108 protein-coding genes (1 of these 108 running past the window's edge) are annotated in these 112,187 nt (G+C 68.6%); 37 read left to right on the top strand and 71 right to left on the bottom strand.

Annotated elements, in window-relative coordinates:
* Positions 1-37: the 5' portion of an ABC transporter substrate-binding protein gene (locus tag ACFVM3_RS06695; RefSeq protein WP_378436264.1), read on the bottom strand. Its footprint begins 1,241 nt before the window's first position; 37 of the gene's 1,278 nt are visible here — the first part of the coding sequence; its start codon is at positions 35-37; its stop codon lies off the left edge, out of view.
* Positions 38-322: 285 nt separating this feature from the next.
* A complete protein-coding gene (locus ACFVM3_RS06690) occupies positions 323-1,498 on the bottom strand; it encodes a carboxylesterase family protein (protein ID WP_378436262.1) in 1,176 nt (391 codons plus the stop codon).
* A 26-nt stretch (positions 1,499-1,524) separates the two neighbouring features.
* Between ACFVM3_RS06690 and ACFVM3_RS06685 the strand changes: the two genes are divergently transcribed.
* Positions 1,525-2,448: a LysR substrate-binding domain-containing protein gene (locus ACFVM3_RS06685; RefSeq protein ID WP_378436260.1), complete on the top strand. Its 924-nt coding sequence runs from the start codon at positions 1,525-1,527 to the stop codon at positions 2,446-2,448.
* Positions 2,449-2,453: 5 nt separating this feature from the next.
* On the opposite strand, the gene ACFVM3_RS06680 is transcribed toward ACFVM3_RS06685, so the two are convergent.
* The 8 genes from ACFVM3_RS06680 to ACFVM3_RS06645 are packed head-to-tail and all read right to left on the bottom strand — an operon-like array spanning position 2,454 to position 9,348.
* Entirely contained in the window at positions 2,454-3,449 is a 996-nt protein-coding gene (locus ACFVM3_RS06680) for an amidohydrolase family protein (protein ID WP_378436258.1), read from the bottom strand.
* Position 3,450: 1 nt separating this feature from the next.
* Entirely contained in the window at positions 3,451-3,972 is a 522-nt protein-coding gene (locus ACFVM3_RS06675) for a 3-hydroxyanthranilate 3,4-dioxygenase (protein WP_378436256.1), read from the bottom strand.
* Positions 3,969-4,397 carry a RidA family protein gene (locus ACFVM3_RS06670; protein WP_378436254.1) on the bottom strand — a complete coding sequence of 143 codons (429 nt, stop codon included), beginning with the start codon at positions 4,395-4,397 and terminating at the stop codon, positions 3,969-3,971. The genes ACFVM3_RS06675 and ACFVM3_RS06670 overlap by 4 nt, the downstream gene beginning before the upstream one ends.
* The gene (locus ACFVM3_RS06665; protein ID WP_378436252.1) at positions 4,394-5,161 is read right to left on the bottom strand and encodes a 2-keto-4-pentenoate hydratase; all 768 of its coding nucleotides are present in this window, start codon (positions 5,159-5,161) and stop codon (positions 4,394-4,396) included. The genes ACFVM3_RS06670 and ACFVM3_RS06665 overlap by 4 nt, the downstream gene beginning before the upstream one ends.
* Positions 5,158-6,165, bottom strand: a complete 1,008-nt coding sequence (gene dmpG, locus ACFVM3_RS06660) for a 4-hydroxy-2-oxovalerate aldolase (protein ID WP_378436250.1) — start codon at positions 6,163-6,165, stop codon at positions 5,158-5,160. Before dmpG ends, ACFVM3_RS06665 begins: the two co-directional genes overlap by 4 nt.
* A complete protein-coding gene (locus ACFVM3_RS06655) occupies positions 6,162-7,094 on the bottom strand; it encodes an acetaldehyde dehydrogenase (acetylating) (protein WP_378436248.1) in 933 nt (310 codons plus the stop codon). The genes dmpG and ACFVM3_RS06655 overlap by 4 nt, the downstream gene beginning before the upstream one ends.
* On the bottom strand, positions 7,091-7,882 hold the full coding sequence (locus tag ACFVM3_RS06650) for a 2-keto-4-pentenoate hydratase (RefSeq protein ID WP_378436246.1): 792 nt from the start codon (positions 7,880-7,882) through the stop codon (positions 7,091-7,093). Before ACFVM3_RS06650 ends, ACFVM3_RS06655 begins: the two co-directional genes overlap by 4 nt.
* Positions 7,879-9,348, bottom strand: a complete 1,470-nt coding sequence (locus ACFVM3_RS06645; protein ID WP_378436244.1) for a 2-hydroxymuconic semialdehyde dehydrogenase — start codon at positions 9,346-9,348, stop codon at positions 7,879-7,881. The genes ACFVM3_RS06650 and ACFVM3_RS06645 overlap by 4 nt, the downstream gene beginning before the upstream one ends.
* A 559-nt stretch (positions 9,349-9,907) precedes the next feature.
* Between ACFVM3_RS06645 and ACFVM3_RS06640 the strand changes: the two genes are divergently transcribed.
* The gene (locus ACFVM3_RS06640; protein WP_378436242.1) at positions 9,908-11,254 is read left to right on the top strand and encodes an MFS transporter; all 1,347 of its coding nucleotides are present in this window, start codon (positions 9,908-9,910) and stop codon (positions 11,252-11,254) included.
* A 10-nt stretch (positions 11,255-11,264) separates the two neighbouring features.
* Positions 11,265-11,993, top strand: a complete 729-nt coding sequence (locus ACFVM3_RS06635) for a dienelactone hydrolase family protein (RefSeq protein ID WP_378436240.1) — start codon at positions 11,265-11,267, stop codon at positions 11,991-11,993.
* Here ACFVM3_RS06635 and ACFVM3_RS06630 read toward each other — a convergent pair.
* The 8 genes from ACFVM3_RS06630 to ACFVM3_RS06595 form a co-directional block, all read right to left on the bottom strand.
* A complete protein-coding gene (locus ACFVM3_RS06630) occupies positions 11,980-12,213 on the bottom strand; it encodes a DUF6480 family protein (protein WP_378436238.1) in 234 nt (77 codons plus the stop codon). The two genes, ACFVM3_RS06635 and ACFVM3_RS06630, sit on opposite strands and share 14 nt — an antisense overlap.
* 62 nt (positions 12,214-12,275) lie before the next feature.
* The gene (locus tag ACFVM3_RS06625) at positions 12,276-13,217 is read right to left on the bottom strand and encodes a glycoside hydrolase family 43 protein (RefSeq protein ID WP_378436236.1); all 942 of its coding nucleotides are present in this window, start codon (positions 13,215-13,217) and stop codon (positions 12,276-12,278) included.
* 457 nt (positions 13,218-13,674) lie between these two features.
* A complete protein-coding gene (locus tag ACFVM3_RS06620; RefSeq protein WP_378436235.1) occupies positions 13,675-14,601 on the bottom strand; it encodes a universal stress protein in 927 nt (308 codons plus the stop codon).
* A 20-nt stretch (positions 14,602-14,621) separates the two neighbouring features.
* Entirely contained in the window at positions 14,622-15,260 is a 639-nt protein-coding gene (locus tag ACFVM3_RS06615; RefSeq protein WP_378436233.1) for a dienelactone hydrolase family protein, read from the bottom strand.
* 74 nt (positions 15,261-15,334) lie between these two features.
* Positions 15,335-15,982: a phosphoribosyltransferase gene (locus ACFVM3_RS06610; RefSeq protein WP_378436231.1), complete on the bottom strand. Its 648-nt coding sequence runs from the start codon at positions 15,980-15,982 to the stop codon at positions 15,335-15,337.
* Between the two features lie 49 nt (positions 15,983-16,031).
* Positions 16,032-16,358 carry a hypothetical protein gene (locus tag ACFVM3_RS06605; protein ID WP_378436229.1) on the bottom strand — a complete coding sequence of 109 codons (327 nt, stop codon included), beginning with the start codon at positions 16,356-16,358 and terminating at the stop codon, positions 16,032-16,034.
* A 55-nt stretch (positions 16,359-16,413) separates the two neighbouring features.
* Positions 16,414-17,547: a M20 family metallopeptidase gene (locus tag ACFVM3_RS06600; protein WP_378436227.1), complete on the bottom strand. Its 1,134-nt coding sequence runs from the start codon at positions 17,545-17,547 to the stop codon at positions 16,414-16,416.
* Positions 17,548-17,559: 12 nt separating this feature from the next.
* Positions 17,560-19,068, bottom strand: coding sequence for an AbgT family transporter (locus ACFVM3_RS06595; protein ID WP_378436377.1), 1,509 nt, complete (start codon positions 19,066-19,068; stop codon positions 17,560-17,562).
* A 159-nt stretch (positions 19,069-19,227) separates the two neighbouring features.
* Between ACFVM3_RS06595 and ACFVM3_RS06590 the strand changes: the two genes are divergently transcribed.
* Positions 19,228-20,226 (top strand): Lrp/AsnC family transcriptional regulator, encoded by a 999-nt coding sequence (locus ACFVM3_RS06590; protein ID WP_378436225.1) that lies wholly within the window; start codon positions 19,228-19,230, stop codon positions 20,224-20,226.
* Here the strand turns inward: ACFVM3_RS06590 and ACFVM3_RS06585 are convergent.
* From ACFVM3_RS06585 to ACFVM3_RS06575, 3 genes are all read right to left on the bottom strand, one after another.
* Positions 20,207-21,238 carry a TolB family protein gene (locus ACFVM3_RS06585; protein WP_378436223.1) on the bottom strand — a complete coding sequence of 344 codons (1,032 nt, stop codon included), beginning with the start codon at positions 21,236-21,238 and terminating at the stop codon, positions 20,207-20,209. The genes ACFVM3_RS06590 and ACFVM3_RS06585 overlap by 20 nt on opposite strands.
* Before the next feature lie 17 nt (positions 21,239-21,255).
* Entirely contained in the window at positions 21,256-22,806 is a 1,551-nt protein-coding gene (locus tag ACFVM3_RS06580) for a discoidin domain-containing protein (protein ID WP_378436375.1), read from the bottom strand.
* Between the two features lie 88 nt (positions 22,807-22,894).
* Complete coding sequence (locus ACFVM3_RS06575; protein ID WP_378436221.1) at positions 22,895-24,463, bottom strand: discoidin domain-containing protein; 1,569 nt, start codon at positions 24,461-24,463, stop codon at positions 22,895-22,897.
* 176 nt (positions 24,464-24,639) lie between these two features.
* On the opposite strand from ACFVM3_RS06575, the gene ACFVM3_RS06570 reads away from it, so the two are divergent.
* From ACFVM3_RS06570 to ACFVM3_RS06555, 4 genes are all read left to right on the top strand, one after another.
* The gene (locus ACFVM3_RS06570; RefSeq protein WP_378436219.1) at positions 24,640-26,178 is read left to right on the top strand and encodes a PucR family transcriptional regulator; all 1,539 of its coding nucleotides are present in this window, start codon (positions 24,640-24,642) and stop codon (positions 26,176-26,178) included.
* Positions 26,179-26,287: 109 nt separating this feature from the next.
* Entirely contained in the window at positions 26,288-27,553 is a 1,266-nt protein-coding gene (locus ACFVM3_RS06565; RefSeq protein WP_378436217.1) for an NAD(P)/FAD-dependent oxidoreductase, read from the top strand.
* Positions 27,550-27,720, top strand: a complete 171-nt coding sequence (locus ACFVM3_RS06560; protein ID WP_378436216.1) for a hypothetical protein — start codon at positions 27,550-27,552, stop codon at positions 27,718-27,720. Before ACFVM3_RS06565 ends, ACFVM3_RS06560 begins: the two co-directional genes overlap by 4 nt.
* Positions 27,721-27,810: 90 nt before the next feature.
* Positions 27,811-28,263 carry a GreA/GreB family elongation factor gene (locus ACFVM3_RS06555; RefSeq protein ID WP_378436214.1) on the top strand — a complete coding sequence of 151 codons (453 nt, stop codon included), beginning with the start codon at positions 27,811-27,813 and terminating at the stop codon, positions 28,261-28,263.
* Positions 28,264-28,478: 215 nt separating this feature from the next.
* On the opposite strand, the gene ACFVM3_RS06550 is transcribed toward ACFVM3_RS06555, so the two are convergent.
* From ACFVM3_RS06550 to ACFVM3_RS06535, 4 genes are all read right to left on the bottom strand, one after another.
* A complete protein-coding gene (locus ACFVM3_RS06550) occupies positions 28,479-28,637 on the bottom strand; it encodes a hypothetical protein (protein WP_378436212.1) in 159 nt (52 codons plus the stop codon).
* A gap of 474 nt (positions 28,638-29,111) precedes the next feature.
* Positions 29,112-31,289: a xanthine dehydrogenase family protein molybdopterin-binding subunit gene (locus tag ACFVM3_RS06545; RefSeq protein WP_378436210.1), complete on the bottom strand. Its 2,178-nt coding sequence runs from the start codon at positions 31,287-31,289 to the stop codon at positions 29,112-29,114.
* Positions 31,286-32,248, bottom strand: coding sequence for an FAD binding domain-containing protein (locus ACFVM3_RS06540; RefSeq protein WP_378436209.1), 963 nt, complete (start codon positions 32,246-32,248; stop codon positions 31,286-31,288). The genes ACFVM3_RS06545 and ACFVM3_RS06540 overlap by 4 nt, the downstream gene beginning before the upstream one ends.
* Positions 32,235-32,687: a (2Fe-2S)-binding protein gene (locus tag ACFVM3_RS06535; RefSeq protein ID WP_378436207.1), complete on the bottom strand. Its 453-nt coding sequence runs from the start codon at positions 32,685-32,687 to the stop codon at positions 32,235-32,237. Before ACFVM3_RS06535 ends, ACFVM3_RS06540 begins: the two co-directional genes overlap by 14 nt.
* A gap of 218 nt (positions 32,688-32,905) precedes the next feature.
* Here ACFVM3_RS06535 and ACFVM3_RS06530 point away from each other — a divergent pair, with 218 nt between their 5' ends.
* Positions 32,906-33,481 (top strand): TetR/AcrR family transcriptional regulator, encoded by a 576-nt coding sequence (locus ACFVM3_RS06530; protein ID WP_378436205.1) that lies wholly within the window; start codon positions 32,906-32,908, stop codon positions 33,479-33,481.
* Between the two features lie 8 nt (positions 33,482-33,489).
* Here ACFVM3_RS06530 and ACFVM3_RS06525 read toward each other — a convergent pair whose 3' ends face one another.
* Both ACFVM3_RS06525 and ACFVM3_RS06520 read right to left on the bottom strand, forming a co-directional pair.
* On the bottom strand, positions 33,490-35,229 hold the full coding sequence (locus tag ACFVM3_RS06525) for a pyruvate dehydrogenase (protein ID WP_378436203.1): 1,740 nt from the start codon (positions 35,227-35,229) through the stop codon (positions 33,490-33,492).
* A 242-nt stretch (positions 35,230-35,471) separates the two neighbouring features.
* The gene (locus tag ACFVM3_RS06520) at positions 35,472-36,062 is read right to left on the bottom strand and encodes an isochorismatase family protein (RefSeq protein WP_378436201.1); all 591 of its coding nucleotides are present in this window, start codon (positions 36,060-36,062) and stop codon (positions 35,472-35,474) included.
* Positions 36,063-36,181: 119 nt separating this feature from the next.
* On the opposite strand from ACFVM3_RS06520, the gene ACFVM3_RS06515 reads away from it, so the two are divergent.
* Positions 36,182-37,138 carry a helix-turn-helix domain-containing protein gene (locus tag ACFVM3_RS06515; protein WP_378436199.1) on the top strand — a complete coding sequence of 319 codons (957 nt, stop codon included), beginning with the start codon at positions 36,182-36,184 and terminating at the stop codon, positions 37,136-37,138.
* Positions 37,139-37,596: 458 nt separating this feature from the next.
* Here the strand turns inward: ACFVM3_RS06515 and ACFVM3_RS06510 are convergent, their stop codons facing one another.
* A complete protein-coding gene (locus ACFVM3_RS06510; protein WP_378436197.1) occupies positions 37,597-37,962 on the bottom strand; it encodes an ArsR/SmtB family transcription factor in 366 nt (121 codons plus the stop codon).
* Positions 37,963-38,229: 267 nt separating this feature from the next.
* Between ACFVM3_RS06510 and ACFVM3_RS06505 the strand changes: the two genes are divergently transcribed.
* Positions 38,230-38,889, top strand: coding sequence for a hypothetical protein (locus ACFVM3_RS06505; protein ID WP_378436195.1), 660 nt, complete (start codon positions 38,230-38,232; stop codon positions 38,887-38,889).
* A gap of 14 nt (positions 38,890-38,903) precedes the next feature.
* On the opposite strand, the gene ACFVM3_RS06500 is transcribed toward ACFVM3_RS06505, so the two are convergent.
* From ACFVM3_RS06500 to ACFVM3_RS06485, 4 genes are all read right to left on the bottom strand, one after another.
* Positions 38,904-39,053 (bottom strand): hypothetical protein, encoded by a 150-nt coding sequence (locus tag ACFVM3_RS06500; protein ID WP_378436193.1) that lies wholly within the window; start codon positions 39,051-39,053, stop codon positions 38,904-38,906.
* Between the two features lie 95 nt (positions 39,054-39,148).
* Complete coding sequence (map, locus tag ACFVM3_RS06495; protein ID WP_378436191.1) at positions 39,149-39,937, bottom strand: type I methionyl aminopeptidase; 789 nt, start codon at positions 39,935-39,937, stop codon at positions 39,149-39,151.
* Between the two features lie 103 nt (positions 39,938-40,040).
* Positions 40,041-40,754: an ABC transporter ATP-binding protein gene (locus ACFVM3_RS06490; RefSeq protein ID WP_378436189.1), complete on the bottom strand. Its 714-nt coding sequence runs from the start codon at positions 40,752-40,754 to the stop codon at positions 40,041-40,043.
* On the bottom strand, positions 40,751-41,833 hold the full coding sequence (locus ACFVM3_RS06485) for an ABC transporter permease (RefSeq protein ID WP_378436187.1): 1,083 nt from the start codon (positions 41,831-41,833) through the stop codon (positions 40,751-40,753). The genes ACFVM3_RS06490 and ACFVM3_RS06485 overlap by 4 nt, the downstream gene beginning before the upstream one ends.
* Positions 41,834-42,005: 172 nt before the next feature.
* Here ACFVM3_RS06485 and ACFVM3_RS06480 point away from each other — a divergent pair, with 172 nt between their 5' ends.
* Both ACFVM3_RS06480 and ACFVM3_RS06475 read left to right on the top strand, forming a co-directional pair.
* Positions 42,006-43,172: a sensor histidine kinase gene (locus tag ACFVM3_RS06480; RefSeq protein ID WP_378436185.1), complete on the top strand. Its 1,167-nt coding sequence runs from the start codon at positions 42,006-42,008 to the stop codon at positions 43,170-43,172.
* Positions 43,169-43,804, top strand: a complete 636-nt coding sequence (locus ACFVM3_RS06475; protein WP_378436183.1) for a response regulator — start codon at positions 43,169-43,171, stop codon at positions 43,802-43,804. The genes ACFVM3_RS06480 and ACFVM3_RS06475 overlap by 4 nt, the downstream gene beginning before the upstream one ends.
* Before the next feature lie 130 nt (positions 43,805-43,934).
* Here ACFVM3_RS06475 and ACFVM3_RS06470 read toward each other — a convergent pair whose 3' ends face one another.
* From ACFVM3_RS06470 to ACFVM3_RS06435, 8 genes are all read right to left on the bottom strand, one after another.
* Entirely contained in the window at positions 43,935-44,537 is a 603-nt protein-coding gene (locus ACFVM3_RS06470) for an LppA family lipoprotein (protein WP_378436181.1), read from the bottom strand.
* Between the two features lie 11 nt (positions 44,538-44,548).
* Positions 44,549-46,300: an alpha/beta hydrolase gene (locus ACFVM3_RS06465; protein ID WP_378436179.1), complete on the bottom strand. Its 1,752-nt coding sequence runs from the start codon at positions 46,298-46,300 to the stop codon at positions 44,549-44,551.
* A complete protein-coding gene (locus ACFVM3_RS06460) occupies positions 46,300-46,620 on the bottom strand; it encodes a DUF6317 family protein (protein ID WP_378436178.1) in 321 nt (106 codons plus the stop codon). The genes ACFVM3_RS06465 and ACFVM3_RS06460 overlap by 1 nt, the downstream gene beginning before the upstream one ends.
* A gap of 136 nt (positions 46,621-46,756) precedes the next feature.
* The gene (locus ACFVM3_RS06455; protein ID WP_378436176.1) at positions 46,757-46,996 is read right to left on the bottom strand and encodes a hypothetical protein; all 240 of its coding nucleotides are present in this window, start codon (positions 46,994-46,996) and stop codon (positions 46,757-46,759) included.
* On the bottom strand, positions 46,993-47,322 hold the full coding sequence (locus ACFVM3_RS06450; RefSeq protein ID WP_378436174.1) for a helix-turn-helix domain-containing protein: 330 nt from the start codon (positions 47,320-47,322) through the stop codon (positions 46,993-46,995). The genes ACFVM3_RS06455 and ACFVM3_RS06450 overlap by 4 nt, the downstream gene beginning before the upstream one ends.
* Positions 47,323-47,400: 78 nt before the next feature.
* Complete coding sequence (locus ACFVM3_RS06445; protein WP_378436172.1) at positions 47,401-47,745, bottom strand: hypothetical protein; 345 nt, start codon at positions 47,743-47,745, stop codon at positions 47,401-47,403.
* On the bottom strand, positions 47,742-48,005 hold the full coding sequence (locus ACFVM3_RS06440; protein WP_378436170.1) for a hypothetical protein: 264 nt from the start codon (positions 48,003-48,005) through the stop codon (positions 47,742-47,744). Before ACFVM3_RS06440 ends, ACFVM3_RS06445 begins: the two co-directional genes overlap by 4 nt.
* 74 nt (positions 48,006-48,079) lie before the next feature.
* Positions 48,080-49,267 (bottom strand): helix-turn-helix domain-containing protein, encoded by a 1,188-nt coding sequence (locus tag ACFVM3_RS06435; RefSeq protein WP_378436168.1) that lies wholly within the window; start codon positions 49,265-49,267, stop codon positions 48,080-48,082.
* Between the two features lie 109 nt (positions 49,268-49,376).
* Here ACFVM3_RS06435 and ACFVM3_RS06430 point away from each other — a divergent pair, with 109 nt between their 5' ends.
* The 3 genes from ACFVM3_RS06430 (at position 49,377) to ACFVM3_RS06420 (ending at position 52,103) form a co-directional block, all read left to right on the top strand.
* Entirely contained in the window at positions 49,377-49,571 is a 195-nt protein-coding gene (locus ACFVM3_RS06430; protein ID WP_378436166.1) for a hypothetical protein, read from the top strand.
* Positions 49,572-50,454: 883 nt separating this feature from the next.
* Complete coding sequence (locus ACFVM3_RS06425; protein WP_378436164.1) at positions 50,455-51,423, top strand: replication-relaxation family protein; 969 nt, start codon at positions 50,455-50,457, stop codon at positions 51,421-51,423.
* On the top strand, positions 51,420-52,103 hold the full coding sequence (locus ACFVM3_RS06420; RefSeq protein WP_378436162.1) for a hypothetical protein: 684 nt from the start codon (positions 51,420-51,422) through the stop codon (positions 52,101-52,103). The genes ACFVM3_RS06425 and ACFVM3_RS06420 overlap by 4 nt, the downstream gene beginning before the upstream one ends.
* Positions 52,104-52,243: 140 nt before the next feature.
* On the opposite strand, the gene ACFVM3_RS06415 is transcribed toward ACFVM3_RS06420, so the two are convergent.
* The 6 genes from ACFVM3_RS06415 to aztB all read right to left on the bottom strand — a co-directional run bounded on the left by ACFVM3_RS06415 (position 52,244) and on the right by aztB (position 58,415).
* Positions 52,244-52,519, bottom strand: a complete 276-nt coding sequence (locus ACFVM3_RS06415; protein ID WP_378436161.1) for a hypothetical protein — start codon at positions 52,517-52,519, stop codon at positions 52,244-52,246.
* 7 nt (positions 52,520-52,526) lie between these two features.
* A complete protein-coding gene (locus ACFVM3_RS06410; protein WP_378436159.1) occupies positions 52,527-53,804 on the bottom strand; it encodes a recombinase family protein in 1,278 nt (425 codons plus the stop codon).
* A 471-nt stretch (positions 53,805-54,275) separates the two neighbouring features.
* A complete protein-coding gene (gene aztD, locus ACFVM3_RS06405; protein WP_378436157.1) occupies positions 54,276-55,448 on the bottom strand; it encodes a zinc metallochaperone AztD in 1,173 nt (390 codons plus the stop codon).
* 26 nt (positions 55,449-55,474) lie between these two features.
* On the bottom strand, positions 55,475-56,374 hold the full coding sequence (gene aztC / locus ACFVM3_RS06400; protein WP_378436155.1) for a zinc ABC transporter substrate-binding protein AztC: 900 nt from the start codon (positions 56,372-56,374) through the stop codon (positions 55,475-55,477).
* On the bottom strand, positions 56,371-57,567 hold the full coding sequence (locus ACFVM3_RS06395; RefSeq protein WP_378436154.1) for a hypothetical protein: 1,197 nt from the start codon (positions 57,565-57,567) through the stop codon (positions 56,371-56,373). The genes aztC and ACFVM3_RS06395 overlap by 4 nt, the downstream gene beginning before the upstream one ends.
* Complete coding sequence (aztB, locus tag ACFVM3_RS06390; protein ID WP_378436152.1) at positions 57,564-58,415, bottom strand: zinc ABC transporter permease AztB; 852 nt, start codon at positions 58,413-58,415, stop codon at positions 57,564-57,566. The genes ACFVM3_RS06395 and aztB overlap by 4 nt, the downstream gene beginning before the upstream one ends.
* A 47-nt stretch (positions 58,416-58,462) precedes the next feature.
* Here aztB and aztA point away from each other — a divergent pair, with 47 nt between their 5' ends.
* A complete protein-coding gene (gene aztA / locus ACFVM3_RS06385; protein ID WP_378436150.1) occupies positions 58,463-59,200 on the top strand; it encodes a zinc ABC transporter ATP-binding protein AztA in 738 nt (245 codons plus the stop codon).
* A 75-nt stretch (positions 59,201-59,275) separates the two neighbouring features.
* On the opposite strand, the gene ACFVM3_RS06380 is transcribed toward aztA, so the two are convergent.
* Genes ACFVM3_RS06380 through ACFVM3_RS06355 form a run of 6 tightly spaced genes read right to left on the bottom strand, consistent with a single transcriptional unit; the run spans position 59,276 to position 66,569 of the window.
* Complete coding sequence (locus ACFVM3_RS06380; protein ID WP_378436148.1) at positions 59,276-59,995, bottom strand: alpha/beta fold hydrolase; 720 nt, start codon at positions 59,993-59,995, stop codon at positions 59,276-59,278.
* Positions 59,992-61,263 carry a transporter gene (locus ACFVM3_RS06375; protein WP_378436146.1) on the bottom strand — a complete coding sequence of 424 codons (1,272 nt, stop codon included), beginning with the start codon at positions 61,261-61,263 and terminating at the stop codon, positions 59,992-59,994. The genes ACFVM3_RS06380 and ACFVM3_RS06375 overlap by 4 nt, the downstream gene beginning before the upstream one ends.
* Before the next feature lie 2 nt (positions 61,264-61,265).
* On the bottom strand, positions 61,266-61,778 hold the full coding sequence (locus tag ACFVM3_RS06370) for a hypothetical protein (protein ID WP_378436144.1): 513 nt from the start codon (positions 61,776-61,778) through the stop codon (positions 61,266-61,268).
* Entirely contained in the window at positions 61,775-63,913 is a 2,139-nt protein-coding gene (locus ACFVM3_RS06365; RefSeq protein ID WP_378436142.1) for a hydantoinase/oxoprolinase family protein, read from the bottom strand. Before ACFVM3_RS06365 ends, ACFVM3_RS06370 begins: the two co-directional genes overlap by 4 nt.
* 23 nt (positions 63,914-63,936) lie before the next feature.
* Positions 63,937-65,559: an FAD-dependent oxidoreductase gene (locus ACFVM3_RS06360; protein ID WP_378436140.1), complete on the bottom strand. Its 1,623-nt coding sequence runs from the start codon at positions 65,557-65,559 to the stop codon at positions 63,937-63,939.
* An 8-nt stretch (positions 65,560-65,567) separates the two neighbouring features.
* On the bottom strand, positions 65,568-66,569 hold the full coding sequence (locus tag ACFVM3_RS06355) for a LacI family DNA-binding transcriptional regulator (RefSeq protein WP_378436138.1): 1,002 nt from the start codon (positions 66,567-66,569) through the stop codon (positions 65,568-65,570).
* Between the two features lie 194 nt (positions 66,570-66,763).
* On the opposite strand from ACFVM3_RS06355, the gene ACFVM3_RS06350 reads away from it, so the two are divergent.
* Positions 66,764-67,762 (top strand): hypothetical protein, encoded by a 999-nt coding sequence (locus tag ACFVM3_RS06350; protein WP_378436136.1) that lies wholly within the window; start codon positions 66,764-66,766, stop codon positions 67,760-67,762.
* 48 nt (positions 67,763-67,810) lie between these two features.
* Here ACFVM3_RS06350 and ACFVM3_RS06345 read toward each other — a convergent pair whose 3' ends face one another.
* Positions 67,811-68,893, bottom strand: a complete 1,083-nt coding sequence (locus tag ACFVM3_RS06345) for a hypothetical protein (RefSeq protein ID WP_378436134.1) — start codon at positions 68,891-68,893, stop codon at positions 67,811-67,813.
* 183 nt (positions 68,894-69,076) lie between these two features.
* Positions 69,077-69,643, bottom strand: coding sequence for a TetR/AcrR family transcriptional regulator (locus tag ACFVM3_RS06340; RefSeq protein ID WP_378436133.1), 567 nt, complete (start codon positions 69,641-69,643; stop codon positions 69,077-69,079).
* Between the two features lie 89 nt (positions 69,644-69,732).
* On the opposite strand from ACFVM3_RS06340, the gene ACFVM3_RS06335 reads away from it, so the two are divergent.
* Complete coding sequence (locus ACFVM3_RS06335) at positions 69,733-70,194, top strand: nuclear transport factor 2 family protein (RefSeq protein WP_378436373.1); 462 nt, start codon at positions 69,733-69,735, stop codon at positions 70,192-70,194.
* A gap of 8 nt (positions 70,195-70,202) precedes the next feature.
* Here the strand turns inward: ACFVM3_RS06335 and ACFVM3_RS06330 are convergent, their stop codons facing one another.
* Positions 70,203-70,886, bottom strand: coding sequence for a class I SAM-dependent methyltransferase (locus ACFVM3_RS06330; RefSeq protein ID WP_378436131.1), 684 nt, complete (start codon positions 70,884-70,886; stop codon positions 70,203-70,205).
* A 716-nt stretch (positions 70,887-71,602) separates the two neighbouring features.
* On the opposite strand from ACFVM3_RS06330, the gene ACFVM3_RS06325 reads away from it, so the two are divergent.
* Together ACFVM3_RS06325 and ACFVM3_RS06320 are read left to right on the top strand one after the other, a co-directional pair.
* Entirely contained in the window at positions 71,603-72,004 is a 402-nt protein-coding gene (locus ACFVM3_RS06325; protein WP_378436129.1) for a hypothetical protein, read from the top strand.
* 126 nt (positions 72,005-72,130) lie between these two features.
* Positions 72,131-73,594 carry a trypsin-like serine protease gene (locus ACFVM3_RS06320; protein WP_378436127.1) on the top strand — a complete coding sequence of 488 codons (1,464 nt, stop codon included), beginning with the start codon at positions 72,131-72,133 and terminating at the stop codon, positions 73,592-73,594.
* A gap of 53 nt (positions 73,595-73,647) precedes the next feature.
* Here ACFVM3_RS06320 and ACFVM3_RS06315 read toward each other — a convergent pair whose 3' ends face one another.
* On the bottom strand, positions 73,648-74,136 hold the full coding sequence (locus ACFVM3_RS06315; RefSeq protein WP_378436125.1) for a hypothetical protein: 489 nt from the start codon (positions 74,134-74,136) through the stop codon (positions 73,648-73,650).
* 276 nt (positions 74,137-74,412) lie between these two features.
* On the opposite strand from ACFVM3_RS06315, the gene ACFVM3_RS06310 reads away from it, so the two are divergent.
* The 3 genes from ACFVM3_RS06310 to ligA are packed head-to-tail and all read left to right on the top strand — an operon-like array spanning position 74,413 to position 77,861.
* Positions 74,413-74,664: a hypothetical protein gene (locus ACFVM3_RS06310; protein ID WP_378436123.1), complete on the top strand. Its 252-nt coding sequence runs from the start codon at positions 74,413-74,415 to the stop codon at positions 74,662-74,664.
* Between the two features lie 53 nt (positions 74,665-74,717).
* Positions 74,718-75,815, top strand: coding sequence for a calcium:proton antiporter (locus ACFVM3_RS06305; RefSeq protein ID WP_378436121.1), 1,098 nt, complete (start codon positions 74,718-74,720; stop codon positions 75,813-75,815).
* Between the two features lie 54 nt (positions 75,816-75,869).
* Positions 75,870-77,861, top strand: a complete 1,992-nt coding sequence (gene ligA, locus ACFVM3_RS06300) for an NAD-dependent DNA ligase LigA (protein ID WP_378436120.1) — start codon at positions 75,870-75,872, stop codon at positions 77,859-77,861.
* A gap of 64 nt (positions 77,862-77,925) precedes the next feature.
* Here the strand turns inward: ligA and ACFVM3_RS06295 are convergent, their stop codons facing one another.
* From ACFVM3_RS06295 to ACFVM3_RS06280, 4 genes are read right to left on the bottom strand one after another with little or no spacing between them, the layout of a single operon-like run.
* Positions 77,926-79,056, bottom strand: a complete 1,131-nt coding sequence (locus ACFVM3_RS06295; RefSeq protein ID WP_378436118.1) for a family 2 encapsulin nanocompartment cargo protein terpene cyclase — start codon at positions 79,054-79,056, stop codon at positions 77,926-77,928.
* A gap of 25 nt (positions 79,057-79,081) precedes the next feature.
* Complete coding sequence (locus tag ACFVM3_RS06290; RefSeq protein ID WP_378436116.1) at positions 79,082-79,945, bottom strand: geranyl diphosphate 2-C-methyltransferase; 864 nt, start codon at positions 79,943-79,945, stop codon at positions 79,082-79,084.
* 53 nt (positions 79,946-79,998) lie between these two features.
* Positions 79,999-81,387: a family 2B encapsulin nanocompartment shell protein gene (locus tag ACFVM3_RS06285; protein WP_378436114.1), complete on the bottom strand. Its 1,389-nt coding sequence runs from the start codon at positions 81,385-81,387 to the stop codon at positions 79,999-80,001.
* Positions 81,384-82,805, bottom strand: a complete 1,422-nt coding sequence (locus ACFVM3_RS06280; RefSeq protein WP_378436112.1) for a family 2B encapsulin nanocompartment shell protein — start codon at positions 82,803-82,805, stop codon at positions 81,384-81,386. The genes ACFVM3_RS06285 and ACFVM3_RS06280 overlap by 4 nt, the downstream gene beginning before the upstream one ends.
* Before the next feature lie 454 nt (positions 82,806-83,259).
* On the opposite strand from ACFVM3_RS06280, the gene ACFVM3_RS06275 reads away from it, so the two are divergent.
* The 4 genes from ACFVM3_RS06275 to ACFVM3_RS06260 are packed head-to-tail and all read left to right on the top strand — an operon-like array spanning position 83,260 to position 85,345.
* A complete protein-coding gene (locus ACFVM3_RS06275) occupies positions 83,260-83,586 on the top strand; it encodes an ArsR/SmtB family transcription factor (protein WP_378436111.1) in 327 nt (108 codons plus the stop codon).
* Entirely contained in the window at positions 83,583-84,236 is a 654-nt protein-coding gene (locus ACFVM3_RS06270) for a cation transporter (protein WP_378436109.1), read from the top strand. The genes ACFVM3_RS06275 and ACFVM3_RS06270 overlap by 4 nt, the downstream gene beginning before the upstream one ends.
* Before the next feature lie 10 nt (positions 84,237-84,246).
* A complete protein-coding gene (locus ACFVM3_RS06265) occupies positions 84,247-84,858 on the top strand; it encodes a class I SAM-dependent methyltransferase (protein WP_378436107.1) in 612 nt (203 codons plus the stop codon).
* Positions 84,859-84,901: 43 nt separating this feature from the next.
* A complete protein-coding gene (locus tag ACFVM3_RS06260; RefSeq protein ID WP_378436105.1) occupies positions 84,902-85,345 on the top strand; it encodes a hypothetical protein in 444 nt (147 codons plus the stop codon).
* Positions 85,346-85,349: 4 nt separating this feature from the next.
* On the opposite strand, the gene ACFVM3_RS06255 is transcribed toward ACFVM3_RS06260, so the two are convergent.
* Both ACFVM3_RS06255 and ACFVM3_RS06250 read right to left on the bottom strand, forming a co-directional pair.
* Positions 85,350-86,162, bottom strand: coding sequence for an MBL fold metallo-hydrolase (locus ACFVM3_RS06255; protein WP_378436103.1), 813 nt, complete (start codon positions 86,160-86,162; stop codon positions 85,350-85,352).
* A gap of 73 nt (positions 86,163-86,235) precedes the next feature.
* Positions 86,236-86,817 carry a TetR/AcrR family transcriptional regulator gene (locus tag ACFVM3_RS06250; protein ID WP_378436101.1) on the bottom strand — a complete coding sequence of 194 codons (582 nt, stop codon included), beginning with the start codon at positions 86,815-86,817 and terminating at the stop codon, positions 86,236-86,238.
* A 70-nt stretch (positions 86,818-86,887) separates the two neighbouring features.
* On the opposite strand from ACFVM3_RS06250, the gene ACFVM3_RS06245 reads away from it, so the two are divergent.
* Entirely contained in the window at positions 86,888-87,781 is an 894-nt protein-coding gene (locus tag ACFVM3_RS06245) for an NADP-dependent oxidoreductase (RefSeq protein WP_378436100.1), read from the top strand.
* Between the two features lie 6 nt (positions 87,782-87,787).
* Here ACFVM3_RS06245 and rraA read toward each other — a convergent pair whose 3' ends face one another.
* Both rraA and ACFVM3_RS06235 read right to left on the bottom strand, forming a co-directional pair.
* On the bottom strand, positions 87,788-88,273 hold the full coding sequence (gene rraA / locus ACFVM3_RS06240; protein WP_378436098.1) for a ribonuclease E activity regulator RraA: 486 nt from the start codon (positions 88,271-88,273) through the stop codon (positions 87,788-87,790).
* A gap of 13 nt (positions 88,274-88,286) precedes the next feature.
* Positions 88,287-88,886 carry a TetR/AcrR family transcriptional regulator gene (locus ACFVM3_RS06235; protein WP_378436096.1) on the bottom strand — a complete coding sequence of 200 codons (600 nt, stop codon included), beginning with the start codon at positions 88,884-88,886 and terminating at the stop codon, positions 88,287-88,289.
* A 61-nt stretch (positions 88,887-88,947) separates the two neighbouring features.
* Here ACFVM3_RS06235 and ACFVM3_RS06230 point away from each other — a divergent pair, with 61 nt between their 5' ends.
* Complete coding sequence (locus ACFVM3_RS06230; protein WP_378436094.1) at positions 88,948-89,184, top strand: hypothetical protein; 237 nt, start codon at positions 88,948-88,950, stop codon at positions 89,182-89,184.
* 410 nt (positions 89,185-89,594) lie between these two features.
* Here ACFVM3_RS06230 and ACFVM3_RS06225 read toward each other — a convergent pair whose 3' ends face one another.
* Positions 89,595-90,485 (bottom strand): EamA family transporter, encoded by an 891-nt coding sequence (locus ACFVM3_RS06225; RefSeq protein WP_378436092.1) that lies wholly within the window; start codon positions 90,483-90,485, stop codon positions 89,595-89,597.
* Between the two features lie 79 nt (positions 90,486-90,564).
* On the opposite strand from ACFVM3_RS06225, the gene ACFVM3_RS06220 reads away from it, so the two are divergent.
* Positions 90,565-91,449: a LysR family transcriptional regulator gene (locus tag ACFVM3_RS06220; protein ID WP_378436090.1), complete on the top strand. Its 885-nt coding sequence runs from the start codon at positions 90,565-90,567 to the stop codon at positions 91,447-91,449.
* A 250-nt stretch (positions 91,450-91,699) separates the two neighbouring features.
* On the opposite strand, the gene ACFVM3_RS06215 is transcribed toward ACFVM3_RS06220, so the two are convergent.
* A complete protein-coding gene (locus ACFVM3_RS06215) occupies positions 91,700-92,560 on the bottom strand; it encodes an NAD(P)-dependent oxidoreductase (protein ID WP_378436088.1) in 861 nt (286 codons plus the stop codon).
* A gap of 11 nt (positions 92,561-92,571) precedes the next feature.
* A complete protein-coding gene (locus ACFVM3_RS06210) occupies positions 92,572-93,447 on the bottom strand; it encodes an NAD(P)-dependent oxidoreductase (protein WP_378436087.1) in 876 nt (291 codons plus the stop codon).
* A gap of 95 nt (positions 93,448-93,542) precedes the next feature.
* On the opposite strand from ACFVM3_RS06210, the gene ACFVM3_RS06205 reads away from it, so the two are divergent.
* From ACFVM3_RS06205 to ACFVM3_RS06190, 4 genes are all read left to right on the top strand, one after another.
* Positions 93,543-96,731 carry a BTAD domain-containing putative transcriptional regulator gene (locus ACFVM3_RS06205; RefSeq protein WP_378436085.1) on the top strand — a complete coding sequence of 1,063 codons (3,189 nt, stop codon included), beginning with the start codon at positions 93,543-93,545 and terminating at the stop codon, positions 96,729-96,731.
* Between the two features lie 147 nt (positions 96,732-96,878).
* The gene (locus tag ACFVM3_RS06200; RefSeq protein WP_378436372.1) at positions 96,879-99,455 is read left to right on the top strand and encodes an FtsX-like permease family protein; all 2,577 of its coding nucleotides are present in this window, start codon (positions 96,879-96,881) and stop codon (positions 99,453-99,455) included.
* Entirely contained in the window at positions 99,448-100,140 is a 693-nt protein-coding gene (locus ACFVM3_RS06195) for an ABC transporter ATP-binding protein (protein ID WP_378436083.1), read from the top strand. The genes ACFVM3_RS06200 and ACFVM3_RS06195 overlap by 8 nt, the downstream gene beginning before the upstream one ends.
* Positions 100,140-100,802, top strand: a complete 663-nt coding sequence (locus tag ACFVM3_RS06190) for an ABC transporter ATP-binding protein (RefSeq protein WP_378436081.1) — start codon at positions 100,140-100,142, stop codon at positions 100,800-100,802. Before ACFVM3_RS06195 ends, ACFVM3_RS06190 begins: the two co-directional genes overlap by 1 nt.
* 71 nt (positions 100,803-100,873) lie before the next feature.
* Here the strand turns inward: ACFVM3_RS06190 and ACFVM3_RS06185 are convergent, their stop codons facing one another.
* Positions 100,874-102,853, bottom strand: coding sequence for a hypothetical protein (locus ACFVM3_RS06185; RefSeq protein ID WP_378436079.1), 1,980 nt, complete (start codon positions 102,851-102,853; stop codon positions 100,874-100,876).
* Between the two features lie 49 nt (positions 102,854-102,902).
* The gene (locus ACFVM3_RS06180) at positions 102,903-103,637 is read right to left on the bottom strand and encodes an NUDIX domain-containing protein (RefSeq protein ID WP_378436370.1); all 735 of its coding nucleotides are present in this window, start codon (positions 103,635-103,637) and stop codon (positions 102,903-102,905) included.
* Positions 103,638-103,790: 153 nt separating this feature from the next.
* Here ACFVM3_RS06180 and ACFVM3_RS06175 point away from each other — a divergent pair, with 153 nt between their 5' ends.
* Positions 103,791-104,279 (top strand): hypothetical protein, encoded by a 489-nt coding sequence (locus ACFVM3_RS06175; RefSeq protein WP_378436077.1) that lies wholly within the window; start codon positions 103,791-103,793, stop codon positions 104,277-104,279.
* 126 nt (positions 104,280-104,405) lie between these two features.
* Here the strand turns inward: ACFVM3_RS06175 and ACFVM3_RS06170 are convergent, their stop codons facing one another.
* On the bottom strand, positions 104,406-106,034 hold the full coding sequence (locus ACFVM3_RS06170) for a tannase/feruloyl esterase family alpha/beta hydrolase (RefSeq protein WP_378436368.1): 1,629 nt from the start codon (positions 106,032-106,034) through the stop codon (positions 104,406-104,408).
* Positions 106,035-106,276: 242 nt separating this feature from the next.
* Here ACFVM3_RS06170 and ACFVM3_RS06165 point away from each other — a divergent pair, with 242 nt between their 5' ends.
* Positions 106,277-110,569: a GH92 family glycosyl hydrolase gene (locus tag ACFVM3_RS06165; protein WP_378436076.1), complete on the top strand. Its 4,293-nt coding sequence runs from the start codon at positions 106,277-106,279 to the stop codon at positions 110,567-110,569.
* 52 nt (positions 110,570-110,621) lie between these two features.
* Here the strand turns inward: ACFVM3_RS06165 and ACFVM3_RS06160 are convergent, their stop codons facing one another.
* Positions 110,622-112,028 carry an MFS transporter gene (locus ACFVM3_RS06160; RefSeq protein WP_378436074.1) on the bottom strand — a complete coding sequence of 469 codons (1,407 nt, stop codon included), beginning with the start codon at positions 112,026-112,028 and terminating at the stop codon, positions 110,622-110,624.
* Positions 112,029-112,187 lie beyond the last annotated feature (159 nt).

Below are 112,187 nucleotides of genomic sequence, written 5' to 3'. Positions count from 1 at the left end.
TGGCGACCATCGCGGCGGCCAGTACTCGCTTCGACATCAGAGGTTCCCTCCAGAGACGTGGTGATGCTCGCCGGCCATCGTGGCCTCCCTCGGAATCCGCGGTGATCCGAACTGTCGAAGCGCTTCGATGGACACGATAGGACCGCGCGCCCGGTCAGCACAACGTCTTGACCGGGCGCGCTCCCACCTCTACTGTCAGGGCCTTTTCACCAGGCCTGTGAATGTGCCTGGAGCCGTAACTCGCGTGATTGGAGCCGTAACTCGCGTGCTTCGAGGCGTATCACGTGAGTTACGCCTTCAATCACGCGAGTTACGTCTCTGATCACGCGAGTTCGGGGCCGAATCGGATGGGGTGGCTCGCGACCGGAGTGGGGTCGAGGGTGCCGGTGCGGGCGAAGGTCGCCCAGACGGCGCGGAGCGCGGCGCCGAAGGCATCGACCTCCGGCCACGGAACCTTGCCGAGCATCGGGCTGCCCTGCCAGGCCCCCTGGGTGCCGAGCAGGAGCGGCAGTTCCAGACAGTGGGTGGCGCCGAACTCGGAGCCCTCGGGCCGCCAGTCCAGGCGATACGAGAAGACGCCGGCTCCGGCCGAGCACAGCCGGTCGCCGAAAGCGGCCAGCGGTTCGACGTAGATCTCGTCGGTGCCGGCGGCACCGGGGAACGCGGTCATGTCGTCGGCGTTCCAGCCGTACAGCACGTCGAGGTCGCGCACGTTGTCCGCGAAGGACGCCTTGTCCGGCGTGTTCACCGGAACGAACGCGGGTTCCATCGGGTCGCCGGTGAGCCGCAGGTTGGTCAGCGCGGTCTCCTTGTGCGCGGCAAGGATTTCCGTGGTCCCGGCGGTGCGCGGGTCGGTGCCGAGCGCGTCGGCGAACACCTGGCCGAGTTTCGCCGCCTGCTCGGGCGCGCGGGTGGCGAGGCCGAGCGGCGCGCTCTGCAGGATCGCCCGCCGGAACAGGCCGCGTGCCTCGGGCAGGTCCATCAGGAGCCGGATGGAGATGCCGCCCGCCGACTGCCCGGCGACCGTCACGTTGTCCGGATCCCCGCCGTAGGCCGCGATGTTGGCCCGCACCCAGCGCAGCGCCTCCACCTGGTCGGCCAGCCCGAGGTTGCCGGGACTGACCCCGTCCAGGTACAGATAGCCGAGCGCGCCGAGCCGGTAGTTGACGCCGACCACCACCAGATCGCCCTCGGCCGCCAGCGCGCCGCCGTCGTACCACTCCAGCAATCCGCCACCGCTGGAGAATCCGCCACCGTGCAGCCATACCAGCACCGGCCTGCGGCCGTCATCCCGTCCCGGCGTGCTGATCGTCAGGTTGAGACAGTCCTCGCCCTGCGGCAGGCGATCGCGCGGCGGTCCCATCACCCGGTCCAACCGCGACGGCGGTTGCGGACTGAGCTCCCCGCTGGACGGCGTCTGCTCCGAAACGGCGGCAGGCGGCGCGAACCGCGCCGCGGTGGCATAGCGAATCGGTCCTGTTCGGACAATCGTGGTCATACGCACCTCGCGGGTAGGATCGGCTGGTGATCTTGCCTCGCCTGCTGGACGGCCGACTGAAATTCCGCCACCTCGTCCTGCTCGACGCGCTGGCCAGGCAGGGCACCGTGGTCGGGGCCGCCGCCGAGTTGCACGTGACGCAGCCGGTGGCGACCCGAAGTCTGCACGAACTCGAAGAGATCCTCGACGTGCGGCTGTTCGAACGCGGCCCGCGCGGCATCACCCCGACCGTGTTCGGCGAGGCGTTCACCGGGCACGCCCGCGCGGTGCTCGCCCAGCTCGAGCAGGCCGGGCGGCACGTCGCCGAGCTGGCCGACGCCGAACGCGGCACGGTGGTGGTCGGCACCCATCTCGCGGGGTCGAACATGTTGCTGCCGCGCGCGATCGCGGCGATCAAGACCGAGCGGCCGTACCTGACCATCGTGGTCCGGGAAGGTTCTCCGGAAGCACTGCTGGTCGAGCTGGAGGCGGGCCGGGTCGACCTGATCATCGGCAGGCTGACGGCGCCTTCGGACGAGCGGATCGAACGGCGCAAGCTGTACGACGAGTCGGTGGATCTGGTGGTGCGCACCGCGCATCCGCTGGCGGGCGCGACCGGCGTCGAGCTGGCCGACCTCGCGGAGTACCCGTGGATCCTGCCCGGAGCGGAGACCGCGCTGCGCCGCGAGCTGGAACAGTTGTTCACCCGCAACGGCTTCCCGCTGCCCGCGAACCGGGTGGAGACCACGTCGTTCCTCACCGTGCGGCAACTGCTGCTGGAGACCGACGTGATCGCCGCGCTGCCCAGTCTGATCACCAAGGACGACCCGAGGATCACCAGGGTCGCGCTGGCGCTGGAGCCCATCGGGCACAGCGTCGGGCTCACCCTGCCCGCCCAGCGCACGCTCAGCCCGTCGGTGGACGCGCTGATCCGCAGCCTGACCGACGTCGCCACCGGCATGTCGCATTAGGACGATCACGACAGGGACAGGAAGCGCTCGGCGTTCCCGCTGGTGATCAGCTGCCGCTCGGTCTCGCTCAGGAATCCGCTTTTACGCACCACCTCGCCGACCGGCCGTTCGCCGAGCGGGTACGGGTAGTCGCTGCCGACCATCACCCGCTCGGCGCCGAGCGTGTCCACGAGCAGCCGCAGTGCCCGCTCGTCGAAGACCACCGAGTCGACGTGGAACCGGTCGAGGTAGTGCGACGGCGGGAACTCCGAGGTGCCGATCACGTCGTTCCGCCGATGCCAGGCGTTCTCCATCCGGCCGAGCCAGAACGCGAACGAGCCGCCGCCGTGGGCGAAGCAGATCTTCAGGCTCGCGTCGATCCGGTCGAAGACCCCGCCGAGCACCAGCGCCAGGATCGACAGATGCGTTTCGGCGGGCATCGCGGTCAGCCACCGCGCCATCCACCGGTCCAGCCGGGGCGAATCGGCCATGTCCCACGGGTGCACGAACACCGGAACCCCGAGCGACGCGCAGTGCTGCAGGAAGGTCTCCACCCCCGCGCTGTCCAGATCCTGGTCACCGACGTGGTTGCCGATCTCCACCCCGCGATGTCCCGCGGCGAGGCAGCGTTCCAGTTCACGGCACGCGGCGTCGGGGTCCTGCAACGGAACCTGGCAGAACGGGATCAGCCGATCGGGTGCCGGTGCGACGATCTCCAGCGCCAGGTCGTTGAAGATCCGGGCGATCCGGCCTGCCTGCTCGCCGGTCCGGCCGTAGTTGAAGAACGCGGGCGTCGGGGAGACCACCTGGGTGCGCACGCCGTCGGCGTCCATGTCCAGCAGCCGGGTCTCCGCGTTCCAGCAGTCCGCGGCGATCCGGCGGAACTCCTTGTCCCCCATCATGATCATCGCCTCGGACTCGGTCTCCGCACGCAGCCACGGCGCGTCCGGTCCGGCGTCCGCGCGCAGATCCGGCCAGCCGTTCGGCACGTAATGCGTGTGGATGTCGATCAGGGCGGTCATCTCAGCCCTTTCCGGGGTGGAGGGCGCCGCAGCCGCCGCAGGTACGGGCTTTCTCGTCGCCGTAGAAGGCGGTGAAGACCGGCGGCAGATCCTCGACGATGTCGCGCACCTGGAGTTCCACTTCGTGCACCAGCGCGGCGCATTCGAGGCAATACCACTGGAACTTCTCCAGCGTGCCCTCCTCACGGACGCGTTCGATGACCAGGCCGATCGAGTCGGCCTCCGGGCGCTGCGGCGAGTGCGGGATATCTCCCGGCAGCAGCCACGTGTCGCCTTCGGAGATACGGATGGTCTTCTGGCCCTCGTCGGTCATGATGTTCACGTGCATGTTGCCCTTGAGCTGGTAGAACCATTCCTCATAGGGGTCGACGTGGAAGTCGGTGCGCTGGTTCGGCCCGCCGACGATCTGCACGATGAAATCGCTGCCGAGCGCCATGGTCCGGTTGTTCACCGGCGGCTTGAGCAGATGCTCGTGCTCGGCGATCCAGGCCTGGAAATTGACGACCTCGGGAATGTCGGTCATCGCGGGACCTCCGTGTTCTTCGGTAGATGAGCGATCGCCTGGATTTCGATCAGCAGATGCGGATGCGGCAGCTGGTGTACCGCGACCGTGGTGCGGGCAGGGCCCGTTTCGTCGAAGTATTCGCCGTAGATCTCGTTGTAGCCGCCGAAATCGTTCATCGAAACCAGGAAGGTGGTGATCTGGGTGATGTCGGTGAGGTCGGCGCCGACCTCGTGCAGGATGCCGCGGATGTTCTCGATCACCGCGCGGGTCTGCGCCCGGATGTCCAGATTCGTGGTGCCGAGTTCGTCGACCTCGACGCCGGCGAACGTGTTGTCCGGACGACGAGAGCTCGTCCCGGACACGAAGATCAGGTCGCCGGCGACCTTCACATGCGGGAACCGGCCCCTCGGCTTGGCCAGCCCGGAGATCACTCGCCCGCTCATGCCAGCCCCCGCACCGAAACCCGGCCGAGGCCGGCGATGTCCGCCTCGGCGACGCCGGGCGCGAACGGCACCGCTTCGGTCGCCGCCCCGGCCAGCACCACCTGCCCGGCCCGCAACGGGATGTCCCGTTTCCGGCACAGCTCCACCAGCGCGTGCAGCGCGCGCACCGGATCGCCGAGGATCGCGGCCGTCGAGCCGATCACCTCGCGGTCCCCGGACCGCAGCCGCACCGCACGGTTCGCCGCCTCGCCGAACGCGCGCCACGGTCCGAGCACGAACCCGGCGGCCGAGGTGTTGTCCGCGACCACATCGGTGTGGGTGAACCGGAAATCGCGGTACCGGGAGTCGATGATCTCGATCGCGGGCGCCATCGCGTCGACCGCGGACTCGATGTCGAAGGTGGGATCGGTGAGGTCGACGTCGCGGGCCAGCCGGTAGGCGATCTCCGGCTCCACCTTCGGATGAATGAAGCCCGCCAGCGAAACCTCGCCGCCGTCGGCGACCCGCATCGCGTCGGTGAGCCTGCCGGCGATCACCTCGGACACGCCCATCTGCGCCATCTTCGCCTTGCTGGTCAGCCCCAGTTTCACCCCGAGTACCCGTTCGCCGCGCGCTTCCCGACGGGCCACCAGCGCGGCCTGGATCGCGTACGCGTCGGCGATGTCGAACTCGTGATCGTCGGCGAGGCTCGGCGTGTCCACGCGCGACGTCTGCGCGGTGTCCAGCCGATCAGCGAGCGCCGAGATCTCCGCGGTGGCCATCATGTGCCGCTCCGTACCAGGTCGAGTGCGATGTCCACGATCATGTCCTCCTGCCCGCCGACCAGCTTCCGCCTGCCGACCTCGGTGAGAATCCGCCGGGTGTCCAGTCCGTAGCGGGCGGCCGCGCGCTCGGCGTGCAGCAGGAAACTCGAGTACACCCCGGCGTAACCCAGGGTCAGCGTCTCGCGATCCACCTGGACCGGCCGTTCCCGCAGCGGGCGGACCAGGTCGTCCGCCGCGTCCTGCAACGCGAACAGGTCCGCTCCGTGCTCCCAGCCGAGCAGGTCGGCGACCGCGACGAACGGCTCGGCCGGGCAGTTGCCCGCTCCCGCGCCCTGCCCGGCCAGCGCGACGTCCACTCGGTAGGCACCGTGCTCGACCGCCGTCACGCTGTTCGCCACCGAAAGGGAAAGGTTCTCGTGCGCGTGGATGCCGATTTCGGTCCGCGGATCGAGCACCTGCCGGTACGCGTCGATCCGCTCGGCGACCCCGTTCATCGTCAACCGCCCACCCGAATCGGTGACGTACACGCAGTGCGCGCCGTAGGACTCCATCAGCCTGGCCTGTTCGGCGAGCGCAGCCGGCGGGGAAAGATGGCTCATCATCAGGAATCCGGCCACGTCCATGCCCTGCTCGCGGGCCCAGGCGATGTGCTGCGCGGCCACGTCGGCCTCGGTGCAGTGCGTCGCGATCCGCACGCTGCGCACCCCGAGGTCGCGGGCGCGGCGCAGCTGTCCGATGGTGCCGATGCCGGGCAGCAGCAACGTGGTCAGCGTGGCGTTCTCGATCACCTCGGCGGCCGCGGTGATCCACTCTTCGTCGGTGTGGGCACCGAATCCGTACGTCGCGCTGGACCCGCCGATCCCGTCGCCGTGCGCGACCTCGATCGCCGCCACGCCCGCCTTGTCCACAGCGGACACGATCCGCCGGACCTGGTCCACTGTGTACGCGTGTCCCATCGCGTGCATGCCGTCGCGCAGGGTCACGTCCTGGAGGTAGACCTTCATCCGAGCCACCCCCTCAGTTCGGCGATCCGCTCGGCCGTGCGCAGCGCCGCCGAGGTCATGATGTCGAGATTTCCCGCGTAGTCCGGCAGGTAGTGGGCCGCGCCCAGCACTTCGAGGAACACCGAGACCTTGAGCCCGGAGATCTCCCGGCCGAGTTCGGGCACCCACTGCCGGTGCACCTGGTCGAACTGCACTTCCTGTTTCAGGGTGTATCCGGGCACGTACTCGCGCACCCGCTCGGCCATCTGCCGGACCGACGCCGCGATCTTCTCCCGGTCCGGCTCCCCCTCGACCAGGCAGTACACCGTGTCCCGCATGACGATCGGCGGGTCGGCCGGGTTCAGCACGATGATCGCCTTGCCCAGCGCGGCGCCGCCGACCTCGCGGATCGCGGCCGCGGTGGTCTCGGTGAACTCGTCGATGTTCGCCCTGGTCCCGGGCCCTGCCGAGCGGGACGAAATCGACGCGACGATCTCCGCGTACGCGACCGGGGCGACCGAGGACACCGCGGCCACGATCGGGATCGTGGCCTGCCCGCCGCAGGTCACCATGTTCACGTTCGGTGCGGCGAGGTGCTCGTCCAGGTTCACCGGCGGCACCACGAACGGGCCGATCGCGGCCGGGGTCAGGTCGATCATCAGCTTGCCGTGCGCCTCGGCCACCTCGGCGTGCCGCCGGTGCGCACCGGCGGAGGTCGCGTCGAAGAGCACCCGCACGTCGGCGAACTCGGGCAGTGCGGCGAGACCGTCGATACCGTCGTGGGTGGTGGCCACCTTGAGCCTGGCCGCCCTGGCCAGCCCGTCCGAGGCCGGGTCGATACCCGCCATCGCGGCCATCCGCAGCGACTTCGACAACCGCAGCACCTTGATCATCAGATCGGTGCCGATATTGCCGGAGCCGATGACGGCGACCGGAACCGTTGCTGTCACTGAGTCTCCTCCTCGATCACCGCGTCGACCTCGCCTAGTCCGTCGAGCCGCAGCCGGAACCGGCCCGCTCCCGTGACCGGCACCATCGGGCCGAGCGCCCCGGACATCACCACGTCGCCCGCGCGCAACGGCTGCTCGCGGGCGGCCAGCTCGCGGGCCAGCCACGCGACCGCGGCCACCGGCGAGCCGAGGCAGGCGTGCCCCGCGCCGAACGAGACCGGTTCACCGTCCAGCTCCAACGTCATCCCGGTCGCGGCGAGATCCCGGCCGGTCAACGAGACCGGGGTGCATCCCAGTACCACCGCGCCACTGGACGCGTTGTCCGCCACCGTGTCCACTATGGACAGATCCCAGGCCTCGATCCGGGAGTCCACGATCTCGATCGCGGGCAGTACGAACTCCGTCGCCCGCAGCACGTCCGCGACCGAGGCACCCGGCACGTCCAGATCGCGGCCGAGCACGAACGCGATCTCGCCCTCGGCGCGAGGTTGCAGGAACCGCCGGTACGGAACGGGTTCGGTGTGCGTGTACAGCATGTCGTCGAAGAGCACGCCGAAGTCCGGCTGGTACACGCCGAACTGCCGCTGCACCGAGGGCGCGGTCAGCCCGATCTTCGCTCCGGCCACTCTGGCGCCTGCCGCGATCCGCTGGTCACGCAGTCTGCGCTGTACCGCGTAGGCAGCGTCGACATCTTGCGTGCCAAGGAATTCCCGCACCGGCGGGCACGGGGTCGCGGTGCTCGCCGCGCTCGCGAGCCGGGTGGCGGCCGCCTCGATCGGCGCGCTCACAGCCGCACGCACACATTCGTCGGCTCGGTGTAGAAGTGCAGCGAAGACGCGCCGCCCTCCCTGCCGATGCCGGAAAGCCCCATCCCGCCGAACGGCGAACGCAGGTCGCGCAGGAACCAGGTGTTCACCCAGGCCATGCCGACGTGCATGGCCTGCGCGACGCGGTGTCCCCGGCGCAGGTCCTGGGTCCACACCGAGGACGCGAGCCCGTATTCGGTGTCGTTGGCCAACGCGATCGCCTCGTCCTCGGTGTTGAACGGGATCAGCGCGGCCACCGGGCCGAAGATCTCCTCCCGCACCGGCCGGTCCTTGTTCGTCAAGCCGGTCCACAGGGTCGGCTCCAGCCACGAGCCGCCGTCGAGTTCCGGGCCGAGCTCGGGAATCCCGCCACCGGTCAGGGTTTTGGCGCCGGCCTCCTCGGCCAGCGTGAGGTAGTCCAGGACCTTGCGCCGGTGCTCCGGCGAGATCAGCGGGCCGGTGGTGGTCCGTTCTGTCAGGGGGTCGCCGAGCCGAAGTCCGCGAGCCCGCTCGACCAGCCCGGCCGCCACGTCGTCGAACACCGAGCGCTGCACGTACACCCGCTCGGTGCACAGGCACACTTGCCCGGTGTTCGCGAACACCGACCGGGTCAGCCCGGCGAGAGTCTCGTCGAGATCGGCGTCCTCGAACACGATGGCGGCGTTCTTCCCGCCGAGTTCGAACGACACCGGCCGGACCCGGGGCGCGACCGTGCGCATCACCTGGGTTCCCGTGGCGGACGAGCCGGTGAACGTCACCCCGTCGATGCCGGGATGCTCGGTCAGGTACTGCCCCGCCGAGTCGCCGCCGAAGCCGTGCACCACGTTGTAGGCACCCGCGGGCAAGCCGACCTCGGCCAGCACCTCGGCCAGCAGGGTCGCGGTGGACGGGGTCTGGTCGCTCGGCTTGACGACGACCGCGTTGCCGCAGCCGAGCGCGGGCGCGACCTTCCAGGTCAGCAACAGCAGCGGCAGGTTCCACGGCACGATCACCGCGACCACGCCGAGCGGTTTGCGCACCGCGTAGTTCAGCGCCTGCGCCCCGCCGGGCAGATCGGTGACGAACGACTCCTGGCCGGCGGCCGCGATCACGTCGGCGAACGTGCGGAAATTCGCCACGGCGCGGGCCACGTCCAGCTCGCGGGCCTGGGTGACCGGCTTCCCGGTGTCCGCGACCTCGGCCGCGACGAACTCCTCGAACCGAGCCTCGATCCGGTCGGCGGCCCGGCGCAGCAACGCGGTCCGCTCCCGCACCGGAGCGTCCGCCCAGCCGTTGTGCAAGGCGGCGCGCGCGCCGGTGACCGCGCGGTGCACCAGCTCCCGGTCGGCCTCGTGCACCCGGGCGAACTCCGCGCCGGTCGCCGGATCGACCGCCGGGAACCCGGGACCGTCGGGCTCGGCGAACTCACCGTCCACGAAGTTGCGGATCCACCGCACTGACTGCGTCATGCCGTTCACTCTGGCCGGGCACGCCATGCGGAACAAATGCGTATCTGCTCGCTAGCTATGCCCTCACGGACATATCTCATCGCCGACTCCACGGACACGGCCGAGCGCCACAGTCGCCCCATAGGCATCACCAGTCACAACGGCTACGTGCGAGCGGGGTGAGCCATTGGCTGCGGCTGGCAGTGAAGGCCTCCTTGCCTACCCTCAAGGTAGGGACGGAGGCCTTCACGGAACGTGGGTCCGCCGCTCTCGTCCCAGGTACACCAGCGACCACAACAGGCACAGCGACCGCGCGTGAAGGCCCCCTTCCCCAGTACATGAAGGCCCCCTTCCTTGCGCCTAGGTACAGGAAGGGGGCCTTCATGTACTTCGGGCCGGGACGCGGCACTCGATACCGAGCCCACCGAACGCCTCGCGTCGCCCCCTGCTGAGCTATCTCAGTTCAGGCATGGCAGACCGACAATTCGGCATTTGTGGCCTATGCCTCACGATGTCAGGCTTCTGCCCAATCACCAGCAGCCGCGATCGGCTGTCGCCAGAGTCGATTGGGTATTCGCAGATGAACGCACCCGCGCCCCGCAAGATCGCCGCCGCAACGCTCGCCGGGACCACCCTCGAGTGGTACGACTTCTTCCTCTACGGCACCGCGTCCGCGCTGATCTTCAACAAGCAGTTCTTCCCCTCGCTGAGCCCCACGGTCGGCACCCTCGCCGCGTTCAGCACCTTCGCCGTCGGGTTCATCGCCCGCCCGCTCGGCGGTCTGGTGTTCGGCCACTTCGGCGACCGCATCGGCCGCAAGTCCACGCTGGTGGTGTCGCTGATGTTGATGGGCGTCGGCTCCACGTTGATCGGGTTGATCCCGAACTACGAGGCGATCGGCATCTGGGCGCCGATCCTGCTGGTCGCGATGCGGATCGTGCAGGGCATCGGGCTCGGTGGCGAAGGCGCGGGAGCGACCCTGATGTCGATGGAACACGCGCCCGCCGATCAACGGAACCGGTACGCCGGGTTCCCACAGATGGGGACGCCCGCCGGTCTGGTGCTGGCGAATCTGCTGTTCCTCGGCAGCAGCGCGCTGATGCCCGCGAGCGCGTTCGCCGCGTGGGGCTGGCGGGTCCCGTTCCTCCTGAGCTTCGTGCTGGTCGCGATCGGCCTGATGATCCGGCTGCGGATCACCGAATCGCCGTCGTTCACGCAGGTGGCCAGGAACGACAAGGTCGTCCGGTTCCCGCTCGGCGCGGCGCTCAAGGTCGGCTTCGGCAGGCTCGCGCTGACCCTGCTGGTCGGCGTGGCGAACTCGGCGGTCGCCTACGTGTTCATGGTCTTCACCCTGTCCTACGGAACCCAGAACCTGCACTACGACCGGCAGTTCCTGATCCTGTCGGTGACCGGATCGGCCGTGCTGTGGTTCGCCACCATCCCGATCTGGACGCGGATCGCCGACCGTCACGGCAGGCGCACCATGTTCGTCGCCGGGTCGGCCGCGCTCCTGCTGTGGTGCCTCGCGTTCTTCCCGCTGCTGAACTCCGGCAACACCGGGCTCGCGATGCTCGCGCTGGCGGGGATGGGCCTGGTCGTCCCGATCACCCACTGCGTGCAGGGCGCGATCATCGCGGACACCTTCCCGGTCAACGTCCGGTTCTCCGGTATGTCGCTGCTGCTGCAGGGCGGCGCGATCCTCGGTGGCGGGCTCGCCCCGATGATCGCCACCGCGGTGCTCAACGCCACCGGTTCGACCGTCGGCATCACCTGGTACCTGGCCGCGATCTGCGGTGTCAGCATGGTCAGCGCGATGGCCTTGTTCCGGCTGCTCCCTTCCCGGGCCGAAGTGTCCACAGTGGACGATATGCGCGACGTGGTTCCGCTGTCCGTGAACACCCGCCCGGCCGGGCTCGACGATCATTAGAGTCCGTTCCATGCCGGTCACCACACGCACGGTCGAATATCCCGCCGACGGACTGACGATGGTCGGGCACCTCGCGCTCCCGGAAGGTGCCGACCGCCGTCCCGCGGTCCTGATCGGGCCGGAAGGACCGGGACTCAACGATTTCCAGCGACGCCGGGCCGACGCTCTCGCCGAGTTGGGATACGTGGCGCTGGCCTTCGACATCAACGGCGGACGCTGGTTCTCGGACCCCGAAGAAATGCTCGCGTATGCGATGCCCCTGCTCGGCGACCCGGACCGGATGCGGGAGATCGGCCACGCGGCCCTCGGCGTGCTGCGATCGGCGCCGCGGACCGACCCGGACCGGATCGCCGCCATCGGCTACGGCACCGGCGGGGCGATCGCGCTGGAGCTGGGCCGGGACGGCGTCGACCTGCGCGCGATCGGGACGATCAACGCGCTGACCACCGGCCGTCCGGGCGAAGCGGCGCGCATCCGGTGCCCGGTGTGGGCCGGGGTCGGGTCCGAAGACCCGATCATGCCGCCCGCTCAGCGGGAGGCGTTCACCGCGGAAATGCAGGAGGCGGGCGTCGACTGGCGGCTCGTGGTCTACGGCGGCGCCCAGCACGCCTTTCACCACCCCACGGTCGACCACGCCGTGCTCCCGGGCGTCGCCCACCACGCGCGGCACGCGGAACGGGCGTGGCGCGACGTCGTCGGCCTGCTCGACGAATGCCTGCCCGTGGTCAGCCCAGCTTGAGCCACCCCAGGGCCAGCGCGACGACGAACCCGCTCGCCAGGACGACGAGAACACCGATGAGGATCAGCCAGGCGACAGGCATCGCCTTGGAGGGCATCGGTTGCGGGTGCGAGAGCCCCGACGTCTGAGCCGAGTCGGGCGGCGTGTCGCCCGGCGCGACACCGCCTCCTGGTTCGCGGCGGGTTTTCTCGGGTTCCGGGTCGGGCGGCTGGGCTGTCATCGCCGGTGCTCCTTCGGTCGGTCTCACCGTGCGGATACCCGAACGCGGACGACGCAACCTTCTCAGCCGAGCTGGGGAACATCGTTCGGGAATCCGATGGGCAGCTGGTACATCCCGCGGGCGGTGCGGCCACCCCCGAGCCAGCCGTGGAAGTGGATGTGGCCGTCGACGACGTCGGCCCCACCCGGAGCGTCGACCTTGCCGCCGAGCAGATCGGTGGACAGGAACGGCGCACCGGCTTTCACGAACGGCCCGCTCAGCGTGGGCGCGGAGGCATATCCCGTGTGGTAGCCGGAACTCTGGAACGTGTCGGCGGAGTAGAACAGGAAGTACCGGCTCGCCGTCTTCACCACCGACGGTGCTTCGACGACCGCGTTCTCCGACGCGAGATCGGCGCGCAGGAGCTCGATCCGCGGGCCGGCCGGTGTCCGTCCGTCGGCGAGCAGTTTTTGTGACCAGATCGCGGCCGGAGGACCGACCGCCGCGCCGTCGCTCTTGTAGAGCAGGTACCGCGAGCCGTCCGAGTCCACAAAGGTCTGCGGGTCGATGTCACCGCCGTCGCCGGGTACGCAGATCAGTGGGCCGTCTCCGGCAGGCGTGTACGGCCCTTCGGCGTTCGCGGCCGTCGCGACGCCGATGCACTTTTCCCCGCCCGGTGCCACCGACGCCGAAAAGTAGAGCAGGTACGTACCGTCGGAAAGCCGGGTCACATCGGGAGCCCAGAACCCGCCGTCCGGTTTCGCCCACTTCGGTACGGCGGCGAGAGCGTCACCGGCCACCCGCCACGGACCTTCCAGCGCCGGAGCGTGCGCATAGGGCACTTTCACCGCGCCGGTGCTCGTGGAGAAGGCGAAGTAGCCGGAGTCCGTCTTGACGATGTCCGGGTCCGGGAAGTCCTGTCCGATGAGCAGTCTCGGTGAGCCGATGGCGGACGCCGGAGGCGAGGTGAGAAGCGTCGTGGCCATGACCACGGCGAGGGTCACGAGGCGGTGCGTGAACTTCATGCCCGATTCTGTCGACGGGGCGACGCGATCGGCAGCGTCACCGGGACCCTGCCACCGGGAAGCGTGTACTTCACCGTTCACCCGGTTCCGCAGGATTCATCCGCGCGTCTTCGGGTAGTCGGCGCGGAGCGACTTCCCGTCATTCCGCGAACGGATACGTCTCCAGTTCACCCCCGACAGGCTCGAACCGATGCAGCGGACGGACCGCGTCGGTGTGGTCGCAGTGAATGAACACGTCGTATCGGCGGCCGAGAAGCGTGGGTACGTAGTTGCCTGCCCGTTCTTCGGCCGGGCGGTAGACGACAGTACCGTGCGACGCCTCGCCGATCAGGACATATCGAGCTGACGCGGTCCTCTCCAAGACCGCGTCCGGATCTCGCGGATCACGCAGTGGCCGCGCCGCTCGCCTTGCCTCCGACACCGGGTCCACGCGAACCCCCGTCCGGACGAAGCCGTCTCAGCCCTTGTGGTGACGGACCACGGCGACGGGACAGGGCGCGTGGTGAACCATGGCCCGGCTGACCGACCCGAGCAGAGCACGGCGGAGCAACCCACGTCCGTGACTGCCGACGACGAGCAGCGCGGCACCCTCGGCTTGCTCCGCCAGCGCATGAGCGGGCCGGTCGACGGCGATCACCCGGTGGACGGGAACGTCCGGATAGCGTTCCCGAGATCCCGCCAGCGATTCGTCGAGCAGGGGCTTTCCCCGCTCCTCGATGAGTTCTCTGTCGTGCTCGGTGGGAGTCACCGCCATCGCTTCGAGCGGGAGATCGGACCAGACGTGCATAGCCACCAGCACGCAGCCATGCCGGTCGGCGAAGTCGTAGGCGAACCCGATCGCTTCCATGCTGGTCTCGGATCCGTCGACGCCGACCACGACCTTGCGATCGCCGTCCGCCGGCGGTTCGTCGCCGGCGCGCACCACCACGATGGGCCGGTGGTAGTCGTGCAGGAGTTCGTCGGCCGTCGACCCGACCAGGAGCCTGGGCAACGCGGTGAGCCCCGACGACCCGATGACCAGCAGTTCCGCGTTCTCCGCGGCGCGGGCCAGCGCGTCGGGTGCGCGGCCGGACAACAGCCGGGTCGAAACGGCCAGATCCGGCCAGGCCCGGCGGCATTCCTGCGCGATGTCGCCGAGCATGGCTTCGGCGTGCCGCTGCGCTGTTTCCTGACCTGCTTCGAGGAACCCCGGCCGCGGCCACGCCCCGCCGCCAGGGACCGCCTCGGGCACGGGCGGGAACCCGACGACGTGGGCGACGACCAATTCGCAGCCACGGGTGGCGGCTTCACCCGCGGCCCAGCGCACGGCCTTCCGTGCTTCTTCGGAGCCGTCGTAGCCCGCGACGACGGCTCCCTTGTCCTTTGTGGATTCCGGTGCTGACATCACTGCTCACGTCCTGCGCGTCACGGCAAGTGCCGGTCGAACCAGTCCGTCGCCAGCCTCGCCACTTCGGCCAGCGCTCCCGGTTCTTCGAACAAATGAGTGGCCCCGGCCACGACCTCGATGCGGTTCGGCGCGACGAGTCGCCCGGCGGCGAGCCGGTTCAGTTCCAGGACCGGATGGTCGAGGCCGCCGACGATCAACAGCGTCGGGGCCCTCACCTCGGTCAAGGCGCCGCTCGCCAGATCCGGTCTGCCACCACGGGACACCACCGCACGCACGGATTTCTCCCTGGCCGCGGCGATCAGCGCCGCCGCCGCACCCGTACTGGCACCGAACAACCCGATCGGCAGATCGCGGACCACGTCGTGGTTGCCGATCTCGTTCACCGCGGTGACCACCCGGTCGGCGAGCAGCGGAATGTCGAAACGCAACTCGCCGGTGCTCCGGTCGGCGCGTTCCTCGTCCTCGGTCAGCAGGTCCAGCAGGAGGGTGGCGAAGCGGTTGTCCTGCAGCACTCCCGCCACCGCACGGTTACGGCAGCTGTGTCGCGAGCTTCCCGATCCGTGCGCGAAGACCACGACCCCGAGGGGGTCACCGGGGACCACCAGATCACCCGACAGCGCCACCCCGGCGGAATCGATGACGACCGGAACGGTCATGACGTCACTCCCCACTGCGGGCCCTGACAACGCCATGACTACCACGTGCGGCGGCCACCGAAACGTCGAACCGCCTATGCCGCCTCGAGCAGCGAGACGACTTCCTCGTCGCTGGTCTGAGAGAAGTTCTCGTACCACTGGCCGACCGCTCTGAACTCTTCCGGTTCGACCACGCAGAGGACGTCGTCCGCCACGTCCCGCAGCATCTCGGGCGCCCTGACCGCGCACACCGGAGCGGCGAACACCAACCGGCGCGGTTCCGCCTGACGCAGAGCTCGCAGCGCGGCCGTCGCCGTGACGCCGGTGGCGAGCCCGTCGTCCACCAGCAGCACGTCCCGGCTACGTACCGCGACCGGTTCACGATCGCCGTGATAGCGACGGAGGCGGCGGCGCGCCTCCGCTCGCTCGGCTGAGCACGTCTGTTCCAGGTCGGCCGGGCTCAGCCCGAGCCTGCGCAAAGTGTGCCTGTCGTAGTAGGCCGGGCCATCCGCCGTCACCGCCCCCACTCCGAACTCCGGGTGGCCGGGTGCGCCGATCTTGCGGGACACGGCCACATCCAGGGGCGCCCCGAGTGCGCGGGCGACTTCCGCGGCGACCGGCACACCGCCCCTCGCCAGCCCGAGCACCACCGGATCGGGCCACTCCGGCCGCCCGATCAGGCGGGCCAGCTGCCGACCGGCCATCCGCCGGTCGGCGAACGCGCGATACCTGACCGAGGACATCGAACACCTCCTCCACCAGGGCGTACCCACGAGAGGAACGGGCAAACGGTCAGGAGCGTCCCCGCGACGCTGTCTGGTCCGACTGCCCGTGCCTCAGCGGAGTGCCCGGTTCCGCCGCGGTGGCTTCTCGCACCGGCGAACCTCCGCGTCCGCCGGAAACCTCGGGCGTCACGTCCTGATTCCCTCCGGAAGGCTCGGCACCGGCGACGACCTCGTCGAGACGGGCCCGCAGTAGTTCGAGGACCCGGGTACGCCCGCCGTGTGCCTGCTCGTAGTCGATCAGTTCGCGCAGCTGTGGTTCCGTCAACGCACGGATGCGGTGCTGAAGCGTCCCCGCGGGGAGTTCGTCGTAGTTCGCCAACGGCAAGTCGGCCATCGTGACCTCCTTTCGACAGCTCCGGGGATACCCCCGCGGGAGGCGGGCAAACTCGTCAGGCGAGTGCCGCGATCAGCCCGATCGCCAGAGCCGTCCGTTCCGGGATGTGCCGCACGAGGATGTGTTCGTCGCGTGCGTGGGCGCCGCCTCCGACGGCGCCGAGCCCATCGAGCACCGGGCGGCCCAGCGCGGACACGAAGTTGCCGTCGCTCGCACCTCCCACCGCGGTCTCCTCCAGCTCCCAGCCCGCGTCGGCGGCCACCTTGCGCGCGCTCGCGAACAACGCCCGCGACGGGTCGTTCGGCGTCATCGGGGGTCGATTCCACTCCCCTTCGACCGAGATGCCCACGCGAGGATCGGTGGCTTCCAGACCGGCGAACAGCTTGTCGATCCGGTCCATTTCGGACGGTTCGGCGACGCGGACGTCGACGCCGCAGCTCGCGCCGCCCGCGGTGACGTTACGACCGGTACCGCCGGAGATGGTGCCGACGTTGACCGTGGTCCCGAGTTCACGCGAGCCGGCGGACGCCAGCTGTCCGACGATCTCGGCTAGGGCGTGGATCGCGCTCGCTCCCGCATACGGGTCCAGGCCAGCATGCGCCTCGACGCCGGTGGCGGTCACGTCGAACAGGCCGACCCCCTTGCGTGCGGTCTTCAGCTTGCCGTCCAGCGACGCCTCGAATACGAGGGTGGCCAGCGCGCCTTCACTGGCCGCTTCGATGTACGGCCGTGAGTGGGGGCTGCCGATCTCCTCGTCGCCGTTGAAGAGGAACTTGACCGACGGATGCGGAAGGCCGAGCTCGCGGAGGCCTCGCAAGGCCCAGACCGACTGCACCAGACCGAGTTTCATGTCGAACGCGCCCGGCCCGGTGACGCGGCCGTCCTCGTCGGTGTACGGCCAGCCGGCGAGCGTGCCGGTCGGCCAGACCGTGTCGTAGTGGCTCAGCAGCAACACCGTTCCCGGCGCGGTACCCGCATAGCCCAGTTCGAGCACGTCGCCGCGGACCATGTCGGTGTGCCGGGCCTCGGTGTCGGGTGCGCCGAGGCGGTCGAAGACCCACGCCCGGATGGTGTCGAGGCCTTTGTCCAGCATCGGCTTGTCGTAGCTGTGCGTCTCCAGTTCGACGATGCTCCGCAGATCGTCGAGTATGGCGGGCAGTGCCTGCCGGGACCAATCCGTGTGTGACAAGAGAATCCCTTCCTAGCGAACGGGGGCGCCGGGGCCGAGCGGGATGCCGAACACCCAGAACACGAAGAACAGCAATGTCCACACCACCAGCAGGGTGAACGCGAGTGGGACCGTCATCGAGAACAGCGTGCCGATCCCCGCCGAACGCCGATAACGCTGCAGGAAACCCAGCGCCATCACGAAGTACGGGCTCATCGGGGTGATCGCGTTCGTGCACGAGTCCGCGATGCGGTACAGCGCCTGCGTGGTCTCCGGCGGGATGTCCAGCAGCATCAGCATCGGCACGAACACCGGGCCGATCAGCGCCCATTGGGCGGAGCCGCTGGTGACGATCAGGTTCACCAGCGTCACCACGACGAGGATGCCCAGCATGATGACCGGTCCGGAGACGCCGGCGGATTTGAGCAGGCCGGCGCCGTTGATGGCGGTGATCTCCCCGATCCCGGTCCACTTGAAGTAGGCAAGGAACTGGGAGATGGCGAAGAACAGCACCAGGATCGGCGCCATCTCGCGGAATCCGTGCGCCATGAACCCCGGGATGTCGCGGCTGCTGGTCACCGTCCCGGCGACCTTGCCGTAGGCCCAGCCCGCCGCCAGGAAGCCGAGCGCCAGGAAGATCGAGATGGAGGTCAGCAACGGTGACTCGATGATGCTTCCGCCCTTGCCGCGTAACGGCGACGACGCGGGCAGCACCGCCAGCACCAGGGCGATCACGAAGACGGCCAGCGCGATGAGCGCGGCGAGCAGGCCCCGTCGTTCCTGACGGCTGAGCTGCAGCGAGCCGAGATCGTCCTCCTGCGCGTCGTCGTCGATGGGCATCGCCTCCGCGCGCCGCGCGAGGACCTTCTCGGTCACGAGCGTGATCACGGCGGCCAGCACGATCGACGACGCGAGCGAGAAGAAGTAGTTGGCCAGCGGGGTGACCGAATAGGCCGGATCGATCGTCTGCGCCGCCGCCGTGGTCAGCCCGGACAGGATGGCGTCGGTCGGCGTGATCAGCGGACTCGCGTCGTATCCGGCGGAGATGGACACGAACGCGACCACGATGCCCAGGATCGGGCTGCGTCCCACCGCACGGAAAGCCAAGGCCCCCAACGGAATCAGCACCACGTAGGCCGCGTCTGACGCGACGTGGGACACCATCCCGGTGAACGCCAGCGCGAAGGTCACCCATCGCGGCGAAACCTTCGAAACGCCGGACCGGAGCACGGCCGCGAGCAGACCGGACCGCTCGGCGACCGCCACGCCGAGCATCACCACGAGGATCGTGCCCAGTGGCGGGAACGACGTGTAGCTCTTGACCGCGTCGGTCACCATCATCCGCACGCCGTCGGCGGACAACAGGTTCTTCGCCTCGACCGGTTTGCCCGTGGCGGGGTTCACCGCCGACACCCCGGCCGCGCTGAGCGCCCAGCTGGCCAGTGCCAGCACTCCACTGAGGATGACGAAGAGCCAGAACGGGTGCGGCAGCTTGTTGCCGAGCCGCTCGACGCCGTCGAGCGCGCGCAGCAGGAGGTTCATCGGACGTGAGGTCGTTCTGGCCTGGCTGGAACTCACCGGCGCGGCTCCTTCCTGATCGGAGGCCCATTACAAACTCAAGCGAACGAATAGTGCAACCCTGAACTGAATTCTGCATGGATCAGTCAGGTCAGACGTCCTGTTGACTGATATATTCACCGGATGCTGACCGAACCCGACCTCGACCTGATCGCGGCGCTCCAGATCGCCCCGCGCGCCTCGGTCGCGACGCTCGCCGAGGCGCTCGACGTCTCCGCCAGCACGGTGGGACGGCGGCTGATCCGCCTCGAGGAACAGCGGATCCTCAAGGTGATCGGCCAGGTCGAGTGGACGGCGAGGGCGCGCGGGAACCCGCGCCATGTCTGGGTCACGACCGAACCGGGCGCGTCCGGCTCGGCGGCGAAGGCGCTCGCGCGATTTCCCGAGGTCCAGCTCGCGGCGGAGACGGCTGGCCGGTCGGACGTCTACCTGGCCGTGCACGTTCCGGACCGGGCCGAGGCACGCGAACTGCTCGCCGATCGCATCCCCGGCGTACCGGGTGTGGCGGGAACCCATTCGGAGCTGGTGCTGCGGGCGCTGACCAGGGCCGACTCCTGGCGGCTGCACCGGCTGAGCGAGGACCAGCAGAAGATCCTGTCCCGCGAGCAGGCGGTCCCGGCAGCTCCGGACGGATTCGACGCCGACGAAGTGGGCTCGGACGAGCGGCGGCTCATCGGGCTCCTGGCCGGGAACGGACGGATCACCGCGGCCGAAGCGGGCCGGAGCCTCGGCATCAGCCAGTCCACCGCCTACCGGCTGATCCAGTCGACGTTGCGGCGCGGCATCGTCCGGCCGCGCGTCGAAGTGGAACCCGCGCAGCTCGGCTACGAACTGGAGGCGGTCATCGCGCTGACCATCACCCCGGGCGCCATCCAGGCCGTTGCCCGTGAACTGGCGCGGCATCCGTCGGCGCGGTACGTGTCGATCGTCGCCGGCACCGCTTCGGTCATCCACCAGGGCGTGTTCCGGAACGAGGACGAAATGGCCGACTTCCTCACCAGGGACCTCGCCCCCTTACCCGGGATCACCGCACTGCAGGTCTCCGTGGTGCTGCGCATGCTGCGCCGGTACTGGCTGTACCGGGAGGACGGGAGATTCGCTGTCATGGACGAGCCGTCGTGACCGACGGCGACGACGCCAGGGGGACCAGCAGGCGAGGCGTTCCGGTGCCGTCGGCGGGCACGGACCAGATGTCGCTCTCCTTGCCGTCCGTGCGTGGCAGGCCGTAGGCGATCGTGTCGTTGTCGAGCCAGACCACCTGGTCGTCGATGCTGCGCGCCTCCGCGAGCGGGGTCTCCCGCATCGTGGTCAGGTCCAGCACATGCTCCCGCCAGGGCCGGACGTCGCCGTCGGCCACGCGTTTCTTGAACGCGAGCTTCTTGCCATCCGGCGACAACGACGGGCATTCCGCGTTCTCCCGCAGCGTCCGCGCCTTCCACGCCTCGTTGTCGCCCTCCACGAGATAGGTCCGCCCACCGGTGGCGACCGTGGCGAAGAACGTCCGCTCGTCGGTGGCGAACGTGACGCCCCAGTAGTTGACGTCCTCGCCCCGGTGGACCGCGTCCCCGATCCGCAGCGGGATACCCTCGATATTGCTCGAAAGCTCGTTCCGTTCGCGATCCATGATGGCCGTACGCGTCGAAAAGGTGCCGGGCGTCGAGTACGAGTCACCGGTGACGAAGGTGGTCCAGCTCCCCATCCGGCCGCCGGGTGAGAGCTTCGCGCGGTTGGGGATGCCCGGGACGTCGACGCGCTTGACCTCGCCGAGCGCGGAGTCGACGAATTTGGCGACCGCGCCCGGCAGCGGAGTGGGTTCCTTGGCCAGGCACAGCCCGCCGTCGACCGCCGTGTAGAACCGTTCGCAGCCGAGCGAACTGATCCGCCGCGGACCGCCAGGTTCGAAGACCGGAACCGACGCGACGTTGCCGTACCCCGGCCCCGGCGCACCGTTGCGGAACAGCAGCCTCCCCGGCTCCCCCAGTACGACCGGTCCCGAGGAATCCACTGCGACCGCCGCGTCGGCCGTCCGCCGATCTGGGCTGTTCGCCTTGGCCTGCACCACGTACACCACCGAAGCGGCGGTGAGCGCGGCGACACCCGCCAGCGCCACGACGAACTTCACCGGGAGCTTCATCCCGTCCCCTTTCTTCGTCACCGGCAGGTGTACGGGCCCGCTTTGTCGAGCAGTTCCCCGTTGGTGCCGATGATCTCCCAGGAGTACGTCTTCCCCTTGAGCACCAGCTTCATCACCCCGTGCTTGCCCAGGATCTTCTCGACACCTTCACGCGCCTTGTAGTCGAGATAGAGGCTGTCGCCGCCGATACCGGCGATGACCGAGCGCACGCCGTTGGCCTCGTCGACGTGCCCGTTGACGTCCAGCGGCTTCGTCCGCTCGTAATGGTGATCGTGCCCGGCGAACACGACGTCCGCCTTCGCCCTCGCCAGCTCGTTCCACAACGGTGCCACGCTTTTCGCGTCGCCGGAGTTCCCCGAGTTGAAACGCGGGTGGTGCCAGTACCCGGCGATACAGGACTTCTTGGTTTTCGCCAGATCCTTGCGCAGCCACGCCACCTGCTCGGCGCCGCCGCCGTTGTACACCGGGTCCGAATCGAGCGCGACGAAATGGAAGGCGCCGACGTCGAAGCTGTAGTACGGCTTCCCCTTCGGCGTCGCGATCTTCCCGAAGTACTGCTTGTAACCCGCCAGCTCGTTGTTCCACTCGTGGTTGCCCGGCGTGGGTTTGGTGATCTTCTTGAACTTGCCCCAGGTCTTGTCGTAGTAGGTCCGGAACTCCTCGATGGTGCCGTCGACGTATTGGTTGTCGCCGACCGTCAGCACGTACCGGGGGTTGATCTTGCGCACCAGCTCCGCCGTCCGCTGGTGCTCGGACGGCAGTTCCGCCTTGGCGATGTCACCGGCGAGCGCGATGACGATGCCATCGGACGCCGTCGGCCGGGTGGACGCCTTCACCGGCGCGGTCGATCCGGACAGGTTCCCCGCCGCGTCGCGGGCCCGCACCGCGTACTGGAAGTCGAAACCCGACGCCAGGGACGTGTCGGTGTAGGAAGTCGTCGTGGACCGGCCGATCACGTTGCCGTTGCGCAGGACCTCGTACTCGGTGACCCCCACGTTGTCGGTCGACGCGGTCCAGCCGAGCGTGATGCTCTCGGTGGTGGACGACGCCTGCCGGAGCCCGGTCGGCACCGACGGCGGCTGGATGTCGCCGTCACCGGTCCGGACGCCGTAGACCTCCAGCTCCCACAGTGAGTACCCGTACACGGTCGCCCGCGCCGTGCCGAAGATCCGGACGTGCCTGGCGGAGGTGTTCAGCCCGGTGAACTCGTCGAGGCCGCCGTCGCTGCCCACCACGGTCTTCACGTCGCGCCAGTTCTGGCCGTCGTCGGACGCTTGGACCTGATAGTCCTTCGCGTGGGCGGATTCCCAGAAGATCTTGATCCGGCTGATGTCCGCCGGCCCGCCTAGGTCGACCGCGATCCACTGTGGATCGCCTTCCAGACTCGCCCATCGGGTCGTCGAATCGCCGTCGACGGCGAGCGCGCCACTGAAACCCTCGCTCTCCACGGTGGAGGTGGTGGTCCGTTTGTTGACCGACAGCAAGGATTCCGCCGTGGCGTTGGAAGCGGTCACGGGCTGAGCGAGCAGGACGATCGCCGCGATCGCGGCGATGCCCGGCTTCACCATTCGATTCACCTGTACTCCTGGATGGGCCTACGTCGTCGTGGAAGAACACACCGGGTCCGGTGCCGCGCACGGCACCGGACCACGGCCGTCAGCGGCAGGTGTACGGGCCCGCCTTGTCGAGCACATTCCCGTTGGTGTCGTGGATCTCCCAGGAATAGGACTTCCCGTTCAGCATCAGCTTCATCACGCCGTGCTTGGCGAGGATCTTCTCCACCCCTTCACGCGCCTTGTAGTCCGTGTAGAGGTAGTCGCCACCGATACCGGCGATGACCGAGCGCACGCCGTTGGCCTCGTCGATGTGGCCGTTGACGTCCAGCGGCTTCGTCCGCTCGTAGTGATGATCGTGACCGGTGATCACCATGTCCGCCTTCGCCCTGGCCATCTCGTTCCACAGCGGCGCCATCTGCTTCTTGTCCCCGGAGTTGCCCGAGTTGAAGCGTGGGTGGTGCCAGTACCCGATGACGCAGGACTTCGTGTTCCTGGCCAGGTCGTTGCGCAGCCAGGTCACCTGGTCGGAGCCGCCGCCGGTGTAGATCGGGTTCGAGTCCATCGCGACGAAGTGGAAGTCACCGATGTCGTAGCTGTAGTACGGCAAACCCTGCGGGTACGCGATCGCGCCGAAGTACTCCTTGTAGCCCCGGAGCTGATCGTCCCATTCGTGGTTGCCCGTCGTGGGTTTGGTGATGCTCTTGAATTTGCCCCACGTCTTGTCGTAGTGGGAGCGGTATTCGGAGATGGTGCCCTTGTGGTACTGGTTGTCGCCCACGGTCAGCACGTACTTCGGGTTGATCCTGGCGACCTGGTTCGCGGTCCCCTGGTGCGTGGAGAACAGCTCCGGGTTCGCGATGTCGCCCGCCAGCGCGAGGGTGACGGGCCCGGTGCCGCCCGGCTGGGTCGCGGCCCTGATCTCCGGACTCGCCGCGGAGACGTTGCCCGCCGCGTCCCGTGCCCGTACCGAGTACCCGAACTCCACTCCGGACGCCAGGCCGCTGTCGGTGTAGGTGGTCGTCGCCGAGGTGCCGACGACGTTCCCGTCGCGGAGCACCTCGTACTCGGTGACCCCGACGTTGTCGGTGGACGCGGTCCAGCCGAGGGTGACGCTGTCCGTCGTGGTGGCTTTCGCGGTGAGACCCGTGGGCACCGTCGGCGCCTGCGTGTCGCCGCCGCCGACGCGGTCACCGTAGATTTCCAGCTCCCACAACGAGTAGCCGTAGGTCGTGCCGCGAGCCGTACCGTGGACGCGGATATGGCGCGCGGTGGCGTTGAGGCCGAGGTGCTCGTCGATGCCGCCGTCTCCGCCGACGACGGACTTGATGTCGGACCAGGTCCTGCCGTCGGCCGAGCCCTGGATCTTGTAGGTCTTGGCGTAGGCGACTTCCCAGTTCAGTTTGACCTTCGTGACGGTCGCGGTGGTGCCGAGGTCGACGGCGATCCACTGTGGATCGACCATCTCCTCGCTGGCCCACCGGGTCGTGGCGTTGCCGTCGACGGCGTTGGCGCCGCCGAACTCGGGGCCCTCGACCGACGAGGTCGTGGTCGGTTTGCCGGCGGACAGCAGTGATTCCGCTTGCGCGGCGGTACCCGAAGAGATCAAGGTCTGCCCCAGCAGGGCCAGCGTCGCCACCGCGACACCGGCCAGGGGTGTTCTCCGTTTCATGCGGACTCCTCGACGTTGCGGAGGCGGCGAGTACCGGCGGTGCGCGGCGAAGGGTCGGCCGGAGTCGCTTTAGTTAAGTAAGTTTCCTAACGATGCGCAGTGTAAAAGGTTCTTAAACTCACAGTCAACGGGTGAACGCGTCGTGTCCGGCACCATTTGATGGCAAGGTCGCGGCCATGGTGACGCTGGATCGGCTCGTGAACGTCCTGGGTGGTTACGGGGCGCGGCTGTGGTGCTGCCCGGTGTCGCGCGAGACGGCCTTGCGCGACGTGGTCATGCACGACGCCGCGGACCCCCGCGACCTGCGAGGAGACGTATACCTCGCGGTCGGGACCGACTCCGTCACGGCCGCCGTCGAGCTGGCGGCGGCCGCGCAGGCGTCGGTCGTCCTGGTCCGCGGATCGGCGCCGCCCGATCCGGAGGCCGCCGAACGTGCGGAGCGCGACGGCGTCGCGGTCCTGCTGGTGGAGCCGGACGTGTCCTGGGGCCAGCTCGCCGGCGTCGTCTACGGGCTCGTCCTGGAAGGCCGCGAGACCGAGTCGGGCCGCGGTCCGACCGATCTGTTCGCGCTGGCCGACAGCCTGGCGGACGCGCTCGGCAGCGCGGTGACCATCGAGGACCGGCTCTCCCGTGTCCTGGCCTACTCCAGCAGGCAGCACCTGGCCGACCGGGCGCGGCTGGAGACGATCCTCGGCAGGCGCGTCCCGGAACCGGTCCGCGAACTGTTCGAGCGGCGGGGCGTGTTCGCGCACCTCGCGGAATCCGACGAGCCACTGTTCGTCGAAGCCGACCCCGAACACGGGCTGACCGGGCGCATGGTCGTCGCCGTTCGCGCGGGCCGCGAGCTGCTGGGCTCCATCTGGGTGGAATGCGACCGGCCGCTGACCGACGCCCGGCGCGCGGTCCTGCGGGACAGCTCGCGCACGGTCGGCCTGCACCTCCTGCGGTCCAGGGCGAGCGCGGACCTCGAGCGGCAGGTCGAATCCGATCTCGTGATCCGGCTGGTGGAGGGAACGCCGGACGCGGCGGCGGTGCTCAGCAGGCTCGGCCTGCCTCCCGGCCGGTTCCGGGTGATCGCGCTCCAGGCCCATATCGGCGACGAGCGACACGCCGCGCTCCTGCTGGCGTTCGAGCGGGCGACGACGGGTTTCGGCTGGTCACGGCCGGGTCGCAGCACGCTGTTCAGCAACACCGTCTACACCGTCCTGCCCGGGGACGACGTCGAGGCGGCCAGGGCATGGGTGCGCTCGATCCGCGAGGCGCTGCCCAGACAGGTGACGATGCTGGCCGGGATCGGCGCGGGTGCGGCGTCGGCGGAACTGCCTGCCAGCAGGCTGGAAGCCGACGAGTGTCTCGCGTTGCACGCCGTCCGGCCGGGCACGAAATCCGCGATCGCCTACGACGAGGCCTGGGACGACATCCTCGTGCAACGGCTGCGGGCCGCCGCGGCGTCCGGCAGGGCGCCGGCCCGCGGTCCGATCACCGAGTTGCGGCGGCACGACAGCGCCAACGCCACCAGTTACGTCGCGACGTTGCGGGCCTGGCTGGAGGCGCAGGGGGATCTCGCGGAGGCCGCCGAGCGGCTGGAAGTGCACCCGAACACGATCCGTTACCGGCTCCGGAAAATGGCGGAGGTGACCGAACTCCGCCTCGACCAGCCCGCGAAACGGCTGGCGATGATCATCGAGCTGGCCGTGTCCGATCCAGTCCCTTGACCGTTCCGGCCAAACCGACCCGCCCGGATTGTCGGATCCGGACAATCTCCGCCGCCCGGATCCGAGCCATCCTGACCGCGACAGCACCACTCGTGCAGCGGAGGAATTCATGGGCGAGCTCGACCGGATCGACGGCGGCCCGCGTTCGGCGATCGTGATCGGAGCCGGCGTGGTCGGCCTGTCGACCGCGTGGTTCCTGCAAGAACGTGGCGTCGGCGTCACGGTGCTGGATCGCGAAGGTATCGCGGCGGGGGCGTCGTGGGGCAATGCCGGCTGGCTCTCCCCCGGCCTGGCGATCCCGCTCAACGAACCCGGCGTCCTGCGCTACGGGTTGCGGACCCTGCTGGACCGGCAGGCACCTCTGCACGTCCCGCCATCCCCCGATCCGCGGCTGTGGTCGTTTCTCGCCCGCTTCGCCGCGAACTGCACCGGACGGTCGTGGACCCGCGCGGTCGAGGCGAACTCGCCGCTGAACGAAGAGTGCTTGGAAGCCTTCGACGTCCTCACCGCGAACGGGGTGGACGCGCCGACCATCGAAGCACCGATCACCGCTGCGTTCGAGACCGCGGACCAGGCCTCGGCGCTGATCTCCGAGCTGCGGCGTATCGAGGAGACAGGGCAGGCGATCTCCTGGACACGGCTCACCGCGGCCGATCTCGCCGAGCGGTTTCCCCAGGCCACGGCCCGGCTCGGCGCCGCCGTCCGGATCGACGGGCAGCGCTACGTCGATCCGGGCCGGTTCGTCGAGTCGCTGGCACGGGCGGTGGTGGGTCGGGGCGGCACGATTCGCCACAAGTTCGAGGTCGCTTCCCTGCGCGCCTACCAGCACGCGCTGAGTGTGCGCTCGAAGACCGGCCAGACGGTGAACGCCAACGCGGTCGTGCTGGCGACCGGGGCCTGGCTGGGTGACCTGGGCCGGAAGTGGGGAGTCAAGGTTCCCGTCCGCGCCGGACGGGGCTACTCCTTCACCGTGCCGACCGACCATCCGGTGCCGGGCCCGCTCTACCTGCCGGACATCCGCGTGGCGTGCACGCCGTACCAGGGCGGCCTCCGCGTGGCCGGGACGATGGAGTTCCGGAAGCCGGACGCACCACTGGATCCGGCCCGGATCGCCTCGATCATCGCGTCGGCACGCCCCTTCCTCACCGGCCTGGACTGGGAAGGGCGCACCGACGAATGGGTCGGCTCCCGTCCGGTCACCACCGACGGGCGGCACGTGATCGGCGCGACGAGCACCCCCGGGCTCTACGTCGCGGGCGGGCACGGGATGTGGGGACTCACCCACGGCCCGATCACCGGACGGCTCCTGGCCGAGCACATCACCACCGGCAAACAGCCGGAGGCCCTGCGCCCCTTCGACCCTCTTCGCCGATGACTCCGGACAACGAAACCCCGTCCGACGAACAGTCCGAAGTGGACCGGCTCCGCGCCGAAAACGCCCTGCTGCGCACCGAGAAGGACCTTCTGCTGAAGGCCGCGATCGGCTTCGCCACCGACGCGGGCGTCTTCCAGCGGCGGTCCCGCGAACCCGAGTCCCGCTGACCGACGCGGGACTCACCGAAGGTCTGTGGGGGTCGGGTCCTTTCCGCGCCCGGCCCTCACAGACGTATCCACCGAAAGGCGATCACCACCATGTCAGGCCCTTGGCTGACCAAGGAAGCGCACGCGCGCCTGGTGCGGGAGCTCGCGACGTTGCGGCGTCCCGGCACCGACGACCGGTACGGCGACGACGACGAAATCGCGCACAACATCCACCGGCAGGCCCGGATCCGGCAGATCGAGGACATGCTGCGCCACGCCGTCGTCGGACAGGATCCGCCCGACGACGGGATCGCCGAGCCCGGCATGGTGCTCACCGTCCGATACGACGACGGCGACACCGAGACCTTCCTGCTCGGCACGCGGGACGAGGCAGGCCACGGCGATCTCGAGGTCTACTCCCCCGACTCCCCGCTCGGCCGCGCGCTTCACGGCGCGCAACCGGGCGAGAGGCGGGAGTATCGCGTACCCAACGGCGGGGCGGTGCGCGTCACGCTTCTCGACGCCAAGCCTTACGGGCGCCATCGGGAGACCACGTCTTATTGATGGGTAGGCGCACGTGGTTCGGTCGGTGCTGGCGTTTTCGCGTGACTGGATGGACGACACGCGTGATTGGACGGACGACTCGCGGTGGGACCGGGCCGCGCGTCGTCCATCCAGTCACGCGTGTCGTCCGGTCGATCACGGGAAATCGGCGGTGCTGGACCTCGTGAGTGGCGTTTCGGGTTAGAACCCGAATCGCCACTCACGACCCACGCTCGTCAGCTCGGCAACCGCGAGTCTTCGCGGGACATCGGCGCGCCGGAGGCACGGGTCCCGGCGGGGATGTGGTCCTCGTCCGCAGGTTTCCGGCGGCGCCCGTCCAAGAACCACTCGACGCCGAAGTCCTTCGACTTCGCCACCATGATCAGCAGCAACACCAGATAGGCGAAGAAGCCCGCCGCGAGCCCGACACCGTATGCGCCGAACAGTCTGCTCCCGGCAGGGAACAGGGCGAGTACCGCCCCGCCGCGGCCGTGGGGAAGACTAGCCGGTGGTGGCCGAATCCACCGTCCGGGGGTGCGGGATCGCCCTGGTGGCCCCGGATCGGCCCGGCCGGACCGGAATACGGTGGCGGAGCGCGACCAGCGGCAATCCCTTCGATACCTGCCGGGAGCCCTTCGGCGATGCGATAAGAACCGCGGCGGGACGCCCGGGACTCCGAGGCCTGAACCCCGATCTCGCGTGCTTGAAGCCGTAACTCACGTGATCAGAGCCGTAACTCACGTGTTTGGAGCCGGAACACGCTCCGCACCGTGGCTTTCGGCTCCAAACACGCGAGTTACGCCTCCAAGCACGCGAGATCCGGCTCTGATCACGCGAGATCCGGTCTAGCGCCCGAGGCCCGCGATCTCCTAGGACTCGTCGAGGAGGTCCTCGATCAGGATGGGGATGTGCCGGACCCGGATGCCGGTCGCGTTGTGGACGGCGTTCGCGACGGCCGCCGCCATCCCGACGATGCCGATCTCGCCAAGCCCCTTCGCGCCGACCGAGTTGTGCAGGGTGTCCGGGTACTCGAGGAAGTGGACGTCGACCTCGGGGATGTCCGCGTTCACCGGGATCAGGTAGCTCGCGAAGTCACCGTTGGCGAATCGTCCGTTCTCCTCGACCTCCAACCCTTCGTGCAGGGCGGCCGAAACACCCCAGATCATGCCTCCGAGGATCTGGCTGCGTGCCGCCGCCGGGTTGATGATCCGGCCGGCGTCGAACACCCCGAGCATGCGGGACACCCGGATCTCGCGGGTCCACCGGTGCACGCGGACTTCGCAGAACTGCGCGCCGAACGAACTGAACGAATGCTTCGTCAACTCCTCGCCGGGTGCCGAGGTACCGGTCACGGACAACGAGGTGCGGCCCAGTGCCCGCAACAGTTCCCCGAACGACATCGTCCGGTCGCCCGCCAGCACCCGGCCGTCGGCGTAGGAGACGTCCATGCCGTCAAACGGTGCTCCCGGTGCCGACGCCAGTGCGAGCAGCTCGTCGATCGCGTTGGCCGCGGCGATCATGATGGCCGTGCTCGCGCTCGCGGTCGCCGTGGAACCGCCGGACATGCCTCCGGGCGGCAGGGCCGAATCGCCGAGCCGCGGCACCACCCGATCCGGCGGGATGTCCAGCGATTCCGCGCCCACCAGGGAAAGCACGGTCAGCAGGCCCGTCCCGGGGTCCGCCCCGCTGGTCGCGACGACCGCCGTGTCGTCGGGCAGCAGGGTGATCCCGACCGTGGCCGGGAACCGCAGTGCGGGGAACATGGCGGTGGCCGTGCCCATGCCCACGAGCCAGTCGCCGTCGGTGCGGCCGTCGGGCGTGCGATCCGCCCAGCCGAACCGCGCCGCGCCGACGCGGAAACATTCGTCGAGGTGCTTGCTCGACCACTGCAGATCTTTGCCGGGCGGAGCGGTCGAATTGTTCCGCTGCCGCAGCTCGATCGGATCCATGCCCAGCGCGACCGCGAGTTCGTCGATCGCGCTCTCCAGCGCGAAGGATCCCGGTGCCTCACCCGGCGCCCGCATGAAGGTGGTCGGCGGGATGTTGAGCGGCACCATCTTCTGGCTGATGGCCAGGTTCCGGGTGGCGTACCACTCGCGCGATGTGCCGTGTGACGTCGGCTCGACGAACGACCGGTCCAGGGGCGTGCTGCACCACGAATCGTGCCGCAGCGCGTTCAGCGTGCCGTCGTGCTCCGCGCCGAGGGCGATCTTCTGCACCGTCGCGGCGCGGCCCGCGGTCGCGGTGAAGACCTGCTCCCGGCTGAGTACGGCCTTCACCGGCCTGCCCAGCACCCTGGCCGCCGCCGCGGCGAGGAACGCCGGGGCGGACGTGCGGCCCTTGCCCCCGAACGCACCACCGACGAAGGGATTCACCGCGTGCACCTCGGACGGCTTCGTGTCCAGCGCCATCGCCAGCTCCGCCGCCTGGAGGTTGGATCCCTGGTTGCCACTGTGGATCGTCAGGCCGTCGGGGCCCCACACCGCGACCGCGGAATGCGGCTCCATCGCGGCGTGGTGCTGAGGCGCGGTGGTGTACGTGGCTTCGACCACCACCGGGCTCTCGGCGAGCGCGTCCTCGATGGACTCGACCCCCGGCGCGAGCACGGCGAGGGCCGACGGGCCACCGTCTCTCGCGGCGGGCGGCTCTTCGGCTGAGGCGAGGCCGTCCTCCAAGGACGTCTGGGCCTGCCTGCCGAGATAGGAGACCTCGACCAGCATCGCCGCGTCGCGCGCCTGCTCGTAGGTCTCGGCGACCACGAACCCGATCGGCTGGCCGTAATAAGTGACTTCCTTGTCCTGCAACGGAACCCAGGTCTCGCCCATGAACGGCGTGGCCGGAGTGCGCAGTTCCAGCGGATCGAAGGGCGTGTACACGCCGAGGACGCCGGGCGCGCCCTTCGCCGCCGTGACGTCCATCGTGTCGATCTCGCCGTGGGCGATCGTGCTGAGCACGACGTAACCGTGGACGAGCCCGGGGAAGGTGTGGTCCGCCCCGTACTCGGCCCGGCCGGTGACCTTCAGCGGCCCGTCCACCCGGCTGGTCATGAGCGGCTCCCCTCGGTCAGTTCGAGCAGCGCGCGGACGATGGTCCGCCGCAGCAACGACGTCTTGAATCCGTTCGCGGACAAGGGGCGCGCGCCCTCGGCGGCGAGCGCCGCGGCGTCTTCGAAGGCGGCGACCGTCGCGGGCGCACCCCGCAAGGCCTCCTCGACCGCGGGCAGCCGCCACGGCACGGTGGCCACGCCGCCTGCCGCGACCCGGGCGTCGACGACGCGCGAGTCTTCCACCCGCAGCGCGACGGCCGCGGAGCACAGCGCGAACTCGTAGGACTGCCTGTCCCGCACCTTGACGTAGGTGGAGTTCGTCGCCCAGTCCAGCCGCGGCACTTCGACCTCGGCGATCAGTTCGCCGGGCCGCAGGTCGTTCTCGAGCTCGGGAGTGTCGCCGGGCAGGCGGTAGAAGGAGCCCAGCTCGACGGTGCGGCTCCCGGTCTCGCTGACCAGATGGAGCCGCGCGTCGAGGGCGACCAGGGCGACGGCGACGTCGCTGGCGTGGGTCGCCACGCACGAATCGCTCGTGCCCAGCACCGCGTGCATCCGGTTGGCGCCCGAGATCGCCGGGCAGCCGCTGCCGGGGGCCCGCCGGTTGCACGGCATGGCGACGTCGCGGAAGTACGAGCAGCGCGTGCGCTGCATGAGGTTTCCGCCGATGCTGGCCATGTTCCGGATCTGCTGGGATGCGCTGAGCAGCAGCGCACGGGAGATCGCCGGGTACACCCCGGGATGTCCGGCGATGTCCGCCATCCGTTCCAGCGCCCCGAAGCGGAGCCCGTCGGTGGTGTCGATGCCGCGCAGCGGTACCGCGTTGATGTCCAGCACCTGCGGCGGCGTCAGGACATTGAGTTTCATCAGGTCGACGAGTGTGGTCCCGCCCGCCAGGAACGCGCCGGACGAACCGACCGCGTCTTCGACGGTCTCGGGCGCGAGCAGCTCAAAGGGACGCATCGGCCCTCCTCGCCTGCTCGATCGCGGCGACGATGTTCGGGTACGCCGCGCATCGGCAGAGATTGCCCGACATGAACTCCCGGACGTCCTCGACGCCTTGTTCGACGGCGGCGACGGCCGACATGATCTGCCCGGACGTGCAGAATCCGCACTGGAGGGCGTCCTGATCGACGAACGCCTGCTGGACCGGATGCAGACCGTCCTCAGTGGACAGTGCTTCGACCGTGGTCACCGGCTGCTTCACGGTGGCGGCCAAGGTCAGGCAGGAGAGCACCGGACGGCCGCCGACGTGTACCGTGCAGGCGCCGCACTGCCCTCTGTCACAACCTTTCTTCGGCCCCGTGACGGCGAGCCGCTCCCGCAGCGCGTCGAGCAGGGTCACCCCGGGATCGACACCGAGATGTTCCGTCCTGCCATTGACTTCGAGTGAGATGTCCACTGGATCTCTTTCCGCAGATCGTCCGGGCCGGGCCCGACGGCGTAGGTTGAGGTGGTGGGAAGTCCGTTCGCGAAGTGAAACGGATATTCATCCGCTTCGATTTTCAAGTTAGCGGATTACAATCCGCTCGGCAAGGTCGATGCTCGCCCTGGAGTCGCTCCAGGTCCGACGGGTTCCTCGGCTACATTCACCGGAGAACGAGGCGGACAGGAGGGGTCATGACGACGGGATCGGTCAATCCCCGGCGCGCGGACACCCGCCGCAACCACGAGCGCATCCTCGCCACCGCGGCGAAATCCCTGGCCTGTTCCGGTGAAGTCTCCTTCAACGCCATCGCGAAGAAGGCCGAGGTCGGCGTCGGCACGGTGTACCGGCACTTCCCCACGCCGGAAGCCCTCATCCTGGCCGTGTACCGCCGTGAGGTGCGCCAGCTCGTCGAGATCGTGCCGAGCCTGCTCGAGAAGTACCCACCGGAGCAGGCGTTCCGCGTGTGGACGACCGACCACCTGGCGCACTACATGATGACCAAGCGCGGCCTGGCCGACGCCCTGCGCGCCGCGACCGCCTCGCGCGGGGAGCTGCCGGCAGGGGCGTACCAGGACATGGTCGGTGCGGTTTCCACCTTGCTGCAGGCCAATGTCGACGCCGGCACCGTCCGCGCGGACCTACGGCCCGAGACCGTCCTACGTGGACTGGGCGGACTGCTGTACCTCGACCCGAAAGGCGAATGGCGGCGCGACGTCGCGAGCCTGCTCGACCTGCTGTGGCGCGGAATGGGCACCGGCCGGGCCTGACGCGCGCGTCACGGCCGAGGAATGTTCCGGAGGTTGGCCCTGGCGAGGTCGATCATCCGGCCGACCCCGCCTTCGAGGACGACCTTGCTCGCGGCCAAGGCGAAGCCACCGAGCTGACCGGCGGTGATATGCGGCGGGACGGACAGCGCGTTCGGGTCGGTCACGACGTCCACCAGTGCCGGGCCGTCGTGACTCAGCGCTTCCTTGAGGGCCGCGCGTAACCGGGTCGGGTCGGTCACCCGCTCGGCACGCAGACCCGCGCCGCCGGCGATGGCGGCGAAGTCGACCGGACGGTGGTCGGTCTGATAATCGGGCAGGCCGTCCACCAGCATCTCCAGCTTCACCATGCCCAGCGAGGAGTTGTTGAACGTGACGATCTTGACCGGGAGGTCGTGCAGGGCCACGGTGAGCAGTTCGCCGAGCAGCATGCCCAGCCCACCGTCGCCGGACATCGACACGACCTGTCGTCCCGGATAGGCGAACTGCGCGCCGATGGCGTGCGGCAGGGCGTTGGCCATCGTGCCGTGCAGGAACGATCCGATGACCCGGCGGCGCCCGTTGGGGGTGATATACCTGGCCGCCCAGACATTGCACATACCGGTGTCGACGGTGAAGATCGCGTCGTCCGCGGCCAGCTCGTCGAGGAGATCCGCGGCGAACTCCGGGTGGATCGGCACGTGCCGCTCGACGTTGCGGGTGTAGGCGTCGACGACCTGTTCCAGCGTTTTGCAGTGATCACGCAGCATGCGGTCCAGGAACGTCCGGTCGGTCTTGCGCCGCAGGAGCGGCTGCACGGCCCGAAGGGTCTCCCGCACGTCGCCGTGTACCGCCAGTTCCAGCGGGGTACGCCTGCCGAGGCGGGTCGCGTCGTGGTCGATCTGCACGGTCCGCGCCTGGGGAAGGAAGGAGTCGTAAGGGAAATCGGTGCCAAGCAAGACCAGCAGATCCGCGTCGTGCATGGCCCGGTAGCAGGCGCCGTAGCCGAGCAGCCCGCTCATCCCGACGTCGTAGGGATTGTCGTACTGGATCCATTCCTTGCCGCGCAGGCTGTGGCCGACCGGCGCCTGCACGGTCTCCGCCAGCTCCATCACCTCCGCGTGCGCGCCGCGCACCCCGGCGCCGGCGAACAAGGTGACGGTCTCGGCGTCGTTGATCAACTCGGCCAGCCGTGCCACCTGGGGTTCGGGCGGCACGATCGTCCCGTGCTCGGTGACCGGCGCCCCGGTCCCCGTGGGTGCGACAGCGTCGAGGTGCGCGACGTCGCCGGGCAACACCAGAACCGAAACCTCACCTCGGGACACCGCGTGCTGCATGGCGATTCGCAGCACCCTGGGCATCTGGGCGGGCCCGCTGATCTGTTCGCAATAGCCACTGCAGTCGACGAACAGCCGTTCGGGATGGGTCTCCTGGAAGAACCCGGTCCCGATCTGGCCGGACGGGATATGCGAGGCGAGCGCGAGCACCGGGGCGCCGGTGCGGTGCGCGTCGTAAAGGCCTTGCACCAGATGGGTGTTGCCGGGGCCGCAGCTACCCGCGCACACCGCGAGCCGCCCGGTCAGCTGAGCCTCGGCGGCCGCGGCGAAGGCGCCCGCCTCCTCATTGCGGACATGGACCCACTCGATGCCCGGGGTGCGGCGGATCGCGTCGACGACGGGGTTGAGGCTGTCTCCGACCACGCCGTAGATCCGTTCCACCCCGGCCTGAACCAGGACTTGGACGAACTGCTCGGCGACGTTGGGCTTGGCCATCACGACCCCTTCGATGCTTCGGCGGCGGATACCCACATGATCCACGTGGGAGCCCAACCCCGCAGGTCCTGTTGAAGGGTGAGTCGAACGTGTCGTGCTCGTGGGCGGGGCCGGCGGCGGGGTGAAGGCTCCCTTCGTCGCGTCCGATGCGGTGATGGGAGCCTTCACCCTGGTCGTGAGTGGCGTTTCGGGTTAGGTATCCACGTGGATTCGGACTGCGGCGAGCTCCGGTACCGCCCGTTCTAGCCGAGGTCGGCCGAGGAACCGACGACGACCGCGTAGAGATCACCGATCGTCGCGAGCGCCGAGCGATGCTGTTCCGCGGCGCTCACCGGGCCGGCGACGGAAGGAAGCGCGCGCGTGGCGCAGGCAGCGGCCACCACGGTCGGGGTGTTCCCGCGCAGGAACGCGCCCTCCGCGGTGAACGTGACGCACATATGGGTCATGAACCCGGCCACGACGACGTCCTGGTGTCCGGCGGCGTCGACCAGCTCACCCAGCCTGGTCCCGACGAACGAGTTCGGCGCGGTCTTCACCACGATCTCCTCGCCCGCAACAGGGGCGACACGTTCGTGGATCCGGCCGATGTCCTGCTGGAGGTCGTACGGGCTGCCCTCGCCGCCGTCGTGCATGACGTGGATGACCGTCGCGCCCTCGGCGCGAGCCCGCGCCAGCAAGGTGGCCGCCTCGTCGAGCGCCGCTTCCCAGCCGTCGAGCTCCATCACGCCGCGCGTGTAGGTGTTCTGGTAGTCGACGAGGATCACGGTCGCGTCCGAGAGCGTCGCGGGGGTCGTCGGAAAGGTGCTGATTTCGCGGAGGGTGGTGCTGGTCATCGTGTGTCCTTCGCTTTCCGGTCGGTACGGCTACCATGATTGCTGACCCGATCCGATAGAGAGATACGGATTCGGGTCAGCTGTCGTCGAGATCGGCCGACATCCGCGGGAAGGGAACGATGAGCGCTCCGAGTGTGGCCGTCCTGGCGTTCGAGGGGATCAGCCCGTTCCATCTCGCCGTGCCGTCGCTGGTGTGGGGACCCGAGGCCCCGGCGGGTGACATGGAACCGTGGCCGATCACGATCGCCGCCGCCGAACCGGGCAGGCTCACCACGAGCGCCGGTTATGCGATCGACGTTCCCGCCGGCCTCGGCGCGCTGACGGAGGCCGACATCGTCGTGGTGCCGTGGTGGTCCGACCCGGAAACTCCGACGCCCTCGCCCGTATCCGCCGCGCTGCGCGCCGCGCACGAACGCGGAGCACTCGTCGTCGGGCTCTGCCTGGGAGTCTTCGCTCTGGCGGACGCCGGCATCCTCGACGGACGCACCGCGACCACCCACTGGCAATGGGTCGAAACCTTCCGGAGGCGCTTCCCTTCGGTGGAACTGCGCCCCGAGGAGTTGTACGTCGACGAAGGAGACATCGTGACCGGCGCGGGCGCGACCGCCGGGATCGACACCTGCCTTCACCTGCTCGCCCGCACGGCCGGGCAGGTCGTCGCCAACCGCGTCGCCCGCCGGATCGTCGCCGCGCCGCACCGTCCCGGCGGGCAGGCCCAGTTCATCGAGCTGCCCGTGCCCGCCGCGGATGACGACCCGCTCACCACCGTGATGAGCTGGGCGCGGTCCAGGCTGGACGCGCAGCACAGCATCGACGACCTCGCCGCGAGGGCGCATATGAGCCGGAGCACCTTCACCCGCTCGTTCCGCGCCCGCACCGGGACCACCGTCCACAGCTGGCTTGTCGCGCAACGCCTCGCGCGAGCACGCCAACTCCTCGAGACGACCGCGCTCGGCATAGACGCGGTCGCCGCACAGTCCGGCTTCGGCACACCTGCCCGTCTTCGCGAACACTTCACCACCGCGCTGGGCACGACGCCGACGCGCTACCGGGTCGAGTTCTCCGCCCCGCGCTGACCGCCACGGGTTCGGCACGCGAGCCGACTGAGGCGAGAGAAATCCTTTTCTCGACGCTCACCGGAAAGTGGAATCCTTATTTCCGCAAAACCGGCGGGACTGAGTGCGCGCACGGAAAGAGCCGTGTCCTACACTCGACTTTTTCGCATCGGCGAATGACTCACCCCGGAGGGTGAGCTCTATCGAGTGCATTGCCCGGCGGAACTGGATCGAAGAAGCCGTTCCGGGGCAAGATGACCGGGCACGAAGACCGGCACGACGGAGGACCATGTGGAGCTGTGCGGAACCCCCATCTTCGACTCTCTGGTCGAGGAGACGAGGAGGGCGGCCGCCGGAAATGGCACGCTCCCCCGCGAGGAAAATTCAGAATCGAGCGAGCAACGCGCGGACGCCGTCGAGGAAAACAAATGACGATCAGCCTGCGTCATGAACAAAGAAAATAGGGCCGTTTTCGGTTTTCATTCTTTTTCAGGTGAATGCGGACCACCGGAAACTCCGGCGGAATTCTGCAGATCGTCGAGCAACCCCAGCTGGCCGGCGATGACCCCGGTCAGGATCCCGCGAGCGAGGGTGAGCAGTTCGGCGACCGACGGACTGGTCAGCGAGTAGGAGACGGTCGTGCCCTCCTTACGGGGCACCACCAGGTTGGCGCGACGCAGGACGGCGAGCTGCTGGGACAGGTTGGCGGGTTCGATACCGAGGTCGGCGAGCAGCTCCGAGACGTGATGCTCCCGCTCGCTGAGCAGTTCGAGCACGCGGATCCGGACGGGGTGCCCCAGCGTCTTGAAGAACTCCGCCGTCGCCTGATACAGGGGGCTGTTCATCGGCATCCCTTCCCTGCAGGTCCAGCCGTCCGCACACCCCTGATCGTGCCCGATTTCCGGAGCCGCCGAACCTCAGCCCGCGCCGATGGGGCACGACCACACCCGATCAGGGCACAAATACGCGTTACTTGAGCACCGGCACCCGCCCACGAATTGCATATTTATGCAAGTCTGCATATCAGAGAAGGTGAGAACACCTGTGAGTCACGGCATGCGGGATTCCGCGAGCCTCTTGTCGACCCCCCGGACCGCCACGAGGAGTGGACGGTGACCACGCGCCACTCCATCCCCACCGCCGCCACCCGGGCTCACCTGGTCCTCGCCGCGCACGCGGCGGAGCTGGCCGACCTCGCCGCGAACGCCGCCAGGGAGGACGCCTGCTCGACGCGGGATCATTCCGGCCTGATCGGGATGGCACAGCAGATCCTCGAGGCGGCGGTGGTCGCCGCGAGGCTCGACGGGAAGACCTGGCAGGAGATCGCGTACGGATTCGAAGGGGCGACACCGCGGTCCGTACGGACCCGATACTGGCCCTCGGTCGCACGGTTCCGCGCGGACCCCTTCCCGTCGCAGGACGCGCGCCGTGAGGGCGTGCCGGAGCACACCGATCAGACGGGCTTCCACCTGCGACGGCTGCCGACTCCGGAACTGCGACCCGACACCGCCGAGTCCGCGACGGAGCCTTCCCGTTCGCCGACCGGGCACCTCGCCCTGGTCACGATCCCGGCTGAGCAGGCGGAAGGCGAAGCGGTGCGTGAACCAGCGGCCGCGGACGCCCGGCTGAAGATCGCGGAAAGGCTGGTCGCCGCCTACGAGCGGATCGCGACCAACGACCGTCAGCCCCCGCAATGGATCCTCGACGGCCTGGCCCACGCCCGCCGCACGGCCGCGGAACTCCGTGCCCGCACGGGCACGCCACCTGACTGATTCTCGGCGGGAAGCTACACCGAGGTCGCGAGACCGGCTTCGCGGTCGAAGTCGTGCTCGTCCTCGGTCTTCGTCCGCGCCACCATCTTCGCGACCAGGTCGAAGATCGGCGTGGCTTCCTGCGGGAAGGTCACGCTCTGCTGGTTCGCGCTCTCGGCGATCATGAACCGCTACTCCTCATAGGTGATGACTACAGCGACCGTTCACTCTAACGGTCGCGCCGTGATGACGGGCCGTATTCGGAGTTTTCGGTCGAACGTCACGCAGAGGCGGCCACTTCGTCGTCGCGCCTGGTGAGCACCAGCGGAGCACCTTCCGTGATGGCCACCGTGTGCTCCGAATGAGCCGCCCGGGAACCGTCGGCCGAACGGATGGTCCAGCCGTCGTCGTCGAAGACGATCCGGTCGGTCGTGCGGGCGAACCAGGGTTCGAGTGCGACGGTGAGTCCCGGCCGCAGCGTCAGACCGCGGCCCGCCTTGCCCTTGTTGGGGATGTGCAGTTCCTCGTGCATGGTGCGGCCGATGCCGTGGCCGCCGAACTCGGTGTTCACCGGGTAGCCGTGGGCGCGGGCCACCGCCCAGATGGCCGCGGAGATGTCGCCGAGGCGGTTGCCAGGGCGCGCGGCCTCGATCGCGGCCTCCAGCGCCTCCTCGGTGGCGCGGATCAGCCGCAGATCCTCCTCGGCGGGCGTCCCGACGATGACCGTGCGCGCCGAGTCGGCCGCCCAGCCGTCGATCTTCACCGCGAGATCTGCGGTGAGCACGTCCCCGTCGCGCAGCGTGTAGTCGTGAGGCAGGCCGTGCAGGACGGCGTCGTTGACCGCCAGGCAGATGACGTTGCGGAACGGGCCTTTGCCGAAGGACGGCGCGTAGTCCCAGTAGCAGGACTCCGCGCCCCGACGCTTGATCATGCCGCGTACGTGGTGCTCCAGATCCATCAGATTGACGCCCACGTTCGCGAGGTCGCCGACCTCGGTGAGCACTTCGGCGACGAAACGCCCGGTCACGTGCATGCGCTCGATCTCGGCGGACGTCTTCAGTTCGATCATCGGTTCCCCGTGTCCACTGGTTGGTATTATTATACCGGCACCCTAGCAGGAAGCGGTATAATAATACCAACGGTGCAGGGTGGACGAAGGCGCCGTGATCCTTCTACGCATGGATCGGAATGAAGACGGGCGAATCCGAATGTCCGTCCTCCGGGGAGAGCCGTCCGTCTTGAACCTCGACGATGCGGTCCACGGCGGTGAGATGACCGCGGTCGTGCGTGACCAGGACGGTGGCGGTGGACCGCTCGCGCGTCAGGCGGGCGATCAGGTCGATGACCGCGGCGCCGCGGTCGTGATCGAGGGCGCTCGTCGGTTCGTCGATCAGCAGCACGGTGGGTTCGTTCATCAACGCGCGGGCGATGTTCACCCGCTGTCGCTGGCCACCGGAGAGCTGGTGCGGGCGACGTCCGGCCTGCGCCGCGAGCCCGACGGCGTCGAGCAGTTCCATGGCCGCACCCCGTGCCCCGGCCGGGCTGCGGCCGTCGATCCTGGCCATGACCTGGAGCTGTTCGGCGGACGTGAGGGCGGGAAGCAGATTCGGCTGCTGGAAGACGATCCCGACCTTGCTTCGGCGAAGTTCGGTGAGTTCGCCGCGGGTCAGGCCGGTGGTCGTGGTGCCGTCGACCGTCACGGTCCCGTGGTCCGGGGTGATGAGGGTGGCCGCGACGGCGAGCAGGCTGGACTTGCCGGAGCCGGAGGGTCCGGCGACCGCGGTGAGCGTGCCCGGCGGGACGTCCATCGTGACGTCGTCGAGTGCGGTGAGGCGGGTGTCGCCGTCGGGATAGGTGAGAGTGACACCGGTCAGGTTCAGGCTCATCGGGCGCTCCCCAGTGCGGTCAGCGGGTCGACGGAAGTGATGCGGCGGACGGAAAGCGCCGCGCCCAGGGCGCCGAGCAGGATCATCACGGCGGACGGCACGAGCACGGTGGCCGGAGTCAGCAGGAAGGGCACGGCGGAGCCGGCGACCAAGGTGCCGAGCGTGACGGCCAAGCCCGTTCCGATGGCGGTGCCGCCGACGAGAAGGACGACGGCCTGGCCGAGCGCGTCCTTCAGCAGGAAGGCGGTGCTCGCCCCCAACGCCTTGAGAACGGCGATGTCACCGCTGCGCTGGATGGTCCACACGGTGAAGAAGGCGCCGATCACGAGCGCGGAGATGGCGAAGAGGAAGCCGCGCATCAGTTGTAGCGAACCGTTTTCCGAGGTGTAGGAGCCGATCGCGGACAACGAGTCGCTCTTCGAGACCGTCGTCGTGCCGGCGGCGAGGTCCGCGGCCGCGAGATCGGCGTCGGCCGTGGTGGTCAGCGCGAGCACTGTCGCGCTCGGCTCGCCGTCGGCGGGTGGCGCCGTCTTCGCCCAGACGTCGAGGCTCGCCCAGATCACCGGTGTATGGCTGAACCAGGCGTCTCCCGTCACGGCGGCGACCGTCAACGGGCGCCCGGCCACGGCGATGGTGTCCCCACCGCGGACGCCCAGCTCGTCGGCGGCGGACGTCGACAGCACCACCGAGTCTCCGGTGATCCTTTCGCCGTCCGGGGCGAGTGCCGATCCGGTCCGCACGCCGAAAACGGAGATCCCGGCGCTGCGCCCTCCCGCGGTGGCCTTGGTGGTGGCGATACCCAGTGGTTCGGCCGCGGTGACGCCCGGGGTCTCGGCCCACTGCCGCCGCTGTGTCTCGGTGACGGCGGAATTGGCGTACGAGAGGCTCTGCCCGGCACCGGGGGCGGCGAAGACGATCTTGTCCGCGGGCAGGCCCGTGATCGCGGAGATGTTCTGCTCGCCCAGTCCCGCGGTGAGCCCGGACAACAGGCCGACCAGCAAGGTGATCAGAACGACGACGGCACCCATCAGGGCGAACCGTCCTTTGGCGAATCTCAGATCTCTCCAGGCGACGAACACGGCTCGGGTCTGTCCTCTCCGGCGGGTGGGCTGGCTACCTCTCCACGATCGCCGTCGTGGACCTCCCCCGGCATCCGGCCGGAGATGGCACTTCGCCCGCCGGAAGACGGCACGCCGCCTCTACCTTTGGATAGAGGCGCTCGCCGATCCCGCTCCGTAATCTGGACGCACTGTGACAGCCGCGCCCGTTTTGACCCCGACCAGCCGGGTGCTGACCTGGTGTCTGCACCTGCTGCTCGTCGCACTGCTCGCGCTGGCGGCCGCGCGGGCGGTGGCGGACGGTTCATCCGCAGCGGGAGCGGTCGTCGCGGTGGCGGTGACGTGCGCCGTGGTCTACGCGGCAGGCCCGCTTCTGCCCCGCGTCCGGACGTCCCGGCGGGCCGCACTGTGGTGGCTGGTCGCCGTGGGCCTCGTGTGGCTGATCCTGCTGGTGCTGACCGCCGACGGCGTCTGGGTCGCCTTCCCGTTGTACTTCCTGCAGCTGCATCTGCTGCCACGCCGCCAAGGCCTGGTCGCGGTGATCGCGACCGCGCTGGCGGCGATCACCGCGTTCGCCGTCCACCAGGGTTCCTTCGCCCCGGCGGCGGCGATCGGACCGGCACTCGGCGCCGCCGTCGCGGTAGCCGTCGTCTGGGGTTACCAGGCGCTGTACCGCGAGAGCGAACGCCGCCGGAACCTGATCGAGGAGCTCACCGCCACGCGCGCCGACCTCGCCGAAGCCCAGCACGCGGCGGGAGTGCTCGCCGAACGGGAGCGGCTGGCCCACGAGATCCACGACACCCTCGCCCAGGGACTGTCGAGTATTCAACTCCTGTTGCGCGCGGCGGAAAGGACGCTGCCGGATGCCGCGGGCAACGCCGCCCGCTACGTCGGACAGGCTCGTCAAGCCGCCGCGGACAACCTCGCCGAAGCCCGCCGGTTCGTCGTCGCCCTGTCCCCTCCCGCACTCGACGGCACCACGCTGGCCGACGCGCTGGAACGGCTGTGCGCCACCACCGGTTCGCGGCATCGGATCGCCGCGCGCTTCCATCTCGACGGCGACCCCGTTCCCCTGCCGACCGCGCACGAGGTCGCGTTGCTGCGCATCGGTCAGGCGGCGCTGGCGAACACCGTCCGGCACGCCGACGCGTCCACCGCGGACGTCACGCTGAGCTACCGTGGCGAGTACGTCACCCTCGCCGTCGTCGACGACGGCGTCGGCTTCGACCCGGAACACAGCGGCTTCGGGCTCACCGCGATGCGCACCCGGACCGAAGCGCTGGACGGGATCTTCACCGTCGACTCCTCCCGCGGAGACGGGACGACCGTGTCCGCGCGACTGCCCAAGGAATGCCCGTGACCGAAGCCCCTATCCGGCTCCTGCTGGCCGACGACCACCCCATCGTCCGGGCGGGGCTGCGTGCCGTACTGGAAACCGAACCCGGCCTCGTGGTCTCGGCCGAAGCCGCGACCGCCGAGGAGGCGGTGGCCCGCGCCGCCGAGGGCGACATCGACGTCGTGCTGATGGACCTGCGTTTCGGTTCCGGGATGACCGGCGCCGAGGCCACCGCGGCGATCACGGCGCGGCCGGACGCACCCCGGGTTCTCATCGTCACCACCTACGACACCGACGCCGACACGCTGCCCGCCATCGAAGCGGGCGCGACCGGCTACCTCCTCAAGGACGCCCCGCCGGAGGATCTGGCGGCGGCCGTGCGCACCGCAGCCGCCGGACGCACCGCGCTCGCCCCGACCGTCGCCGACCGCCTCATGAACCGGATGCGGATGCCCGCCACCGCGCTGACGCTGCGCGAGATCGAAGTCCTGGTCCTGGTCGCCGACGGCCTGTCCAACCGGGCCATCGCCGATCGGCTCCACCTGACCGAGGGCACGGTGAAATCCCATCTGGCCCGCAGCTACACCAAACTCGGCGTCGATTCGCGTACCGCCGCTGTCGCCACCGCGACCGACCTCGGCCTGATCCGGCGCTGAACGGCAGCGGGGTGGTCGTGAGTGGCGATTCGGGTTAGAGCTAACCCTGTTTAAGTTACCTACTCGTGACCTGCGGATATGGTTCTCCTGCCCTCTGGCCCAGGGTGAACAAGGGGCAGGAGAACCAGTCTTACTGACCCGGCTCGGTGCTGCGAGGCGTACCACGGCGGTGGGCCTCGGCGGTGAGGTGACAGCTAGTGGTGATGGCCATGACGAGGGCTTTATCTGCTCCGATAGCGAGCTCGGCGCCATCCTTGTCGGTGAGATTGAACTGATAGTTGCCTGGCTTGTCAGAGCTGAGGGTCACAGTGGTGAAGCCATACGGTGCGGCGGACTCGGTGATGATCGTTTTTGCTTTCGCCCACTGCTCCGGCGTGGGCGCTATCGCTGAGACCCAGCTGGCTGGGTGTACTTCCTGCGCGTCATAGGGATGAATATTCGGGAAGCTTCGCGCGCAGCCGCCTACGCTGTCGCCCCGGCCGCTGTCCTTCCATGGAGGTGTTGGGAGTTCTCTGGTGAGGGCGTCGCGGATTTTGCCGCGCATCTCGTTGTGCCGGGTGAGTGCTTGATCGATGTCGGGGCGTTGCAGGAGTGTCGCGAACTGCTGCTGTTGGGTGGGCATGGTGTCCTTGCCGGGGCCGGATGCGTCGGGGTCGCTGCATGCTGCTGCAGAAAGTGCGATCAGGCCGACTGTGCAGGCGGCCGCGATCAGGGTGCGTGGTCGGTGGGTCACGTGTTTGAGCCTTAACCTCGGGCGGGGATTGCCAGTTCGGCGTGTCCGGATACGACGGCGGCGATGTTGTACTTGCTGGTGCTGTCGGTGCCGTCGGGCATGGTTTTGGTGTATTCGCTGTGTCCAGTTGATCCGGCGAGTGGTCGGCCGTCTGGTGTGACTGCCGCACCGGTCTGGAGCTGGTTCATTCCCGCCATGTCGCTGGGGTCTGTTCCGTAGCGGCCGCTGCTGAGTGAGCCGATGTCGGCGACGGCGTCGCCGTCGGCTTCGAGGTTGTAGGCGTGGCCTTCGGGTAGTTGCATCCGTCGGATCTCGGCCTCGCCGAGCGGTTGGCCTGCCGGGGTGTCGGAGATGCCGGGTGAGCCGAAGAACACGGCGTCGTCCACCCCTGTGTGGCTGTTGAGGGCGATTCCGGTAGTCAGTGAGCCGTAGGAGTGCCCGAGCGCGGTCAGGTGCGGGTCTACGGGGCGAGAGGCATTGATGCCCTGGTCGAACCGGGCGAGCTTGTCCGCACCGTCGCGGGCGGCGCTGCCGTCGATGATGTCGGGAATATCGGCCGGGTTGCTCGTGGTCGGCGGTTCATATCCGAGCCACGTCACCGTGGCCACCTGGCTGTTGTCGCCCTTGCTGTCCAAGATGTCTTCTGCGGCATCGCGCACCTTACGCATGTCTTCGACGTAGCCGTCCAGGTTGGTGCCGACCGATGAATTCATACCGGGCGTGAAGACCGCGACATGCTCGGCGGCATCGACATTGCCGTTGGCTACGGCGGCTTTGAGGCGGTCGCCGGTCAGGTCGAGCGACAGTAGCTGCCGATCGGGATTCGGCTTGCCGTCGGGTCCCTTCACCAGGCCGTCTACCTTGCCGAGGGCGGCCAACCGTTCGTCCAGCTTCTCAAGCTTCTCCAGGTACTTGTGAACGCTGGGCACATCCCTGTTGAGGTCGGGAGGTGCTGTCTTCATCAGTTGGGTGCGCTCGTCTTGGAGTGCCTGGCGCTCGTGTTCGAGCAAGGCGATATTTGCGCTGCTGCGGGCCCACGCCGCCACCCCGTCACGATTGCCGACCATCTCGGGGTGGTCCTTGATCAGACGTAGTCGCTGGTTCTGTGACAGAGCCGCCCACCATGCGGCGTTCGCCGATGGGCTCGCGTCGACCGGTGGGGGCGCGAGAATGGACAGTGACCCCATGGCGGCGCCGGAGTTTCCGGCGGCGGCGAGCGAGGTGTTTTCGTTGTCGTTCCCCGTGGCGTCGATGGCGTGCCCAGCGAGAATGCGGTCGAGTACCGCACAGAAATCGTCATCGATATCGACGGCTTGACGGAGAACCTGTTCGACCCGATCGCGAAGCTCGGCGGCAATCGTCCGCCGTTCGGCGGCGACCGCTTCTTTCTGCTCCTCGGGGGTGTCCGGCGGCGGACCATTGTCATTGACCGCGCCGTCGCCGCCGACGGTGAAATGGTGTGTGCGGGCGAGTCCTTCGACTTCGGTCACGGCGTTCCGCACGCCGGTGATCGCGTCGCCGACGTCGCCGGAACTGCGGCGCAACGAGGCGACCTCGGCGGCGTATTCCTCCAGACCGTCGATGATCTGATTGACCTCGGCGGCGGCCGCACTGGCGGCGTCACCGTGCCAGCCGTAAGGCGTGTTGATGTCGCGCAGGTCGTCGGAGCAAGCGATGACTTTGTTGTAGGCATTGTTGATCGCGGCGACCGCGTCGCGCAGCGGCGCGGGATCCCAGCGGGTGACCTCGTCCCAGGTGACCATCAGACCGCCTTCACCCCGCCGGTGGGCTGCGGCGCTGTGCTGAGGTCGCTGGCGGCGGCCGCGTCCTGGGTGCTGTAGCGGTCGGCAGCCGTGGTCATGGACGCGCCGTGCGTGTCGAGCCTGGTCTCGAATGACCGTTCACGGTCTTGCAGAGCCTGTTTCACCTCGGCCAGCTTGCCGACCGCGCGGGCACCCGGGATGCCCGCGTCACCGCCGGGCACGGTCGCCGAACAGGTCGCGCCCCGCAACCCGTCGGCGACCCTCCCAGCGGCCTTCCCCGACTGTCTGATCCCGTCGATGACCACCTGATATCCCGACATACGCCCTCCCTCGTAGTCTGCCGGTCACTCACAGACAACCTACGGGATCAGCGACCGGCCGTTCAACGGCGGCGGGTCACCGGCGGAACGTGATTTCCGCAGGTCGGGGGCGACTACCCAGGCGACATGAGTAGATCTACTCAGACTCGCCAGGTGCACGGGAGCGCTCGGGGGCGCTGTGCGGCAGCTCCGGCCGCATCCGGTCCGCGAGGTCTTCCAACCTGGCGGCCAGGGCTGCCGTGGCCCCTGGCGGAACGGTGCCGCTGTCGATCGCTGCCCGCAGCGTCGCAGCGGCCTCCGTGAGCGACCCGGCAGCCTCGGCCAGCCGCTCACGCGCGGCGGCCACCGACGCAGCGTCCCGTTGCCCGTCTGTCATGAAACACCACTCTCGCCAGAAACGATATCGTCAGAACCCTGAAAATCTTCATGAATTATGGTTTGCGATTCATTGATGCCATCGTCAGCGACAACTAGAACCCGAAGCGTATAGCCAAGGAAGCGTGCATACATTTGAAGCTCGCCGATATTACCGGCGTACGCGGGATTGTTCTCCCATCGCCAGACGGTTGACGGATGCACATCCAACTCGATTCCCACGTAGTTCAATGACCACTTCCGGGACTTCCTAATCCTGGACAGCTGATGCTGAACCCGGACAATCTCGTGCATTGCTTCCTTGTCTTCATTCGTATCAGCCAACATTGTGGCACCACACGTTTTCATGCTCGGGTTCCATTCTAGTTCGCTCGCAGGTTTGCGAGTATGAAATTACTGCGTGACTCAATTTTGTGTTCGCGGTGTGGCGCGGCTGCATTTTCGGGCGAGACGGCGCCATCCGGCCGGTGCGCGATGACGCGTCGGCCGCTGCCGATGTCGAACGGTGCGCGCAGCTGACCAGGCCCGCACGAATGCGCGACAGTCCTTGCAGGGGCGGCCGTTCGGCACGAGCATCGGCGCCGCCAGCACCACGTGACCGCACAAGGCCGCATACCGTCCACGGGAATCGTCCTTGCGCGCACGGAAGAATTCCTCGTCCGTGACCGCATGGTCCAGCCCGTCGTACTGGCTGCGATGCCAGCAGAAATACAGCCCGCCATGCCGCCCCGGCCGCGCTCCATTGATCACGGCCGCCACCCCGCGTCCCATGCCCGCAGCATTCGTGCTGCTTCCGCCCAGTCGGCTTCGGTCATCTCCGCGATCGTCGTGCCATGATGGCGGTTTTCGAGGTCGATTTCACCGGCGCAGCGACGACCCCGACTATCGAATCCGAGATCTGTCAGGCCGCTATGGCAATGCTTTTCGCTGTCGTACTGGGGATCCGACTTCCTGTCATCCTCATTCTCCCCGCCGATGTCCGGAGGTGTTCCACCTTCATGCGCAGTCACATGATCAGTTTCGAGCCGGACAAGATCCGAAACTTGCCACGGTGGCAAACACTCGAATGGGCTACACGTTCGTATTAGACGCGCAACCCTGACCGGTACGCCATGCCGCGAAGCTCGCGGCCAACAGCATCCTGTTTGGTGCCCTTGGCGACCAGTTCGGCGAGGATCGAGCGCATAAACGGGTGCCGGTGAATACGGGCAGGCGAGATTTTCTCCGCCCGGCGAAGCATCATCACAGCTTCGTCACGGCGTTTCGGGAATCTGGCGAGAGCGCGCCCGTACTCGCGATAATAGGCCGACCGCCGCGTTGGCGTGGGTAGCGCAGTCGGGTCGACCGTCTCAGCGATCTTTATGGCGTCCGCGTGTTCTCCGGCTTCCAGTGCCACCGACATGCGCCACACGCCTACGTTCGATGGTCCGAAGCCGAACCACAATGCGTTGTTGCCCTCGCCGACGTGAACCGCCAGATCGGCCGCATGGTCTAGCGCGGCTACGCGCTGCGTGTTGTCCTTCTGCGCAGCGGACACGAGCGAGGATGTGAGGCTGAGCATCCCGGACACCTGCATGTCCGCCGACGTCGCAGTACCAGGCGCGGCAGCTGCAAGCGTGCGGGCGGCCATGTCGAAGCCGCCAGCACCGATCAGTCCGAACGAGGTCCCGAAGGCTGACACCGCCCCATACAGCGGTTCGTCAAGCCGTTCGGCCGCACGTTGTGCAAGGCTGACGGCTTGCCATGCGAGGTCCATACTCGCGCCGATGTCACTAAGCCACGCTTGCGTGCCTTGCACGTGTGTTGTCACCAGCAGCCGGAGAACTTCCCGCTCGTCGCGCCGGGCATCCAAAGTGGCATGGAGGTCCCTGATCAGTTGTGGCAGCAGGGTCCCAACCAGGGCGTAGTCACACTCTCTTTGTTTAGTGAGAATGTCGGCAGCCCGGACCATCAAGGCCTCCCCGGGCAGCACTTCCCCACGCGGGTCGCCCATGCTGACGGCGAGCAATGCGAGCCGTACCTGGTTTAGCGAGTGGTCCTCCTCCAGTCCGCCCATGGTGATAGCGGGGGCAGCCCCGGTGATCTCGCTCGGCGCCACTTCGAGAGCGTTCGCCAAGGCGACAACTAGCGACCGGCGGTCAAGCGCCCGATCACCGGATTCGAGCCGGGACAAGTACGAAGGTGAAATACCAGCCAACCCGGAGATGACCGTTAACGACTTGCCTTGAGCTTTACGAAGCTCTCGTAGCCTGTTGCCGATCGGCGAGGACATTTCGCATCCCTCATTCGCGGAGTCGCACGCGGAGAACTACCAGACCAGCGTACCCCCGCTTCGTTGTCAGCCCGCACTGTCACCGTCATCATCGTGCCTCCATCAACCCATGCCGGAAGACGCGAACATGCACCAAGCATTGGTGCTTTCGGGTGACCTTGGCGTGCTCGGTGTCGAAAAAGGGCCCGAAAACCGGCTTCTTGCTGCGAAAGGAGGGGACGGCGTCCGCACTCACGGAAACGTGAAACAAGTTATTCGAGAACCCGTGCCGCAAAGACTCTGCTTTCTCGATCTTGCCCAGTGAACAAGGTGTCCGGCGGATGGTGCGGCGCTTGGTCGGCGTCGTAACTGTGCCGCCTCACTCGCTGAAACGGGGCGACTGACCCGCTGGCGACGCTGCTTGAGGCGCCCGGCTGGCGGGAGCCCAACCCGGGTGATCGTGCCGCGCTCGGTGTCCAAAAAAGGCCCAAAATCCGGCCTCTTGGTTCGAAAGGGCGCGGTAAGGCATCCCGCGTCGCCAAACGTGTCAGGCGGGTGGTTCGGCGCAGTTTCGGCGCTGTAACTCCGCTGCCCCACCCGCCGGGGCGGGGAACGGCTGATCCGCTGGTGAGGGCTTGTAGGGCGCCCAGATGGCGGGGAGCCCGACCCCGTCCCTCATTCGGGTAAAAGTTGAGAAGTTTGCCAATGCAATGTTCAAAAACAGTGTTTTTTTCGGAGTTAGGGGGTGCAAGGAGGTGATCACCGATTGGTCGTGTGAGCGGTAGAGACAACTGGATAGCTATTCGGTCTTGCTCGGTTCGTCGCGTGTTCGAAAGAGGTTGTTTCTCATGTCTGACAGGAAAACTACGCAGTCGCCACAAGCCGCAGTGCCGCCCGGCAGCGGTTCACGTGGTCTCGGTGGTGGCGGTGCGGATGGGTTGGCGGATGCTTCGGCATCGGCTCGGCGTTCTATGTCCGCCGCCCCAAGCTCCGGGGACGCTGGTCGCGTGTCCCCTGGTACAGCGTGGATTCGGCGGCCCGGTGAGGGAGGCCGAGTGAAGGGGTATGAGTCATCATCCACCCGGAAAAAGGTGGGGTCCGCGGGGTCGCCGGCTGCGGCCGCGGGACGGTCGCCGGCCAGGTCGGTCCGGCCTGGTGAACCCAACCCTGGGATCTGGTTCCGCCTGGTCGAGCGGGATCGTCGCCTGTTGTGGCTGCTGGCCGAACACCAGGTGCTGACCACGGGGCAGATCGCGTCAGTGGAGTTCTCGTCACGGCGCCGTGCGCAAGACCGTTTGGCGCGGTTGCGGTCGTTGGGTGTGCTGTTCGCGTTCCGTGACTCGTACATGTTCGGCGGGACCAGTGAGGCCCGCTACGCGCTCGGCTATATAGGGGCGCGGATGATCGCCGCCGCGCGGGCGGTAACCCCGCCGACCGCGAAAGCCCACATGCAACGGCTGGAACGGCTCGCGTTCTTACCGACCCTCACTCATCAGCTCGGGGTGAACGGGTTTTTCTGCGGGCTGGCCGCGCACTCGAACCCCACCGGCACCGATGACGGCGGGGCGGGGAGGCTGACGCAGTGGTGGCCGGAACGGCGCTCGGCGGAGTTCTTCTGGACCAACCAGGGAACCGACGGGGGCGAGGCGCGGGTGCGGCCGGACGGCTACGGCTGCTGGGAGTCCGGCGGCCGCGCGGTGCGGTTCTTCCTCGAATACGACACCGGTACCGAGTCGCTGCGGGTGCTGGCCCGCAAGATCGCCGCCTACAGCGCGTTCTACACCGATCGGTTCGGGGTGCTGCTGTTCTCCCTGCACTCCGCGCGGCGGGAACAGGCGTTCCGGGCCGGGCTGGTGAAATTCCTCGGTGGACACGATCCGGGCGTGGTGATCGCGACGACCGCGCGGGACCTGCCGGGCGCCGATGATCCGGCGGGAGAGGTGTGGACGTTGTGGTCCGGCCGTGACCATGGTCCGGTCACCCGGCTCACGTTGGCGAACCTGCCCGAACGGGGTCCACGGGTGAGCCACCACGCCCCGGAACTCCCGTACGGGGAAGCGGCGTTCCAGCCGGGCGACAAGGCGATCATGCCGCTACTCACCGCCGCGCCCGCACCACCGCGCGAACCGGCGTGGTGGGACTCCCCGTCCGGCCTCACTCCCCGGAGGTCTGCGTGAACAACCAAGCCACCACCGAGCAGGAAGACGGGTTGTCGGTGGCGCGGCTGGCTGAACTGGCAGCCGCGTGCGCCGTCCCGGACGGCGGGTTCACGGTCGACCCCGTCACGGGTGTCACGCCGCGTACGGGGTTCGCGGTGTCGGTGCACCCGCAGTACGAACACGTCACCGACGCACCCGTGACCCCCGATGAGCTCGCCGCCTACCTCACCCGCCACGCACCCATCCTGCATGTGGAGGGAAGGGCGTTCGGCGGCTGGCACAACCCCGACACCGGACGCGTGTACCTCGATGTGTCCATTGTGGTGCCCACCCTGGCCGAAGCACTCGACCACGGACGCGCCGCCCGCCAACTGTCCGTCTACGACCTCGCGGCCGGGGCATGCATCGACGTGCCCGCCGAACCTGTCACCGCAACCCCTGGAAAGGAGACGCCAGCCGAACTCACACCGCCGATACCCGCACCACGCGCCGAGAGGACACCGCCACCATGCCCACCCGGCAACCGCACCCACGCCGCCCGCACCGCCACCTCAAGGCCACCGAAGCAGACACCCGCAGGAAGGAAACGTACACCGAAGAACAAGCCCGACTCGACGCCGAAGCGGTCGACCGGTGGGCCGCGAAAGTCGCCGACCTCCCGCCGCTCACCGAAGAACGGATCACCTCACTCGCGGTGATCCTTAACCGCATCGACAAACGCCGCCGCGCCGCCAACGCTGAGAGGAACGACGAAGGCCGCCGCGCGGCCTGACACACCGACGACCCGAGGACACCCGCCCCCGTTTCCGGGGTGGTGTGGCCTCGGGTCGTTGCTCTATCAGGCCGCGTGCTGGCCGCGCGTACGGCGCTTGGGCTTGTGCGGGTCGATCCGCACCCGCTTGGGGTCGAACTGCCGTTTCCCGTTCTTGGCGGCGGGGTCGAGATACAGGGTGTCACCGCTGAGTGCGTCGGTGAGCATCGCGCGGCGTTCGTCGAACTCGGCCGCGTCCCACTGCGCCGCCGCGTCCTCACTGCTCATCGCCTCGGTAGGACCGTCCGGGTTCCCGCCGGTCAGTTCGTGCCGCTCGGCTTCCAGCCGTGCGTGTGTAGCCATGAGGGGTTCATTGGCCGCGTCGTAGGCGTCCTCGGTCATTTCCCGGGCCGAGTTTCGCCGCGATCGATGTCAGCAAGCGTTCACACTCGCCGAGTTCGGTGTGGATCTCGGCCAACCGTTCGGAGACACGCGCACGCGCGGCCCGGATCGCTGCCGCGTGCTTAGCGTCCGACAAACGCGAAATCACCAGCCCGCGCAATTCACGATCCACCCGCCGCATATCGGCGCCGACCTTGCCGCACCCGCCCGAACTCTTCGAGCACCCGTACTGCCGTCGCCGCTCACCGTCTGGGTAGTTCCCCGAATGCGGGCGCCCGCTCACACCTCGCCCGCACAGCGGGCACCGCAAGATCCCCGACCCCACGTAGATCCCGCTCGGATGCTGGCCCTGCGTCCGCCCCGCACACAACGCGCGCAGCTTCGTGAACGTCTCCGGTTTCACGATCGGCTCACCCGGCATCGTGCCCACCACCACGCCGTCATGCTCGATCAGACCAGCGTTAATCGGCCTGAGCAGTACCTCACCGACCTGGCGCGGCAGCCACGTCTTACCCGTGATCGTGAGCAGTCCCGCCGCGTTCCACTCATCCGCGATCGTGGACTGAAACACCCCCGCCAACACCGCGTTCGTGGCGTCCCTCAACGCCCTGCGTTCCCGTTCCACCAACTCCGCCGGAACCGGCTTACGGGTGTCCTTCCCGTCCTCGTCCAACCACTGTTCACGCGGCACGGTCCGATCCAGACCGGGGAACCCGAACCGGCGCCCCTGGTGATGCGGAATACCGCGCTTGCGCAGCACCTCGAACCGCCGCGAGATCCGCTGGGACGCCTCATCGGAGTTGCGCTGGTTGTGCGCGACCTCCTGCCGTAGCTGGTAGCGGTCGTTGTAGTCGGTGAGGTCGTAGCGGCCGTGTGAGGACGCCACCGTGTACGAGTCATAGCCCGTGCTCTCGATCAGCTTGAACAGGTCCTCAAGATCCTGCGACTGCCGCCAACCCCGGTCGGTGTTCCACAACACCACCCCGTCCGACGCCCGCGCCGCGACCCGTTTCATGATCCGTTCCCAGCCCGGACGATGCACCTTCGGACTCCACGCGGACAGCTTCGGGTCCGAGATCTCCTCACCCAGCACACCGCCCAACCGGTCGATCACATCCCGGTTGTCGGCGTGCTGGGTCTCGCACTTCTCCAGCTTCCCCGCCTGATTCCGCGACAGGCGCGCATACGAGTCCAAGACCGGCTGACGCCCGCCCTGACCTGCACTAACCTGATGACTGAATCCCATGTGATCCACAGTAGGTACATAAGACAGGTTCAGCTAGAACCCGAATCGCCACTCACGACCACCCCGACCGACGCCTTCTGGCGCCTTGGTCGCTTGAAGTACGTGAAGGGACCCTTGCTTGCGTCTAGCGCAGTGAAGGGGTCCTTCACGCACTTGGGACGAGGCCTTCGCGCGCCATCGTGGTGACCGGTTGGGCTACTGGGGCCATGGGCGCGTGTTCCGACTCCGTGAAGGACTCCTTGAGGGACCCAGAGTCCCTCAAGGAGTCCTTCACGGACCGCGGCGATCAGCTGCGGCGAAGCCAGTAGGTTCCTAGGCCACTCTTTGCTCTAACCGTCCTCACCGCTCACGAGGCGCTGTACCGAACTGCTCATACGGGCATGTTGCGAAAGCCACTTTCGCAACCTCCAAGGTTGCGAAAGTGGCTTTCACCGCATCGGGAACGGCGCCTGGTGACAGTGCGCCAGGAGATCAGTGTCCGAGGACGCCGCTGACCTCGTTCGGCGTTCCCGGGATCGTCCCGGTCGCGGTCTTCGTGCCGGTCGCGAGGTCCACGGAGTGGATCTCCTTCTTGCCGGGATCGGTGACGTAGGCGGTTCCGCCCCGGACGAAGATCGCCGGGCGCGGCTGCTGCCACTCGATCGGCTCCTGCCAGGTACCGAGGACGGCGATCTTCCGCGTCACCGCACCGCTCACCGGGTCGATCACGTGGATCTGACCGTCGGTGCCCAGCACCAGGGCCTCGCCCTGCGGTCCGCGGGCCAGCGACCGGAAGGTGTAGCTGGTCCCGATGTCGACGTGCTTGAGCGTGGCCTTCTCGGTGTCGATCAGGGAGATCCTGGTCGGGCGCTCGAGCTCGGCCGCTTCGTCGACCTTGTAGTCGCCCAAGGTGATCGGGGAGACGTCCGAGCCCGCCTGGTTGCCGATGCGCCCGTACGGGTCCGGGCTGGTCACCTTGGTGATGACGCCGTTGCGGTAGATCAGCGCACCGGTCTGGCAACCGACCACGACCGCTTCGCCGCGTGCGGCGGCTTCACCGTGCACGCCGGGGCACTGCTCGTTGCGCGCGATCTCCTTCTTGTCCTTGTCCAGCACCACGATCCCGGAGCGCTTGTCCTCGTTGCCGACGGTGGTGAGCAGTTCGCCGTTCGCGAGTTCGACGGCCACGCCGTGATGCGCCTCGGGCGTCTTGTGCTTCGGCGCGGGGAGCGCCGCGGTGCCGATCGTCTTCGGGTCGAAGACGGTCACTTCACCGGTCCCGTCGGCGAACAGCACCGTCTTGCCGGCGTGCCGGACGACGTGTCCCGGCTTGGCCGCCTTGACCTCGTTGTCCGTGAGCACGGCACCGACGGCGTCGAGGACCCGGAATCCCGTGGAGGTCGAGACAAGGAGATGCCGGTCGTTCCCGGCGGGGTTGAGCCGGTTGAAGCCTTCCAGCGGAAGGTTCTTCGCCTCCTTCAAGGTCTTCCCGTCGAGCAGGACGATTCCGCCGTCGTAGGTGACGGCCACCGGATCGGCGACGACCGGTGCCGGAGCCGCGTCCTTCGCGGGCTCCGCCGCCGGCTGTTCGGTCCCGCAGGCGGCGAGCGCGAGCGTGCTCGCCGTCGTCGCCATCAGCGCGAGATATCGGGCTTTCCGTGCCATTTTCCTGTGCCTTTCGTCTGTTCCGGTCAGGAACGGGTCAAACCGGTGGTGATCGATTCGGTGTTGGCGCGCATCATTTCGAGATAGGTGGCCGCGCCCTGGCCTGGTTCACTGAGCGATTCCGAGAACAACGGGGCCACCTGGACGTGCAGCCCGGCCTGCTCGGCCAAGACCCGCGCGAGCCGGTCCGGTTGAGAGGAATCAGCGAAGATCACCGGCACTCCCGCCGCGCGAACGGTGTCGGCAAGTGCCTTCAGGTCCGAGGAACTCGGTGAAGCGAGTGTGGTTCCGCCGGGGATCACGGCGCCGACGACCTGGAATCCGAACCGCTGGGCCAGGTACCCGAACACGTGGTGGTTCGTGACCAGTTTCCGGCGTTCCGGCGGAATACCACCGAACTTCTCCGCCATCATCTTGTCGAGTGCCTCGATCTCCCCGCGATAGCGTTCGGCGTTGGCGCGGATCACCGTTTCGTCGACCCCGTCGACATGGGCGACGACCTCGTCGGCGATCGCCTTCACCGCGTCGCGCACCCGTGCCGGATCCGTCCAGAAATGGGGATCGGGCTTGTTGTCGGCGTAACTGATCGGGTTCACCCGCTCCCCGGCCGGCAACGCCGGTACGCCGCTTTCCTCGGCCGTGCGGACAGTGCGCAGGATCCCCTCTTCGAGCCCGAGTCCGTTGTAGACGATCAGACCGGCACGCTCGACCTGGGCCGCCTGCTGCGCGGAGATGCCGAAGGAATGCGGGTCGGCGTTCGGCTTCATCAGCACCGTCACGTCGGCCTGATCGCCGACGACGGCTCGAGTGATGTCCCCGAGGATGTTCGTCGTGACGACGACCGACTTGCCGCCTCCGCCGGTCCCGGAGCAGCCTGCCGCCGCCAGCAGCGCCACCACGAACAGGGCGAGTACCCGGCGCCTCATCGGCCGGTCTCCACGATGTGGCCCGCCTTGCCGCCGACCTTCAGGGTCCTGGCGCGGCGCAGGTTGTCGTTGTAGTCGATCTCGTACACCTCGGCCGAGAGCGGGTTGTTGACGTAGGCGCGCGTCGAATCGACCTGGATCGACGGAACGCCCGCGGCGGTCGCTTCCGGTGCCAGGAGCGGGATGGCCGTCTGTTCCTTGCCCGCGCCGTCGAAGGAGCGCAGCTTCCCGTCCCTGGCGAGGACCAGCAGCGGGCCGCCCTCGCCGACGGCGTTCACCGCGGCGACCGGGCCGGTCTCGACGTACTGCCAGCTACGGCGCCCGACGTCCAGCGACCACACCGCGGACTCCCCCGCCCGCGCCGCGACCGTGGAGCCACCGGGCCGGTGGAAGAAGGCGGTGGCGCGTTCCTGCGCGGTGACACTGCGCGGGTACGGGATCTTCACTCCGGCGAAGGCGCCGTCCTTTTCGGTCACCAGCAAGGCGCCGTCAGCGCAGCCGAACACGACTCCGCGCCTGGTCACGGCCTGGCCCTGCAGCTCCGGGCACGGCTGGTCGATCTCCGCCACGGCTTTGCCCTGGCGGTCGTGGACGCGCACTCCGCGGGCGAGCGGCTTTCCGGCGTCCGCCACCGTGGCGATGATGTGCTCGCGGTAAGGGATCGCGACACCGGCGTGCGGCTCGCGCGTGATCTTCCCCAGTTCGGCCACGGAGCCCTTGTCGAGCGCGGCTCGATCCAGCAACGTCGCCGTACCGTCCGAATAGGACAGTGCGGCGACGACGGGGTCGCTGTAGGCCGCCAAGGGCTCTTTGCCGGGCGCCACGCCGACATCCCGGACCTTCGCCCGGTAGTAGTGGACGTGGTCACCGTGGTCGACCATCCACGAGCCGCTGTCGATCACCCGGATCGAGCCGTCGCGTGCGGTCAGGTAACCGAATCGGCCGTCGCCCGTCACGGCTCGCACTCCGTCGACCCGCCCGGCCTCGTGCACCTCCTCGGTGATCAGGTCGACGACGCGAACGGCGCCGGTGTCCGTCTCGGCGACGATCAGCCGTGACTGTGCTTCGGCCGCCTCCTCGGCACCTTCGACATAGCCGTGCGGGACTTCCGCGGTCACCTCCTTCGGCTGCTCCGAGCCGCACGCCGCCAGGGTCAGCGCCGCGACGACCGCCGTCACTGCTTTCAGTCTCATCGTGAGCTCTCGATCTCCGGTGTCAGGGAACGGAATCGCTGTCGTGCGAAGGACAGGAACGCGGAAAGGAAGAACAGGAGGACCGCGCCGGCGGCGATGGTCGCGCCCGCCGCGGTGCCCCAATGCCAGGACACGAGCAGGCCGCCGACCGTGGCGGCGATGCCGAGCGACGCCGCGATGAGCATGATCGTGGTGATCCGCCGCGACCAGAACAGCGCCGCCGCGGCGGGGGCGATGAGCAGCCCGAACACCAGCAACGTCCCCACGACGCGGAACGACGCGACGATCGTCAGCGTCACCAGTCCGAGCAGCACCGCGTTCGCCAGGCGGGGACGCAGTCCGAGTGTGTGCGCCTTGCGGACGTCGAAGGTGAGCGCGGTGAACGAACGATGTCCCGCCAGTGCCACCGCCCCCACGACGAGAAGGGTGATCGCGAGGCCGACCAGGTCACCCGATCCGACGGCGAGCACGTCGCCGAACAGGAAACCGGTGAGGTCGACCGCGAACGACCGCGAGTGGGACACGATGATCACGCCGCTCGCGAGCATGCCGACGAACAGCAACCCGATCGTGGTGTCCTCGGACAGCCGCCGCGAACGGCCGAGCGCTGTCACGCCTAGCGCCATCACCCCGGCGCTGATCGCCGCGCCGATCAGCAGGTTCACGCCGGTCAGCGAGGCGATCGCCACCCCGGGCAACATGCCGTGCGACATCGCGTCGCCGATGAAGGCCATCCCGCGCAACACCACCCAGGTGCCCACGACGGCGCACACCGCCGACACGAGCACTCCCGCCACCAGCGCACGCTGCACGAACGACACCTCGAAGGGGATCAGCAACCACTCCACGCGTCACACTATAGTGGTAATGATTGTCATTATCTGGAAGAGGTGCGATGACCCCGGACACAGCGGCCCTCACGATCGACCGCGCGCACGCCCACTACGGCTCTCGCGAGGTGCTGCGCGGGATCACCGCCCAGGTACCGTCCGCGCGACTCACCGCCATCGCCGGCGCGAACGGCGCGGGGAAGTCGTCGCTGCTGAACCTCGTCGCGGGTGTGCTCCCGGCGACCACCGGTTCGGTGACCCGGCGAGACTCGGGGCGGGTCGCCTACGTGACCCAGCAGAGCGAGGTGTCGCGGTCGCTGCCGATCACGGTCCGCGCCACCGTCACGATGGGGCGCTGGGCGCACCGCGGCCACTGGCGGCGGCTGACCAAGACGGACCGGAAGATCGTCGGAGAATGCCTGGAACTACTGGAAATCACCTCGATCGCGGACCGGTTGATCGGCACGCTGTCCGGTGGGCAACGCCAACGGGCACTGGTGGCGCAGGGGTTGGCCCAGCAAGCCGGATTGCTGCTGCTCGACGAGCCGTCGGCCGGTCTCGACCTGCACGCCCGCGGCCTGATCGACGAAGCCCTGCGCGCCACCCTCGCCGAAGGCACGACGGTCGTGCGCGTCACGCACGACCTCGAGGTCGCGGGCCGGGCCGATCATTGTCTGCTGCTGCAGGACGGCCGTCTTGTCGGTGAAGGCGAGCCGGCGTCGGTGCTGACCCCGGAACAAGTGGCGGAGGCCTGGGGTCTTCCGACCCCCCTTCGGTCACCCGATCGCGCCGATTCTCGCTAGGTTTGCGCGCTTGCGAAGTCGCGTCGGCCTCGAACTCCCGCCCGAACTGCTCGGAGAGCATGGGCGACTGTGCGCTCAGCCTGCCTTACCCCGCGAAAGCCACCGCACGGTGACCTCCAGCGCCTCCTCCGCGGAGTCCCCGAAGCCGTGTCCCGCGCCGGCAAGTGAGTGCCACTCCGTCCCGGGCCGCGCGAGGGCGGTTTCCCGCGCGATGTCGTGAGAGACGTGCTCATCCCCCGAACCGTGGACGACGAGCGCGGGCATCCCGGACGCCAGGAAGGCGCCCCTCGGGTCAAGGCGGGCGAACTCCTCGAACAGCGCCGCGCCCAGCTCGAACCGGCCTTCGATATCCAGAAACCCGTTCTCCGCCAAACAAGTCCGGTCCGAGTACAACGTGATCCCTCTGGGCAGCTCCGGCTCCAGGAAGGTCCGCCGCAGGTCGAGCACCGGCTGCCAGAGCACAACCCTCCGCACAGGCAGCGACGCCAGCGACAGTGCCGTGCTGACGGCACCGAAGCTCGACGCCACCACCGAAACAGGCCCGTCCACCGCGGCGCGCAGGTCCAGGAGTTCGCCCGCGATGGTCATGTCCCTCGGCCGTCCGTCACTACGGCCGTGCCCGCGGAAGGAGAACCTCAGCACCGAGAATCCCGCCGCGGTGAGTCTCGACGCCAGCTCGGTGAACAGCCCGTTCTCGTCGAGATCCGCCGTGATGCCGTGGACGAGCACGACCGTCTCCGGGCCGCCGTCGTGCCGGACGCTGTCGAGCCGGAGCCCGTCGGACGTCGTGATCACAGGTACAGCACCGCCGTGAGCACCATGCCGCCCAAACCGACCAGCCAGGTGTACGGCAGCGTCGAGACCATCGCGCGTTCGGGGCGCACCCCGGCGTACTGCGACGCCCACACGGTCTGGGTGCTCGTGGGATCGGAGACGCTGAACACCTGGTTGTAGGACGCCATGAGCCCGACGACGGCCGGAAGCGGGTAGATGCCGCCGGTGACCAGCACACCCGCGACACCGGCGCCGAGCCCGAACACGTTGAGCGGGCCGCGGAACAGGCACAGCGGGACGAGCGCCGCGAAGACCACGACGAACCACACCGCGCCGGACGGGCTGATCGCCGCCACGATCGGCGTCAGCGCGCCCTTCGCACCGGGGAGCTTCACGGCGGCCAGCAGCATCCCGATCGCGACGAACAACACGATCGGCGGCGCCGCGACGTCGAACGCCTTGTACAGCGAGCGCAGGCCACGTCCGCTGAGCTCGCCCCATTTCGTCGTCGTCACCAGCGCGTAGATCACCCCGGCCAGCAGGGACGGCACGATCGGCACGGCGAACCCGAGGGCGAGGACGATCGGCAACAGCGGCGAAAGCAGCGCGTACCAAGGCGCGTCGCCGCGGCGGACGCGGGCCTTCGGCCGGTCCAGCTTCACCGCCCACGTGTGCCGGGCACCGCGCCGCGTCTGGATGAGCACGTAGGCGATGCCCACGACGAGCGCGAGCGGGAACAGCTTGATCATGATCGACTTCACGTCGGAGACCGGCGAGCCCAGCGCGTCGGACAGGAACTGCCACACGGCCAGTTCCAGCGGTGCTCCCGCCGAGATGCCCATCAGTACCGTGCCACCCGCGGCGACCGGGCTGACGCCCACGGCGATCATCGCGGGGATGCCGACGACGCCGGCGAGCATGGCCGCCGGAGCCGAGCCGGTGATGCTGCCGCACAGGATCGACACGGCGAACACGCCGAGCGCGACGACCGACGGCCGTTCCCCGCCGAACTCGACGATCTTGCGCACGAGGGTGCCGGCGATGCCGGTCTCGTCCATCAGCGTGCCGAGCCAGGAGCCGAGCAGGACGGCGATCATCGTGGACGCCAGCGTCGCCGAGCCGGTCTGGAGCACACCGGTCAGGATGCTGTCCTTCGCGCCCGTCAGCGGCGCTCCGGCGAGGACGGCGATCCCGAGCGCGAGCAGCACCAGCGCGAACGCCGTGGGCAGCACGCGGGTGAGCATGAGCACGACGCCCACCGCCATCAGGACAAGAATCGCGATTCCCATGGTCAGTTCCCTCCCGCGAGCGCGGTGGTGATGAGCAGCGGGCTGACGGCCAGACCGCTGCGGTGGTGGGCGAAGCGATGCGCGGCTATCTCCTCCGCGCCGGCGACGTGGCCGCGCAGGCGCAGCGGTCCGAGCCGGAACGCGGTATGCCCGAGCCGCCGGTTCAGCTCGCGCACGTCGAGCCGGTGGTGCGCGAGTTCGTGTGCCACCGCGGCCCGGCGCAAGGTTTCCCGGGTGACCGGCCATCCGCGCGCTCGTGCCAGTTTTTCGACCTGCTGCAAGGCGTCGGTGTACAAGATGACAGAGCCGCGCTGATGCTCGGCGATCAACAGCTCACCGTCGCTGACGCCGCCTTCGCGCTCCACGACCTGGATCTCGCCGGAATCGCTGCCGTCTGCCAACTCGTCGCCGTACGCCAGCGCGATCTCCGCCCAGGTGCGCAGTTGCCCGTCGGAACGGTTCTCGTGGGTGGGCGTCGCCCGCAGCAGGCCGACCGCCAGCTCGACGTCGTTCATCGGCGGTCCTGGAGAATCACGACGACCGGCTCGTCACTCGCGCGGGTCTTCAGCTCGGCTCCGGCGAGTGCGAGCAACTGGTCGCGGTCGAGCACGCCGGACAGGTCCGCGATCTTGGGCCCCACCAGCAACCACACCGCCGGAGCGCGGGAACCGCCGTCGCCGTAGCGGGTGTGCTGATCGGCGAGCGTGGCCAGCCGCGCTTGGGCGGCACCGGCGTCGGAGGTCTCGACGACGGCCCCGGCACCGTGCAACCGGATCACGCCTTCACCGTCGACGACCCGGACGTGCTGGACCGGTTTCGTGAACCGGCCGAACACTCCTCGCCGCCGGGCCGGCGCGGCGAACACACGGTGGTGTGCCGTGTTCGCGACGCGCGTCAACCGATCGGGGCCGACACCGATGCTGCGCGCGACGGCGGTTCCGACCGCCTCGTCGTCCACTGTGGACGAACGGTCCTTGGTGCGGAGCTCGGTCGCGCCGGTGGCCACCGCGCGCACCAGGTTGCGCTGCGGGTCGACCGTGACGTCGACCTCGACACCCGCCGGGTCGGCGCCCTGCGCGACGACGGCTGACTCGGCCTCGGTCCGCACGGCGAGGATGTCGGCGTTGGTGGGGCTGGGCACGATCCGCTCGACCGACTCCCGGACCAGTGCCAGCGCCGCGCCGAGCGGGCTGATCACTTCGGCGTGGGCGGCGATCCGCCAGTCGTGCCCGGAATCCTCGCCGAGGAACGGGGTGACCGCGGCCGCCCCGCCTCCGCCGCCGACCAGGGTCGGCCGGTCCAGCCGGTATTCCCGGATCAGCTCGTCGACGATCGCGCGCACCGGCTTGACCGCCTGGCGCAACACCGTCCGCGCGGCTTCTTCGGCCGAAACGCCCATCGCCGCGGCGAGCGGCGCCAGCGCCAGGCGCGCGGATTCCGCCTCCGAACGCGCGTAGGAATCGGCGGGCACGACGCCGAGCGCGTTGGCTGCACACGTCAGAGTGAGCGCGTACCGCTTGCCGTCGGCCGCGTCCAAGGCGACGTAATCGCTCGGATCGTCCGGCCGCGGGGAGACGGTGACCAGTTTCGCCCCCTCCAGCGCCGACGCGGGCGCGAAACACGCGTACGGCAGGCCCGCGATATGCGCGCTGCGTGGCCCGACGTCGGTCACGGCACGTCCGGAAAACCGGATCAGGGAACCGCCGCCGACGCCGATCGTGCGCACGTCGAGGGCGGGCAGGTACGTCTCGTGCCCGCCGAGATGGGCGTGCCGCACGAGCACCCGCCCGCGGCGGACCACGCTGATGTCGGTGGACGTGCCGCCGGTTTCGAGGAACAGCCCTTCGCTGAGCTTCTCCCCCATCAACGCTCCGGCGACTCCCGCGGCGGGCCCGGACAGCGCCGTCAGCAGCGGCCGCCGTCGCATCTCCGGCAACGACATGACGCCGCCGTCACCGCGCACCACCATCAACGGCGCGGTCACACCCGCCCGCCGCACACTCGACTCGACCAGATCGGCGGTCGACACCATGCGCGGCATGATCCCCGCGTTCAGCACCGCGGTGCGGGCCCGCTTCGTGAGGCCGTACAGGCCGGTGATCTCGTGCGTGGCCGTGGCGAGCACGTCCCGCTCCCGCGCGGCGGCCGCCACCGCCCGCTCCCCCTCGGGATCGTCCACACTGAACGGTTCGACGGCGACGATCACTTCCGCTCCCCGGCGGACCAGATCCTCGACGGCTTCGCCCGCGCCGGAGAGCTCACGCACGGGCGCGAACCGCACCGGGAGTTTCCGCCCCGGCGCCAGCTCCATTTTCGCGAAGGCCCCGAGCCGCCGCGTGGCGAAAGCGTCGAAACCAGTGCCCACCCCGGCGATCCCGACCGTCGCCACGTCGCCTTCCAGCAGTGCGTTGGTCGCCTGAGTGGTGCCGTGCGCGAGGAACGAGACGTCCTCCGCGCCGATGCCGATGTCGGCGCGGAGCTTTTCCAGTGCCTCGAGAATCCCGTGCGCGACGCCGTCTTCGTGGTCGTGGCTGGTCGGGACCTTGACCTGGCCGAGCAGGGCGAACGTGCGGGCGTCGACGGCGACCGCGTCGGTGAACGTGCCACCGACGTCGATGCCGACGCGTACCGGAGTGGGTTGGGACGTCATCGTCCACCTCCTGGGGGAATGGGTCAGTAACCGCGGACCTCTGGCCAGCGCCGCTCGACGCCGGCGCGGTCCAGCAGCCGGGCGAACTCCTCGAACCGCGCCGGGTCCTCGCGGACGGCGTGCGGCTCGCCGCCTCCGCGCACCGCGAATCCGGCGAGGTGACCGGCGACCTCGCCGACGTTCCACTCCACGGGGTGCAGCCGGTGACAGCCGTTGGTGATGTGGGTCGTGCCGATGTTCTTGCCCGCCGGCAGCAGGTTCCGCATCCGCTGGGGCAGCAGCGCGCCGAGGGGCAGCTCGAACGGGACGCTCGGGACGTCGACGTAGGTGTCGCCCGCCGTCGAGGGATGCAGATCGATCCGGTAGCTGCCGACGCCGACGGAGTCTTCGCGGCGCTTGCGCCCGGTCGGCCCGAGCACGTCGAGCGAAACGTCCTGTTCGACGATCGTCGTGACGGCCCGGATCCGCCGTGCTTCGCGCACATAGGCGGATTTGGCCAGCCCGTCGTCCGTGTCGACGACGTCCCGGCGCAGCTTCAGGCCGGGGAAGCCGGTGCCGCCGTCGAGCCGCGGCGCCTCCGTCTGCAACCAGTACAGCACCGACAACGAGAGCTGTTTGGCCTCGTGATGGGCCAGCGCGACGTCTTCGGCCGTGCTCACGCCGTCGATCTCCACGGCGGGCCGCAGCCAGTAGTCGTTGAGTGGCCAGTTCACCAGCGTGATGTCGGAGTCGAAGGCGCCCGGCCGGTGCAGCTTGCGCGCGAGGATCCGGCGGAAGCCCCACAGTTCCTTGTCCCCGGCGTCTGCGCTCTGGTCCGCGCTCACCGCCAGCGGATCGGTGTCCGGGTTCGGATCGAAGGTGCGGCCGACCGGCGCGAGCGAACGCGGATCCGGCGCGAGGAAACCGAGCAGCGGGCCGGGCCAGAAGTCCGGCTGGTACTCGCGCCAGAAGCCGTACAGCTCCGGCCGGTCGATCGTGTGGTCCTCACCCGCGTGATGCGACAGCGCGAAGCAGTAGGTGATCCCCTGGAGGTTGCCGGGGTCCGCGTGCTCGGGGGCGTGTGGTTCGCCGTGGTCGGACTGGGCCTCGGCGCCGATCGCGAATTCGGTGCCGGTCAACGGCAGGAGATCACCATTCTCGGTCGCGTCGAGCACGTACTGGGCACGCACGGTGGTGTGCTCGCCGCCGGGGCCTTCGAAGGTGACTGCGTCGACCCGGTCACCGCTCACCTCCGCCGCGACCGGCCGGTGACGAAGCAGCACGGTGAGCCGTCCAGCGGCCCGATGCGGCGCCAGCATGGCCTCCAGCACGGCGAGCGCCACACGCGGCTCGTGACACAGCTTGCTCACCCGGCCCGCGCCCGGGTTGAGGTCGGTCAGCGCCGCCGCTTCGGCGCGCAGCGGGTAGTTCCGCCGGTAGTAGTCACGCACACCCTCACGGAAGGCGCGATACGTCGCCGTGCCACCGAAGCGCTCGATCCACGGGTTCTCGTCCGGAGGAACCGCCTGTGCGGTGAACTGACCGCCGAGCCAGTCGGTTTCCTCGGTCAGCACGACGTGATGCCCCGCCGAGGCCGCGGCGAGCGCGGCGGCGACGCCGCCCACCCCGCCGCCCGCGACGAGGATCTCGGTGCCGAGTTCTTTCATGTTCCGTCCTATCGGGATCGTGGTGGGCCGACCTGCGCGCCGTCCACCTGTGGGCACCGCAGCAGCTGCTGCGACGCGGTCGTCTTTTCGGTCACGAGGTCGACCAGCAGCCGCACCGCGCGTCTGCCCATCTCCCGCATGGGGACCTCGAAACCGCTCACCCCGGGCGGGCCGCCGAGCACCGCGAGCGAGAGATCGTCCGGAGTGGACAGTCCGGCGGTGTCGACGGCGCGCCGGACCGCGCGGTACGCCGTACCGGTGTCGGTTCCCTCCACCACCACGGCGGTGACGCCGTCGGCGATCCAGCCCCGCACGGTCGTCGCGGTGACCTCCGTGCCCTGCAACCGGACGACGCCGGTCCGCGGGGCCGCCCGAAGCACACCGCGCTGCCGGTCTTCCGACGACGGTGCCTCGTCCACCTCGCGCACATACCGGATTTCGCGGTGACCGAGATCGAGCAGGCGCCGCAGCACCAGCGCGGACGCCGTCACGTAATCGGCGCCGACGTAAGGGATCCGGCCGCCGAGCTCCGGGCGCCGTCCGATGTAGACCAACGGGAAACCGTCGTCGACGAGCCGGGACACCGGGCCTTCCGGGACGTGCCTGCCGAAGAACAGGCAGCCGTCGGCCAGCCGGGTGCGGCGGATCGCCGCCTCCTGCCGGGCGCCCGGCCCGCTGGTACCGGTGAACAGGATGAGGTCCTGGCCGAGTTTGGCCGCCTGTTCCTCCACCCCGGACAGGATCGGGTGATAGGTGTCCGCCTCGTCGGTCGGGAAGGCGCTGCGGAAGGTGTAGAGGCCGAGCAGATTCGATCGCGACCGTGCGAGCCGGGTCGCGACCGGATGCGGCACGTAACCGAGGTCCTGCGCCACTTCCATCACCCGCTGCCGGGTCGACTCGGCCATCCGCACGGAGCGGTTTCCGCCCAGCACCACGGAGACGGTCGCCTGCGACACCCCGGCGATGCGGGCGATGTCCGCCTGCCGCGGCGGACGGCGTCCTGCTGCCATTCCGGCTCCTCGATGTGGGCTAATGCGGTTTAGCCGAGCATCTGTGCAGGATTCCGCGAAATCAAGGAAACCGGCCCATCCTGTCCGGTACCTCCGCTGAGCAGGACTAATACGTATTAGCTGCTTGACGGTGCCCACGTGCTGTCCGAATGGTTGGACGAAGCACGTCAACGCCGACGAAAGGGAGTGTCCGCATGACCGAGCTGTCCCGACGCGCGGCTCTGCGCGGAGCCGCCGGAGTAGGCCTCGGCCTCGCCGCGATACCCGTCCTGGGTGCCGGGTCCGCGTCCGCCGCACCGGCCGGATTCCCGGAGTACCGGTTCCTGCGCACCGCGTTCGACAAGAGCAAACTGAAGTACAACCCGACCGGCGAACTGATCTTCCCGTGCATCCGCGGTGTCGCGGGCCGGGTCGCGAACCCGTTGGGCCGCTACTACCTGTACTACGCGCCGCACGACGCTCCCGGCGGCATCTGTCTCTCCTATGCCGACAGCCTCGAAGGCCCCTTCACCGAGTACGCGAACAACCCGATCGTCACAAGGACCTGGAAACCGCACTACGACGTCTCGCACGTCTCGTCGTCGCACGTGCTGTGGAACGAGGACGCGCGCGAACTGTGGCTGTACTTCCACGGCGAGAACACCACGACCCGGCTCGCCCGGTCCAAGGACGGGATCCACTTCACCTACGACAAGGTCGTGCTCTCCACCTCGATGCTGCCCGCCGGCACCACCGAGACCTCCTACGCGCGGGTGTTCCGGCACAGCCTGCCGTCACGCGGCGCGAAGTACGTGATGGTCTTCATGGTCAACGACAGGAGCAACCATCGCGCGATCGGCTGGGGCTGGTCCGCCGACGGACGGAACTGGACGTTCTCGCAGACCCCGCTGATCCGCCCCGAAGAGGTCGGTGCAAGCAACATCGCCGCCCCGACCGTCGTCCGGCGCGGCACGTCGACGTACGTGATCTACCACGAGAACATCGAAGCCGGCGGCAACATGCTCATCACCGAGGTCGGCAACGACTTCAGCAAGCGCAAACACCTCGGCGTCTTCCACGCCCCGATGCCGGGCGCACCGGACAACGGGCGTTGCGCGGCGCCGTCCTTCGGGACCATGGACGGCAAGGAGTACATGTTCTACGAGGCCGGGGCTCGCCTGGAGGGCTCGATCGCGATCGCCCGCGCGGTCTGACTTTCACCGCCGACAGACCAGCGGCTGCCGTGATCCCGAAGAGCGTTGTCATCTGCTGGCGGGCACCCGGACCACGAGCGGGCCCGTCATGAATCCGCCATTGGGCGTGATGACGTGGACGCCCGCCGGGTCGGCGACGATGATTCTCCGTCCCATGTCACCGGCGAACCACCGCAGGAACCGCCAGCAGTTCGGGCAGATGTTCTGGTTGACCGCGAAGGGTCCACCCCACTGGACGACCATCTTCTTCTCGGCGTGATACGGCAGTGTGCCATCCCGCGGGTTGAGGAGCCCCGCCTGGCGCATCAGTTCGAGGATGGATTGGATCATCGGTGAACTCATCCGATCCTGGTTGCTCCGGGTGCGAGGTCCGCCGCGCGAGACCGCCGTGACCATGGAGCCCGCCGGCACGGCCCCCACTTCGAGCTGCAATGTGACCGCGATGTCCAGAAGTCTGTCCAGCTCTGGATCGGATCGGCGGGCCGCTTCCAGCGGTGACGTGTCAGTGGCCGGCTCGGTGACCGGTGCGCCGCCACCGGTTCCCGGAGCCTGAACGGGCCCCGCCGGGCCGGAGTGCGGCGCGATAACGGACCGCACCGGCACCGGGTCGACGATGCGCACAGTGGACGTGGCACCAGGCGCTTGAGCGGAAGGAGGAGACTGGGCAGGCCGCGTTTGGGCGGATGTGCGGATCGTTTGATAGCCCTGAACGGCGTCGTAGACGAGCAGCCCGATGATCACCCCGTCCAGGAACCAGCCAACGGGGTTCCATTCGTCCGCCAGGGCCACGGCGGTAAGCCCGGCCAGGAGTCGGCGCGAGACGATCCGCTCGCCGACCTGAACGACGACTTCCTCCGCGGCCCGTTCTGCCACAACGCGCTCCGCCTGGGATGCCGCCACGTCCATGGCGGCACGTTCCGCGGCCCGAGTGGCGGCTCCGTTGATGGGAGGCAGTTCGAACACTTCAGGCGGCATACCCTCCAACGGTATGGCCGGCGGTTCCAGCGTCGGCGGCGGAGCGCCGGCCAGCGACTGGAGAGACTGCCGTTGGACGGTGACATCCCCGACATGGATTCGCTGGACCAGCGCTCCCACGGCTTGATTTCCCGCCAACTGCTGCAACTTCACCATCGACAGCGCCGCCCGACCAGACGTGGCCGGTGACCGGGTACACCCAGGATCGGTGCCGCCGCGGCCACGCCTTTCCCGAACGAACTCCATACACGCCAGTTTCACCTCTCGGCACCCGCCACAACGTGAAGCCGACCCCTTTGGGCGAGAGGTCTCGCCTTCGCGGGCAAGTCCTGCGACTGATCACGGACTTCCGAGCAACGCCGCGACCGCCTCGCGCGCCTGCCGGGCAGGCGCCTGGTCGCCGCTGATCCCGGCCGTCACGATGGCCCCTTCGGCGAGCAGGTAGACCTGTTCGGTCACCGGCAGTCCTGTCGCCCGCACCCAGGTGTCGATCTGGTCGTGGAACGCTTGTTTGTGCGCCCGCACCTCGGCCAATACCGCCTCGGACGACGCACCGAGTTCGCCGTGGGCGTTGATCCAGGCGCAGCCGCGGAAACCCGGTTCGGCGAACCACCCCGCGAGCCAGTCGAAGACGGAGAGCACCCGCTCACGAGGATCCGCGACCCGGTCGACGTGGGCGGCCAGGCTGTCCCGCCAGCGCCGGTCACGACGTTTGAGCATCGCCACCACGAGATCTTCCTTGGCTTCGAAGAACCGGTAGATCCGCTTGAGCGAGAGGCCGGACGCCGCGCGGACCTGGTCCATGCCGACCGCCTGGATGCCGTTCTCGTAGAAGAGTTTCTCAGCGGCGTCGAGCAGGGCTTCGCGATCGACGCGGTTCTGCTCATCGGTGACGGCGGCCGGCATCGGGTCTCCCTTGACGTTGAGAACGATCGTTCCCTATCGTAGGCGTCAGATGTGGAGAACGCGCGTTCTCAACCTGAGGAGGTCCGATGATGACGGAAGATCGCCCGCCATACCCGCCGTTCACCCGCGAGACGGCACTACGGAAAGTCCAAGCGGCAGAGGACGCCTGGAACACCCGGGACCCCCGCAAGGTGGCGTCGGCGTACACGCCGGACTCGGTGTGGCGGAACCGGGAGACCTTCGTCCGCGGCCGCGACGAGATCGTCACGTTCTTGACCGGGAAATGGGAACGGGAGCTCGATTACGCGCTGCGCAAGAACCTTTGGGCGTTCACCGAGAACCGGATCGCCGTCCGGTTCCAGTACGAATGGCACGACCGGGCCGGACAGTCGTGGCGCAGCTATGGCAACGAACTGTGGGAGTTCGACGAGCACGGTCTCATGAGCCGTCGCGAGGCGAGCATCAACGACGTCGCCATCTCCGAGACCGAGCGGCGCATTCGTGGCCCGCGCCCGAAGGAGGAACACGGCGCCGACTTCCCACTTCGGTGAACCCGCGATCAGTCCACGATCGCGGAGATCTCCCACAAGCCCAAGGACTTGTCGGCGTAGGCGCCGTCCTCCTCGGTGCACCCCTCGACCAGCACGGCCAGCGGCTCCGGGAACGCGAACGGCTCCCGGCACAGGTTCAGCGGCCGCCAGTCGCCGGTCACGATGTCGGCGTTGGTCCGCAGTTCGGTGAAAGTCGTGGTCAGCAGGTAGCGGGAACCGCTCCGCCGCAGGTTGCGCAAGGCTCGCCGGATATCGGCGAAACTCAGATGGACCAGGCAATCCCGGCACAGCACGAGATCGGCCGACGGCAACGGATCGCCGGTCAGATCGAGCACCCGGAACTCGTGGACCGGATCGCCCCGGAACCGTTCGGCGTTCATCTCGATCAGATCGGGAACGATGTCGGCGCCGATGTACCGATCGAGATCAAGACCCACTTCACTGAGCCAGCCGTAGTCGCCGCACGGCACGTCGAGCAGGGTGCGCACCCCGAAACCAGCGAGGAGGGCGGGCAACCGGTCGCTCAGTTCCCGCGTCTGAACCGACTCCGAACCGGGCCCGGAGACCGAGGAGGAACTCCACAAGCGGGAGCGGAAGATGTAGGTGAAACGATCCTGGGTCCCCATGCTTTCCAGCTCTTCGGCGACCCGCCGGAAGTTGCGCTGCGCCGTGGTGATCGGTCGTTCGTCCACTCCGGCATCGTAACGTCGTGAGTGGCGGAGGACGGCTTAATGCAGAGGTCCCCTGCCCCCGGCTTCACGCCTTCCCGAGTACTGAAGGCCCGACACCGGCGATGTCACGTGATCCAGCGGACGACACGCGTGTCTGGATGGACGACACGACCGCGGTGGCCCCAGACGAGTGCGACCACTCGTTCAGAGCAGTCACTCGCTGTTGGTAAGCCGAGCGAGGCGACTACGGGTGAGCACCCGCCTGATCGGGTGAACGCACCGTGAGCGCGACTGCTCGAATCTCGTCGAGCTTGGGCGAAGTTCGACCGTACTCGACAGTTGCGATCAGCATTTCGCACAATGCGAAAACAGCTTGCGCGAACGCGCCAACGACGGCCTCCACCTGCGGACTTCGCTGGCGCCGAACTTCTGGCGATGGCCTGGCCCAACCCCGGGAAGGCAAGATGTCGGGCTGCGGGGACCTCTCGGCGGCACTGGGCCATTCGGCCCCACCCACTACTTTTAGTAGTTTTCGGAGTCACCCAGACCGTTGAGCGACGCAGGCATACCGTTCAGCGCGACACACGCAGTACTACTGAACGGTCACAGTCTGCTTTCGCCAAGATGTCCTCAGCCGCACCGGTCAAGAACCGGTAACGCACGCGTGGCCCCCTGCTGTCACAGGAGGCCACGCGGATGTCCATTCGCCCGCTCGCTAGAACAAGGACAGGACGGTCGTGACCATACAGCCTGACAACACGAAGACACCAGACAACGAGCCGCCCCAACGGGTCAAGGTCGTCATCGAACACGCCGAAAAACCGGTTCGGCGTGTCGCGACGTCCGCGGAAATGATCCGTAAGGCGCGGCCGCTCCTGAGGACACCGGGACGCCATCGCAAAGAGCAGACGCGCGACAGCTGGCTCTGCCTGGCGATGGCGGTCCTCGCCGGCTGGGCCCCGACGCTGCGGATGTGCCTGCTGCTGACAATCGGCGGCGGAATCGTCGTCGGCGTCGTCAGGATCAGCACTCCCCAGATCGGGCTGTCGGCAGGGACCACTGTCGGCCTCCTGACCCTCTTCTGCGCCTGGATTGTCAAGGCCCGTCAAGGAAAACAGCGGCGAGAGCCGAGTCTGTAACCGCATCGCGCCCCGTGTCCGTCACCTCGCGGGCACGGGGCGCCCAGGTAATGTCGGAAAATCTCCCCGGCCGCGCGGCGACTTCCGGTTGAATGATCGCGAAGTCCCGACATGTGAGGAGATCTCGTGCGGAGAGCTAGAAGACTGGGGGCCCTGGCCGTTTCGGTGCTGGCAGCGACCACAGCACTGGGCAGCCCGGCGTCGGCCGACACCGTGCAGTCGTTCCACACCTCGCTCGATCCCGCTTCGGTGCGGGAGTCGATGCGCTATCTGGTCGAGAACTACGGAGTGAGCGAGCAGGAGGCGTTGCGGCGCCTGGAACTGCAGACCGACAGCCTCAAACTGGACGAGCTGCTGCGTCGCGACCGCGGCGCCGAGTACGGCGGCATGTGGCTCGACCAGGACAAGGGGCAACTGGTCGTGGCGATGACCGAGCCCTCGGCTGCCGAGCCGTATCTGAAGGCGATGCCCGCCCGTTCGGCTGTTCGCACGCAACAGGTCCAGCATTCGTTGCAGCAGCTCACGGCGGCGAAGGAGCGCGTCGCGGCCAAGGTCGGCGCCGGCCCCGACGCGGTGTACTTGCCTTCGGTGAGCGAGTCCGAAAACCGTGTCGTGCTTTGGGAACGCGGCTGGGTGGCGCAGGAGAAGGCGGCCGTGCGCGCCGCGGCCGCCGAGACGAACGTCGCGCACCAGGCCGCGGCGGCGGAATCCGGCATGGTCGTGTCCCGCGTGCTGAAGAATCCGAACGCGTTGTCCACGGCGAACGTGGATCTGGGTTTCTGCCACCCGCTCTACTGCACGAACTACGGCCCGATGCGCGGCGGAATCCGGCTGGACATGAAGCGGGACAACGGCACGTGGGGCGGTTGCACCAGCGGCTTCAACCTGCGGTCCACCGGTGGCGGATTCCCCGGCAAGGGCTGGGTGCTCACCGCCGGCCACTGCATGCGGACCAAGACCAACAACACGCCGACGCAGCACAACGCCAACGACGTGTTGCAGCAGCACGGCATCGAGAAGAGCTCGTACCCGTACGACTACGCGGCCCTGCCGTACGTGAACGACGCGGCGTCGACGCAGTGGCTCGAAGGCCAGACCGGCCGCAACCGCGTGCTGAAGTACTGCCGTAACGGCGGTATGGACAGCAACGGTGACACGCCGTGCGGCGCACAGGCCACCTCGGTCGACGAGTACATCACCAGTGCCCGCAAGCTGGCCGACATCAAGGCCGGGTATGTCGTCTGCGCCACCGGAACGGCGTCGAGCGCGGTGAACTACCCCGACTCCGTCGACAGCGGAGCGGGTGCCGGCTACCTCGTCGGGACCCGTTGCGGTCGCGTTCTCTCCACGGACGTCGGGATCAACACCGACCTCTGCGCCCGTCCGGGTGACAGCGGCGGGCCGCTGTTCAGCCAGGCCGATCACGCGGCGCTCGGCATCCTGGTCGGCAACCAGCAGTCCCGGTCGGGCCCCTGCCAGGCCGGTGAGCTGAACAACTACGCGCCGATAGAGACGATCACCACCGATCTCAGCGAGCGGATCGCCAGTCAGGGCTCCACGTTCGCGGTGATCACGACTCCGAACGGCTGACCACAACTACGTGAAGGCCCCCTTCATCGCGTGAAGGGGGCCTTCATCTGCTCTCACCTGGTCAGCAGAGGACCTTCGTACCGCAGCGCGTCGCCCTCGCCGTACACCCGGACCGTCAGCTCCGGCGGCTCCCACGGGGCGAACACTTCGTCGATCGTCCGGGGCACCGGACCCAGGTCCACGTCGACGGCGAAGGTGTGCGCCACGATCGCGGCCTGGACGACGTCGCCGTCCGCGTCGGCCACCTCCAGCCGGGTCACCCCGGTGTCGATCGCTCCGAGCACGCCCGGCCGCGCACTCCACACCGCGAACCCGCGCTCGCCGGTGTCGCTTCCGTATCCGGTGCTCATGATGTTGAACAGTGCGCGCTCTCCCTCTCGGAAGACGCACTCCGCCTCGACACCCGAATCGTGGTAGGCCAGCATCCGCCCGTCCGCGGTGCTCGTCCCGATGCGGGCTCCGGTATGCCACCCCGCGTGGGACACCGCCTCCGTCGATCCCGTGATCTCCGCGGACCGGTAAAGCTCACAGAGGTCCGTCAACTCCGCTATCCATCGCGTGGTCTCTTCGTCACTTGCTGGGGCCACTACGCGTGTGCCCTCCTCCCTGACTGTCCACAATGGTCATCGTCGAGGCTGGCACACCCGGAGGTCGATCGCATCGGGGTTCTCCCGGAGATCGACCCGGCCAGCTGCACGGTTCGGTGCAACCGACGCGGGCGGCTAGGCCGAGCAGAGCAATCTCGCGGGTATCCCGTCATGGGTGTTTCGGTCACCCGTCGGAGTGTCGTGACCCTCCGACGCAGAGAGGTGCGGCCGATGACCGCGCAGCGCACGATCACGGACGAGATCGGCGAAATCGGTGCCTGGCTGATGGGCGAGTTCAGTGGCCGCGTACCCGCGGCCGTGATCAGCCGGGTGCTCAACGCGAGCAAACGCGACCTAGAAGGCCGCATCGACCCCGAAGAGCTGGGCGAGATGTTCTACGCCCTCTGCCGGTTCCGCCTTCAGCGGATCGTGGCCGCGGACGAGCGGATCACCGTCAGGATCCCCGACGCTCGGCTTTCGTAACCCTGTGCCCCTATCGAGCGGCGACGTCACGCAGAGTGTGCGAAGGTGACGGCATGGCCGCTTCGCGCAGACGATTCCCCGTGTCCTGGACCACCGTCATGCCGGTCCTCGCCATAGTCGTGCTGGCGCTGAGCTGGGGCCGTGACCTGGGCCCGGTGCCCGTGGCCATCGTCGCGCTAGCGCTCGGCGGGACGGTGCTGGCCGCGGTGCACCACGCCGAGGTGGTCGCGCACCGCGTCGGGGAACCCTTCGGCTCGCTGGTGCTGGCGATCGCGGTCACGGTCATCGAAGTAGCGCTGATCGTGACGATGATGTCCTCCGGTGGCCCCGAGGCCGGGACCCTCGCCCGCGACACCGTGTTCGCCGCGGTCATGATCACGATGAACGGCATCGCCGGCATTTCGCTCATGGTCGGCGCTCGCCGCACCGGCGAGACGCATTTCAACCCGGAGGGCAGCGGCGGTGCGCTCGCCACCGTGGCGACGCTCGCCACCGTCAGCCTCGTGCTGCCGACCTTCACCACCAGCACTCCCGGCCCGGCCTTCAACGGCACGCAGCTGACCTTCGCCGCTGTCGCCTCACTGCTGCTCTACGGGCTTTTCGTGCTCACGCAGACCGTGCGCCACCGTGACTTCTTCCTGCCCGTGGACAGCGAGGGCTCCGTCAAGGAGGAGGAACACGCCGAACCGCCGACCGGCAAAGCCGCCCTGGCCAGCCTGGGGCTGCTGCTGGTCGCGCTGGTCGCCGTCGTCGGCCTGGCGAAGGTCGAATCGCCCGCGATCGAAGCGGGAGTCCGCGCCGCGGGCTTCCCGCAGTCGTTCGTCGGCGTCGTGATCGCCATGCTGGTCCTGCTGCCCGAGACCCTGGCCGCGTCCCGTGCCGCGCGGCGCGACCGGATGCAGACCAGTCTGAACCTGGCCTACGGTTCGGCGATCGCGAGCATCGGACTCACCATCCCGACCATCGCACTGGCGTCGATCTGGCTGGACGGGCCGTTGATGCTGGGCCTCGGCGCCACGCATATCGTGCTGCTGGCGCTGACGATCGCGGTCAGCGTGCTCACCGTCGTCCCCGGCCGGGCGACGCGGCTGCAGGGCGGAGTGCACCTGGTCCTGCTGGCCGCCTTCCTGGTGCTCGCCATCAACCCGTGACACGAGTCCTCTTCGGACGATGTTCTGTCGGTGGTCCCCGGTAATCTCTGCCCTGTGAACGCTCGGGACCGCATCCAAGAACTCGCCGATCAGATCGTCGTCCTTCGCGACGCCTACTACCGTGGCTCGCCGAAGGTCGCCGACGCCGACTACGACGCGATCGAGGACGAATTGCGCGGGCTCGTCGAGGCGAACCCCGAGCTGGCCCCGGATCCGAACCCGCTCGAGCAGGTCGGCGCGCCCGCCATCCTGCACGCGCCCATCCGCCACTCGCGCCCGATGTTGTCGCTGGAGAAGGCGACCAAACCCGAGCAGGTCGCGGCGTTCTTCACCCGGTTCCCCGGGCAGCCGGTGGTCGTCATGCCGAAGCTCGACGGCCTGTCGCTGGCGCTGGTCTACGAGAACGGGCGGCTCGCCAGGGCGGTCACCCGCGGCGACGGAACCACGGGCGACGACGTGACCATGCTGGTCCGGGCGCTGACCGACGGCGTCCCGGACACCGTCGACGCCCCCGGCCGGGTCGAGGTCCGCGGTGAGGCGGTCATGCTGCGCTCCACCTTCGCCGCCTACAACAAGGTCCACCCGGACAAACCGCTGATCAACCCGCGCAACGCCGCCGCGGGCACCCTGCGCGCCAAGGATCCGGCCACCGTCGCCGAACGGCGTCTCCAGTTCTTCGCTTTCGACCTCTCCACCGAGCCCGAAAGCGCGGAAACCGACCTCGACGGCGCGCTCCGGACGCTCGGGTTCGCCGCCGCCGACATGCGCCACTGCGAGGACGCCGAGGCGGCACAGGCGGTCATCACGACCATCGAGCAGCAGCGCAACGAGCTCGACTACGACCTCGACGGTGCCGTGTTGCGCCTGGCGGATCGCGACGCCTACGCCGCCGCAGGCACCAGGTCCAGTTCACCGCGCGGCGCGCTGGCGTTCAAGTTCGCCGCCGAGGAGAAGACCACCGTGCTCGCCGATGTCGTCTGGGACGTCGGCAAGACCGGCAAGATCGCGCCCGTCGCGTGGCTGGAGCCGGTGTTCGTCGGCGGAACCACCGTCACCAGGGCGACGCTGGCCAACCAGGAGGTCATCAAGGCCCGCGGCATCAAGATCGGCGACACCGTGCTGGTGCGCCGCGCGGGCGACGTGATCCCCTTCGTGGCGGGCGTTCTCGACGCCGCCAAACGCACCGGCGAGGAGCGGGAGATCGTGCCGCCCTCGGTGTGCCCGTCGTGCGAAGAGCCGTTGACCGAACAGGGAAACAGCCGGGAACTGTTCTGCACCAACGTCGCCTGCCCCGCGCAGACCGTCCGGCGGCTGATCCATTGGGCGTCTCGCGCGGCCGCGGACATCGACGCGATCGGCGGGGTCTGGATCGAGCGGCTCGCCGAGGCCGGGATCCTCGAACACCCGTCGGACTTCTACCGGCTCACCAAGGACAAGCTGCTGGAGTTCGACCGCATCGGCGAAATCTCCGCCACCCGCATGATCGAGTCGATCGACGCGAGCCGGGCCGTCGGCCTGCGGCGGGCGCTGATCGGGCTCGCGATCCCGATGGCTTCCGAGGGCACGGCCGCGCGACTGTGCCGGGCGGGGTTCGGTTCGCTGGAAGCCGTCGCCGACGCCGGCGTGGAAGGCCTCGTCGCCGTGGAGGACATCGGCCCGAAGGTCGCCGCTTCCCTGATCGAGCACCTCACCCGGCTTCGCCCCGAGCTCGAGCGGCTGCGCGAAGCCGGGGTCTCGCTGGACGTACGCGAAGAAGACCTCCCGCCGGTCGTCGCGGCAGGCGCGCCGTTGGAAGGCAAGACGGTCGTGGTCACCGGCTCGATCAGCGACCCCCGCTCCGGCGAGAAGGTGCCGCGCCCGACCTTCCAGCGGCTGTGCGAAAGGGCGGGCGCGACCATCGCCTCTTCGGTCTCGGCGAACACGGACATGCTGATAACCGGCGCCGACGTCGGAGCGAGCAAGCTCACCAAGGCCGAAAAACTCGAAGTCGAGGTCGTGGACCAAGGCGTGATCTGGGGCCAGCTGATCGAGGCGGGCGTCGTCTAGCCTCCTTCCGCGTTTAGTCCTCTGAATGCGGAAGTTCGTGTCGCGAACTACCGCATCCAGAAGACTAATTGCCGGGCTTCGTGCGGTACCGCGGACTCGTCGAGTGCCATTCGAAGCCGCCGCCCATCCACCCGCGCAACCCGCGTAAGAACCGTTGCAGCTCAATGGAAGGAACGGCGCTCAGCTTTTCGTGCGCCGACTGGAAGTCCCGGACGACGTCGTTGTGCAGTTCGACGGTGATCGCCGTGGCTTCTTCGATCGAGCATTTCCGGTCGTCGGCGATCAGCAGGACCGCGTTGCAGGGCGGCGACTCGTCCTCCAGATCCTTGGTGACCGAGTGCACGTCGTTGACGAGTACGGCCGCCGTCCCCGCCTGGATCGCCGCCGCCCGCACCTGCGGGTCGTAGTACAGGTTCGAGGTCAGTTCGTAACCACCGAGGACGTCGATCAACGTCATCGAGGTGTAGAAGCTGTCGTGTTGCCGTGCCGCGAGGTATTCCCACGCCGGCGGGTATTTCCCGCTGTGCCGCCACGCGGCGTAGGCGGTCCAGCTCACGAACATCGCGAAGGTCGAGTAGCAGACCCGCTGGACCTGCGCGGCGGTCCCGGATCTCCGCAAGAAGTCCGTCGCCGAGCCCAGCGCCACCAGTACCCGGTCGTTCCGCAGGGTTTCATCGAGGTCGCGGCTGAATTCGCCCAGCGACGGCACCGGGTCCATGGCGGCCATCGCCAGCGCGAGCTTCGGCGGCAACTCGGCGGGCACGGCGCCGAGGGAGGTGTCGTCGGCGTAGAGGTCGTCGGCCGCCCACCAGGCGGCGTTGAGCCGCGCGGAGATCAGGAGCCGGTCCGGATCCTCACAGTCCGGGTGGGCGAGCATGACGAGCCTGCCGAATCCCGCCTTCCCGATCTGCTCGCACTCCTCCTCGTCGAACCCGCACTCCCCCGCCCACAGGACGAGCCGCCGGTCGACCTCCAGTGCGAGTGGATCGTTGATCCGTTCGGTGACGGGGCAGTACAACGGCGGTGACGACCCGTCGCCCCACGGCCGGTAGGCGTACGCCGGGTCGAGAGCGGGTTCCTCAGGCGGCAGAGTCTCCTGAGGAACAGCGGTCAGCCGGGCCGCCAGCCGGGCGGCCGACGTGCCCAGCCCGCTCGGACCGGCCAGCAGTGTGGCGAGCGCACCCTGTTCGGTCATCGTTCGCTCCGATGGTCTCGCGGGATCAGACGCGGTCCGCGGCGATCAGCAGGTAGTGGAAGCTGCCTTCGCGATAGGCGTCCAGGAACGGTCCCTCGATCCCGGTCGCCACCGACGACTTCGCCCGCAGCTCCCAGTACGGGATAGTGTCCGGGGTCAGGTCCACCACCGAGATCGGCACCAGGTCGTTCGCCGTCATGGCCTTGAAGTACTCACTGCGCGGGTGGATGTTGCAGGTGTAGTGCTGGTCGATCTGCGCGACGGCCTTGGACCGGCCACCGGTCACGTCGTTGTAGCACCCGGTGATGGTGACGTACCGCCCGCCGAACTCCAGCTGCCGCGCGTGCTCGGCGAACAGTTCGTGGAGGTCGACGTACATCGTGCTTTCGTTGTTCCAGATCGCCTTCCGCGAGCCGGTTTCGAAACCGGTGTCGAGCATGTTGCGGAAGTGGTAGCGCACCCGGTCGGCGACGCCCCTGATGTCCGCCTGATGGTTGGCGAACTCGACCTGCTTCTCCGAGATCGAGATGCCGTCGACATGGCAGCCGAAGCGCGCGTTGGCCATGATGCTGGTCCCGCCGCGGCCACAACCGGCGTCGAGGAGGCGGTCGTCCGGTTTGACGTCGCCGAGGTGATCGAGCAGAACGTCCGCCTGAGCGGTCTCCAGTCGGTGCATTTCGGCGATGATCCGCTCGTCGCGGGTGTTCTCGGGGCCTTCCAGCACCGACCAGTCGACTTCGCCGATTCCGTAGTGGTGGTGGTAGAGCCCGTCCACATCGCCCAGACGCAGGTTGACCGGATCCTTCTCCTTGTTCCAGTACGACGCCACCGACTTCTGGTACTCGGTGCGCAACACCTTGGCAGGAGCGGGAGTACGGGCGATGGTCACGTGCGTGGTCCTTTCTGGAGCGTTGTTGTTCGTTGTGGTGGCGGGGCGAGGGGTCACCGCGCGACCTCGACGTTCTCCAGGACACCGAGCGCGTCCGGAACGAGCACGGCGGCCGAGTAGTAGGTGCTGACCAGGTAGGTGGCGACGGCCTGGTCGGAGATGCCGTCGAAGCGCACGTTCAGGCCCGGCTCGTACTCGTCGGGCAGGCCGGTCTGGTGCAGCCCGATCACGCCGTTGTCCTCGACACCGGTCCGCATGGCGAGGATCGCGGAAGTGCCGCTGTCGGTGATCGGGATCTTGTCGCAGGGCAGGAGCGGCACGCCGCGCCACGCGCCGACCACCTTGCCGTCGACCGTGGTGCCCTCCGGATACAGGCCGCGGCGCGTGCATTCCCTGCCGAACGCGGCGATCGCCTTCGGATGGGCGAGGAAGAACTTCGTCTTGCGGCGACGGCTGACGAGTTCGTCCATGTCGTCGGGTGTCGGCGGACCCGACCTGGTCTGGAAACGCGACTTGAGGTCGGCGTTGTGCAGCAGCCCGAACTCGCGGTTGTTGATCAGGTCGTACTCCTGCCGCTCCCGCAGTGCCGCCACGGTCAGCCGAAGTTGCTCGTCGAACTGGTCCATCGGCCCGTTGTAGAGATCGGTGACCCGCGTGTGCACCCGCAGGGCCGTCTGCGCGACGGCGAGATCGTATTCGCGCGGCGAGATCTCGTAGTCGACGAACGTCCCCGGCAGCAGCGGCTCGCCGTCGTGCCCCGACGACATCCCGATCTCGGCCTCGCCCTTGGCGTTCTGCGGCATTCCCTTGCGTGCCAGCATGTCCTGGACGTGTCGGCGCATCGCCTCGGACCGGCCGTTGAGGTCGGCGAAGTCTTCGGCGCGCAGGGTCAGCACGATGACCGGGGTGACGGCCTTGGCGGTGAACGGCCAGTTCCGGTCGATGCCGGCGAGCATCTCGTCACCGAAGTGGTCGCCGTCGGCCATGCTGCCGACAGTGGCTTCGGCGCCGTACTCACCCGGCACCACCTTGGCGATCTTGCCGTGCGCGACCAGCACGACCTCGTCGAGCGGAGTCCCGTGGCCGACGATGGTCTCGCCAGGCTGGTACTCGTGCTGCACGAACCGGTCGGCGAGCGCGGTGAGCGTGTCCTCGTCGTCGAAACCCCGCAGCAGGGCCAATTCCGCGAGTTCCTGCGGGACGACCCGGACCTCGGTGCCGACGTTGGTGAAGCTCACCCGCCCGTCGCCGATCGCGTAGGTCAGCCGCCGGTTGACCCGGAAGGTACCGCCGGACGCCTCGACCCAGGGCAGCATCTTCAGCAGCCAGCGCGGCGTGATGCTCTGCATCTGCGGCCGCGTCTTGGTGGTCGTCGCCAGGTTGCGCGCGGCGGCGGGGCCGAGACTGAGCCGCCGGTCGGCCTCCGGCGTCGTGGCGGTCATCCTTCGCGGCCGAGTTCGGCGGCTTCGAGGACGGCGAGCGCGTCCGGAACGAGTACGGCCGCGGAGTAGTAGGTGCTGACGAGGTAGGAGATGATCGCCTGCTCCGAGATCCCCATGAACCGGACGTTCAGCCCGGGTTCGTATTCGTCCGGCAGGCCGATCTGACGCAGGCCGACGACGCCCTGGTTCTTCTCGCCGGTGCGCATCAGCAGCACCGAGCTGGTGCTGGTCTGACTCACCGGGATCTTGTTGCAGGGCAGGATCGGCACCCCGCGCCAGGACGGCACCTTGTGCCCGCCGAGGTCGGTGCCGGTCGGGTAGATCCCGCGTTTGCTGCATTCGCGGCTGAACGCGGCGATCGTCCGCGGATGCGCGAGGAAGAAGCCGGGTTCCTTCCACACCAGTGCGAGCAGGTCGTCGAAGTCGTCCGGGGTGGGTGGGCCGGTGCGTGTCGCGATGCGCTGGGTGAAGTCGGCGTTGTGGAGCAGGCCGAAGTCCGTGTTGTTGATCATTTCGTGCTCTTGCCGCTCGCGCAGTGCCTCGATGGTCAGGCGCAACTGCTGCTCGGTCTGATCCATCGGCTGGTTGTAGAGATCGGACACCCGGCTGTGGACCCGGAGCACCGTCTGGGCGACGCTCAGTTCGTATTCGCGCGGCGAGGTCTCGTAGTCGACGAACGTCCCCGGCAGCAGCGGCTCGCCGTCGTGCCCGGAGGAGATGTCGATCTCGGCCTCGCCGAAGTCGTTGGCGCGCCCGGAGTCCTGCGACGCCTGCTCGATCTGCGCCCGCAGCGATTCGGACTGCTCCAGGACGCGCTCGAAGTCCTGGCGGGTCAGGGTGAGCACGGTGCAGGCGGTGGCCGCCTTGGCGGTGAACTCCCAGATGCCGTCACCGTCCACGAGGGCCTGCGCGCCGAAGTAGTCGCCGTCCTTGACCACGCCCAGCGCGGTCTCGTCACCGTAAGGACCAGGGCCGGTTTTGGTGATTTTGCCGTGTGCGATGAGGTAGACCCGGTCGGCCCGGTGGCCGAATTCGACGAGCACGTCGCCGGCGGCCACTTCCTGCTGTTCGAATCGGCGGGCGAGTTCGGCGAGTACTTCCTCGTCGTCATATCCCTTGAGCGGCTTCAGTTCTCCCAGTTCCGCCGGGATCACGCTGACCTCGGCACCGGCTTTCGAGAAGGTCACGCGTCCGTCGCCGACCGCGTAATTGAGCCTCCGGTTGACCCGGTAGGCGCCACCGTTCACCTGAACCCATTCGAGCGATTTCAGCAGCCATCGGGACGAAATTCCCTGCATCTGCGGAACGGATTTGGTGGTCGTCGCCAGGTTGCGCGCGGCGGCCCTGCCCAAACTCAGCTGCGGATTTTCCGGCCCATGGACACCTTCGGCGGAAGTGTCCGATTCGGTCACGGTCACAGCAAGGTCCACCCTTCGATAGTCGTGTGAACAAACAAGATCCACAATTCGTGGCGCGCCGGTCATGCCCCGAAGTGCGGCCCGCACGATCAACATAGCAAGGGGTTCTTCCCGCACAAGCGCACTTTCAGGTAGTACGACAAGGCCACCCGAATGCCGAATTCTCCTTTGTATACATAGGCTTTCGGCAAAGTCACTCGACGTTTTACGGTGGCCACGCAATCGGGCAGGCAATTGTCCTGAGGTGTCACGCGAAGCCGCGCCGGGACTCCCCCGCGTGCCCGCGATGCGGCCGTTGGAGTGGCCACACCGGACTCTTTCGGGTCGCTCCGGCGGCCGTGTTCGGCGATGACTTGACAGACCGCGACGAAACAGAGGGTCGCGTCCGGACACACCGTCGGGTCAACGGTTCAGCCCTTGCTGATATATCAGCCATGGCTGTACTGTCTCGCCTGTGCTGACATGTGAGACCCAGGGCGCCGCCCTCGCCCGGCTCGGCCGCGCCCTCGCCGACCCGAACCGGTGCCGGATCCTGGTCGCCCTGCTCGATGGCGTGGCCTATCCCGGGCTGCTCGCCGGGCAACTCGGGTTGAGCCGCTCGAACGTGTCGAACCATCTCGCCTGCCTGCGTGGTTGCGGGCTGGTCGTGGCCACCTACGAAGGCAGGCAGGTCCGCTACTCGCTGGCGGACCCGCATCTCGCCCGCGCCCTGCGAGAACTCGTCCAGGTCGTGCTGGCCGTCGACACCGCCGAGCCCTGCATGGACGAGGTGCTCCGGTGAGCGTGGAGAGCGGTTCCTGCGCGGACGGCTGCTGCGCCGCGAAGTCCACGGTGGCCCCGGATCGCCGCGCCGTGCTTTCCCGGCGGGTCCGGCTCTTGGTCGCCGCGACGATCATCTACAACGTCGTCGAGGCGGTCGTCGCCATCTCGGCGGGCACCATCGCCTCGTCGACGGCTCTGATCGGTTTCGGCCTGGACTCGGTCATCGAGGTCGCCTCGGCCGCGGCGGTCGCCTGGCAGTTCTCCGGCAAGGACCCCGAAGCCCGCGAACGCGCGGCGCTCAAGGTCATCGCGGTGTCCTTCTTCGCGCTGGCCGCGTACGTCACGGTCGAATCGATACGCGCCCTGTTCGGCGCCGACCCCGCCGAACACTCCCCTGTCGGCATCGTGCTGGCGGCGGTCTCGTTGCTCGTGATGCCGTTCCTGTCCTACGCCCAGCGCCGAGCCGGGCGCGAACTCGGCTCCGCCAGCGCCGTCGCCGACTCGAAGCAGACCTTGCTCTGCACCTATCTTTCCGGTGTGCTTCTCGTCGGCCTGCTGCTCAACAGCCTCTTCGGCTGGTACTGGGCCGATCCGCTGGTAGCGCTCGTCATCGCCGCCGTCGCGATCAAGGAAGGCCGCGAAGCCTGGCGCGGTGAACACTGCTGCTGAAAGGAGCGTCATGACCCGGCCCGCCCGATGGAACCGGTACTGGGACGGCAAATCCCAGAACTACGACCGGGAGATGCGGTTCCTGGACCGGAAGCTCTTCGGCGATTCCCGTGTGTGGGCCTGCGGCCGGGCCACCGGCGAAGTCCTCGAAGTCGCCGTCGGGACGGGCTTGAACCTGCCGCTCTATCCCGAAGACGTCACGCTCACCGGCATCGATCTCAGCGACGGCATGCTCACCATCGCCCGCGCCCGCGCCGAACGCCTCGGCCATCCGGCGACGCTTCGGCGGGCCGACGCCCATGACCTGCCCTTCGATGCCGATTCGTTCGACACCGTGGTCTGCACCCTCGGCCTCTGCGCCATCCCCGACGACGGCAAGGCGTTGCGGGAAATGGCCAGGGTCCTCCGGCCCGGGGGCAGGCTCATCCTGCTCGACCACATCGCGAGTTCGTCGCGCGCCGTCCGCGGTCTGCAATGGATCGCCGAAAAGATCACCGTGCCGATGGCCGGCGAGCACTTCCTCCGCCGTCCGCTCGACAAGATCGACGGTCTCGGCTTGGTCGTGGAGGACCGGGAGAGGTTCAAACTCGGGCTGGTGGAGCGGCTCGTCGCCCGCAAGTGAACGGTGTCATCGGAATTTCATCGCCGTGGCCGATCCTGATGGCGTGACCTACTCTCAGCAGCGGCCCGGCTGGCAGCAGTACCCCATCGCGACGCCGAAGAAGACCCCGAAGACGGCGTTGATCGCGGGGATCGCCGCCGCGGCGGTCGTCGTCACCGGCGCGGCGATCGCGGTGACCGTGGCCATCACCACGAGTGGCGGCGCTTCCGGTGGCAGCGTTCCCGAGGTCGACCCCGACCCGTTCTCGGCGCAGGCCGGGGATTGCCTCTCGGCCGACGAAGACGCCGGCAGCAACGGCGCGTTCAGCGCCAGCGCCGTCCGGGTCCACTGTTCGGACAGCTCCGCCAACTACTCCGTGATCGCCCAGCTCGCGTCCGGGTCCGGCTCGGACTGCAACTCCGTGCCCGGCTACGAGTACGGCAACCCCGTCGTCTACGACTTCGAGTCGGGGCAGCCCAGGGAACTCTGCGTCATGCCGAGGGGCTGACCGCTCAGGACGGTTGTCTCCGGGCAAGGCTCCGGGCTTGCCCGGCGTGCAGGTCGCTCACCCATTCCCAGCCGGGTTTCGCCGACGGGCCGATTCGCGGGTCGTCCGGCGTCCGGCCGTCGCGCAAGGCGTGCACGTACGCGCGGTCCAGGTCGATCCGTGCCCGTACTTCACCGGCTCCGCCGAAGGATCCGTGGCCAGGTACGACGACGTCGACGTCGCCCGCCGCGTCTTCGATCATCCGGAGCCCGGCCAGGTAGTCCTCGATCGGATCTCCGTCGTCGTCGAACATCGGGACCAGGACGTCGGAAAGCATGTCTCCGGCGACGAGCACCCCGCGTTCCTCGATCAGCAGCGCCGCGTGACCGGGAGCGTGGGCCGGATGCTCGACGATCCGGATTCGGGGGCCGTCCCAAGGAATCCGGGTGGATCCGGCGGGCAGGCCGGTGATGAGGCCGAACAGGTCCAGCGGCACCTCCCCGGCGATTTCCGGCGGCAGTCCCTCGGCGACGCCTGTCTTCCAGTCCGCGTTCGACCGCAGTTCTCGCAGATACTCCGCGCAACGGGCGGTGCCGTACCGAGGTGCGTCACCCAGTCCGGGGTGCCAGAGCACGTGATCCCAGTCGGGATGCGTCGCGAAACCCGCGACCACCGGGAGGCCGGACTCGGAGAGATCGTTCGCGAGGCAGGCCAGTTCGTCGGTCGTGAGCCCGGGGTCGACGAGCAACACGCCGTCGCTGCCCTCCACGACGACCGTGTTGTTCTCGAGCAACGCGCTCTGGCGGACCAGCACGCCCTCCGCGACCTGTGTCAGCACGGCGATCCCTCCGATTGTGCTGTGCAACCGCTTTGTCGAGACGGTAATCCCAACTGATGGCAGATTGCAAGCACTAGCGCCTCGGGCCCGTGGCTTCCCAGGCCGCTTCGATCATCCGGAAGATCTCGTCCACCGCGGCCTCCGGATCTGCCGCCTCCCGGCCGAGCGAGTAGGCGTCGATCACGAACCTCGCGATCGTCCGGCAGGCGGTCGCCGACCGCGACGACTCCGGATCCGCCGCAATGGCCGCCGCCAGGGACTCCGCGTGGCGCAGGCGCATCGAGTCCTCGTACTCCCGCAGCGCCGGCGACTCGTCGATCATGCGCCAGATCGGGGCGGCGCCGTCCGCCGTGCAATGACGCACCATCGCGTGAATCTCCCGGCGCAGCGCGGGAATGAGCGGCTCGTGTGGCGCCCTTTCGGTCACCGCCCGCTCGAGCCCCTGCTCGAACTCCGCGTCCTGCCCGAACACCAAGGCCTCTTTGGAGGCGAAGTGAGAGAAGAGCGTCGTGACGGCTACGTCGGCTTCCGCGGCCACCTCACGGATACCCACCGCGTCGTACCCGCGTTCCAAGAAAAGCCGCAGTGCGGTGTCGGCGATCTTCTGACGGGTGGCGGCCTTCTTCCGCTCACGACGTCCGGTCGGCACGGTCATGCGATGACGCTATCAGATCCAAAACAACAACAGTTCCAAAACGCTAACGGTTAGTGCTACGGTCGATAGCATGAAGCAAGTGATCTTCACCGAGTTCGGTGGCCCGGAAGTCCTGCAGCTCGTCGACGCCGAGGATCCGCACGCCGGCCAAGGCCAGGTACGCATCGCGGTGCGGGCGGCCGGAGTGAACCCCGTCGACTGGCGGATCCGTGAAGGCCAGATCCTCGGCGCGCATCCGACCGTGTTGCCGTCCGGCGTGGGCCTGGACGCCGCCGGAGTCGTGGACGAGGTCGGCGAAGGTGTCACCGGAGTCGACGTCGGCGATTTCGTGTTCGGCGAGGGGGTGAGCACCTACGCCGAGTTCGCCGTGCTGACGGCGTGGGCCGTGATGCCCGAAGGGCTGACCTTCGAGGAGGCGGCCGGATACCCCTCGGTGGTCGAGACCGCGATACGCCTGATCCGCGAAGTCGGAGTGAGGTCTGGCGAGACGTTGCTGGTCAGCGGCGCGTCCGGTGGGGTCGGGTCGGCGGTGCTGCAGATCGCGCGGGAACGCGGCATCGCGGTGATCGGCACGGCGGGCGCCGCGAACCAGGACTACCTGCGCGGCATGGGCGCGCTCGCCGCGACCTACGGCGAGGGCTGGGTGGAGCGGGTGCGGCGGCTCGGCCGCGTCGACGCCGCTCTCGATCTGGCCGGGGCCGGAGTGATCCCGGACCTGGTCGAACTCACCGGCGATCCGGGGAAGGTCGTCTCCATCGCCGACCTCGGCGCACCCGAGTTCGGTGTCCGCTTCTCCGGCGTTGCCGGGAGCGTGCCGGACGCGCTGGCCGAGGCCGTCGACCTCATCTCACGGGGGGAGCTGCACATCCCGGTCGAGAAGGCGTATTCGCTCGCCGACGCCGCGGCGGCGCATGCCGACAGCCACGCCGGGCACACCCGCGGCCGCCGGGTCATCGTCGTCTGAGCGGGTTCAGGATCCGGTCGCGGGAAGGATCACGACGCCGTCGTCATCGGCGTAGAGCGTGTCGCCGGGGGTGAACGTCACTCCCCCGAAACCGACCGGGACGTCGACGGCGCCGGCGCCCGCCTTGGAACTCTTGCGCGGGTTGGTGCCGAGCGCCTTCACCCCGAGCGGGAGCCCGGCGAGCTCGGCGCTGTCACGGACCGCGCCGTTGACGACGATGCCGGCCCAGCCGTTGTCGACGGCGGACTTCGCGATCATGTCACCGGTGAGCGCGCTGTGCAGCGAGCCGCCGCCGTCGACCACCAGGACGGCGCCGTCGCCGGGGGTGGCCAGGAGTTTCTTGACCAGGCCGTTGTCCTCGTGGCATAAGACGGTGCGGATCGGGCCCGAGAACTTCCGGTGCCCGCCGAACTGACGGAACTGGGTGTCGCAGACGCGCAGCCGGTCGCCGTGTTCGTCGACGAGGTCGGCGGTGGTGAAGGAATCGATCACGGGCGCGAGTTTCTCACGTCGCCTCGGGCGGGAACACCGAGTCCAGCACGTGAGTGAGGATGGCGGCGGGGTCGCCGGCCGGTGCGACCGCCTGGCGCAGGGCGAGACCGATGCCCAGAGCGCCCAGCATCACGACGGCCTCGTGGAGAGGCAAGGCGGGTTCGAGTCCGAGCCGCCGCGCGTGCTCGACGAGCAGGGAGACGACCTCGTCGTCGTGACGTCGCTGGACGGCGGCGACGCGGGCGGCGATTTCGGGCTGCTGGGCCGTCGCGGCGAGCACTTCCGCGGCAGCCGCGCTCCATTTGGCGGCGTCCTTGTCCGCCACGTCGACAGGGGCCAGGGCCGCGATGACGTCGTCACGAGTTGAGGCGCGGGCGAGGACTTTCCGCAGCTCCGCGAGGTGGCCCTCCGCGGTGGCTTCGATGATCGCCAGCCACAGCCCTTCCTTGCCGCCGAAGTGCTTGTAGACGGCGCCGCGGGTGTATCCGGCGTCAGCCGCGATCTCCTCGACCGTCGCCGCCAGGAACCCGCGCCGCAGAAAGACTTGACGCCCTGCCTCCAGCAGGTGTTCGTGGGTGCGCCGCTGCTGCTCGGCCCGTGTCAGCCTGGGCATCGTCCGCCGTTTCAGTAACAGAACGTTTCTGGATACACGACGTTACTGTATCGTCCGGTGCATGGAGTTCCTGGCACCCGTGGCCGCGTTCCTCAGCCTCCCCCTCTTCCTGGCCGGGTTCGCGTGGTACGCCGCGCGTGCCCGCCGGGCAGGCGTCAGCCAGTCGCTGCTGGCGCCGATCGAGGAGATCTGGGACCCGATCTCGCACAAGACCAACATCGAGATCCAGATCGAGGCCCAACGGAGTCCGGAGACGCCCTCGCCGGGAGACCCGCCCGAGCCGAAGTGGCGGCCATAGCGCCAGTATCCGGCGGTGAGATGCCGGCCCCGGCCCGGATTCTCGAGTTCGTCCACGATGGCGACGGCGAGATCTTCCGCCGAAATCCGGGAAGAGCCGTCCTCCACGGTGAGGATCGTCGTCGTTCCCCGCCGATAGACCCCGGTCCGGGCACCGGGTTCGAGGATCGCGGGCGGGCTGAGGTACATCCAGTCGCCGGTGTGGGCCTCGCATGCCTGAAGCCGGCTCGTACTCGCCGAGGCGACGGTCCGCCACGACGGCGGTACGAACGCCGGGTCGTCGAGCTGGTCCGGATGCACGAATTCCGGTGGAGTGCGGCGAAACACGGCGGTGACGTGATGTCCGCGGGAAACGGGCCTCGGCGACGACTCGGGAACCCGCCATCCCCGACGCTCCGACAACGGCGATCTTCATCGGACGACGCTCTTCGGGGTGATCTGGCCCGCCACGATCGAGGCGAGGGCGAGCGCGAAGCCGGCGAGCTGGATCGGCCCGAGCGACTGACCGAGCAGCGCGGCGCCGAGCACCGCGGCGACCATCGGCGAGAGCAGGCCGAGAACCGCGACCGAGGTGACCGGCAGGGACGTGATGCCGCGGAACCACAGGACGTAGGCGAGCAGGCCGCCGATCAGACCGAGCCAGAGGTAGCCGAGGGCCGCGTTCAGGTCGATGGCGGGCGGCGCGCCTTCGAACAGGAAGGTCACCGGCACCAGGAACACACCGCCCGCGGTGAGCTGCCACGAGGCGAACGCGGTCGGCCCGACGTCGGCGGGACGTCCCCATCGTTTGGTGAGCGTGACGCCGAGCGCCATGGTGCCCGCGCCACCGAGTCCGGCGACGACCCCGACGAGGTCGAAGCCCGCCGCGGGGCCGATCACCACGAGCCCGACACCGATGATTCCGACGATCCCCCAGGCGAACCGCCATGCGGACGGGCTCTGGCGCAACACGGCCACGGCGAGGATCGCGACGAGCAGCGGCTGGGCGGCGCCGAGCGTGGCCGCGACTCCGCCGGGCAGCCGTTCGGCGGCGACGAACAGCAAGGGGAAGAACATCCCGATGTTGAGGACACCGAGCGCGGCGGCCTTCAGCCACCACGTGCCGCGCGGGAGGGTGCGGGTGATGGCGAGCGCGATCAGTCCGGCGGGCAAGGCGCGCATGAGTCCCGCGAAAAGCGGATGCCCCGGCGGAAGGAGTTCGGTGGTGACCACGTAGGTCGTCCCCCAGACCATGGGGGCGAAGGCGGTCATCGCGGTTCCGGCGAGACCGGCGGCGAGCGGTGTGGTCGTCAGCGTTTTCACGCTTCCCAGCTTCGGCGCTGGCGATCAATGAGTCCAACACATGTTTGTCACTTGATCCATCGTGATCCAAGATGGATCAATGGAGCTTCAGCAGATGCGGTACGTCGTGGCCGTGGCGGAGACGAACAGCTTCACGCGTGCCGCGCAACGGTGTCTCGTCGTGCAGTCGGCGTTGAGTCATCAGATCGCGCGGCTGGAACGGGAACTCGGCGCGCGGCTGTTCGAGCGCACGAGCCGCCGGGTGCGGCTCACCGCCGCCGGCGAGGCGTTCCTGCCCGCCGCCCGGCAATGCCTGGAGGCCGCCGAGCGGGCCGGATCGGAGGTCGCCGCGGCCGTCGGTGAGATCCGCGGGAGGCTCACCGTCGGCGTCATCCCGACCGTCGCGGCGGTCGACGTCCCGGCCGCCCTGCAGACCTTCCGCGGCCGGTATCCGCACGTCCGGATAGGGCTGCGGGTCGGGGCGAGCGGGCAGCTGGTGGAGCAGATCAAGGACGGTGCGATCGAGGTCGCGTTCCTCGGTCTCCCGGTGACCGACCGGCCGGACGGCGTGGCCACCTGCGAACTGGGGCGGGACGATCTCATCGCCGTGGTGGCTCCCGGGCACCCTCTCGCCGTCGAGTCCGAAGTGGACTTGAAGCGGCTTTCGTCGGAGGTGTTCGTCGACTTCCCGTCCGGATCCGCAGGGCGTGCCCAGACGGATCAGGCCTTCGCCGCGGCGGGAGTGACCCGGGAAGTCGCCTTCGAGGTGACGGCCGCCGACTTCATGGCGCGGCTCATCCATCAGGGTTTGGGGGTGGCGCTGCTGCCGTCGAAATTCGTGCCGAACCTGACCGACGTGGTCACCGTGCCGGTGCGGGACGCGCCCGCGCGGATCGAGCACCTCGTCTGGAACCGCTTCACGGTCACTCCGGCGGCGAAGGCCTTCCTGGAGGTACTGGGCGTCGCCGTCGGTCCAGTCTCGTGAGTGGTGAGGACGGTTAGAGCCAGCCGTGTCTTGGCTACCTGCTGCCGATGTGCCTGGTGGTGTTTTCGCGTGACTGGATGGACGACTCGCGTGTTCAGGCGGACGACTCGCGGTGGGACCGGGCCGCGCGTCGTGTCGTCCATCCAGTCACGCGTGTCGTCCGGTCGGGTCACGGGAGATCGGCGGTGCTGGACCTCGTGAGTGGTGAGGACGGTTCTAACCGTCCTCACCACTCACGAGCCACGGGCACTTACTTGCGGTCCGCCTTGATGATCTCGAAAAGGCTGGTCCACGAGCTACGTCCGTGTCCGGCGGCGATCGCCCGGTCGTAGTGCGACTTGACCGCCTCGGGCAGGGCCAAATCGACCCCGGCGTCCCGGCTCGCCTGGACGATGTGGTCCGCCGTCGCGCCCATCATGGTCACGCTGGCGTCGTCGCCGGGGTGCTCGCCCTTCTCGATCTGCACGGCCGCGGCGTCCAGGTAGAAGTCCATCATCTTGAAGTTGTCCTTGGCGTACGGGACGAACTTCTCCACCGGCACACCGGCCGATTTCACCAGCGCGCTCGCGTGCATGAACACCGACAGCGAGGTCAGGAAGACGTCCAGCTGCGCCTGGTAGAACAGCTGTGCCAGCCGGACGTCCTCACCGAGGAAGTCCGGTCGCCCGATCAGCGCCAGGGTCTCGCGGTGCTTCTCGAACACGTCGGCCGGGCCGCTGTAGAAGACGTACGCCTCCGCCTTGCCCACCAGTTCGGCGGGCACCATCACGCCACCCGCGACGAACTGCCCGCCACGCGCCTTGACCCAGTCCGCGGCTTCGCGGGTCTTCTCCGGCGTATCCGAGCTGAGGTTGACGATCACCTTGCCAGCCAGTGCGTCTTCGGCCTTGCCGAGGATGTCGTACATCGCGGCGTAGTCGGTGAGGCTCAGCAGCACGAGGTCCGACGCCGCCACCGCCTCCGCCGGTGTCGCGGCACGCACGGCACCAGCGGCGACGACGTCGTCCGCACGGGCGGCGGTGCGGTTCCAGACGGTCACTCCGTGCCCGTTCTCCAGGAGCACCCGGACCATGGACTGTCCCATCGGGCCGAGCCCGATCATTGTGATCATTGTGTTTTCCTTTACTTCTTGAGGAGTTCGATGACGCCGATCAGGTCTTCGGCGCCGTGTCCGTCGGCGACCCGCTTGTCCATCAGCGACTGCAGCGGGGTGAGCAGTTCGGCGCTGATGCCCTGGTCCTCCGCCGCCTGCGCCAGATTCGGGTAGGCGGCTGCCTGCATCCCGATGTTCGACACGACGTCCGTCACGTAGTCGCCGTCGTCGATCTGTTCGGCGGAGCGCTCCAGGAAGCCGCTCATCGCGTCGATCCAGGCTCGGAGCAGCGGCGCGAATTCCCGCGCCTTGACCCCCGCCGACCCGACGAGCGCGTATGACTGGATGACGCCGATGAAGAAGCCGTACATCCCACTGAGCAGCGCGATGTCGTGCAGGGGCGCCAGTCCTGGGTCCGCACCGAGGTAGTTGGCGCCGCCGAACGTGTCGAGCGCGGTGCGTGCCCGGCCGAAGACCGTGCCCGAGCCGCTGTAGAAGATGAACGCCGCGGGAGTGCCGATCATCGGCGGGACGGCCATGATCCCGCCGTCCAGGTATTCCGCGCCCAGTCCTTCGGCCCAGGCGCTCATTTCGCGCGCCTGACCGGGGGTGCCGTTGGTCAGGTTGATCAGCTGCCGCCCCTTGAGCTCGGCCGCCACCGGGTCGAGGACCTCGTGCACCGAGTCGTAGTCGAGCAAGCAGGCGATCACGATCTGGTTCGCCGCGAGAGCCTCCGAGAGGGTCGAAGCGACCGAAGCTCCCTTCGCCGCCACCGCCTCGGCGCGGCCCGCGGTCCGGTTCCAGGCGGTGACCGGATGTCCCGCGGCCAGTAGTGCCTCTACGAGCGCGGTTCCCATCGCGCCCAGCCCCAGTACCGTCACCGGGGTCTTGCCGTGTTCGCTCATGGGACCACCGTGACGCGGGCCGCGCACGGATCGCTGCGGGTCCGCGCACGGCCTCGCGCACGATCCTGTCGGTGGTCCGCGCTAACGTCGGTTTCGTGCGATTCGGAGTGCTGGGACCACTCGCCGTGTGGACGACCGCGGGCGAGCCCGTCGTCGTGCCCGAGGCGAAGGTCCGCCTCCTGCTCGCCGGGCTGCTGAGCCGCGACGGCAGGGCGGCGTCGGTGTCGTCGTTGACCGACGATCTGTGGGGCGAGCATCCGCCCGGCAATCCGGGCAACACCCTGCAGACCAAGGTCTCCCAGTTGCGCCGCGCGCTGGAGCGCGCCGAGCCCGGCGCGCGGGAACTCGTGACGCACCAGCCCGCCGGATACGTGCTCGCCGTCGAGCAGGGTGAGCTGGACGTCCATCGGTTCCGCGCGCTCACCGCGCGGGCCCGCGACACCGCCGACCCGCGCGCCCGTGCCGCTCTGCTGGCGGACGCGCTGGCGTTGTGGCGGGGGCCCGCGTACGCCGGATTCGAGGACGAGCCGTTCGCCGTCGCCGCGGCTCAGCGGCTGGAGGAGGAGAGGCTGCTCGCCGAAGAGGAGCGAGCCGAAGCCCGGCTGGCGCTCGGCGAGCACGGCGTCCTCACCGGGGAGTTGACCGGGCTGGTTTCGCGGTACCCACTGCGAGAGCGGCTCCGCGGGCTCCTGATGCGCGCGTTGTACGCGGCCGGAAGGCACAGCGAAGCTCTCGAAACCTACGCCGAACAGCGCGCCCGCCTGCGTGACGAATCCGGTCTCGAACCAGGGCCGGAGCTCGCGGCGCTGCACCAGGCGGTCCTCACCCGCAGTCCGGATCTCGAGCCGGTCCGCGCCGCCGTGCCGGTGCGCGGCAACCTGCCGGAGGCGGTGACCGAACTGATCGGCCGCACGACCGCGGTCAAGGAGGTCGTCGCACTCGTCACCGACGCACGGCTGGTCACCCTCACGGGACCCGGTGGTGTCGGCAAGACCAGGCTCGCCATCGAGGCCGCGTCGAAGGTCGTGATGGCCGACGGCACCTGGCTCGTCGAGCTGGCGGGCCTGGACAACGTCGAGTGTCCGACGTGCCCGCCCGAGGATCTCGTCGCCGTCGTCCTGGCGGCCGTGCTGGATCTCCGGGAGGACGCGACGTCGACCGGAACGCTGTCCCAGTCGCTGGCCGATGCCTTGCGGGACAAGGAGATCCTGCTCGTCCTGGACAACTGTGAACAGGTCGTCGAGCCGGTCGCGGCCTTGGTGGAGAGGCTGCTCGCGGCGGCACCCCGGCTGCGTGTACTCGCCACCAGCCAGGAGCCGCTCGGGTTGCCAGGGGAGAACGTCTGGGCGGTACCGCCGCTGGAGCTGCCCGAGCTGCCGGATTTCGCCGCCGTGCGGGAGTCGAGCGCGGTCCGGTTGTTCGCCGCCCGTGCCGCGGCGGCCGCGCCGGGATTCGCGCTCGACGCGGAGAACGCGGCCGTGGTCGCCCGGATCTGCCGCACGCTCGACGGCATCCCGCTGGCGCTCGAACTCGCCGCCACCCGCGTCCGGACGCTGGGTGTGCACGAACTCCTCGCCCGACTGGACGACCGGTTCGCCCTGCTGTCGTCGGGCAGGCGAGGCGGGCCGCGTCGCCAGCAGACGCTCCGCGCGATGATCGACTGGAGCTGGAGCCTGCTGAGCGAGCCCGAGCAGATCGTGCTGCGCAGGCTCGCCGTCCACGCCGAGGGCTGTGGGCTCGACGCGGCCGAGTCGGTCTGTGCCGGCGGCGAGATCGCCACCGGCGACGTGCTCGACCTCCTGTCCCGGCTCGTCGACAGGTCGCTGGTGGTCAGCAGGCCCGGCAGGTCGGGTGAACCGCGGTTCCGGCTCTTGGAGTCCGTTTCGGCGTACGCCTTGAGCCACGCCGAGGAGGCGGGCGAACTCGACGACCTGTACTTGCGGCATGCCCGTTTCCACGTCGAGCTGGCCGAACGCGGGGACGCGGGCCTGCGCGGGAGGGAGCAGCGGCGCTGGCTCGACCGGCTGGACGCCGAAGGGGCCAACACCCGGCGCGCGCTGGAAACCCTGTTGCGACAAGGAGAACATCGGCTCGCGTCGCGGCTGGTGAACGCGACGGCCTGGTTCTGGTTCCTTCGCGGGCGGCTCACCGAGGCCAAGCGCTCGCTGGACCTCGTGCTCGGCGCCGAGGCGGGCACCGGAGACGAGTACGCGCAGGCTCTCGGCTGGCGCACCGGCATCGCCGTGCTCGACGGCACCGGCACGGAGGGCGCGGCGGAAGAGATCGTGTGGGGTATCACCGACCCTCTCGTACAGGCACGGACGTTGTGGTTTCTCGGCTACGCGTGGTCCACGGTCGGCGACCTGTGCCGGGCGGAAAAGCTCACGCTCGGCGCACTGGAAACCGCCCGCGACATCGGTGACGACTGGAGCGCCGCCGCCGCGCTGAGCGACAGGGCGGCCCACCTGATCGCCGGTGGCGACCTCACCGGAGGTGGCCGGATCGCCGCGCAGAGCGCGGGTATCTTCGACGGGCTCGGCGAACGCTGGGGCTGGCTTCAGGCTTCGTTCGTTATCGGCATGCTGGCTTCGATCGCCGGGGACTACGACCACGCCGCCCGCGTCCATCGGGAAAGCCTTCGCCGCGCGGAGGAACTGGAGCTGTGGCCGGAGGTTTCGTACAAATTGTCGTGGCTGGGCCGGACGGCGCTGCTCACTGGTGATTTCGAAGGCGCGCAGGAGTTCCACGACCGGGCCAGGACATTGGCCGTCGAGCACAGTTTCAAACCCGGTGAGGTCTACGCCGAGACCGGGCTCGCGCTCGGCGCACGGCGCCAGGGGCTGTTCGATGAGGCCGAGCGGCGGCTGTTGTCCATCCTGGACTGGCATCGCCGGGTGGAGTCCGAAGCGGGCAGCACCTTGATCCTGGCGGAGCTCGGGTTCATCGCCGAGCAACGCGGAGACGCGGTGGCGGCGAAGCGGCTCCACCTGGACGGCCTCGCGATCGCTCGCCGCAGCGAGGATCCCCGTGCGATCGCGCTCGGTCTCGAGGGTCTGGCCGGCGCGGAAGCGGCGGCCGGCTCGTATCGCCTCGCCGCGCGCCTGCTCGGTGCCGCGGCGGCCTCGCGGCGCTCGGTGGGTGCTCCCCTGCCGAAAGCCGAACGCGACGACGTCGACAGGATCACCGGCGTACTCGTCGCGGAGCTCGGAGAAACCGCGTTCTCGGCGGAGTGTGAGGCGGGTGAGACGACGCCGATCGATCAACTGGTGACGGACAGTCAGTGAACGCGCACCCGTGTCACCACAATGGACCAGGCCTTACTTCACGTCCGCAACAAACAGTGATTTCTTCCTGTCGCCCGGACGTCGTGACCGGTAGCGTGCGTATCCATGCGGGTGAGGTGGGGGGCTCCCGGCGGGCCCAGGGTGACGATGCCGTGGCGAGCGGCTCCGAAAGCGGCGCTGACCAGTCCCCTGACTTTGATCATCGCCGCGGTGACGGCCTTGCTGGCCTGTTTCCTCGGTACCGCGGCCATCCTGCAGGCCTCGGCCGCGGGTGGCGCGGCCGTCACGTACCAGTCCGGCATCGTGTGCCCGGACTACTACGGTCCGGTCTTCAGCAAGGACAACGTGCCCGCCGCGGTGGCTCCGCAGGTCGTCGACTCGGTCCGCCGGAACGCCTCGGCGCATGGCTTCCCCGCGCCGGTCACCTCCCGCTACACGCCGTACCTCCTCGGCACCGAGTTCAACGGCGACCCCAACTACAAGGTCGTTCTCGCCCATCGTGACCAGGCGACGCAGGGCCATCTCGACGTGACGAGCGGGTCCGCGGGCGCCGGTTTCCTGCTCGGCACCGTCGTCGCCGGCGCGGAGAACATCAAGGCCGGGGCCACGCCGACCATCAAGGGCACTCCGATTCCTCCCGTGACCGGGCTGTACCGCGACCTTCCCGACCCGGCGCCGCGCTGGTGGTGCTCGCAGCAGCGGAACGCCGTCGTCAGCAGGCTCGCCAACGACCCGCTCGACTCGGTCATGTTCGCCAACGACGGGAAGACCTTCGACGACACCGTCCGTGCGCTGGGCATCCCGATGATCAAGACGCTGCACATGTCGTTCTACGAGGCTCCGCCCAAGACCGTGAGCGAGGCCGAGGACCTGGAGGAACGGGGGAAGGCCCTCATCGCCGCGGTCAAGGCGGATCTGGGCTCCCGCGGCCTCGGTGACGCGATCGTCGGGTCACTGCCGTTCGAGCGTTCGGTCGAGATCAGCAACCAGGCGGAATCGAACGTCCTGATCTCGATCCTGCCGCTCGCGGCCATCAGCATTCTCGTCGGCTGCGTGGGGATCGGCACGGTCGCGTTGCAGTGGTACCAGCGGCGGCACCCGCAGCTGAGGTTGCTGTCGGCACGCGGCAGCGGCCCCGGGGCGCTGGGGTCGCTCGCGGTCGCCGAACTCGGGCTCCCGATCGTCGCCGGCGGCGCGGTGGGCGCGGTACTCGCCCGGTTGCTGCTCGGGCTTTACGGACCACCAGGTGAACTGGACGACGGCGCGACGTTCTGGGGTTCGCTCGTCGCCGCCGGAATCCTGCTCGTCTCGCTCGCGCTGCTCGCCGGGGTGATCTCCGTCCGGACCCATCGGGAGTTCGAGCTCGGGCGGGTCCGCTCCGGAGGGCGCAAGAAGGTGAAGTTCCTGGCCTTCTTCCCGTGGGAACTGCTCACCGCCGGTGTCGCCCTGCTCGGCTGGAACCGGCTCGTCGACTACAGCAAGGGATCCCGGATCGGCAATCCGCTCCCCCAGGTCGACCCGCTCGCACTCACGTATCCGGTGTTCGTCGTGCTGACGGTCGGGCTCGTCGCCGCACGACTGGCCTGGCTCGCCCTGCACGCGTCGCATCGCGCCCGGCTGTGGTCCCGGCCCGCGCTGCAGCTGGCGATCCGGCGGCTCGCCAGTGCCCGCGCGCCGGTCACCGGTGTGCTCGTGATCGGCACGCTCGCCATCGGGACCCTGGCCACCGGCATCGGCATCGCACGCGGTCAGGAAGAGGCCCTGCAGACGAAGTCCGCCATCTTCGTGGGGGCCGAGACCAGGGTCGACACCGAAAGCGTCGTCGGCACCGGGAAGGTCGCGCTGCCCGCCTCGCTGGACGGCAGCACCACGATCGTCGGCGAGCTGACCGGCACCGGCAATGTGGTGCTGGTCGTGGACCCGACGACCTTCCGGCAGGCCGCCACGCTCGGCCCGCTCGACGGCGCCGAGGTCGACCGGTTACTGAACGGTCTGTCGAACCGGGGCACGGGTGTCCCGGCGATCCGGATCGGGCACGACGCCGCTCAGAAGACCACGCTGCCCGCCGGTCTCGCCGACGCCGAGGCGATCGGCGAGCTGCCGATGTTCCCGATCATCGGCACCAAGGCCGGGTACGTGATCTCGCGGGAATCGCTCACCGAGGCGCAGTTGCGCACCGTGCCCAAGTGGAGCGTGCTGTCCAGCTCGTCGATGACGCAGGTGACCGAGGCGCTGGCTTCGGTGGGGGTGATGACGGCGGTCAACCGCGTCACCCGTGAGTCCGCGCTCGACGCGCTCCCGTTCTACGTTGTGTCTTGGACGTTCTCGTTCATGGCCCTGCTCGGGGCCGTGCTCGGCGTGGTGGCGGTGCTGTCGCTGCTGGTCGCGGTCGAAGTCCGGCGGCGCCAGAACGCGCTGGCCGGGGCTCTGGTGCTGCGGATGGGAATGCGGCCACGGGCCCTGCTGGCTAGTCATCTGATGGAACTGGGCGCCCTGAGCGGGCTCGCCGTGGTCATCGGTGTCGTATGCGGTGTCTCGGTCGCGGGGCTCTCGGTGCCGCGGTTCGATCCGGCGACGTTCCTCCCGCCGCAGTCGGCGCTGCCCGACCCGACCCCGCTCGCCCTGACCGTGCTCGCCGTCGGTGTGCTCGTCGTGGCGCTGGCGGGCTGGATCGCGATGCGCTCGGTGCGCACCGCCCGGACCGCGGAGTTGATCCGTGCCTGAGAAACCGATCTTCCGGCTGCGTGGGATCGGCGTCGACTACCAGACGCCGGCGGGCACGGTCACCGGTGTCGAGGACGTCACCTTCGACATCCCGGCGCGCGGGATCACCGTGCTGGCGGGACCGTCCGGCTCCGGCAAGTCCACCCTGCTGCGGACGCTGGGCCTCTTCGAGCAGCCCGTGCGGGGCACGATCTCCTTCCAGGGCGGCGAAACCGGGAAGCTGCGGCATCGTGACCGGCGGGCGCTGCGGCGGACCCATCTCGGCCTGGTGTTCCAGAACCCGACCGACAACCTGCTCGCGTATCTGAGCGTCGCGGACAATCTCCGCGCGGCGGCGGAATCGGCCGGAACCGAGTGCCTGCCCGACGACATCCTCGAGCAGCTGGGGCTCGGCGGGACCGGCAGCTGGCGGATCTCCGCGCTGTCGGGCGGGCAGCAGCAACGTCTCGCGTTCGGCTGCACACTGGCCCGCCGCTCGACCGTCGTCCTCGCCGACGAGCCGACGTCCCAATTGGACGAAGGCTCCGCCGACCGGGTGCTCGACACCCTGAAGTACCTGGCGGATCAGGATTTCGCGGTCATCGTCGCCTCACACGACGACCGGCTCATCGAACTCGGCAGCCGGGTCGCGCGAATGCACAAGGGCAGACTCGAAGAAGTCGAAGAACGGGAGGTCGTGCCGTGATGGCGGAACCCGCACTCGAGGCCGTCGGGTTGCGCCGCCGGTTCCCCCATCCCAGCGGGGACGTCGAAGTCCTGCGCGGGCTCGAACTGCGCGTGGCCCCGGGCGAACTGGTCACCGTGTCCGGCCGGTCGGGTTCCGGCAAGAGCGCGCTGCTGGCGCTGCTGTGCGGTTTCGACTCGCCCGATTCCGGCAGTGTCCTGCTGGACGGCGTCCCGATAGCGGGCGCGCCGCCGTGGCACACCTGCGCCGTCCTGCCACAGGCGCTCGGCCTCGCGAACGAGCTGACCATCGCGGAGAACGTGGCACTGCCGCTGCGGCTCCGGTCCGACGTCCCCAAGCCCAGCGCGAAAGACATCCACAGGAGGGTTGCGGAACTGCTGGAGGAACTCGGGATCGGCGATCTCGGTGACCGCTACCCGCTCGAGGTCTCGTTCGGGCAGCAGCAACGGGTCGCGCTCGCCAGGGCGGTCAGCGGGCGGCCCCGGGTGCTGCTCACCGACGAGCCGACGGCGCACCTGGACGCCGGGAGCACGCCGCGGGTGCTTCGGCTGCTGCGGCACTGCGCCGAGGAGGGCGCGGCGGTCATCGTGGCGACGCACGACGACGACGTGCACCGGATCGCGGATCGGCGGGTACGACTGCTGGACGGCGTCCTTTCCTGACTGGCTCTGTGCCGCCGGGAGGTGACGATGACCGCTGGCGACCGTGGTGGCCACCGGTTCACGGCCGGACCTCATCTGAATGGCGTGACGTTGGCGGCCTCCAGAGCGTCGTGGACCCGCTGCCAGAACTCGCGGAAGCCCGCAGGCGCCTCCTGCTCGGCCTGCCCGAGCGAGTACGCGGCGGCGTGGCCGACGAGGATCCTCATGTACTCCGGGGTGAGTACCAGCGTGAAATCCCACTTGCCGTCCCCGGACGCAGCGGGTACTGCCCGCTCGCGCGGCCCAGCAAGTCTTCGCGAGATCATCCGCAGGCCGAGCAGGATCTCGCGGTGCTCCGCGTCCGGCGCGGGCTCGGCCCGCGTGTTCTCGATGAGGCTGTCGAGCAGCGCGGCCAACGAGTCGTAGTCCTGCAACGCGAGTTCGACGGTGTAGACGAACTCTTCGGTGCTGACCCGGTTCTCGGTACGCTGCCGCCACCACACCGGCGCGAACTCCTTGGCGCGGTCGGCGGAATGCCGATTGGCGAGCAGTTCCGCGGCGAACGTTCGCAGGTTTCCCTCTCCGATATGGTCGTAGTACTCGCACGCGACCGCGGGCAGGTGGATCCGGGTGGGCATGAGGATGCTGAAATGGCCTAGAACGGCCACCCCCTCGTTTTCCGGCAGTGTGCCCCACTCTCCGTGCGTCCCGCCGCACGCCTCCGCCAGGTCTCCCAGACAGAACGCAATGGCCCTGTGCTCGCTGCCTCCCCACTCCTGGTTGATCCAGCGCTCGTGGTCGGTGTTGGTGGGCATAGGTTTCCTTTCGCTCAGGTCGGGGTCGAAGGGTGCGCGGCCGGCCAGCGCGCCGAGTCCGAGGGCCAGCCTGCGCTGCAGCCCGTCCAGACGGGATCGCGCGATCTCGTTACCGTCGGCGGCGGCTTTCTCGTACCACTTGAGTGCTTCTGCTGGTTTGGCGAGTCGTTCCTCATAGAGTCGGCCGAGGTACAGCGCGCCGAAGGCACTGCCGCGTTCCGCCGATTTCGCATACCAGTGCATCGCGGTTTCGACGTCCGCTGCGGACGGTTCTCCAGGTACTTTCCCACGCAATCTGGCTCGCAAACGGCCTTCGACGATCAGCCCCACCCGGGCCATCGCGCCGGCGTGCCCGGCGACTGCTGCCTTCCGGTAGAGCTGTTCGATCTCGACCAGATCCTCGACGGTCGAGTCCAAGCTCATCTCCAGTTTGCGGGCTGCTTCGTAGGCCTCCTTGGCTTGTCCGGGATCGGATCCGGGGGGCACGGCAGCGGAATGGCGCGCGAGCAGTTCGAAGGCGAACGCGGCCGCGTGCCGGGACGCTGCGGGCTGCCATTGCTTGTCAGCGGTCCCGGTTTTGCCGGACAACAGGTCGGAGATTCCGCGCACGACCAAGGCCTCGACGGCGCTGTTGACGTAGGCGCCGTGCAAGAAGCCGTGACCTTCCATCTCCAGCGCCGCGGCGTCGCCGCAGTGCTGCTGCAGGAATCGCTCGGTGGCCGCGTCCTGATCGGCGACGACCTTCCCTCCGGCCGCGATCGGCTTGACCACGGCTTTCGGCGCGGTCTCGGGGGTGATGGCCTGGATCCGGTGATGCCACGCGCCGTCGCGGGCAACCTTGCGGGCCCGCTCGACCAGTCGGTACGAGGGGGCTGCGGTTTTGATGCGGGGCAAGTAGTCGGTGGCGGTGTCCTTGCCTGACTCGTAGTCGTAGATGTGGTCGGCGATCACGACGTCGCCCCTGGCGACATCCTTGCGGCCGCCTGCCACCCCGACGAACAGCACGATCTGCGGGTGGAACAGGGCGATGGCGCGTTCGACCTGGACACCAGCCGGGAGGCCGCCCGCCCCGGTTTGGGTCAACGCGATCGTCCACCGACCGCGATCGGTAGAGAAGGCGCCGATCTCGTATAGAGTGCCGCGTTCCTCGCGCTCGTCCAACGGACCGGTCAGGTGCTCGCGGACGGCGAGATACTCCATGTCCAAAGCCGTGCAGATCACCACCGTTCCCAGCGCGGTGTCGTAGTTGGCGCTCATGATCCGGTTCCCCTGTCCCCCCTATGCCAGGCTGTCGATCGCGTCGTCACTACGGCGTTGTGATGCGGCTGAAGTGAGAGACGGACGTTCCGGCACCAACGACGGCCTGTTCGCGCAGGATCGCCGGGTGCAGCCGGGTCGCGGGCCCGACCCGGTACAGAGCCGCGGGTCGGCCGCCGGTACCCGCTGCCTTGCTCCCGGTGGCTATCAAGAATCCGGGCACGCCGGTGACCTTGCGGTGGAAATTCGCGGGGTCCAGCTCGATGCCCCACACGATCTCGTAGACCGCGCGCAGCTGGGCGATGGTGAACTCCGGCGGGCAGAAGCTCGCCGCGAGAGTGGTATGCGACAAGCTCTCACGGGCATGCTCGACCGCGTCGGTCAGCAACTGGTGGTGATCGAACGCCAACCTGTCCGGGGAGTCGAGCAATTCCGTTACAGGGTTCCAATGCGCGGCGCGGGCGTCACCACCGGCCACCGGCAGCGGCAGATCGGGCATCAGGGCTACGTAGCAGACGGACACGACCCGGCCGCGCGGGTCGCGGTCGGGCGCGCCGTAACTCCGGAACTGGCGGATGTGCAGGCGCGCGGCGTCCAGGCCGGTCTCCTCGGCCAATTCCCGCCACGCGGCCTGGTCGAGGTCTTCACCGTCTTCGAGGAACCCGCCGGGCAGAGCGAGCTGACCGAGGTACGGCGGTGTGGCGCGTTCGACGACCATGACGTGCAGAGCATGCTCGCGGACAGTCAGAACGGCCAGGTCGACCGCGACCGCGCTGGGGGACATCTCCAACCTGCTCACAGCACACACCCTAGCTTCTCGTCGCATTGACCAAAAGGGGTTCGGACGCTACCGTTCGAGGACACACACTAATTGTCATAGTGACCAGAAGTGGTCGCCGCTCTCAGGGGAGGCGGAAGGATGAAAGTCCTGTGCTCGATGCGCACTCTGATCCTGATCGCGGCGTGGGCGGCCGGGATAGGCGTGATCGCGGGCGTGCTGCTGACACGGTTCGCCATGGCCACCTCAGGTGAGCTGATCGTGCCCGCGACCGGCGAATCGCGGGCGGTGTCGACGATCTCGCCGGTAGCGGCGCACGTATCCATCACCCGTGAAGACGTCAAGGAGAAAGAGGCGGTTATGCCCTCGCAAAAAGATGTGGCACTGATGGATCTGGCTGAAACCTTGATTCGCAGCGGGGATCCCGACCGGGCCGAACGCGCCGTGCGATCCATCAAGGACAAGGATTTCAGGGAGCACGGGCTGATGTGCATGGCCCGGGACATAGCGACCGTGTCGTTGCGCGTAGACAATCGTCGCTACGCCAAGCGCCTGATGAGAACTGCCAGGCGCATCGCGCAGTCCATCGACTCCCCACAGGTAAGAGAGGAGGCGATGGCGTACGTCGAGGCGACCGACGAGATTTGAGGCCGGCGGTGGCGTTCGGCCGAGTCTCACGCCGCTCCGCTCACTACAACGCCTCCGCGCAAGGGGCAAGCTCAAAGGCCAGCAGCCCAAGCTACCTGAGTCCGCGCAGCGCTCCATCAGCCGCCGCTAGGGTGCGACAGGCCCCGCCTTCCCGTACAGCCCGTTCCCCGCCCAGTTCACAAGATCGTGCGAAGGTCGTGAAGGCGGGACAGGCACGAAGTTCACGGCGTCGTCGACGCTTCCGGTGCCGTCGTACTTCGCCTGCAGCGGATACGGGAACACCGGCCGCGTGCGGAAGACCTTGCCGTCGGCGTCGCGGCCGGTGGCGATCGTCCGGTCCGGCGCGGTGCCACGCTCGACCCAGGAGACGAGTTCCTTCAGCGGGTCGTACTCGGTCAGCTTGTCGCCGGTGGCGCAGTGGTACAGCGCGGGCACCATGAACAGCCTCGCCCAGTCGCGTGTCGCGGCAGGACCGCCGTTCGCGCGGGTGAGCCGCTCGTAGTAGTCGATGCTGCCCGCGGCGGGGATCGCCTGGTCCGCCCAGCCGTGCCAGATCACGAGTTTCCCGCCCGCGCGCCGGAATTCGCGCAGATCCGTGGACATCGCGTTAGAGCGGATGCCTTCCGGGGTCAGCTTGTCGAATTCACGAGCGGTGAAGGTGAACTTCTCGACCGACGAATGCGGTGTCCCGATCGGGTAAGCCATGTACTTCAGGTAGTTGTCGGCGAGCGCGTGCGCGAACGGGATCCCGCCGGTTTCCGGCGACGGGATGACCCAGCCGTACCAGGAGAGCTCGGAGCCGACGGTCTGGCCGCCAGGGTACAGCTTGCGGCCGCGTTCGTCGGTCGGCGGTGCGTAGATCTTCTTGGTGGCTTCGACCTGTGCGGCGGTGAGGCAGCCGGCGTCGTCGGTGCCCGGCGGGCAGGCGATCGTGGCCGGGCCGAAGCGGCAGGTGCGCGGATCGTCGATGGCGCCGTCGCCGAGCCCGTCGGACTTGTCGCAAGAGGACAGTGCGGCGGCGTGCAGGGCCGGGAGTTTGTCGGCGGTGAGGATCGGCTTGCCGTCGGCGCCGGTGTTCACCTTGGCGAGCCAGGTCTGGTAGACGCCGAGCAGCGGTCCCCAGTATCCGGCGGGTGCGCCCGCGACGATGCCGTCGAAGTCGTGGGGATAGCGCTGCGCGAGGAGAAGCGCTTCGCGACCGCCGTCGGAGCAGCCGGTGAAGTACGACTTCTTCGGCGGAGCGCCGTAGTACTGCGCGATCAGCCGTTTGGACGCCTTCGAGACCACGTGCGGCGCACGGAACGCGAAGTCGTCGCGCGCGGCCTGGTCGTTCTCCGCCCACTTGCCGTCATCGACGATCGCGGGGGTCTTGCCGACGTGACCGTCGTCGGTGGCCGCGACCGCGACGTCGCCGCCGTGCGGGAGGCCGCAGTCGGCGAACGGCGGTGTGGTGACCACCCCGCAGAAGCCGCCGCAGCCGAACTGCAGGTACCGGCCCGCGTAGGTCTTGGTCGGCAGCCGCAGCTGGAACCGCACCGCCGGTTCGACATGGCCGCGGACGTCGCAGTTCTCGGGTTCGGTCGCCGTCGCCGGCACCACGGTCGCGGTCTCGACATGGGTGATCGCTCCGGGGATGTCGTAGGTCCGCACCAGATCGGCGCAGGTGCGCACAGGGCGGAACGTCGTCTCGCCGGCGGTGGCCGCCGGAGCCGTGAGTATCGAGCCTGCCGTGACGAGCGCTGCCACGCCGAGCATGGACAACCGCCGCATGTCCCCACCCCAGTTTCCCGGTTCGGTTTCAGTCGTCTCTTCACCCTGGCCCCGGGCCCGTCGGTTGTCCACCAGGTTTCCGGTCATCCGGGTTGTCCAGTTCGGGCCAGGTTTGTCCGAGTGTCTTGACATCGATGTCACACGCGAGCTTTTCTCTCTTGGCGCCGCCGGTCCCCCCTGCCCGCGCGGCGCCCAGCATGCCCCCGCGAGAAAGCATTGGTGCAACGATGCCCCGAAGCGTCAGACCTTGGGTCTGCGGCCTCCTGAGTGCCACGGTGGTGGCGTCCGGGCTGGTGGCCCTCCCCGCCACCGCCGCGGCCGAAGAGCTCCCACCGGATTTCTACTCCTCTTTCGAGCAAGGTGAACCGCAGCCGACGTGGAGCGACACCGTCGACGTCGACCCGTCCGGCAAGCCGAAGGCCTTCGGTGTCGACGGCGCGAACGCCACCACCATCCCCGGTGACATCCGCGGCAAGGTCACCGAAGTCTCCGCCAACAGCGAGAACACCCCCAACGAGGGGGTGGCGAACCTCGTCGACGGCTCGACCGACACCAAGTGGCTGGCCTGGACCCCGACCGGCTGGGCGCAGGTCACGCTGTCCGAGCCGACGTCGATCACCCGGTACGCGTTGTCCTCTGCGAACGACTTCGACAACCGCAACCCGCAGGACTGGACGCTGAAGGGCTCCGCCGACGGACAGTCCTGGACCGATTTGGACAAGCAGGCCGGCCAGAAGTTCAGCGAGCCGTTCCAGAAGAAGGAGTACCGCCTCGCCGCCCCGAGCGCGGCGTACAAGTTCTTCCGGCTCGAGGTCACCAAGAACAACGGCGGCCCGATCATGCAGCTCTCGGAGCTGCTGCTGGCCAACGAGGACCCGGCCCCGCCGGCGCTGCCGAACATGCGCAGCTTCACCGACAGTGGCCCGAGCAGCGGCTACACCAGCAAGAACCGGGTCGGGTTCACCGGCCTGCGCGCGTTCCGCTACTCCGGCAGTCACAAGGCGCAGGGACACGGCTGGTCGTACAACAAGATCTTCGACGTCGACATCCCGGTGGCGGCGACCTCGGAGCTGTCGTACAAGGTGCAGCCGGAGTTCATCCGAGGCGACCTCAAGTACCCGAGCACGAACGTCGCGGTGGACCTGGCGTTCACCGACGGCACCTACCTGAGCCAGCTCGGCGCGGTCGACCAGTACGGTTTCGGGCTCTCCCCGCAGGGCCAGGGCGCGAGCAAGGTGCTCTACACCAACCAGTGGAACCTGGTGCGCTCGCAGATCGGCGTGGTCGCCAAGGGCAAGACGATCGACCGGATCCTGGTCGGCTACGACAACGCGGACGGCCCGGGCTCGCTGCAGGGCTGGCTGGACGACATCAAGGTTTCGGCGACGCCGACGCCGCCGGCGAGCCTGCGCCCGTCCGACAACGTGCTGACCACGCGCGGCTCCCTGTCGAACGGTTCGTTCTCGCGCGGCAACAACATGCCCGCGACCGCGGTGCCGCACGGGTTCAACTTCTGGATCCCGACGACCGACGCGGGCACGTTGAGCTGGATGTACTCCTACCACTCGCGCAACAACGACCAGAACCTCCCGGCGTTGCAGGCGTTCTCCGCGAGCCACGCGCCGAGTCCGTGGATGGCGGACCGGCAGACCTTCCAGTTTCTGCCCTCCACCGCGAGCGGCGTGCCGAATCCGGACCGTGAGGCGCGGAAGCTGCCGTTCAAGCACTCGAACGAGACGGCGCGGGCGCACTACTACGGCGTCGACTTCGAGAACGGGATCAAGGCCGAGGTCGCGCCGACCGATCACGCGGCGCTCTATCGCTTCAAGTTCCCCGGGGCGGATTCGAACCTGATCTTCGACAACGTCAACAACAACGGCGGGCTCACCCTCGACCCCGCCGGCCGGGCGATCACCGGGTACAGCGACGTCCGCAGTGGACTGTCGGCCGGCGCGACCCGGATGTTCGTCTACGCCACCTTCGACAAGCCGGTGACCGCCGGTTCGAAGCTGTCGACCGGTTCGGGTGACCAGAAGCGGGACAACGTCCTCGGCTACCTGAAGTTCGACGCGGGCGCCGACAAGACGGTGAACATGCGGATCGCGACGTCGCTGATCAGCGTGGACCAGGCGAAGAAGAACATGGAGCAGGAGCTCGCCCCGAACGCGACGCTCGAGTCCGTCGCCGACGCCGCGCAGAACGCGTGGGACGAGAAGCTCAAGGTCGTCGAGGTCGAAGGTGCCTCGAAGGACCAGCTGATCACGCTGTACTCCAACCTGTACCGCCTGTTCCTGTACCCGAACTCGGGTTTCGAGAACGTCGGCACCGTCGAGAAGCCGGTGATGAAATACGCGAGCCCGGTGTCGCCCAAGGCCGGTCCGGACACGCCGACGCAGACCGGGGCGAAGCTGGTCGACGGCGAGTTCTACGTCAACAACGGGTTCTGGGACACCTATCGCACGGTGTGGTCGGCGTATTCGCTGCTCAGTCCGGAAACCACCGGCAAGCTCGTCGACGGTTTCGTGCAGCAGTACCGTGACGGCGGCTGGATCTCGCGCTGGTCCTCCCCCGGTTACGCGGATCTGATGACCGGGACCAGTTCGGATGCCGCGTTCGCGGACGCCTATCTCAAGGGAGTCAAGGGTTTCGACGTCCAGTCGGCTTACGATTCGGCGATCAAGAACGCGACGGTGACCCCGCCGAACGGCGCGGTCGGCCGCAAGGGCATCGACGAGGGCACTTTCCTCGGCTACGCGCCGAACACCGCGGACCACGGCTTCTCGTGGGCGATCGAGGGTTACGTCAACGACAACGCCATCGCGAACATGTCGAAGAAGCTCTACGACGAGGCTCCGGCGAACGATCCGCGCAAGCAGGAGTACCTGGACAACTACGGGTACTTCACCGAGCGGGCGACGCAGTACGTGAACGTGTTCGACCCGAGTGTCGGCTTCTTCCAGGGCCGTGACGCGGCGGGCAAATTCACCCGGAGCAAGGAGGAGTTCGACCCTGAGGTCTGGGGTATCGACTACACCGAGACCAACGCGTACGGCATGCGGTTCTCGGTGCCGCAGGACGGGCAGGGCCTGGCGAACCTCTTCGGCGGCAAAGCGGGGCTGGCGTCCAAATTGGACGAGTTCTTCGCCAAGCCGGAGCAGGGGCTCAAGTTCGGCACCTACCCCGGTGTCATCCACGAGATGACCGAGGCGCGGGACGTGCGGATGGGCATGTACGCGCATTCGAACCAGGCCGCGCATCACACGCTCTACATGTACGACTACGCGGGTCAGCCGTCGAAGACGCAGGCGAAGGTCCGCGAGGCGCTGGCCAGGTTGTACGTGGGCAGTGAGCTCGGCCAGGGCTACGGCGGTGACGAGGACAACGGCGAGCAGTCGGCCTGGTGGCTGTTCGGCATGCTGGGCTTCTACCCGCTGCAGGTCGGCAGCTCGGACTACGCGATCGGCTCGCCGCTGTTCACCAAGGCGACCGTGAACCTGCCCGGCGGCAAGAAGATCGTGGTCAACGCCCCGAAGAACAGCGCGAAGAACGTCTACGTGCAGGGTCTGAAGGTGAACGGCAAGGCGCAGACGTCGACGTCGCTGCCGCATTCGGCGATCGCGAACGGCGGGACGCTCGACTTCGACATGGGCCCGAACCCGTCGTCGTGGGGTACCGGCCCGGACGACGCGCCGAAGTCGATCACCAAGGGCGACGCGGTTCCGACCCCGGTGCACGACCTGACCAAGCCGGTCTCCGGCGGGGACGCCGCGTTCTTCGACAACACGTCGCGGACCGAGGCGAAGGTCAAGGCGCCGATCCAGTACCAGGTGCCTTCGACGAACGAGGCGGGTTCGTTCTACACGCTGACTTCCGGCAAGGGCGCGGGTGATGCGAAGAGCTGGGTGCTGAAGGGCTCCTACGACGGGAAGACGTGGGCGGTCGCGGATCAGCGGACCGACCAGACGTTCCAGTGGCGTCAGCAGACCAGGGCGTTCAAGATCGCGAATCCGGCGCACTACGCCCACTACCGGCTCGAGGTCACCGCGACCACGGGCGGAGAGGCGTCGCTTTCGGAGTTCGAGGTGCTGGGCAAGCCCGACGCGGCGTGCACCCAGACGATCACCGGCGAGCGCAAGGGTCCGCTGACCGTGCGGAACGGGGTGACCTGTGTGGACGGTGCGACGATCTCCGGCCCGGTGTCGGTGTCGGCGGGCGCGAGCCTGATCGTCCGTGGCGGCTCGATCTCCGGGCCGCTGACCGCGAACGGTGCGGCGCAGGTCGTGCTGGACCGGACGAAGGTGGGCGGCCCGGTGGCGATCACCGGGACGACCGGGGCGGTCTCGATCGAGCTGACCGAGATCGGCGGGCCGGTGGCGTTGACGGGCAACAAGGGGCCGGTGCTGACTGCCAGCACGATCGGCGGACCTCTGACGTGCGCGGCCAACTCCCCCGCTCCGACGGACTACGACCTGCAGAACACCGTCCGCGGCCCGGCCGCCGGGCAGTGCGCGAAGCTGTAGTTCTCCGGTAAGTACGTGAAGGCCCCCTTCGCCATGAAGGGGGCCTTCACGTCTATTCGGGACGTCGGCCGCGGAGGATGCCGAAGCCGACGAGGGCCGCGGAGAGCAGAGTGAGCGCGAGCCCGGCGCAGGTGATGGCCTTCGGGAAGTCGGCCGACTGCTGAGCCGACGTCAACGCGCCGGGGAAGACCAGCGCCAGGATGGTGCCGCTCAGCGCGATGCCGATCCCGGTGGTGACCTCGCTGGAGGTGTCGACGAGCGCGGCTCCGATGGTGGTCCGGTTCGAGGGCAGCCCGCGCATGACGTTGGTTCCCGCCACGACACCGACCACACGCGTTCCCGCTGCCACGAGGGCGAGCGCGACGGCGATCCAGAGGTAAGCGAAGCCGCCGAAGACGGTATAGACCGCGAGCCCGCACACCACCGCGGCGGCGCTGAGCCAGGCGGCCTTGCGGAGGCCGACGCGGGTGATCAGCGGGCGGATGAGGGCGCCCCCGGCGATGAGGACGCCGACTTGGGGCAGCATTCCCAGCGCCGCTTGAGCGGGTGCCCAGCCGAGACCGAACTGCAGTTGCAGGGTCACGAGGTATCCGAGCCCGGCCGTCGCCAGACCCGCCGCGGCTTTGAGGGCCAGGCCGCTGGACACGAGCGGGCGGGCGATGAGTTTCAGGTCCAGCAAAGGATGCCGGACGGTCTTCTCGCGGACGACGAAGCAGATTCCGGCGACGAGCGCGGCCACGGTGGCGCCCCAGGGCAGCGCCGAGGTGGTGCTCGCTTCGACGAAGAGCGTCGGAGCGAGCAGTGCGAGGACGATCGTCGCGGTTCCCAGCGCCGCGCCGGCGACGTCGATCGGATCTCGGTGCAGGTCGGCGGGATCGTCGGCCGGGATACCGGCCCGGATGCCGAGGAACGCGAACGCGGCGACCGGCACGTTCCCCAGCAGCAGCGCCTGCCACGGCGCGACGGCGAGCGCGAGCCCTCCGGCGGTGGGGCCGACGGCGAGGCCGATCAGGCCCACGGTCGAGATCAGTGTGGTCGCGCGGACGCGCAGGACGTCTTCGTCGAACAGGCGGAAGGCGAGGGCGAGGGACCCCGGGGTGGTCATCGCGGCCGCGACCCCCATGAGCGCCCGGACGGCGATGAGCTGCCACGCGGCGGTGACGAGCAGCGTGGCCAGGCTCGCCGCTGCGAGCAGGACGAGCCCGGTGAGCATGATCGTGCGCCTGCCCGCGCGGTCGGCCAGGGCGCCGAACGCCAGCATCAGGCCGCCGAACACGACGGAGTACGCGCCGGTCACCCATTGCAGGGTGGTCGTCGAGGCGGAGAGGTCACGGCCGATGGTCGGCAACGCGACGTTGAGGATCGAGTTGTCGAGCATCTCGACCAGGAACACGGCCGAGAGCCCGGCCAGCGCGGGCCATTTCTCGGCCAGTAAGGGGCTTTGGACAGGGGAACGCATCACTTACTCCTTCGCAAGGAAGGAGTGACGGTTCGTTCGATACCGCGTATGCGCGTGCCCGGTACGGCGGGCACGTTTCTACCCCGATATCCCGATCATACGACGCTCTGCCGCGGGCCAAGTACGTGAAGGCCCCCTTCCTTGCGCCTGGCGCAAGGA

Source organism: Amycolatopsis sp. NPDC057786 (assembly GCF_042797905.1).
Lineage (GTDB): Bacteria > Actinomycetota > Actinomycetes > Mycobacteriales > Pseudonocardiaceae > Amycolatopsis.
The sequence above is the reverse complement of the archived record's forward strand: the minus strand, read 5'-3'. Positions and strand labels throughout refer to the sequence as shown.

Coding starts and splice junctions, on each gene's coding strand:
- ACFVM3_RS06690 (WP_378436262.1), bottom strand. CDS start 1,498: ATGACCACGATTGTCCGAACAGGACCGATTCGCTATGCCACCGCGGCG.
- ACFVM3_RS06680 (WP_378436258.1), bottom strand. CDS start 3,449: ATGACCGCCCTGATCGACATCCACACGCATTACGTGCCGAACGGCTGG.
- ACFVM3_RS06675 (WP_378436256.1), bottom strand. CDS start 3,972: ATGACCGACATTCCCGAGGTCGTCAATTTCCAGGCCTGGATCGCCGAG.
- ACFVM3_RS06670 (WP_378436254.1), bottom strand. CDS start 4,397: ATGAGCGGGCGAGTGATCTCCGGGCTGGCCAAGCCGAGGGGCCGGTTC.
- ACFVM3_RS06665 (WP_378436252.1), bottom strand. CDS start 5,161: ATGATGGCCACCGCGGAGATCTCGGCGCTCGCTGATCGGCTGGACACC.
- dmpG (WP_378436250.1), bottom strand. CDS start 6,165: ATGAAGGTCTACCTCCAGGACGTGACCCTGCGCGACGGCATGCACGCG.
- ACFVM3_RS06645 (WP_378436244.1), bottom strand. CDS start 9,348: ATGACGCAGTCAGTGCGGTGGATCCGCAACTTCGTGGACGGTGAGTTC.
- ACFVM3_RS06640 (WP_378436242.1), top strand. CDS start 9,908: ATGAACGCACCCGCGCCCCGCAAGATCGCCGCCGCAACGCTCGCCGGG.
- ACFVM3_RS06635 (WP_378436240.1), top strand. CDS start 11,265: ATGCCGGTCACCACACGCACGGTCGAATATCCCGCCGACGGACTGACG.
- ACFVM3_RS06630 (WP_378436238.1), bottom strand. CDS start 12,213: ATGACAGCCCAGCCGCCCGACCCGGAACCCGAGAAAACCCGCCGCGAA.
- ACFVM3_RS06625 (WP_378436236.1), bottom strand. CDS start 13,217: ATGAAGTTCACGCACCGCCTCGTGACCCTCGCCGTGGTCATGGCCACG.
- ACFVM3_RS06620 (WP_378436235.1), bottom strand. CDS start 14,601: ATGTCAGCACCGGAATCCACAAAGGACAAGGGAGCCGTCGTCGCGGGC.
- ACFVM3_RS06615 (WP_378436233.1), bottom strand. CDS start 15,260: ATGACCGTTCCGGTCGTCATCGATTCCGCCGGGGTGGCGCTGTCGGGT.
- ACFVM3_RS06610 (WP_378436231.1), bottom strand. CDS start 15,982: ATGTCCTCGGTCAGGTATCGCGCGTTCGCCGACCGGCGGATGGCCGGT.
- ACFVM3_RS06605 (WP_378436229.1), bottom strand. CDS start 16,358: ATGGCCGACTTGCCGTTGGCGAACTACGACGAACTCCCCGCGGGGACG.
- ACFVM3_RS06595 (WP_378436377.1), bottom strand. CDS start 19,068: ATGAACCTCCTGCTGCGCGCGCTCGACGGCGTCGAGCGGCTCGGCAAC.
- ACFVM3_RS06590 (WP_378436225.1), top strand. CDS start 19,228: ATGCTGACCGAACCCGACCTCGACCTGATCGCGGCGCTCCAGATCGCC.
- ACFVM3_RS06585 (WP_378436223.1), bottom strand. CDS start 21,238: ATGAAGCTCCCGGTGAAGTTCGTCGTGGCGCTGGCGGGTGTCGCCGCG.
- ACFVM3_RS06580 (WP_378436375.1), bottom strand. CDS start 22,806: ATGGTGAAGCCGGGCATCGCCGCGATCGCGGCGATCGTCCTGCTCGCT.
- ACFVM3_RS06575 (WP_378436221.1), bottom strand. CDS start 24,463: ATGAAACGGAGAACACCCCTGGCCGGTGTCGCGGTGGCGACGCTGGCC.
- ACFVM3_RS06570 (WP_378436219.1), top strand. CDS start 24,640: ATGGTGACGCTGGATCGGCTCGTGAACGTCCTGGGTGGTTACGGGGCG.
- ACFVM3_RS06565 (WP_378436217.1), top strand. CDS start 26,288: ATGGGCGAGCTCGACCGGATCGACGGCGGCCCGCGTTCGGCGATCGTG.
- ACFVM3_RS06560 (WP_378436216.1), top strand. CDS start 27,550: ATGACTCCGGACAACGAAACCCCGTCCGACGAACAGTCCGAAGTGGAC.
- ACFVM3_RS06555 (WP_378436214.1), top strand. CDS start 27,811: ATGTCAGGCCCTTGGCTGACCAAGGAAGCGCACGCGCGCCTGGTGCGG.
- ACFVM3_RS06545 (WP_378436210.1), bottom strand. CDS start 31,289: ATGACCAGCCGGGTGGACGGGCCGCTGAAGGTCACCGGCCGGGCCGAG.
- ACFVM3_RS06540 (WP_378436209.1), bottom strand. CDS start 32,248: ATGCGTCCCTTTGAGCTGCTCGCGCCCGAGACCGTCGAAGACGCGGTC.
- ACFVM3_RS06530 (WP_378436205.1), top strand. CDS start 32,906: ATGACGACGGGATCGGTCAATCCCCGGCGCGCGGACACCCGCCGCAAC.
- ACFVM3_RS06525 (WP_378436203.1), bottom strand. CDS start 35,229: ATGGCCAAGCCCAACGTCGCCGAGCAGTTCGTCCAAGTCCTGGTTCAG.
- ACFVM3_RS06520 (WP_378436201.1), bottom strand. CDS start 36,062: ATGACCAGCACCACCCTCCGCGAAATCAGCACCTTTCCGACGACCCCC.
- ACFVM3_RS06515 (WP_378436199.1), top strand. CDS start 36,182: ATGAGCGCTCCGAGTGTGGCCGTCCTGGCGTTCGAGGGGATCAGCCCG.
- ACFVM3_RS06510 (WP_378436197.1), bottom strand. CDS start 37,962: ATGAACAGCCCCCTGTATCAGGCGACGGCGGAGTTCTTCAAGACGCTG.
- ACFVM3_RS06500 (WP_378436193.1), bottom strand. CDS start 39,053: ATGATCGCCGAGAGCGCGAACCAGCAGAGCGTGACCTTCCCGCAGGAA.
- map (WP_378436191.1), bottom strand. CDS start 39,937: ATGATCGAACTGAAGACGTCCGCCGAGATCGAGCGCATGCACGTGACC.
- ACFVM3_RS06490 (WP_378436189.1), bottom strand. CDS start 40,754: ATGAGCCTGAACCTGACCGGTGTCACTCTCACCTATCCCGACGGCGAC.
- ACFVM3_RS06465 (WP_378436179.1), bottom strand. CDS start 46,300: ATGGTCACCTGGGACGAGGTCACCCGCTGGGATCCCGCGCCGCTGCGC.
- ACFVM3_RS06460 (WP_378436178.1), bottom strand. CDS start 46,620: ATGTCGGGATATCAGGTGGTCATCGACGGGATCAGACAGTCGGGGAAG.
- ACFVM3_RS06455 (WP_378436176.1), bottom strand. CDS start 46,996: ATGACAGACGGGCAACGGGACGCTGCGTCGGTGGCCGCCGCGCGTGAG.
- ACFVM3_RS06450 (WP_378436174.1), bottom strand. CDS start 47,322: ATGTTGGCTGATACGAATGAAGACAAGGAAGCAATGCACGAGATTGTC.
- ACFVM3_RS06435 (WP_378436168.1), bottom strand. CDS start 49,267: ATGTCCTCGCCGATCGGCAACAGGCTACGAGAGCTTCGTAAAGCTCAA.
- ACFVM3_RS06430 (WP_378436166.1), top strand. CDS start 49,377: ATGCCGGAAGACGCGAACATGCACCAAGCATTGGTGCTTTCGGGTGAC.
- ACFVM3_RS06415 (WP_378436161.1), bottom strand. CDS start 52,519: ATGGCTACACACGCACGGCTGGAAGCCGAGCGGCACGAACTGACCGGC.
- ACFVM3_RS06410 (WP_378436159.1), bottom strand. CDS start 53,804: ATGGGATTCAGTCATCAGGTTAGTGCAGGTCAGGGCGGGCGTCAGCCG.
- aztD (WP_378436157.1), bottom strand. CDS start 55,448: ATGGCACGGAAAGCCCGATATCTCGCGCTGATGGCGACGACGGCGAGC.
- aztC (WP_378436155.1), bottom strand. CDS start 56,374: ATGAGGCGCCGGGTACTCGCCCTGTTCGTGGTGGCGCTGCTGGCGGCG.
- ACFVM3_RS06395 (WP_378436154.1), bottom strand. CDS start 57,567: ATGAGACTGAAAGCAGTGACGGCGGTCGTCGCGGCGCTGACCCTGGCG.
- aztA (WP_378436150.1), top strand. CDS start 58,463: ATGACCCCGGACACAGCGGCCCTCACGATCGACCGCGCGCACGCCCAC.
- ACFVM3_RS06375 (WP_378436146.1), bottom strand. CDS start 61,263: ATGGGAATCGCGATTCTTGTCCTGATGGCGGTGGGCGTCGTGCTCATG.
- ACFVM3_RS06370 (WP_378436144.1), bottom strand. CDS start 61,778: ATGAACGACGTCGAGCTGGCGGTCGGCCTGCTGCGGGCGACGCCCACC.
- ACFVM3_RS06365 (WP_378436142.1), bottom strand. CDS start 63,913: ATGACGTCCCAACCCACTCCGGTACGCGTCGGCATCGACGTCGGTGGC.
- ACFVM3_RS06360 (WP_378436140.1), bottom strand. CDS start 65,559: ATGAAAGAACTCGGCACCGAGATCCTCGTCGCGGGCGGCGGGGTGGGC.
- ACFVM3_RS06355 (WP_378436138.1), bottom strand. CDS start 66,569: ATGGCAGCAGGACGCCGTCCGCCGCGGCAGGCGGACATCGCCCGCATC.
- ACFVM3_RS06350 (WP_378436136.1), top strand. CDS start 66,764: ATGACCGAGCTGTCCCGACGCGCGGCTCTGCGCGGAGCCGCCGGAGTA.
- ACFVM3_RS06345 (WP_378436134.1), bottom strand. CDS start 68,893: ATGGTGAAGTTGCAGCAGTTGGCGGGAAATCAAGCCGTGGGAGCGCTG.
- ACFVM3_RS06340 (WP_378436133.1), bottom strand. CDS start 69,643: ATGCCGGCCGCCGTCACCGATGAGCAGAACCGCGTCGATCGCGAAGCC.
- ACFVM3_RS06335 (WP_378436373.1), top strand. CDS start 69,733: ATGACGGAAGATCGCCCGCCATACCCGCCGTTCACCCGCGAGACGGCA.
- ACFVM3_RS06310 (WP_378436123.1), top strand. CDS start 74,413: ATGACCGCGCAGCGCACGATCACGGACGAGATCGGCGAAATCGGTGCC.
- ACFVM3_RS06305 (WP_378436121.1), top strand. CDS start 74,718: ATGGCCGCTTCGCGCAGACGATTCCCCGTGTCCTGGACCACCGTCATG.
- ACFVM3_RS06295 (WP_378436118.1), bottom strand. CDS start 79,056: ATGACCGAACAGGGTGCGCTCGCCACACTGCTGGCCGGTCCGAGCGGG.
- ACFVM3_RS06285 (WP_378436114.1), bottom strand. CDS start 81,387: ATGACCGCCACGACGCCGGAGGCCGACCGGCGGCTCAGTCTCGGCCCC.
- ACFVM3_RS06265 (WP_378436107.1), top strand. CDS start 84,247: ATGACCCGGCCCGCCCGATGGAACCGGTACTGGGACGGCAAATCCCAG.
- ACFVM3_RS06250 (WP_378436101.1), bottom strand. CDS start 86,817: ATGACCGTGCCGACCGGACGTCGTGAGCGGAAGAAGGCCGCCACCCGT.
- ACFVM3_RS06245 (WP_378436100.1), top strand. CDS start 86,888: ATGAAGCAAGTGATCTTCACCGAGTTCGGTGGCCCGGAAGTCCTGCAG.
- ACFVM3_RS06235 (WP_378436096.1), bottom strand. CDS start 88,886: ATGCCCAGGCTGACACGGGCCGAGCAGCAGCGGCGCACCCACGAACAC.
- ACFVM3_RS06230 (WP_378436094.1), top strand. CDS start 88,948: ATGGAGTTCCTGGCACCCGTGGCCGCGTTCCTCAGCCTCCCCCTCTTC.
- ACFVM3_RS06220 (WP_378436090.1), top strand. CDS start 90,565: ATGGAGCTTCAGCAGATGCGGTACGTCGTGGCCGTGGCGGAGACGAAC.
- ACFVM3_RS06215 (WP_378436088.1), bottom strand. CDS start 92,560: ATGATCACAATGATCGGGCTCGGCCCGATGGGACAGTCCATGGTCCGG.
- ACFVM3_RS06210 (WP_378436087.1), bottom strand. CDS start 93,447: ATGAGCGAACACGGCAAGACCCCGGTGACGGTACTGGGGCTGGGCGCG.
- ACFVM3_RS06200 (WP_378436372.1), top strand. CDS start 96,879: ATGCCGTGGCGAGCGGCTCCGAAAGCGGCGCTGACCAGTCCCCTGACT.
- ACFVM3_RS06190 (WP_378436081.1), top strand. CDS start 100,140: ATGGCGGAACCCGCACTCGAGGCCGTCGGGTTGCGCCGCCGGTTCCCC.
- ACFVM3_RS06185 (WP_378436079.1), bottom strand. CDS start 102,853: ATGAGCGCCAACTACGACACCGCGCTGGGAACGGTGGTGATCTGCACG.
- ACFVM3_RS06180 (WP_378436370.1), bottom strand. CDS start 103,637: ATGTCCCCCAGCGCGGTCGCGGTCGACCTGGCCGTTCTGACTGTCCGC.
- ACFVM3_RS06175 (WP_378436077.1), top strand. CDS start 103,791: ATGCGCACTCTGATCCTGATCGCGGCGTGGGCGGCCGGGATAGGCGTG.
- ACFVM3_RS06170 (WP_378436368.1), bottom strand. CDS start 106,034: ATGCTCGGCGTGGCAGCGCTCGTCACGGCAGGCTCGATACTCACGGCT.
- ACFVM3_RS06165 (WP_378436076.1), top strand. CDS start 106,277: ATGCCCCGAAGCGTCAGACCTTGGGTCTGCGGCCTCCTGAGTGCCACG.
- ACFVM3_RS06160 (WP_378436074.1), bottom strand. CDS start 112,028: ATGCGTTCCCCTGTCCAAAGCCCCTTACTGGCCGAGAAATGGCCCGCG.